This is a genomic window from Microvirga massiliensis (assembly GCF_001006805.1).
In the GTDB taxonomy this organism is placed as follows: domain Bacteria; phylum Pseudomonadota; class Alphaproteobacteria; order Rhizobiales; family Beijerinckiaceae; genus Microvirga; species Microvirga massiliensis.
This window is the reverse complement of record NZ_LN811352.1, coordinates 618,454-733,796: the sequence shown is the minus strand read 5'-3', so window position 1 is coordinate 733,796 and position 115,343 is coordinate 618,454. Positions and strand designations below refer to the sequence as shown.

Annotated in this window: 103 protein-coding genes (1 of these 103 running past the window's edge); 44 read left to right on the top strand and 59 right to left on the bottom strand. The window is 63.8% G+C overall.

Annotated elements, in window-relative coordinates; translation table 11 throughout:
• Positions 1-1,934: the 3' portion of an ABC transporter ATP-binding protein/permease gene (locus BN1233_RS12365; RefSeq protein ID WP_048707869.1), read on the top strand. The gene continues 67 nt to the left of window position 1, outside the view; the window shows 1,934 of its 2,001 coding nt (coding positions 68-2,001); its start codon lies beyond the left edge, outside the window; its stop codon occupies positions 1,932-1,934.
• Positions 1,935-2,042: 108 nt separating this feature from the next.
• Here BN1233_RS12365 and BN1233_RS12360 read toward each other — a convergent pair whose 3' ends face one another.
• On the bottom strand, positions 2,043-2,810 hold the full coding sequence (locus BN1233_RS12360; protein ID WP_046863793.1) for an SDR family oxidoreductase: 768 nt from the start codon (positions 2,808-2,810) through the stop codon (positions 2,043-2,045).
• A 182-nt stretch (positions 2,811-2,992) separates the two neighbouring features.
• On the opposite strand from BN1233_RS12360, the gene BN1233_RS12355 reads away from it, so the two are divergent.
• The 4 genes from BN1233_RS12355 (at position 2,993) to BN1233_RS12340 (ending at position 6,671) form a co-directional block, all read left to right on the top strand.
• Positions 2,993-3,994 carry a metal ABC transporter solute-binding protein, Zn/Mn family gene (locus BN1233_RS12355; protein WP_052763778.1) on the top strand — a complete coding sequence of 334 codons (1,002 nt, stop codon included), beginning with the start codon at positions 2,993-2,995 and terminating at the stop codon, positions 3,992-3,994.
• Between the two features lie 66 nt (positions 3,995-4,060).
• Positions 4,061-4,804, top strand: a complete 744-nt coding sequence (locus BN1233_RS12350; protein WP_244470687.1) for a metal ABC transporter ATP-binding protein — start codon at positions 4,061-4,063, stop codon at positions 4,802-4,804.
• Positions 4,801-5,736 carry a metal ABC transporter permease gene (locus BN1233_RS12345; protein WP_046863791.1) on the top strand — a complete coding sequence of 312 codons (936 nt, stop codon included), beginning with the start codon at positions 4,801-4,803 and terminating at the stop codon, positions 5,734-5,736. Before BN1233_RS12350 ends, BN1233_RS12345 begins: the two co-directional genes overlap by 4 nt.
• A complete protein-coding gene (locus BN1233_RS12340) occupies positions 5,736-6,671 on the top strand; it encodes a metal ABC transporter permease (RefSeq protein ID WP_048707866.1) in 936 nt (311 codons plus the stop codon). The genes BN1233_RS12345 and BN1233_RS12340 overlap by 1 nt, the downstream gene beginning before the upstream one ends.
• Before the next feature lie 35 nt (positions 6,672-6,706).
• On the opposite strand, the gene BN1233_RS12335 is transcribed toward BN1233_RS12340, so the two are convergent.
• The 4 genes from BN1233_RS12335 to BN1233_RS12320 form a co-directional block, all read right to left on the bottom strand.
• Positions 6,707-7,477, bottom strand: a complete 771-nt coding sequence (locus tag BN1233_RS12335; RefSeq protein WP_046863789.1) for an amino acid ABC transporter ATP-binding protein — start codon at positions 7,475-7,477, stop codon at positions 6,707-6,709.
• 14 nt (positions 7,478-7,491) lie between these two features.
• Positions 7,492-8,301, bottom strand: coding sequence for a transporter substrate-binding domain-containing protein (locus tag BN1233_RS12330; RefSeq protein ID WP_052763777.1), 810 nt, complete (start codon positions 8,299-8,301; stop codon positions 7,492-7,494).
• A 66-nt stretch (positions 8,302-8,367) separates the two neighbouring features.
• Entirely contained in the window at positions 8,368-9,024 is a 657-nt protein-coding gene (locus BN1233_RS12325; RefSeq protein ID WP_046863788.1) for an amino acid ABC transporter permease, read from the bottom strand.
• Between the two features lie 10 nt (positions 9,025-9,034).
• Complete coding sequence (locus BN1233_RS12320) at positions 9,035-9,706, bottom strand: amino acid ABC transporter permease (RefSeq protein ID WP_046863969.1); 672 nt, start codon at positions 9,704-9,706, stop codon at positions 9,035-9,037.
• Positions 9,707-10,231: 525 nt separating this feature from the next.
• Here BN1233_RS12320 and BN1233_RS12315 point away from each other — a divergent pair.
• A complete protein-coding gene (locus tag BN1233_RS12315; protein WP_046863968.1) occupies positions 10,232-10,615 on the top strand; it encodes a hypothetical protein in 384 nt (127 codons plus the stop codon).
• A gap of 111 nt (positions 10,616-10,726) precedes the next feature.
• Here BN1233_RS12315 and BN1233_RS12310 read toward each other — a convergent pair whose 3' ends face one another.
• Both BN1233_RS12310 and BN1233_RS12305 read right to left on the bottom strand, forming a co-directional pair.
• Positions 10,727-12,523 (bottom strand): DEAD/DEAH box helicase, encoded by a 1,797-nt coding sequence (locus tag BN1233_RS12310; RefSeq protein ID WP_425311707.1) that lies wholly within the window; start codon positions 12,521-12,523, stop codon positions 10,727-10,729.
• An 18-nt stretch (positions 12,524-12,541) separates the two neighbouring features.
• A complete protein-coding gene (locus BN1233_RS12305) occupies positions 12,542-12,868 on the bottom strand; it encodes a hypothetical protein (RefSeq protein WP_046863787.1) in 327 nt (108 codons plus the stop codon).
• A gap of 349 nt (positions 12,869-13,217) precedes the next feature.
• Between BN1233_RS12305 and BN1233_RS12300 the strand changes: the two genes are divergently transcribed.
• Positions 13,218-14,456: an SAM-dependent methyltransferase gene (locus tag BN1233_RS12300; protein WP_046863786.1), complete on the top strand. Its 1,239-nt coding sequence runs from the start codon at positions 13,218-13,220 to the stop codon at positions 14,454-14,456.
• Between the two features lie 154 nt (positions 14,457-14,610).
• Here BN1233_RS12300 and BN1233_RS12295 read toward each other — a convergent pair whose 3' ends face one another.
• The 3 genes from BN1233_RS12295 to BN1233_RS12285 form a co-directional block, all read right to left on the bottom strand.
• Positions 14,611-15,153, bottom strand: coding sequence for a sigma-70 family RNA polymerase sigma factor (locus tag BN1233_RS12295; protein ID WP_046863785.1), 543 nt, complete (start codon positions 15,151-15,153; stop codon positions 14,611-14,613).
• Positions 15,143-15,400 (bottom strand): NepR family anti-sigma factor, encoded by a 258-nt coding sequence (locus BN1233_RS12290; RefSeq protein WP_244470686.1) that lies wholly within the window; start codon positions 15,398-15,400, stop codon positions 15,143-15,145. Before BN1233_RS12290 ends, BN1233_RS12295 begins: the two co-directional genes overlap by 11 nt.
• Positions 15,401-15,702: 302 nt before the next feature.
• The gene (locus BN1233_RS12285; RefSeq protein ID WP_244889825.1) at positions 15,703-16,707 is read right to left on the bottom strand and encodes an alpha/beta hydrolase; all 1,005 of its coding nucleotides are present in this window, start codon (positions 16,705-16,707) and stop codon (positions 15,703-15,705) included.
• Positions 16,708-16,863: 156 nt separating this feature from the next.
• Here BN1233_RS12285 and BN1233_RS12280 point away from each other — a divergent pair, with 156 nt between their 5' ends.
• Positions 16,864-17,721: an SDR family oxidoreductase gene (locus BN1233_RS12280; protein WP_046863782.1), complete on the top strand. Its 858-nt coding sequence runs from the start codon at positions 16,864-16,866 to the stop codon at positions 17,719-17,721.
• A 128-nt stretch (positions 17,722-17,849) separates the two neighbouring features.
• Here the strand turns inward: BN1233_RS12280 and BN1233_RS12275 are convergent, their stop codons facing one another.
• On the bottom strand, positions 17,850-18,053 hold the full coding sequence (locus tag BN1233_RS12275) for a hypothetical protein (RefSeq protein ID WP_046863781.1): 204 nt from the start codon (positions 18,051-18,053) through the stop codon (positions 17,850-17,852).
• Positions 18,054-18,259: 206 nt separating this feature from the next.
• Between BN1233_RS12275 and BN1233_RS12270 the strand changes: the two genes are divergently transcribed.
• Positions 18,260-18,442: a DUF1328 domain-containing protein gene (locus tag BN1233_RS12270; RefSeq protein WP_046863780.1), complete on the top strand. Its 183-nt coding sequence runs from the start codon at positions 18,260-18,262 to the stop codon at positions 18,440-18,442.
• Between the two features lie 72 nt (positions 18,443-18,514).
• Here BN1233_RS12270 and BN1233_RS12265 read toward each other — a convergent pair whose 3' ends face one another.
• Positions 18,515-19,063 (bottom strand): sigma-70 family RNA polymerase sigma factor, encoded by a 549-nt coding sequence (locus BN1233_RS12265; protein ID WP_074078291.1) that lies wholly within the window; start codon positions 19,061-19,063, stop codon positions 18,515-18,517.
• Positions 19,060-19,287: a NepR family anti-sigma factor gene (locus tag BN1233_RS12260; protein WP_046863779.1), complete on the bottom strand. Its 228-nt coding sequence runs from the start codon at positions 19,285-19,287 to the stop codon at positions 19,060-19,062. Before BN1233_RS12260 ends, BN1233_RS12265 begins: the two co-directional genes overlap by 4 nt.
• 178 nt (positions 19,288-19,465) lie before the next feature.
• On the opposite strand from BN1233_RS12260, the gene BN1233_RS12255 reads away from it, so the two are divergent.
• The 4 genes from BN1233_RS12255 to BN1233_RS12240 all read left to right on the top strand — a co-directional run bounded on the left by BN1233_RS12255 (position 19,466) and on the right by BN1233_RS12240 (position 23,457).
• The gene (locus tag BN1233_RS12255; RefSeq protein WP_046863778.1) at positions 19,466-20,266 is read left to right on the top strand and encodes a response regulator; all 801 of its coding nucleotides are present in this window, start codon (positions 19,466-19,468) and stop codon (positions 20,264-20,266) included.
• 326 nt (positions 20,267-20,592) lie between these two features.
• Complete coding sequence (locus BN1233_RS12250; RefSeq protein WP_046863777.1) at positions 20,593-21,069, top strand: hypothetical protein; 477 nt, start codon at positions 20,593-20,595, stop codon at positions 21,067-21,069.
• 235 nt (positions 21,070-21,304) lie between these two features.
• On the top strand, positions 21,305-22,162 hold the full coding sequence (locus tag BN1233_RS42815) for a PRC-barrel domain-containing protein (RefSeq protein WP_048707862.1): 858 nt from the start codon (positions 21,305-21,307) through the stop codon (positions 22,160-22,162).
• Between the two features lie 743 nt (positions 22,163-22,905).
• Positions 22,906-23,457 (top strand): hypothetical protein, encoded by a 552-nt coding sequence (locus BN1233_RS12240; RefSeq protein ID WP_046863776.1) that lies wholly within the window; start codon positions 22,906-22,908, stop codon positions 23,455-23,457.
• 102 nt (positions 23,458-23,559) lie between these two features.
• Here BN1233_RS12240 and BN1233_RS12235 read toward each other — a convergent pair whose 3' ends face one another.
• On the bottom strand, positions 23,560-23,754 hold the full coding sequence (locus BN1233_RS12235; protein ID WP_046863775.1) for a con-10 family general stress protein: 195 nt from the start codon (positions 23,752-23,754) through the stop codon (positions 23,560-23,562).
• 632 nt (positions 23,755-24,386) lie between these two features.
• On the opposite strand from BN1233_RS12235, the gene BN1233_RS12230 reads away from it, so the two are divergent.
• Entirely contained in the window at positions 24,387-26,741 is a 2,355-nt protein-coding gene (locus BN1233_RS12230) for a bifunctional salicylyl-CoA 5-hydroxylase/oxidoreductase (protein ID WP_046863774.1), read from the top strand.
• A 537-nt stretch (positions 26,742-27,278) separates the two neighbouring features.
• Here BN1233_RS12230 and BN1233_RS12225 read toward each other — a convergent pair.
• From BN1233_RS12225 to BN1233_RS12205, 5 genes are all read right to left on the bottom strand, one after another.
• Positions 27,279-27,977, bottom strand: a complete 699-nt coding sequence (locus BN1233_RS12225) for an ABC transporter ATP-binding protein (protein ID WP_046863773.1) — start codon at positions 27,975-27,977, stop codon at positions 27,279-27,281.
• Entirely contained in the window at positions 27,977-28,729 is a 753-nt protein-coding gene (locus BN1233_RS12220; RefSeq protein WP_046863772.1) for an ABC transporter ATP-binding protein, read from the bottom strand. The genes BN1233_RS12225 and BN1233_RS12220 overlap by 1 nt, the downstream gene beginning before the upstream one ends.
• On the bottom strand, positions 28,726-29,676 hold the full coding sequence (locus BN1233_RS12215) for a branched-chain amino acid ABC transporter permease (protein ID WP_046863771.1): 951 nt from the start codon (positions 29,674-29,676) through the stop codon (positions 28,726-28,728). Before BN1233_RS12215 ends, BN1233_RS12220 begins: the two co-directional genes overlap by 4 nt.
• A 36-nt stretch (positions 29,677-29,712) precedes the next feature.
• Positions 29,713-30,633, bottom strand: a complete 921-nt coding sequence (locus tag BN1233_RS12210; RefSeq protein ID WP_046863770.1) for a branched-chain amino acid ABC transporter permease — start codon at positions 30,631-30,633, stop codon at positions 29,713-29,715.
• An 84-nt stretch (positions 30,634-30,717) separates the two neighbouring features.
• Positions 30,718-31,890, bottom strand: coding sequence for an ABC transporter substrate-binding protein (locus BN1233_RS12205; protein ID WP_046863769.1), 1,173 nt, complete (start codon positions 31,888-31,890; stop codon positions 30,718-30,720).
• A 235-nt stretch (positions 31,891-32,125) separates the two neighbouring features.
• On the opposite strand from BN1233_RS12205, the gene BN1233_RS12200 reads away from it, so the two are divergent.
• The 7 genes from BN1233_RS12200 to BN1233_RS12170 are packed head-to-tail and all read left to right on the top strand — an operon-like array spanning position 32,126 to position 38,041.
• Positions 32,126-32,890, top strand: coding sequence for an SDR family NAD(P)-dependent oxidoreductase (locus tag BN1233_RS12200; protein ID WP_046863768.1), 765 nt, complete (start codon positions 32,126-32,128; stop codon positions 32,888-32,890).
• Between the two features lies 1 nt (position 32,891).
• Positions 32,892-33,401 (top strand): MarR family winged helix-turn-helix transcriptional regulator, encoded by a 510-nt coding sequence (locus BN1233_RS12195; RefSeq protein WP_425311706.1) that lies wholly within the window; start codon positions 32,892-32,894, stop codon positions 33,399-33,401.
• Positions 33,398-34,231 (top strand): enoyl-CoA hydratase family protein, encoded by an 834-nt coding sequence (locus BN1233_RS12190; RefSeq protein WP_046863767.1) that lies wholly within the window; start codon positions 33,398-33,400, stop codon positions 34,229-34,231. The genes BN1233_RS12195 and BN1233_RS12190 overlap by 4 nt, the downstream gene beginning before the upstream one ends.
• Position 34,232: 1 nt before the next feature.
• Positions 34,233-35,468 carry an acyl-CoA dehydrogenase family protein gene (locus BN1233_RS12185; RefSeq protein ID WP_046863766.1) on the top strand — a complete coding sequence of 412 codons (1,236 nt, stop codon included), beginning with the start codon at positions 34,233-34,235 and terminating at the stop codon, positions 35,466-35,468.
• A 14-nt stretch (positions 35,469-35,482) separates the two neighbouring features.
• Positions 35,483-37,135, top strand: a complete 1,653-nt coding sequence (locus tag BN1233_RS12180) for a benzoate-CoA ligase family protein (protein WP_082145407.1) — start codon at positions 35,483-35,485, stop codon at positions 37,133-37,135.
• Between the two features lie 4 nt (positions 37,136-37,139).
• Positions 37,140-37,607, top strand: coding sequence for a RidA family protein (locus tag BN1233_RS12175; protein WP_046863764.1), 468 nt, complete (start codon positions 37,140-37,142; stop codon positions 37,605-37,607).
• 8 nt (positions 37,608-37,615) lie between these two features.
• A complete protein-coding gene (locus BN1233_RS12170; RefSeq protein ID WP_046863763.1) occupies positions 37,616-38,041 on the top strand; it encodes an HIT family protein in 426 nt (141 codons plus the stop codon).
• A 196-nt stretch (positions 38,042-38,237) separates the two neighbouring features.
• Here the strand turns inward: BN1233_RS12170 and glpK are convergent, their stop codons facing one another.
• The 10 genes from glpK to BN1233_RS12120 are packed head-to-tail and all read right to left on the bottom strand — an operon-like array spanning position 38,238 to position 52,972.
• Entirely contained in the window at positions 38,238-39,731 is a 1,494-nt protein-coding gene (gene glpK / locus BN1233_RS12165) for a glycerol kinase GlpK (protein WP_046863762.1), read from the bottom strand.
• Between the two features lie 23 nt (positions 39,732-39,754).
• On the bottom strand, positions 39,755-41,299 hold the full coding sequence (gene glpD / locus BN1233_RS12160) for a glycerol-3-phosphate dehydrogenase (protein ID WP_046863761.1): 1,545 nt from the start codon (positions 41,297-41,299) through the stop codon (positions 39,755-39,757).
• A 15-nt stretch (positions 41,300-41,314) separates the two neighbouring features.
• On the bottom strand, positions 41,315-42,478 hold the full coding sequence (locus BN1233_RS12155) for an ABC transporter permease (RefSeq protein ID WP_046863760.1): 1,164 nt from the start codon (positions 42,476-42,478) through the stop codon (positions 41,315-41,317).
• Positions 42,475-43,494 (bottom strand): ABC transporter permease, encoded by a 1,020-nt coding sequence (locus BN1233_RS12150; RefSeq protein ID WP_046863759.1) that lies wholly within the window; start codon positions 43,492-43,494, stop codon positions 42,475-42,477. Before BN1233_RS12150 ends, BN1233_RS12155 begins: the two co-directional genes overlap by 4 nt.
• A complete protein-coding gene (locus BN1233_RS12145) occupies positions 43,491-45,428 on the bottom strand; it encodes an ABC transporter substrate-binding protein (RefSeq protein ID WP_046863758.1) in 1,938 nt (645 codons plus the stop codon). The genes BN1233_RS12150 and BN1233_RS12145 overlap by 4 nt, the downstream gene beginning before the upstream one ends.
• On the bottom strand, positions 45,428-47,341 hold the full coding sequence (locus BN1233_RS12140) for an ABC transporter ATP-binding protein (protein WP_046863963.1): 1,914 nt from the start codon (positions 47,339-47,341) through the stop codon (positions 45,428-45,430). The genes BN1233_RS12145 and BN1233_RS12140 overlap by 1 nt, the downstream gene beginning before the upstream one ends.
• Before the next feature lie 23 nt (positions 47,342-47,364).
• Entirely contained in the window at positions 47,365-49,305 is a 1,941-nt protein-coding gene (locus tag BN1233_RS12135) for a glycosyltransferase (protein ID WP_046863757.1), read from the bottom strand.
• A complete protein-coding gene (locus tag BN1233_RS12130) occupies positions 49,302-50,432 on the bottom strand; it encodes a glycosyltransferase family 4 protein (protein WP_244470685.1) in 1,131 nt (376 codons plus the stop codon). Before BN1233_RS12130 ends, BN1233_RS12135 begins: the two co-directional genes overlap by 4 nt.
• A complete protein-coding gene (locus BN1233_RS12125) occupies positions 50,429-51,700 on the bottom strand; it encodes a glycosyltransferase family 4 protein (protein ID WP_046863755.1) in 1,272 nt (423 codons plus the stop codon). Before BN1233_RS12125 ends, BN1233_RS12130 begins: the two co-directional genes overlap by 4 nt.
• Positions 51,701-51,706: 6 nt before the next feature.
• Positions 51,707-52,972: a glycosyltransferase family protein gene (locus BN1233_RS12120; RefSeq protein WP_046863754.1), complete on the bottom strand. Its 1,266-nt coding sequence runs from the start codon at positions 52,970-52,972 to the stop codon at positions 51,707-51,709.
• 163 nt (positions 52,973-53,135) lie between these two features.
• On the opposite strand from BN1233_RS12120, the gene BN1233_RS12115 reads away from it, so the two are divergent.
• The 4 genes from BN1233_RS12115 to BN1233_RS12100 all read left to right on the top strand — a co-directional run bounded on the left by BN1233_RS12115 (position 53,136) and on the right by BN1233_RS12100 (position 59,406).
• A complete protein-coding gene (locus BN1233_RS12115; RefSeq protein ID WP_046863753.1) occupies positions 53,136-55,826 on the top strand; it encodes an ABC transporter transmembrane domain-containing protein in 2,691 nt (896 codons plus the stop codon).
• A 15-nt stretch (positions 55,827-55,841) separates the two neighbouring features.
• Positions 55,842-56,288 (top strand): Crp/Fnr family transcriptional regulator, encoded by a 447-nt coding sequence (locus BN1233_RS12110; protein ID WP_046863752.1) that lies wholly within the window; start codon positions 55,842-55,844, stop codon positions 56,286-56,288.
• Positions 56,289-56,367: 79 nt separating this feature from the next.
• Positions 56,368-58,068, top strand: coding sequence for an adenylate/guanylate cyclase domain-containing protein (locus BN1233_RS12105; RefSeq protein ID WP_052763767.1), 1,701 nt, complete (start codon positions 56,368-56,370; stop codon positions 58,066-58,068).
• Positions 58,069-58,278: 210 nt separating this feature from the next.
• The gene (locus tag BN1233_RS12100) at positions 58,279-59,406 is read left to right on the top strand and encodes a transglycosylase SLT domain-containing protein (RefSeq protein WP_052763766.1); all 1,128 of its coding nucleotides are present in this window, start codon (positions 58,279-58,281) and stop codon (positions 59,404-59,406) included.
• 337 nt (positions 59,407-59,743) lie between these two features.
• Here BN1233_RS12100 and BN1233_RS12095 read toward each other — a convergent pair whose 3' ends face one another.
• The 6 genes from BN1233_RS12095 to BN1233_RS12070 all read right to left on the bottom strand — a co-directional run bounded on the left by BN1233_RS12095 (position 59,744) and on the right by BN1233_RS12070 (position 66,034).
• Positions 59,744-60,784, bottom strand: a complete 1,041-nt coding sequence (locus BN1233_RS12095) for an ABC transporter ATP-binding protein (protein ID WP_046863751.1) — start codon at positions 60,782-60,784, stop codon at positions 59,744-59,746.
• A gap of 10 nt (positions 60,785-60,794) precedes the next feature.
• Complete coding sequence (locus tag BN1233_RS12090; protein WP_046863750.1) at positions 60,795-61,781, bottom strand: ABC transporter ATP-binding protein; 987 nt, start codon at positions 61,779-61,781, stop codon at positions 60,795-60,797.
• Entirely contained in the window at positions 61,778-62,722 is a 945-nt protein-coding gene (locus tag BN1233_RS12085) for an ABC transporter permease (RefSeq protein ID WP_082145406.1), read from the bottom strand. Before BN1233_RS12085 ends, BN1233_RS12090 begins: the two co-directional genes overlap by 4 nt.
• 5 nt (positions 62,723-62,727) lie before the next feature.
• A complete protein-coding gene (locus tag BN1233_RS12080; protein WP_046863749.1) occupies positions 62,728-63,705 on the bottom strand; it encodes an ABC transporter permease in 978 nt (325 codons plus the stop codon).
• Positions 63,706-64,040: 335 nt separating this feature from the next.
• Complete coding sequence (locus tag BN1233_RS12075; RefSeq protein ID WP_046863748.1) at positions 64,041-65,651, bottom strand: ABC transporter substrate-binding protein; 1,611 nt, start codon at positions 65,649-65,651, stop codon at positions 64,041-64,043.
• A 122-nt stretch (positions 65,652-65,773) separates the two neighbouring features.
• Positions 65,774-66,034, bottom strand: coding sequence for a hypothetical protein (locus tag BN1233_RS12070; RefSeq protein WP_048707855.1), 261 nt, complete (start codon positions 66,032-66,034; stop codon positions 65,774-65,776).
• Positions 66,035-66,164: 130 nt separating this feature from the next.
• Here BN1233_RS12070 and argE point away from each other — a divergent pair, with 130 nt between their 5' ends.
• Positions 66,165-67,322: an acetylornithine deacetylase gene (gene argE, locus BN1233_RS12065; protein WP_046863746.1), complete on the top strand. Its 1,158-nt coding sequence runs from the start codon at positions 66,165-66,167 to the stop codon at positions 67,320-67,322.
• A 303-nt stretch (positions 67,323-67,625) separates the two neighbouring features.
• Complete coding sequence (locus BN1233_RS12060) at positions 67,626-70,973, top strand: ATP-binding protein (protein WP_046863745.1); 3,348 nt, start codon at positions 67,626-67,628, stop codon at positions 70,971-70,973.
• A gap of 78 nt (positions 70,974-71,051) precedes the next feature.
• Here BN1233_RS12060 and BN1233_RS12055 read toward each other — a convergent pair whose 3' ends face one another.
• The 5 genes from BN1233_RS12055 to BN1233_RS12035 all read right to left on the bottom strand — a co-directional run bounded on the left by BN1233_RS12055 (position 71,052) and on the right by BN1233_RS12035 (position 74,749).
• Entirely contained in the window at positions 71,052-71,288 is a 237-nt protein-coding gene (locus tag BN1233_RS12055) for an Lrp/AsnC ligand binding domain-containing protein (protein ID WP_046863744.1), read from the bottom strand.
• Between the two features lie 60 nt (positions 71,289-71,348).
• Positions 71,349-72,176 (bottom strand): alpha/beta hydrolase, encoded by an 828-nt coding sequence (locus BN1233_RS12050; protein ID WP_046863743.1) that lies wholly within the window; start codon positions 72,174-72,176, stop codon positions 71,349-71,351.
• A 79-nt stretch (positions 72,177-72,255) separates the two neighbouring features.
• Complete coding sequence (locus tag BN1233_RS12045) at positions 72,256-72,915, bottom strand: pyroglutamyl-peptidase I (protein ID WP_048707852.1); 660 nt, start codon at positions 72,913-72,915, stop codon at positions 72,256-72,258.
• Positions 72,912-73,907, bottom strand: coding sequence for a methylmalonyl Co-A mutase-associated GTPase MeaB (meaB, locus tag BN1233_RS12040; protein WP_046863742.1), 996 nt, complete (start codon positions 73,905-73,907; stop codon positions 72,912-72,914). Before meaB ends, BN1233_RS12045 begins: the two co-directional genes overlap by 4 nt.
• 59 nt (positions 73,908-73,966) lie before the next feature.
• On the bottom strand, positions 73,967-74,749 hold the full coding sequence (locus BN1233_RS12035; protein ID WP_046863741.1) for a DUF3750 domain-containing protein: 783 nt from the start codon (positions 74,747-74,749) through the stop codon (positions 73,967-73,969).
• Positions 74,750-74,882: 133 nt separating this feature from the next.
• On the opposite strand from BN1233_RS12035, the gene BN1233_RS12030 reads away from it, so the two are divergent.
• Together BN1233_RS12030 and BN1233_RS12025 are read left to right on the top strand one after the other, a co-directional pair.
• The gene (locus BN1233_RS12030; RefSeq protein WP_046863740.1) at positions 74,883-75,893 is read left to right on the top strand and encodes an alpha/beta hydrolase; all 1,011 of its coding nucleotides are present in this window, start codon (positions 74,883-74,885) and stop codon (positions 75,891-75,893) included.
• Positions 75,894-75,997: 104 nt separating this feature from the next.
• The gene (locus BN1233_RS12025) at positions 75,998-76,348 is read left to right on the top strand and encodes an endonuclease domain-containing protein (RefSeq protein WP_046863739.1); all 351 of its coding nucleotides are present in this window, start codon (positions 75,998-76,000) and stop codon (positions 76,346-76,348) included.
• 136 nt (positions 76,349-76,484) lie between these two features.
• Here the strand turns inward: BN1233_RS12025 and scpA are convergent, their stop codons facing one another.
• The 4 genes from scpA to BN1233_RS12005 form a co-directional block, all read right to left on the bottom strand.
• Positions 76,485-78,662, bottom strand: a complete 2,178-nt coding sequence (scpA, locus tag BN1233_RS12020) for a methylmalonyl-CoA mutase (protein WP_046863738.1) — start codon at positions 78,660-78,662, stop codon at positions 76,485-76,487.
• 91 nt (positions 78,663-78,753) lie between these two features.
• Positions 78,754-79,131 (bottom strand): hypothetical protein, encoded by a 378-nt coding sequence (locus BN1233_RS12015; protein WP_046863737.1) that lies wholly within the window; start codon positions 79,129-79,131, stop codon positions 78,754-78,756.
• Between the two features lie 65 nt (positions 79,132-79,196).
• A complete protein-coding gene (locus tag BN1233_RS12010) occupies positions 79,197-81,038 on the bottom strand; it encodes a methylmalonyl-CoA mutase subunit beta (protein WP_046863736.1) in 1,842 nt (613 codons plus the stop codon).
• A 112-nt stretch (positions 81,039-81,150) separates the two neighbouring features.
• Positions 81,151-81,528 carry a DUF2267 domain-containing protein gene (locus BN1233_RS12005; RefSeq protein ID WP_046863735.1) on the bottom strand — a complete coding sequence of 126 codons (378 nt, stop codon included), beginning with the start codon at positions 81,526-81,528 and terminating at the stop codon, positions 81,151-81,153.
• A gap of 317 nt (positions 81,529-81,845) precedes the next feature.
• Between BN1233_RS12005 and BN1233_RS12000 the strand changes: the two genes are divergently transcribed.
• Together BN1233_RS12000 and BN1233_RS11995 are read left to right on the top strand one after the other, a co-directional pair.
• Complete coding sequence (locus tag BN1233_RS12000) at positions 81,846-83,381, top strand: helicase HerA-like domain-containing protein (RefSeq protein WP_046863734.1); 1,536 nt, start codon at positions 81,846-81,848, stop codon at positions 83,379-83,381.
• Positions 83,382-83,459: 78 nt separating this feature from the next.
• Positions 83,460-84,842 carry a dipeptidase gene (locus tag BN1233_RS11995; RefSeq protein WP_046863733.1) on the top strand — a complete coding sequence of 461 codons (1,383 nt, stop codon included), beginning with the start codon at positions 83,460-83,462 and terminating at the stop codon, positions 84,840-84,842.
• A 93-nt stretch (positions 84,843-84,935) separates the two neighbouring features.
• Here the strand turns inward: BN1233_RS11995 and BN1233_RS11990 are convergent, their stop codons facing one another.
• Entirely contained in the window at positions 84,936-85,616 is a 681-nt protein-coding gene (locus tag BN1233_RS11990; protein ID WP_082145427.1) for a haloacid dehalogenase type II, read from the bottom strand.
• A gap of 191 nt (positions 85,617-85,807) precedes the next feature.
• Between BN1233_RS11990 and BN1233_RS11985 the strand changes: the two genes are divergently transcribed.
• A complete protein-coding gene (locus tag BN1233_RS11985) occupies positions 85,808-86,671 on the top strand; it encodes a branched-chain amino acid aminotransferase (RefSeq protein WP_046863731.1) in 864 nt (287 codons plus the stop codon).
• A gap of 100 nt (positions 86,672-86,771) precedes the next feature.
• Positions 86,772-87,485, top strand: coding sequence for a DUF1194 domain-containing protein (locus BN1233_RS11980; protein WP_046863730.1), 714 nt, complete (start codon positions 86,772-86,774; stop codon positions 87,483-87,485).
• A 9-nt stretch (positions 87,486-87,494) separates the two neighbouring features.
• Here the strand turns inward: BN1233_RS11980 and BN1233_RS11975 are convergent, their stop codons facing one another.
• The 3 genes from BN1233_RS11975 to BN1233_RS11965 all read right to left on the bottom strand — a co-directional run bounded on the left by BN1233_RS11975 (position 87,495) and on the right by BN1233_RS11965 (position 91,438).
• The gene (locus BN1233_RS11975; protein WP_046863729.1) at positions 87,495-88,658 is read right to left on the bottom strand and encodes a YbfB/YjiJ family MFS transporter; all 1,164 of its coding nucleotides are present in this window, start codon (positions 88,656-88,658) and stop codon (positions 87,495-87,497) included.
• A gap of 263 nt (positions 88,659-88,921) precedes the next feature.
• Positions 88,922-90,448 (bottom strand): murein biosynthesis integral membrane protein MurJ, encoded by a 1,527-nt coding sequence (murJ, locus tag BN1233_RS11970; RefSeq protein WP_046863728.1) that lies wholly within the window; start codon positions 90,446-90,448, stop codon positions 88,922-88,924.
• Positions 90,449-90,451: 3 nt separating this feature from the next.
• Positions 90,452-91,438, bottom strand: coding sequence for a glycosyltransferase family 2 protein (locus BN1233_RS11965; protein WP_244470684.1), 987 nt, complete (start codon positions 91,436-91,438; stop codon positions 90,452-90,454).
• 200 nt (positions 91,439-91,638) lie between these two features.
• On the opposite strand from BN1233_RS11965, the gene BN1233_RS11960 reads away from it, so the two are divergent.
• Entirely contained in the window at positions 91,639-92,484 is an 846-nt protein-coding gene (locus tag BN1233_RS11960) for a ChbG/HpnK family deacetylase (RefSeq protein ID WP_046863727.1), read from the top strand.
• Positions 92,485-92,544: 60 nt separating this feature from the next.
• Here the strand turns inward: BN1233_RS11960 and BN1233_RS11955 are convergent, their stop codons facing one another.
• Positions 92,545-93,144, bottom strand: coding sequence for a superoxide dismutase (locus BN1233_RS11955; RefSeq protein ID WP_046863726.1), 600 nt, complete (start codon positions 93,142-93,144; stop codon positions 92,545-92,547).
• A 134-nt stretch (positions 93,145-93,278) separates the two neighbouring features.
• Here BN1233_RS11955 and BN1233_RS11950 point away from each other — a divergent pair, with 134 nt between their 5' ends.
• On the top strand, positions 93,279-94,199 hold the full coding sequence (locus BN1233_RS11950; RefSeq protein WP_046863725.1) for a hypothetical protein: 921 nt from the start codon (positions 93,279-93,281) through the stop codon (positions 94,197-94,199).
• A gap of 74 nt (positions 94,200-94,273) precedes the next feature.
• Here BN1233_RS11950 and BN1233_RS11945 read toward each other — a convergent pair whose 3' ends face one another.
• On the bottom strand, positions 94,274-96,403 hold the full coding sequence (locus BN1233_RS11945) for a S9 family peptidase (protein ID WP_046863957.1): 2,130 nt from the start codon (positions 96,401-96,403) through the stop codon (positions 94,274-94,276).
• A gap of 336 nt (positions 96,404-96,739) precedes the next feature.
• Between BN1233_RS11945 and BN1233_RS11940 the strand changes: the two genes are divergently transcribed.
• A complete protein-coding gene (locus BN1233_RS11940; protein WP_046863724.1) occupies positions 96,740-97,171 on the top strand; it encodes a Ros/MucR family transcriptional regulator in 432 nt (143 codons plus the stop codon).
• 47 nt (positions 97,172-97,218) lie between these two features.
• On the opposite strand, the gene BN1233_RS11935 is transcribed toward BN1233_RS11940, so the two are convergent.
• On the bottom strand, positions 97,219-97,662 hold the full coding sequence (locus tag BN1233_RS11935) for a SufE family protein (RefSeq protein WP_244470683.1): 444 nt from the start codon (positions 97,660-97,662) through the stop codon (positions 97,219-97,221).
• A gap of 637 nt (positions 97,663-98,299) precedes the next feature.
• Between BN1233_RS11935 and BN1233_RS11925 the strand changes: the two genes are divergently transcribed.
• From BN1233_RS11925 to BN1233_RS11915, 3 genes are all read left to right on the top strand, one after another.
• Positions 98,300-100,066 carry a sensor histidine kinase gene (locus BN1233_RS11925; RefSeq protein WP_046863721.1) on the top strand — a complete coding sequence of 589 codons (1,767 nt, stop codon included), beginning with the start codon at positions 98,300-98,302 and terminating at the stop codon, positions 100,064-100,066.
• A 48-nt stretch (positions 100,067-100,114) separates the two neighbouring features.
• On the top strand, positions 100,115-100,837 hold the full coding sequence (locus BN1233_RS42810) for a peptidoglycan-binding domain-containing protein (protein WP_048707847.1): 723 nt from the start codon (positions 100,115-100,117) through the stop codon (positions 100,835-100,837).
• Positions 100,838-101,079: 242 nt separating this feature from the next.
• Complete coding sequence (locus BN1233_RS11915) at positions 101,080-101,433, top strand: DUF1491 family protein (RefSeq protein WP_046863720.1); 354 nt, start codon at positions 101,080-101,082, stop codon at positions 101,431-101,433.
• Here the strand turns inward: BN1233_RS11915 and BN1233_RS11910 are convergent, their stop codons facing one another.
• Positions 101,434-102,543, bottom strand: a complete 1,110-nt coding sequence (locus tag BN1233_RS11910; RefSeq protein WP_048707845.1) for a DUF2336 domain-containing protein — start codon at positions 102,541-102,543, stop codon at positions 101,434-101,436.
• Positions 102,544-103,124: 581 nt separating this feature from the next.
• Here BN1233_RS11910 and BN1233_RS42805 point away from each other — a divergent pair.
• The gene (locus tag BN1233_RS42805) at positions 103,125-103,721 is read left to right on the top strand and encodes a hypothetical protein (RefSeq protein ID WP_048707843.1); all 597 of its coding nucleotides are present in this window, start codon (positions 103,125-103,127) and stop codon (positions 103,719-103,721) included.
• Between the two features lie 32 nt (positions 103,722-103,753).
• Here the strand turns inward: BN1233_RS42805 and BN1233_RS11900 are convergent, their stop codons facing one another.
• From BN1233_RS11900 to BN1233_RS11890, 3 genes are read right to left on the bottom strand one after another with little or no spacing between them, the layout of a single operon-like run.
• Complete coding sequence (locus BN1233_RS11900; RefSeq protein ID WP_046863719.1) at positions 103,754-104,326, bottom strand: DUF1254 domain-containing protein; 573 nt, start codon at positions 104,324-104,326, stop codon at positions 103,754-103,756.
• Entirely contained in the window at positions 104,323-104,976 is a 654-nt protein-coding gene (locus BN1233_RS11895) for a DUF1214 domain-containing protein (RefSeq protein WP_063776626.1), read from the bottom strand. Before BN1233_RS11895 ends, BN1233_RS11900 begins: the two co-directional genes overlap by 4 nt.
• 20 nt (positions 104,977-104,996) lie before the next feature.
• Complete coding sequence (locus BN1233_RS11890) at positions 104,997-107,219, bottom strand: transglycosylase domain-containing protein (protein WP_046863718.1); 2,223 nt, start codon at positions 107,217-107,219, stop codon at positions 104,997-104,999.
• 197 nt (positions 107,220-107,416) lie between these two features.
• On the opposite strand from BN1233_RS11890, the gene BN1233_RS11885 reads away from it, so the two are divergent.
• Entirely contained in the window at positions 107,417-107,914 is a 498-nt protein-coding gene (locus tag BN1233_RS11885) for a YcgN family cysteine cluster protein (RefSeq protein ID WP_046863717.1), read from the top strand.
• Here BN1233_RS11885 and BN1233_RS11880 read toward each other — a convergent pair.
• On the bottom strand, positions 107,906-108,982 hold the full coding sequence (locus BN1233_RS11880; RefSeq protein ID WP_046863716.1) for an AI-2E family transporter: 1,077 nt from the start codon (positions 108,980-108,982) through the stop codon (positions 107,906-107,908). The genes BN1233_RS11885 and BN1233_RS11880 overlap by 9 nt on opposite strands.
• A 34-nt stretch (positions 108,983-109,016) precedes the next feature.
• Positions 109,017-110,288 carry a PRC-barrel domain-containing protein gene (locus BN1233_RS42800; protein WP_048707841.1) on the bottom strand — a complete coding sequence of 424 codons (1,272 nt, stop codon included), beginning with the start codon at positions 110,286-110,288 and terminating at the stop codon, positions 109,017-109,019.
• Positions 110,289-111,938: 1,650 nt separating this feature from the next.
• Between BN1233_RS42800 and BN1233_RS11865 the strand changes: the two genes are divergently transcribed.
• The 3 genes from BN1233_RS11865 to BN1233_RS11855 are packed head-to-tail and all read left to right on the top strand — an operon-like array spanning position 111,939 to position 114,109.
• Entirely contained in the window at positions 111,939-112,436 is a 498-nt protein-coding gene (locus tag BN1233_RS11865) for a hypothetical protein (protein ID WP_147707168.1), read from the top strand.
• Positions 112,437-112,463: 27 nt separating this feature from the next.
• Complete coding sequence (locus tag BN1233_RS11860) at positions 112,464-112,709, top strand: hypothetical protein (protein WP_046863713.1); 246 nt, start codon at positions 112,464-112,466, stop codon at positions 112,707-112,709.
• Entirely contained in the window at positions 112,706-114,109 is a 1,404-nt protein-coding gene (locus tag BN1233_RS11855; RefSeq protein WP_046863712.1) for an MBOAT family O-acyltransferase, read from the top strand. The genes BN1233_RS11860 and BN1233_RS11855 overlap by 4 nt, the downstream gene beginning before the upstream one ends.
• Before the next feature lie 4 nt (positions 114,110-114,113).
• Here the strand turns inward: BN1233_RS11855 and BN1233_RS11850 are convergent, their stop codons facing one another.
• Both BN1233_RS11850 and BN1233_RS11845 read right to left on the bottom strand, forming a co-directional pair.
• Entirely contained in the window at positions 114,114-115,148 is a 1,035-nt protein-coding gene (locus BN1233_RS11850; RefSeq protein ID WP_046863711.1) for an NAD-dependent epimerase, read from the bottom strand.
• Positions 115,145-115,343 (bottom strand): UDP binding domain-containing protein (locus tag BN1233_RS11845; protein ID WP_048707836.1); only part of this gene is annotated, 199 nt, incomplete at its 5' end. The genes BN1233_RS11845 and BN1233_RS11850, both read right to left, overlap by 4 nt.

Below are 115,343 nucleotides of genomic sequence, written 5' to 3'. Positions count from 1 at the left end.
AGAAAGAGGCTGCACTGGCCGAGCAGCAGCAGACCCCTGACGTCGACCGGCTGGAAGCCGCAAGAGCTTCCGATTCGCCGGATCCGGGCGGGGAAGGGCGGAGCGCTCGGGAAGAGTTCATGACGCTCGTCCGCGAGATGCTGAAGGGGCGTAAAGGGTGGCCCATCCTGCGTCTCGGAGGTGCGATCGTCCTCATTCTCATCGCCAACATGGTCGGGCAGGTGCGGCTGAATCAGTGGAACGGCACCTTCTTCGATGCCGTCGAGAAGCGGAACGTCGATGCGTTCCTCTGGCAGCTCGTCATATTCCTGGTGATCGTCGGAGTCCTGCTCGTTCTGGTGGTGAGCCAGACTTGGCTCCAGGAGCGATTCAAGATCCGCGTGCGCGAGCGCCTGACGCATGTTCTGCTTGATGACTGGCTGAAGCCAAATCGGGCATATCAGCTCGGCTTCATCGGCAAGGCGGGGGCGCAGCCGGACCAGCGCCTCCAGGAGGATTGCCGCCTCTTCTCGGAGTTCACGGCCGAGATCGGGGTCGGCATGCTCCAGGCGATGCTCCTCCTCGTGAGCTTCATCGGGGTGCTGTGGACCCTCTCCTCGAATGTGAGGTTTACGCTCTGGGGGAGGGAGGTGGTGATCCCCGGCTACATGGTCTGGGTGGCCATCGGCTATGCCGGCCTCGGATCGGGGCTGACTTGGCTCGTGGGACGGCCGCTGATCGGCCTTAACACCACCCGCTATGCCCGCGAGGCGGACCTTCGGTTCTCGCTGGTCCGCGTGAACGAAAGCGCCGAAAGCGTCGCGCTTTACGCCGGGGAGGCCGACGAGCGGCGGAACCTGAACCACTTCGTCGACGAGGTCCTGCATGCGACACGAAGATTGTCGGGTGCTCTGGCCCGGCTGACCTGGATCACTTCGGGCTATGGCTGGTTGGCCCTCGTGGTCCCCATTCTGGCAGCGGCGCCCGGCTACTTTTCAGGCGGCCTTTCCTTCGGCGATATGATGATGGTTGTCGGAGCCTTCAGCCAAGTCCAGACGGCGCTGCGCTATTTCGTCGACAACTTCCCGAAGATTGCCGACTGGCGCTCGGCGCTGCTGCGCATTGCGACCTTCCGACAGGCTTGCCTCGACCTCGATGCCGCGATTCAGGAGCACCAGCAGATCGAAATCCGTCCGCACCCGGAGGGCTGCCTCAGCTTCAAGGACCTGTCGATCGGGCTCAGCGACGGGTCGGTGATCATCGACGAGGCCACTGCCGAGATCAGGCCGGGGGAGCGGGTGTTGATCAAGGGCGAGTCGGGCTCGGGCAAGAGCACGCTGTTCCGCGCCATCGCAGGGCTGTGGCCCTGGGGCTCGGGCACGATCGAGATCCCGCCCTCCGACCAGATCATGTTCCTGCCCCAGCGGCCGTACCTGCCCCTCGGAACACTGCGCGCGTCGGTCTCGTATCCCGCGTCGCCGGGCACTTTCGACGATCCGACGATCGCCGCCGCCCTGGAACGCTGCGGCCTGAAGGAGTTCAAGAACGCTCTCGGCCGGGAGGAGCGGTGGGACAGGTCCCTCTCGCTCGGGCAGCAGCAGCGTGTGGCCTTCGCCCGCGTGCTCCTCCACCGCCCCAGCTGGATCTTCATGGACGAGGCGACGTCGGCGCTGGACGACGACAATCAGGCCTTGATGCTGCGTCTCTTCGTGGAGGAATTGAAGGGGTCCACGATCCTGTCGATCGGCCATCGCCCGGGCCTCGAGGAATTCCACACGCGCGTGCTCACGATCCGGAAGACTGCAGAAGGAGCCGTCGTGCTGGCGCGTCCGCGGCCACCGGCAGAGGCGCGGCCACGGGCCGTGTGGAGCAGCTATCTTCACCGGTGGCTCCGCCGCATGGCAGAGGAGAAGCACGTGAGAGTGCAGCCGCCGAAAGGGCCGGGGCAGCCCTGATCGGGATCGATCGAGGCAAGGGCCCGGCCGCCCCGCCGCATGTGACTTCCATAGCCCTTCGTTGACCCGGGATCGAAACCGGCGAGGGCAGCCCGAGCCTGCGGCGTTTCAGATCGCGGCCAGTACGCCACCGTCGACATAGATGACTTGGCCGTTGACGAAGTCGGATGCCGGGGAACTCAGGAAAATGGCTGCGCCGACGAGTTCCTCGGTCCGTCCCCAGCGGCCGGCCGGCGTACGCGATCTGATCCAGGCATCGAAATCCGGATCGTTCACGAGAGCCTCGTTCATCGGCGTCACGAAATAGCCGGGCCCGATGCCGTTGACCTGGATGTTGTAGCCGGCCCATTCGACGCACATGGCCCGTGTGAGCTGCTTCACGGCTCCCTTCGCGGCCGTGTAGGGCGCAATCGTCTTCCGGGCGACCTCGCTCATGAGGGAGCAGATATTGACGATCTTGCCGCGGCGCCGCGCCACCATGCGCCGGCCGACTGCCTGGCCCACTACGAACACGCCCGTGAGGTTCACGCGCACGACCTCCTCCCACGTGGCGAGGCTCATCTCCACGAGCGGAGCGCGCTTCTGAATGCCGGCGTTATTGATGAGAATGTCGATCGGCCCGACATCCGCCTCGATGAGGTCGATTGCTGGAGCAACCCGCTCCGGATCCATGACGTCGAAGCAGGAGGCTGAGGCACACAAGCCTTCCACGCGCAAACTTTCCGTCGCTGCCTCGGCTCGCCCCGAATCGCGTCCATTCACGACGACTTGCGCACCGGCCTGAGCCAAGCCGCGCGCCAGCGCAAAACCGATGCCCGATGTCGAGCCGGTTACGAGAGCGGTGCGGCCGGTCAGGTCGAAAAGGCTTGTCGCCATCTGGAGTCTCCACCTTCAAAAACAGTATCTGCCTGCATTCCATGCGCCATCCCGGCGGAAAAGTCCCGCGGCTGCAAATGCTGCGTCGAGTGCATTGACACGGCATCAGCATGGCCGCATGCTAGTTGCTAATGAGTTGCAACTGCAATGAGGACCGAATGCTCTTTCGAGGTCGAACCGGGATGGCCGTGATTCGAGGAAGGCGCGCGTTTCTTGGCTTGGCAGGGATGGTGTTTCTGCTGGGAGCCCTGGCGGCAGCGTGGATGGCGCCGGTTGCCGCGCAATCGGAAGCAGCGCCGCTTCGGGTGGTCACCACCACGGCGATGATCGCTGACGGCGTGCGCGCGATCGGCGGCGAGCGTCTCGCATCGGTCGACTCGCTGCTGGGGGAGGGGGTCGATCCGCATCTCTACAAGCCGACCCGGGCCGATGTGGCGCGGATGCTTCGCGCCGATCTGATCATCGGAAACGGGTTGCAGCTCGAGGCCCAGTTCCAGGACACCTTTGATCAACTCGTGCGGAGCGGACGCTCTCTGGTGTTCGCCGCGGAAAGACTGCCGAAGGATCGCCTCCTCGCCGATGCGGCCTATCAGAACAAGCCCGATCCTCACGTCTGGATGGACCCTGATCTCTGGATCGAGGTCATGGCGCAGGTGCGCGATGCCCTGGTGGCCAAGGATCCGGCGGGGCAGGCCTCCTATACCCGAGGCTACGAAAACTATGCCGAACGGATTCGCGGCCTGTCAGCCTATGCCAAGAGCGTCCTCTCGGGCATCCCGCCCGAGAGGCGCGTGCTCATTACGGCTCACGATGCGTTCGGCTACTTCGCCCGGGCCTATGGATTCGGGGTGATCGGTATCCAGGGCGTCTCAACCGAGAGCGAGGCGGGATTGCGCCGAATCGAGGAGGTCGTCGAGCTTGCCGTGGCGCGAAAGATCCCCGCGATCTTCGTGGAGGCCTCCGTATCGGACCGGAACGTCAAGGCCGTCGTCGAGGGCTCAACACGCCGAGGGCATGACTTGCGGATCGCGGCGCAGATCTACTCCGATTCCATGGGAACGCCGGGCACGTACGAGGGAACCTATCTCGGGATGATCGATCACAACGCGACGACGATTGCTCGAGCCCTGGGAGGTGAAGCGCCCGAGCGGGGACTCAATTCCCGTCTTGGCACCGGAAGCTGACGGAAGGCCCGGCCGATGCTTGCTCCCAATCCCGAAGACCGGTGCGCCAATGGAGATCGGAGGCTCTTGGCACCGCCGCTCGCCGTTTCCGACCTTTCCGTTTTCTACGATGGTCGCGCCGCTCTCGACGAGGTCAGCTGGACCGCGCCCGAGCAAGGCCTCCTCGCCATCGTGGGGCCGAACGGGGCCGGGAAATCGACCCTCCTGAAAGCGATTCTCGGACTCGTCCCGTCCGCATCAGGGTCCGTGCTCTGTCACGGCGAACCTGTCGGCCGGATGCTGGATCACCTCGCCTACGTTCCCCAGCGCGCTGCGGTGGACTGGGACTTTCCAGCGACCGCCCTCGATGTCGTGTTGCAGGGAATGGTGCGGAGAGTCGGTCTGTTTCGCCGATACGGACGCCGCCACCGCGAGAGGGCCAAGGCATTTCTCGATCAGGTTGGAATGGCGTCCTTCGCAGGACAGCAGATCGGTGCCCTTTCGGGCGGCCAGCAGCAGAGGGTGTTTCTCGCGCGCGGCCTTGCCCGCGAAGCGGGAATCCTCCTCCTGGACGAGCCGCTCGCCGGGGTCGATGCAGTGTCCGAGGACGTGATACTTCGCGTCTTCGACGATCTGAGAGCCGCTGGCAGGCTCGTCGTGTGTGTCCATCACGATCTCGGAACGGTCGTAGGCCGTTTCGATGATGTCCTGATCCTGAATCGGCGCGTCATTGCTGCGGGGCCGGTCCGTGATGCCTTCACACCCGCGAATCTCGGTCGCGCCTACGGAGTGCCATTGGTCGTCTCCCCTTCAAGCGTGGCGGCGGCATGAGCGAGTTGCTGACGATCCTCACGCTCCAGGGTGGCTACAACACGATTGTCGTCATGATCGGGTCAGCCGCTTTCGGCGTCGCGTGCGGTGCCATCGGCGTTTTCACGATGCTTCGGCGGCGTGCCCTCGTCTCCGATGCCGTCGCGCATGCGACACTTCCCGGCGTCGCGGCAGGATTCCTGCTCGGGTCCTGGCTCGGCTATCCGAGCCGGTCGGTCGCATTGTTGACGATCGGAGCTCTCTTATCGGCCATCCTAGCCGCTGCCGCGATTCAGGCGCTATCACGCCGCCCTCGCATCACGCCCGATACGGCGACCGCCGCCGTGCTGGCGGCGACCTTCGGGCTCGGTGTTGCCCTGCTATCGATCGTTCAGACGCTGCGGACCGGCGGGCAAGCCGGTCTCGACGCCTATCTTCTCGGCTCGACAGCCGGCATGCTCCTGGCCGAAGCACAGCTGATCTGTGCGTTGGGCTTCGTCGTCGTGCTGAGTGTCGCCTTCTGCCTGAAGGAGCTTTCGGCCGTCGCATTCGACCCTGATTTCGCCCGAACTTCCGGTCTGCCGATCGCACGCCTGGATGCGCTCGTCGCGGCTCTATCGCTCGCATGCGTGGTGTCTGGGCTGAGGATCGTCGGCCTCGTCCTCGCCGTCGCGCTCCTCGTCATTCCACCGGCGGCTGCGCGATTCTGGAGCCATCATATCGGGGTCGTGGTCGCCCTGTCGGCAGCGATGGGCGGCGCAAGCGCCTATCTGGGCGCGGCCGCGTCCGCCGCCATTCCCGACCTCCCGACCGGCGCGGTCATCGTCCTGATCGCGGCGGCGTTCTTCACCATTAGCTTTCTGTTCGGTTCGGCCCGCGGCGTGGTCATGCGGACGCACGGATCGCGCAAGGCGCTCGCCTGCCGTCCCAGCAGTCTGGAGAGTTCCGCGTGATGGCCGAGTTCATGCAGCTCGACTTCCCGGCTCTCCTGGGTGGGAGCCTCGCCGCAATCGCCTGTTCCCTCGTGGGCAACTATCTCGTCCTCACCCGGCGCGCCATGTTCACGGACGCAATCAGTCACGTGACCCTGCCGGGTGTCCTGATCGCATTCCTGATCACCGGCTCGACGACGACGCTGCCGATGCTGATCGGGGGAGTCGGCGCGGCCCTGATCGCTGCAGGGCTCGTGTTCGTGCTTACGCGGCTTGGAGGCGTCGAGCCGTCGGCAGCCCTCGGCGTCGTGTTCACGAGTCTCTTCGCATTGGGCGTCGTGCTCATGGAGCAATCGGGGGCCGCCCGCACGACCTTCGATGTCCATCATGTGCTCTATGGCAATCTCGAAGGACTCGTATGGCCCGCCGCGACCGGTCTCGAGAGCCTCGGTGATCCCGGCTCCCTATCCATGCTTCCCGAAGCGATCGGACGGATGGTCGTGATACTCGCCCTTGTCATTGCCGTGATCGCCATCTGGCACAAGGAACTTGCTCTCGTTGCCTTCGACGCCGTCTTTGCAGCGGCCTCCGGCATTCCGGTCCGTCTGATCGATCTCGTTCTGCTCGGGGCGACGGCCCTTGCGACGGTCGCGGCCTTCGAGTCGGTCGGAGTGATCCTTGCTCTCGCGATGATCGTGTGCCCTGCGGCGACGGCACGACTTGTGACCCGCCGCCTCGGGCCTCAGATTGCGCTCTCGCTCTTGCTTGCACTCGGCGCGGTCTGGCTGGGTTACGCGATTGCCGTCCTCGGTCCTGCCGCCTTCGGCCATGATCTCTCGCTGAACGCGGCCGGCGTCATCGGGGCACTGTCGGGACTTGCCTTCGGCGTGACCGCGATGCTCGAAGCTGCACGACCGAAACGCTTCCTGAACACTTCCCGTGCCGGTGTGGCCTGAACCTGCAGCTGACCGAGCGTGCCCAGTCGGCCGCTTCAATGAGCGAGGATCTGACCCAGGAAGGTTCGGGTGCGCTCGTGCTTCGGGTTGGTGAAGAAGGTGTCCGGCGTGCCTTCCTCGACGATCTCGCCGCGATCCATTAAGATGATCCGATCTGCGACGCTGCGGGCGAACCCCATCTCATGGGTGACGCACAGCATGGTCATGCCCTCTTCCGCGAGATTGACCATCGTATCGAGAACCTCTTTCACCATCTCGGGATCGAGCGCCGAGGTCGGCTCATCGAACAGCATGATCTTCGGGTTCATGCAGAGCGCGCGGGCAATCGCCACGCGCTGCTGCTGCCCGCCGGAGAGTTGAGCCGGGTACTTTGCCGCCTGATCCGGAATACGCACACGGTCCAGGTATTTCCTCGCCGTCGCCTCGGCCTCGGCCTTCGGCGCGCCGCGCGCCTTCATCGGAGCCAGCATACAGTTCTCCAGCACAGTGAGGTGCGGAAAGAGATTGAACTGCTGGAACACCATCCCGACCTCCCGGCGCACGGCGTCGAGATTGCGGCTGCTGGCTCCGACATCGATGTTATCGACGATGATGCGGCCCTCCTGGGCATGCTCGAGCCGGTTGATGCAGCGGATCAGCGTCGATTTTCCGGATCCCGATGGGCCACAGATCACGATGCGCTCGCCGGTCCGCACCTCCAGGTTGATGTTCTTCAACACGTGGAAGTCGTCATACCATTTCTGCACGTCCTCCATGCGGATGATGATCTCATCCTTGACGTGCTGGTCTTGGCTCTCCGTCGACATGCCGAGGCCTCTGCTCAGGGCTTTTTCAACTCGGGGAGATCGGTTCCCAGCCATTTCTTGTACATGGCGTTCAATTCCCCGCTCGCCTTCTCCTTGGCGATGAAGTCATTGACGGCCTTGAGGAGTTCGTCCTGACCGGGGCGCAGAGCGATGCCGTGGACCTGTTCGCGCAGGGTCAACTTGGTGTCGAACCGACCGGGCGCCACTTTCTCGATCTCGGCCACTACGGGAGTCGCGACTCCGATGACGTCGACCTGGCCGGACAGCAGGGCCTGAACCGCTGAGGCATCGTCATCGAAGCGGCGGATCTGAGTCCCTTCCGGCGCGACCGCCGTCACCGACACGTCCTGCGTGCTGGCGCGGGCGACTCCTACGGTCACGTTCTTGAGGTCCTCTGGAGACTTAACGGCCGCGTCCTTCTTTCCGTAGACGACAATTCGAATGCCGGCATAGGGATCCGAGAAGGCCACCTGCTTGGCGCGCTCGGGAGTGATGGCCAGGGAGGCTACAAGCATGTCGACCCTGCCGGTGAGCAGATAGGGGATACGGTTCGGCCCGGTCACGGGAACGATATTGGCCTTCACACCAAAGTATTTAGCCAATGCCTTGGCGACATCTGCGTCGAACCCATCGGGCTTTCCTTCCAAATCCGTGATGCCGAAGGGCGGGAAGTCCACCAGCATGCCGACGGTAAGCTCTCCCTTCTTCTTGATGTCCTCGACTGTCTGGGCCTTCGCCGAAGGCGTCAGGCCGAAACATGCAGCCAAGATCGCTCCAATTGCGAGTACTTTCCGAAGGCTACCGACATAGGCTGATCGATTCACGATGGTCTCCTTTGCTGGCGTAAATTGCTGAATCGGACTGCTCTCTCCAGTCGATAACATTGCTCGTCACCGTCTCGTTGCTGTTGCGAAGCGGCGCTCGAGCCGCATGCTCAGGTGCGACAATGGCCAACACAGGACGAAGTAGATGGCGGCCACGATTCCGAAGACGAGAAACGGCCTGAACGTCGCATTGTTGATGATCTGCCCGGCGCGCGTCACCTCGGTGAAGCCGATGATGGCGGCCAGCGACGTGGCTTTAATGAGCTGAACCAGGAAGCCCACGGTGGGCGCGAGTGCGATCTTGAAAGCCTGCGGAAGGATGACATAGCGCATCATGGCCGGGTAATGCAGGCCGAGTGCGGCGGCGGCCTCCCACTGCCCCTTCGGCACCGCCTGGATGCATCCCCGCCAGATCTCGCCGAGGAAAGCGCTGGCATTCAGCGTGAGCGCGACCGCGGCAGCGATCCATGGATTGATGTCGAGTCCGAAGGCAGTTGCTCCAAAGAACACGAGGAAGAGCTGCATCAGCAGCGGCGTGCCCTGGAACACCTGAATGAATCCTCGTGTCACGCCGGCGAGGATGGGCTGGGACGATACACGCGCAAGCGCGACCGCCAGCCCCCCGATGGACCCGCCCACGAAGGCGATCAGCGAGAGCAGCACCGTCCACCGGGCCGCCATGAGGATGAACAGAAATTCGTTGGTGCCGAACTGGCGGAGCATCCGTCTTTCCTCAACGCCTGTCGGGATACGAAAACGCAAGACGATAGATGGTCGAGAACAGTCCCGAGAACGCCATGGCCAGCACCAGGTATATGAGCGTCACGACCAGATAGACCTCGAATGTCGTGAACGTCAGCGACTGGATGAGATTTGCCTTCGACGTAAGATCATCGGCCGATATGGCCGAAACGACGCTCGACGTCAGCATCAGGAGAATGAACTGGCTGGCGAGCGCAGGATACACCGTCCGGAGCGCGGGCTTCAGGATGATGTAGCGAAAGACCTGCAATGGCTTGAGGCCGAGCGCCAGGCCTGCCTCGACCTGACCCTTGTGAATCGACTCGATGCCGGCCCGGATGATCTCGGTCGCATAGGCTCCGACATTGACCACCATGGCCAGCAATGCAGCGGCGTTCGGGGACAATCTCAGTCCAAGCGCCGGCAATCCGAAGAAGATGAAGAAGATCTGGACCAGGAACGGGGTATTTCGGATGATCTCGACATAGACATCGACGAGAAAGCGAATCGGCTTTGGCCCGGAAGTCTTGATCCAGGCACAAATGATCGCGACGGCCAGCCCGAGCAGCATGGCCGAGGCGGAGAGCTGGATGGTCAGCCATGCGCCGGCCAGGAGTTGCGGATAGGCCTCCAGCACCGGTCCGAACCGGAAGGTATATGTCAAGAGCTTCTCCCGAACCGACGATTCGAACTCATCGCCCCGACACCCTGAAGTGAGCAGGCCAGCCATGGCGGCCCGCCTGGATTGCTCCTAGGCAAACGACGCCATTCAACCCATCGCCATTGCCGACCTCTCCTGTGGGCAGAGACGGGAAAGGGGCATCGGCCGATCGATGCAGGAACATGCTCCTCAGGAGGCAGATGGAGCAGATGAACCCGCCCTCAAGGAGGTAAGGTCAAGCTCGCCCCCTTTGATGTTGGATCACAATTGCACGCTGAATCGGACTTCCTGCCGCTGTAACTCCGGCACGGCTGACAAGGACGGAGTCCAGTGGGTCTGGCCTGATGCGCACGGGGTCCGGGCGTGACACAGCACCGAAAGATAAAGAGCACGACAGATTGCCGCCTCGCGTGCGTTCCGAGATCGAAAACCCATCTCGCCTCGAGACATTGCGCGGCCACGGACCCGCAGCCCCTCCCAAGACACATGCGCGACCAGGCCGTGATGACCGGCGATGGAGATAAGACGATGACGAAGCATGCGCTGGCAGCCCTTGCTCTGGGGGTCGGAATGATGAGCTTTGGCGTTTCCGAGGCCGCATCGGACAAGGATCGCTTCAATGATGTCTGGAGCGTTCAGATGGTCACGGACTCGGGCCTCTGCGACAGGACTTATGGCTATACGCTGGCGATCGATAGCGGCGACGTACGGTATATTCCGGCGCCAGGCGATGCTCCTACGAAAGTCACCGGGCAGGTCAACCCGGACGGCTTGGTCGACCTCGATTTCCGGCGCAGCATCGCCAAGGCAGATGCAACCGGACACCTCAAGCTCAATCGCGGCTCGGGCTCTTGGAAGCTCAACATGCTCGGCTGCTCGGGCCGGTGGGTCGCGCAGCGTCGGACGACCTGATGGTCTATCGGTCCCTATCCTGGCCGGAGGAATCGATCAGGAGTCGACTGGCGAGGAAATTCCGTGACGGTTTTCGATGATCTCGAACCGTCACGCCTCCAGTGCGGCGCTCTAGCGCTTGTTTCGCTTCGGTTTTGAGGGAGGTGCCCCCTTCCGCGAGGGCTTTTCGCTGCCGGAGCGGCGCTTCGACCCATCACCCTTTCGGGGGGCACGCCCTTCCCCGGGGGCTGCCGGCTCGATTCGAATATCCTCGTCGTCGGGTGTCCGCGCGGCGGAGGCGGCAAACCGGGCCGCGGCGTGCTCGGCGATTTCGAACTTCGTATCGCGATCGAAGATGCGGATCGTGCCGACATCCTTCCTGGTCACGTGTCCCAGCCGGCAGATGACCGGCAAGATCCAGCGCGGGTCCGCGTTGTTGCGGCGCCCCACATTCATCCGGAACCACACCGTATTGCCGACGTCGGGCCCGCGCTGGGCGCCTCCGTCTCGGCCGCGGGTCTCGCGTTTCTCCCGACCGGCGCGATCCTCCTCGGATCTGCGCCGCCCCCGCCTGTCGTCCTGCGCTTTCGAATCCGCCTCGAAGAGTTCCTCCGGCGCGGGCAACTGAGCCCGGTAGAGACGCACCAAGGCAGCAGCGATCTCTTCGGCTGAATGCTCGTCGAGCAAAGCCTGGGCCATCGCGAGATCGTCTTCCTGACCCTCATCGATCGCATTCAATTCGCGACCGAGCCTTTCCTGATCCCGGATGCGGATCTCGTCCGCGGATGGTGGTGGACCCCAATGTGCATCGATGCCTGCCTGCGCCAGCAGGCCCTCGGCGCGCCGTCGTCGGGTATAGGGGACCAGCAGCACGCATACGCCCTTTCGCCCTGCGCGGCCTGTCCGCCCGCTGCGGTGCAGCAGCGTATCGCGGTCGCTGGGGAGATCAGCGTGGATCACGAGGCCGAGGTCGGGAAGATCGATGCCGCGTGCTGCGACATCCGTTGCGATGCAGACGCGGGCGCGCCCGTCGCGCAGCGCCTGGAGCGCCCGTGTCCGCTCCGGCTGCGTGAGCTCGCCCGACAGGGCGACCGCATCGAAACCTCGCTCGAGCAGACTTCCGTGAAGATGTCGCACAGCCTCCCGGGTGTGGCAGAAGACCATGGCCCCTCGAACCTCGAAGAACCGAAGCAGGTTGACGACGGCGTGCTCGATCTCGTTCGGCGCAATCCGAACCGCGCGATACTCGATATCGCCATGGGGCTGGCTCTGGTCGATCGTGTCGATCCGCAGGGCGTTCCGCTGAAAGCGACGGGCCAGCGAGGCGATCTCGCGTGGGATCGTCGCGGAGAAAAGCAGGGTCCGGCGCTCCGGTGGCGTCGCGTCGAGGATGAACTCGAGATCCTCTCGGAAGCCGAGATCGAGCATTTCGTCGGCCTCGTCGAGCACGACCGCCTTGAGCTGAGTTACGTCGAGGCGGCCACGCTCGAGATGGTCTCTGAGGCGTCCGGGCGTGCCAACGACGAGGTGGCAACCGTCGGCAAGCGCCCGTGCCTCACGTCGGATGTCCATTCCCCCGACGCAAGAGGCAACTCGCGCCCCGGCGGGGCCGTACAGCCAGATCAGCTCGCGCTGGACCTGCAGGGCCAGCTCGCGAGTCGGAGCAATGACCAGAGCCAGCGGTTCCGCCGGGCGTTGAAAGCGTTCGGCTCCGTCGAGCAGGGTGGAGGCGAGGGCGAGTCCATAGGCGACGGTCTTTCCAGAGCCGGTCTGAGCCGAGACCAGGAGGTCCCGGCCCTCGGCATCCGGCCGGAGCACGGCTGCTTGCACGGGTGTCGGCTCATGAAAGCCGCGCTCCTGCAACGCGCGCTGTAGGCTTGGATGGGACCCCGCGAAGGCCGTCAGCGGCGCGTCGGGTTGGATATCCACGGTTGAGCCTCACGCGCGTCAGCTGGTGGCGCCGGAATCATCATCCTCATCGACGTCGTCGACCGGCACGAGGAACAGGACGTTGATACCTTCTTCCTCGTCCTCGTCGTCCTCGTACTGATCGTCGTCCTCATCTTCGTCCATGGTGTCGTCGAAGGCTTCGATTTCGTCGTCCGAGGCCGGCCTGACATTGAGGGGCTTCTTGCCGTCCCAAAGAGCCTTTCCGTCGCTCTCCATCTCGAGGAGGTCGTCCTTGAAGGCTTGGCTCTGGAAAAGTTCCCGGGCCTGCGATTCCTCGGCGTCCGTAACGGCGATGGGCTTCCCGTCGATCTCTAGGGTAAACATGGCTGATCCTCTGCAAGAGCCGTTCGCAGCACTAACGCCGAGAGCGCCGGATTGATCGACGAAGGGTAGGCTTTGTGGCGCGGCCTCCCTTACACGGAACTGCGCCCCGGGAAAGAGCCTGCGGTGCAGGCACCTCTGCGGTGAACCAGGCCTCGGGCGACCAACCTACGGTGAAAGGCGCGCTTTCGGCCTGTGGCCTTCTGCTGCGACATACGCGAGCACCCGCCGGCTTCGTCGCGGTGTTCTTGGGGACGCATAAGACGAGCCGTTCGGGGCGCCTGCCCTCGAAGTGCCGCGGTATCATATGCTGGGCTAGTCCCGCCACTGATTCTCCGAGAGCTATTCGCCGATGTTTCTCCTGCCTCATCTCCTACGGCGCTTCGTTCAGGTCGGCCGTCTCGTCGTGATCGATCCGGAGGGCATGCGCCACAGCTTCGGGTCGGGCGGGGAGGGGCCTTCGGTCACGATCCGGTTCACGGACGAGAAGGTCGAGCGCGAGATCTTCCTCAACCCGGAGCTCAAGGCTGCTGAGGCCTACATGGACGGCCGGCTCGTGTTCGAGGACGGCTCCACGGTCTATGATCTTCTTGCCCTGTTCTCGGTCAACCGGAAGAGCCTTGGCGCGCACCCGATTCAGAAGGGGTTGCGTCGTGTTTGGAAGACGTTGCGCGGTGTCCACCAAGCCAATCCTCTCGGCCGGGCCGCGGAGAATGTCCGCGAGCATTATGACCATCCGGCTTCCTTCTATGAGCTCTGGCTCGATCGGCGGATGGCGTATTCCTGCGCTTATTTCGAGCGGCCGGAGCAAAGCCTGGAGGATGCTCAGGTCGCGAAGTTCCGCCATATCGCTGCCAAGCTGAAGCTCGAGCCGGGCATGAAGGTCGCTGAAATCGGCTCCGGATGGGGTGGGCTCGCAATCTATCTTGCGAAGGTCTGTGGAGCGCAGGTCACAGCGATCAACGTCTCCCCAGAGCAGCTCGCGGTATCCCGGCAAAAGGCGGAGGAGGCAGGTGCGGCGGGCGAAATCACCTTTGTCGAACAGGATTACCGGGAACTTGCCGGTCGCTTCGACCGCGTCGTGTCCGTCGGCATGATGGAGCATGTCGGGGTCGCCCATTTCGACGAATATTTTCGGTCCGTCCAACGACTGCTCGAGCCCGACGGCTTCGCGATGATTCATGCGATCGGACGTATGACACCCCCGGGATCGACGGCCCCGTTCATTCGAAAATACATCTTCCCCGGTGGTTATGCACCGGCGCTCTCGGAGGTGTTCGCATCGACGGAGCGCGTCGGCCTCTGGGTTGCGGACTGCGAGATCCTGCGCCTCCACTACTACTGGACCATCAAGCACTGGCGCGAGCGCTTCGAGGTGCGACGGGCCGAAGTCGTCAGGCAGATGGGCGAGCGTTTCGCGCGCATGTGGGAGTTCTATCTGGCTGCCGTGGAACTCGGTTTTTTGAACGGCTCAAACATGGTGTTCCAACTGCTTCTCGCCGAGACGCGCGATGCCGTTCCCGTCACCAGGGACTACATCGTCGAAGAAGAGCGGCGGCTCAGAGAGCTTGAGGGGCAGGCGTCACTCTGACCATGGCGGAGAGTCCGGGTCCTCATCGACCAGTCAGGGCGCCTGCTCTCGGATAGCGGACAAAGGGTTCTATGGTTTCAGCGTTCGCCGGGACGCTCAAACCCCTACAGGTTCGAGCCAATTTAACATCTCCAGACGATTGCCGGGCAGACGATCAGGAAGGAGCCACGATGGCTTTCACGAGGTCATCAGGGCCGATCTCGGAATCGGACTGAACATTCAGGAGCTCGGCCAGACGGGCGCGAGCCCGGTTCACGCGGCTCTTGATGGTCCCGACCGCTACGCCGCAAACGGCCGCCGCCTCTTCGTAGGACAAGCCCTCCGCTCCCACGAGGAGCAGTGCCTCCCGGTGGTCTGCCGAAAGCTTGGCGAGCGCGGCACGGAAATCGTCGAAATCCAGATGAGCCTGTTGCTCCGGATGCGTCTTCAACCGAGCCGCATAGGAGCCGTCGGCGTCCTCTACCTCCCGCCGCTGCTTGCGATACTCCGAGTGGAAGAGGTTGCGGAGGATCGTGAAAAGCCAGGCATTGATGTTCGTTCCGCTCTCGAATCGCTCGGCATTTGACCAGGCCCGCAGGATCGTGTCCTGAACGAGGTCGTCGGCGCGAACCGGATCGTTCGTCAGGGAAATGGCAAAGGCGCGCAGGCTCGGGATCGCACCGAGGATAAGATCCCGGAATGCTGCGTCAGCCTTCATTCCCTCCTCCCGACTCTCCCGACGGGGTGTCCTTCTGTTCGAGCTCAGCCAGGAGCGTGAGCAGCTTGTCGGGGATCGGCTGTCTCAGGAGTTCGGAATACATGGCCTGCAGGCCGGCTCCGATACGCGCCTGGATATGGGGCGCAAGGCCAACCTCCGGGTCATCCTCGCCCGAGCCATTGCCTCCGTTCGTGTTCTCGACGCGCGCCATCCCCTGGTCTGACCATGGTCCCCGGCTTCTCGCCAACGAAACCTCCCACGCCCGGTCTGGTTCCCGACCGGTTCAAGTTTCGATCCCGGCCGATACATCACATGGCCTGCTGTCATCGCGCAACTGGAAGCGCGATGCGCAGGCCTCCGCACGAATGCGACCCAGCCTCCGGGAAGGGCAGTTTCCCAAAGAGTACTGCGCCATTGACCTGAAAGGCGCGGCCGGGATGCCGCGTTTCGGCACCCGGTCGTGCTGGAAAGGGCCCTCGTGCGTCTCCGCGGTTGCTGATCGAGCGCCGCCAGGGCTGCCCGCCGATGACACCGGCAGGGCCGGCGCACTCAGGTGTTCGTGAGCGCCGTCGCAAGGATGGGCAGACTGCGATCCATCCGGTAGTCGGTCGAGGAGTGATTGTCCGGGAATTCCTCGTAGATGTGCGGAACGCCTTCCCGCTCGAGAATCGCATGAAGCCGGCGGGCTCCGTAGACAAGATTGTACTGGTCCTTGGTGCCGCAATCGACGAACAATGCCCTCAGTGACTTCAGCCGGTCCAGGCAGGCAGGATCCTGCACCAACTGAAGCGGGTCCCAGCGCAGCCAGTTCTCCCATCGGTTCGGGATCAACTCGCATGTCCTGAGATCGACAGGGAGGCGAATTCCGAGATAGCTCTCCGGATCCGGATCGAAGGTTGCTGCTTGAGCCAGCAGCAGGATGGTGTGCCAATCGTTGTCCTTCGGCTTGGGGCCCTCCTCGAATTTCCTGATGAAATTCTCGATGGAGAGATCATGCTCGTCGAGGGTGCGCAGCCCGTTGCAGAAGTCGGCGCGGTAGAGAAGTTCGAAGCCCATGTCTCCCGAATGACAGGCCGCGGCATTCCAGACCGTACCCCCGTGCCTCAGGGCATGGACGAGGGCTCCGAATCCACCTGAGCTCTTCCCGAACACCCCGCGCCGGCCGGGGCCGCCGCATCCGAACTGCGCCTCGAGATGTGGCAGCATCTCGGAGACCAGGAAGGTTTCCCACCGGCCGACGGCACTGCTGTCGATGTACTGATTCCCGCCGAGGCGGGTGTAGCAATCCGGAAAGGCGACCACGCCGGGCGGCATGGCGCCCATCCCGATCAGCCTGTCGAGGCGCTCGGGAACGTTCTCACCATAAGCCTTCCAGTTCGTGTGGGCCGGGCCACCGGACGTAAATCCAACCAAGTCGACGAGCAGCGGAAGGCCGCTTCCGGTTTCCTCCGCCGGGACATAGACGTCGACGCGCCGGCGCGTCGGATCCCCGAGCAGGTTGCTGGCGAGAGCTTCGCTCTCGATCCAGAGCGTTTCGACTCGGCCTTGCGGCACTCCGCGCGATCGTCGCATCCAAATTCCCTTCAACGTTCAACCAAGCCGCGAGGTTGCCCGGGGCGTCTCCGGCACGATTCGGAACAGCATAAACCGGGCAACGTTGACCGCCGATTGTGCCCTTTGCCGTGCCTTCCAGCCCAGGAGAATTCTCGCATGAGTTCAGATCAGCAGACCTTGCCTCCACAGACGCAGAGCAATCAACCCGGACGTGAAGCGCCGATGCACCCCAAACCGGCCTACGAACCCCGGTATCCCGGCAGCGGCCGACTCCAGGACCGTATCGCAGTGATTACTGGCGGCGACAGTGGCATCGGCCGCGCGGTGGCGATTCTCTTCGCCCGCGAAGGCGCCGACATTGCAATTCTGTACCTGAACGAAAGCGAGGACGCCCGTGAAACGGCGCGGCTCGTTGAGGCGGAAGGACGCCGCTGCCTGATGATCGCCGGCGACGTTGGAGATCCGGACTTCTGCAAGTCTGCCGTCGGGACGGTGATCTCGAAATTCGGGCGCATCCACGTTCTCGTGAACAACGCAGGTGAACAGCATCCCAAGCCCGAGATCACGGAGATCACCCCCGAGCAGCTGGAGAAAACATTCCGGACGAACATCTTCGGCTACTTCCACATGACGCAGGCCGTCATGCCCCATCTCGAGGGAGGCGCTGCGATCATCAATACGGGTTCGGTCACCTCCTACCGCGGCAGCCCCGAACTTCTCGACTACAGTTCCACGAAAGGCGCCATCATGGCGTTCACCCGTTCGCTCGCGAAGGCGGTCGTGGACAAGGGAATCCGGGTCAACGGGGTCGCGCCCGGGCCGATCTGGACACCCCTGATTCCCTCGACCTTCTCCGCCGAAAAGGTGGCATCATTCGGCGCACAGACACCCATGAAGAGACCCGGGCAACCGAACGAAGTCGCGCCATGCTTTCTTTTCCTGGCTTGCGAGGACTCGTCCTACATCACGGGGACATTTTTGCATCCCAATGGCGGTGATGCGACCGAGAGCTGATCTTCGAGAGACGCCGCTTCTCAGCAAATTTGGCAGGAACCGAGCGTCACGGTCTTCACAAAAAGAGAGCGCCGTGTGCCGGCGCTCTCCATCTGGTCATGTGACCGTTCGTGATTCTGCAAAATCGTTCATCGATGGCGTCGCACGCGTACCGGAATCGGCGCGGGTGCCGCCGATGCCACTGCGAAGCCGGCCATCAAGACACCGATCGAGGCCGTGATCAGGAAGAGAATTTCTGCAAGGGGAATTCCGCTCACCAGACCGGTCGCCGCGAATAGCGCCGAAAACGCGATGAACAAAATGGCAGAGCGCATGGCGACTGGGCGCGTCATGTATACCTCCATTCTGCTCAATAAAACGTCGACATCAATACGCGGTTCCACAAGCCTTCAGCCCCGCCTCAGCAATGGGTTCTTAATGCGGATGAACGGCAACTTCCTGCGGCCTGTGTCTTGGCGTTCGGAACTTCACGGTTCCGCTTGACGTTGTCCAGCCGTCATCAGCTTAGGGCTGATATTCCAAAGCGCGAGGTAATACTATGCTTGGCTGGGCAGTCACTTTCCTGATCATCGCCCTTATAGCGGCGGTATTCGGCTTCGGCGGCATCGCCGGAACGGCGGTCGAGATCGCGAAGCTGATCTTCTTCGTGGCTATCGTGCTGTTCGCGATTTCCGCGGTGATCGGCCTTCTCCGAGGCCGGAGCCCACGCACTCCGCTGTGAATGTGATCCCCTCTGCATTCGAAAAACGCCGCCTGGAAATCCGGGCGGCGTTCGATTCGGCCGAAGCCGAAATCAGAGCGCTGCAGTCTGGAGGGCCGCGCGGGTGGTCCGGTCAGGGCCGAGATCCTCTACCCCATCGACGGCCAGAAGAGCGGCCAGACGCGAACGTGCACGGTTGACGCGGCTCTTGATGGTGCCGACCGCGCAACCACAGATATTGGCAGCCTCCTCATAGGAGAACCCGGACGCACCGACGAGGAGCAGGGCCTCCCGCTGATCTGCCGGGAGCTTGTTGAGTGCCTCGCGAAAATCCTCAAAATCCAGATGTGCGCCTTGTTCCGGTTGAATCTGGAGGCGGCCTGCGAGCGACCCGTCAGGGTCCTCCACTTCGCGGCGTCGTTTCCGGAACTCGGAATGGAAGAGATTGCGCAGGATCGTAAAGAGCCAGGCGTTTAGGTTCGTCCCGCGCTCAAAGCGATCGATATTGGCAAGAGCCCGCAGAAGCGTGTCCTGGACGAGGTCGTCGGCGCGATCGACCTGGCCGCTGAGCGAGATCGCAAAGGCACGAAGGCCGGGAACAGCGGCCAGGAGCGCATCCCGCATTTCGGGATCGACACTCATGCCCGCTTCTCCGCTCCATCGGCGACATCGTCGGATTCCTGGAGTTGCGAGAGGAGATCGGTAAAGCGATCCGGAACCGGCTGCTGGACGAGGTCCGCATACATGGACCGCAGCTTGTCACCGATTCGCGCCTGTGCTGTCCGATCCACCCTTGGAGCGGCTGACACTTTGGGAGCGGGCGCCTGGTCGGGGACTGCCCGAGCCAGCCGATTGTCACGATTCATCCGAAACCCCTTAATCGGCCTTCGGCGAGCTTGGCCGTTTGCTACTGGATTTTGTTCCTGATAACGCGCACTCTCGCTCTCGGTTCCGGCAGCTTGGAACCTTGCTGTGGGAAAGGCGTTGGAACGGGCGTATCATCGCCCGCCAGGGCTAAAGAGCAATCTCTTCAAGGGGACGCGAATGTCGACAGCCCAGCTTGTCGTCCAGCACTTGCCATACCTCCGCCGCTACGCCCGCGCACTCACCGGCAGCCAGATGGCTGGCGACGCTTACGTGGCTGCGACACTCGAAACATTGGTCAGCGAACCGGATACGATCGGGTCGGCCAATGTGAAGGTAGAGCTTTTTCAGGTATTTACCCGGATCTGGAACTCGCTGTCCGTGAATGGGAAAAGCGAGCAGATCCAGCGCGACCTGCCTGCGGAAGTCCGCATCGGGCAGATCACGCCCTTGCCTCGGCAGGCATTTCTTCTGTCCTGCCTGGAAGGATTCTCCGAGGAGGAGACGGCCTCGATCCTCTCCGTTGATACGGAGACCGTCCGCGAACTCGTGGACGAGGCGGGTCGCGAACTTGCCGCAGACATGGCCACGGACATCCTCATCATCGAGGATGAGCCCCTTATTGCCATGGATCTCGAGGCCTTGGTCGAGGGGCTCGGTCATAATGTCACTGGTGTGGCACGTACCCGTACGGAAGCGGTCAAGCTGGCCGGCTCGAAGCGTCCGGGCCTCATTCTGGCCGATATCCAGTTGGCCGATGGCAGCTCGGGGCTCGATGCGGTGAACGACCTCCTCAAGAGCTTCGAGGTGCCTGTGATCTTCATCACGGCCTATCCGGAGCGCTTCCTGACGGGCGAACGGCCGGAGCCAGCATTTCTGATCGCTAAGCCTTTCCAGCCGGCCAATGTCTCGGCCGTGATCAGCCAAGCCCTGTTCTTTCAGCAGAGCGCGCGACGCCGCGAGGTGCGCGCCACCGCCTGATACCCTCCCGCGTGGATCAGCGAAAAAGCCCGGCCGATGTGCCGGGCTTTTGTTTGCAAAGGCAAGCGGCGCTCGAGCGCTCTGCTCAAAAAAGACGGGTCAGAAAACTGACCCGTCTAAGGTTCCGGCCAATGCACAAGGGGAATGCGGGGAGGACCAGGTGGCCGGGTGCTTGAGAAACGTGCGGTCGAAACAAAGGTTCCACAAGAACCCGTCAGAGATTTTTGCTCAGAAAGAATTTGCGGCTACTCGGGCGCTCCAGGAACTGGGCTGTAAATCCCGCGTTGATAAGCCAACCTTTGCTGGAAGCCCGGGGAACTCCCAAGATGTTTGGCGCATCCACAATGCTCGCGGGATTGGCGAGCGCCGCGTTCGTACTGGCCAGTGCAGCGCCGGCGATGGTTCGTCACCAGGTCGGCTCCTCTGAAGCGCTGCCCCGTGGCGACCGGCTCGCAGCTCCGAAGATCGCCGCGCGCGAGCCCGTAGCCAGTACGGAGATCCGGAGCCTGTCCGGAGGGCAGATCATACTTCGAGCCCGCGACGGCAGGCTTCTCTACATGTCGGACCCGATGACCGGGATCACCCGGGTCGCACGGGGCGCCGAGATCCCTCAGATCGTGCTGAAGCCCTCCGGCGGGCCCACGACTCCGCCGAACGACTCCGAGCCTGCCAACAGGACAGATCCGCGTCGTGCGCCAATGCCGATCGGGTGTGAGCGCAGTATAAGCCCTCTCGCGAGTCCTGAAGCGCCCCGAATTGCGCGGCTCTGCCTCGCGAGTCTGGCTACCCCCGCAGGGTCGTGAACTTGCATCGGCCGGATCACGGTTCGCAGATCCGGTAGCTGACGCCTGTCGTGCGGTGCGCAGCCTGAGGTGCAGACTGGTCTTGGGAAAATTCGTACGGAGTTCCGGCCTTCCGCGGGCCGGGGGGTCCGAACCCTCCCCACGGCCGTCAGTCGGAACGTGCACGCCGACGTGGCGTTGAACGCAGGCGCCCATCGGCGCCGTTCGCAATCCAATGTGCTCCAGGAGGTGATGCATGCTGAACAAGCCCATGGCGACCTGCCTCGTAGCGACTGCTCTCGCAGTTGCCCCGGCAATGGCACAGAACGCTCCGCCTCCACCGTCGGGTGCTACGGATCGCCCCCTTGCGGCGGGATCGGGCTCTCCGGCGAAAGGATCGCCCGCAATGCAGCCGAATGCGGCCGGCGGCCCGTCCGTCTCGGGCGGAACTTCCGCAGGCACAACAGCCTCTCCGGCTGCCAGGTCTGCGTCGCCCGCGGGAGCGCCGGCGAGTTCGAGTTCGGCACAACTCGGCGCGCAGAACCGTTTCATGACTCAGTTGCAGCAAAATCAGGTGCTGGCCTCTAAACTCATCGGCACCACCGTCGTCTCGACGAGCAATGAGGCTATTGGCGACGTCAACGACATCGTAATTGATCGCGACGGTCGTGCCTTGGCAGTCGTGATCGGTGTCGGGGGCTTTCTCGGGATCGGCGAGAAGGATGTTGCGGTCGCCATGAGCGAGCTCGAATTCGCGGCGGCTCCGCGTGTTGCACGGTCCGACTCCGGAACAGGCCGGCCGGCCCCCATCAGCACTACGGGCGGTGCCGAGAAACCGGCCACCGAGGCGACGGGCAGCACCGTCGATACTTCCGGGCCTGCTTCGCGTCAGCAGGACACCGCGACCAATCAGGCAACGGCCACGACGGGGAACACCGGCAATAGCGGCCCAAATGCGGGAAGCAGTGCAGCCCCTGGAACGGCGATGAGCAACGGTGCCTCGCCTAATCGGATTGTCCTCCGGATGACGAAGGCGGAACTCGAGGCGGCTCCGGCATTCCGCACGCGCTCCCGCGATGCCGATGGCAGGGCCACGTCCGCTCCGAAGCAATAGTGCCCCAAGGGCATAGGCGCGACCACCTCGCATCCTATTGCGGAGGCCCCGTGATATCCCCGCGAGCCGTCATCCAGATCGGACTGTGAAAGACGCCCGGCTCTTTGCCGGGCGTTCGCTCGTGGCGAGAAGGAATCGACGGCCTGCGCCCAGGACAGCCAGCTTGTCGGGATGAAGGGCGCTGCAGATCGGGACTGCCCGTCGCCACACCTCGATCCGTCGAGGTTGAAAAAGAAGCGCGATCGGAAGGACCGATCGCGCCCGAAAGGTGCTGGCCCGTGGGGGCAGATGTAGGCCAGTTAAGGCCTCAACCCCAATAGAGCAGGAAAGTTCCAGGCCGCTTCTCGCAGCCCGGCCGGGCGAGGTGGTGTCGCGGCAACACGACAGGAACCCCGATTCCGAACGGACGTTGTCCCCGGCGCAAAGAACCCCAGTCACCTCATGGTGGAGGGATCTCACCAGTGACGGATTCACGAGTCTGACATGCTCCGTTTATGCCGGGATTCTCCGTTAGAACTGCAGCGCCCCGGGTCGAGCGCCTACCCGACCGATGAGGCCGACATCTCCTCCCGGTTGAGTGGCGTGATCGCCATGCGGTCGAGCGATGACGTGATCTGCCCGTTCATGGTCGATCGTTACCTTGTCATGCCGTCCCGACAGATCCCTGGAAGCCGCATGCCCAGTGGCAGGCAATAGAGACGCGCAGATGCCTGCAGCCGGTGATCGCGCGACGAGAGGTCGTAATGGTTGAGTCGGTCGCCACTCACGGCGAGAGTGAAACAATATTCTTGCTGTTCCCGCCCGCATTGGTTCCCGTCCTCGACATCTTCCGGGTGCTTGGAAATTTCGAGGAGCACTATGACATCTCGGCTCTCGATACGCTGGAGGAGCGGCTCACCAAGTCGATGAACTCCCAACTCGCCAAGGGGATCGTGTCCGATGCTCTTCTGCTGGCGTTCGGTCTGCGTCGAGAAAGGCGTGAACCGTTGGCCTATGGGCGCCCGGAAACCCGCCGTGGTACGGCGGATGAGGGTCGCCTCATCGATCTTTTGGCTGCTTGCAGCCGGCAAGACTTCGACTTGGCGGAAAGAGTCGCGGCCGGCCTATCGGTCGCTCATTCCAAACCGCTCGTTGCGCTGGCCTACGATGTCGCGCGAAGACTCGAGGCGGCAGGGCTGAAGCTCGATATGCCGGTTCCATGCCGGGCTGTCTCGGCAGATGCACCGGCCAGCAACGAGGTTCACATCGAGCGAGCCTCTGGCCGTTCCGACCTGCGCCTGGTGAGCGACGGCTGAACAAGACCTGCGAACGTCCTTGCGCTGTGTGATGCGGCGCCTAAAGCAAAGGGGCTGCCCATGGGCAGCCCCTTCGATATCGTGCGGCAATGCGCCGAACGACTATTCCTGCGTACTGCTGCGCGGCCCCCCCGAGGCTTGCCCGCCCTTGCGTCCAGCCTCCGAAGCAAGTTCGCGGTCCTGGGAGAAGGAGCGCTTCTCCGCCGGCACGCTCTTTCCCCCCTTACTCGCGATCTCGCGCTGACGCTCCGCGTCCATCGACGCAAATCCGCGCTTCGAGGTCCCGTCGCCTGCCATATCCGCCTCCTTGGCAATTCGACCTAGAGACTTGAACAACCGCGCTCAACTGCCTTGGTTCCGGAAAAACAACTGGGCTTTTCCAAGGATGCCAAGTAGTCGAAAAGCTTAGGGCACCTTCTAAGTACAACCTTTCCGCAAGCTAGGTCGCCGAAAGCTTGGAACCGTCGCTTTTCTCGTCGCGTTGGCGCACCGACCGGCATGTGGAGGCCGAACCTGTTGGTCTTGAGGTCGCGTGAGGCCTGCAGCGCCGCGGTAGCCGCGGGACCGTTCGCAAAATTCGATCTGCCGCTGAGACGTGCAGATCTGTTTGAAAGGGTGTTGACGCATGACCAACAAGGATATGGTTCCACGGCCGGCACCCGGGCCGGCTCCGAAGTCTCCGGACCCGTCGAGAGAGCGGCAAGACAAGCGCGATGACGTGAAGCCTACCAGCCCGCTCATGGATCCGCGGGACTCGCCACAAGTGGAGCCATCACCGGACAGAAAGTAATGGCCTGCGCTCCGTCCGGCGTAGCGCCCTGAAATTGGGCTCTCATGGGCAGCTGGCCGCCTGCTTGTTCGCCAAATTGTTTTAAGCTTAAATCAATTTGCAATGGGCCGGTGTAAACTGGCCAGGACCGGAGCAGGCGATGAAGATTGCCGTGATCGGCGGAGGACCCGCCGGCCTGTATTTCGCCATCCTGATGAAGAAGCAGCGCAGCACGGCGGACATTGTCGTGTACGAGCGTAATCGGGCCGATGACACATTCGGGTTCGGCGTCGTCTTCTCGGATGCCACGCTCGACAATTTCGAAAATGTCGATCTCCCGAGCTACCGGCGCATCACACAGGAATTCGCCTATTGGGATGACATCGAGATACATTTCCACGGCACCGAGCACCGCATCGGAGGCAATGGCTTCTGCGGCTGCTCGCGCCGGACCCTCCTGCTGATCCTCCAGGAGCGCGCGCGCGAACTCGGTGTGCGCCTGGTCTTCGAGGCGGACGTTGACGACGAGGAGACCTTTGCGGACGCCGATCTGGTTGTGGTGGCGGACGGCATCAACAGCCGGTTCCGGGAACGCTACGCGGCTCATTTCGAACCCGAAGTCGATCTCAGGCCCAACAAGTTCACCTGGATGGGTTCCACGCGCCCGCTCGATGCGTTCACCTTCATTTTCCAGGAGACCGAGTGGGGTCCGTTTATCGCGCATGCCTATCAATATGAGGCTGGGCGCTCGACCTGGGTGTTCGAAACGGACCCGGCTACCTTCGAGAGAGCAGGTCTGCCCGCCATGGACGAGGCGGCCTCGGCACGCATGATGGAGCGAATCTTCGGCTGGTTCCTGAAGGGGCACCCGGTGCTCACGAACCGGTCCATCTGGCGCAACTTCCCAATGATCCGCAACAAGCACTGGGTGCTCGGAAACAAGGTCCTGATCGGTGACGCCAAGGCGACGGCGCATTTCTCGATCGGCTCGGGAACGAAACTTGCCATGGAGGATGCCATCGCGCTGGCCGACGCGTTCCGTGGCGAGGATAGGGTAGATCGGGCGCTTGCCCTCTACGAAGCCGGCCGGCGCGAGGAGGTCGAGAAGACCCAGCACGCCGCAAACGTCTCCCTGGTCTGGTTCGAGCATGTCGCGCGCTTCCTGAACTTCGATCCGGTTCAGTTCGCGTTCGGCGTGATGACGCGCGCCAAGGCCATCACCTACGATAACCTGCGGCTGCGGGCGCCAGAATTCGTGGCGCAGGTCGACCGGGCCTTCGCCCGCCAGGCAAAGCGGCACGACCCGGCAGTTGAGACCGAAAATCCGGTCGTGCCGATGTTCCAGCCTTTCCGGCTGCGCGAGATGACCGTTTCGAATCGCGTCGTCGTTTCGCCCATGGATATGTATTCCGCCGTGGACGGCGTTCCGGGTGATTGGCATCTCGTCCACTACGGCTCCCGCGCAACCGGCGGGGCGGGCCTGGTGTTCACCGAGATGACCTGCGTCTCTCCCGATGCGCGGATCACGTCGGGCTGCACCGGGCTCTGGAATGACGAGCAGGAACTAGCCTGGAAGAGGATCGTGGAATTCGTCCACACCCACACAGCCGCCAAGTTCTGCCTGCAGCTCGGTCATTCAGGACGCAAGGGCGCGACCAAGCTCATGTGGGAGGGAATGGACCGTCCCCTGGAAAATGGAGCCTGGGAGATTTGCTCCGCCTCGCCGATTCCCTACTTCCCGGACAGCCAGGTGCCGCGTGAAATCACCCGAGCGGAGATGGACCGCATCAAGGACGATTTCGTGGCTTCCGCCTGCCGGGCCGAACGCGCAGGGTTCGATATGCTCGAACTCCACTGCGCGCACGGTTACCTTCTTGCAAGCTTCATCTCGCCGCTGACGAACCGGCGCACCGACGAATACGGCGGCTCGCTCGACCATCGCCTTCGCTTTCCGCTCGAGGTCTTTGACGCGCTCCGCAGCGTCTGGCCTGCCCACAAGCCGATGTCCATTCGCATCTCGGCCACCGATTGGGCCGAGGGGGGAATCACGGGCGAGGATTCCGTGGAAGTCGCTCGCGCCTTTGCCGAGCACGGCGTCGATCTGGTCGACGTTTCAACGGGGCAGACGGTGCGAGATGCCCGCCCGGTCTTCGGGCGCATGTTCCAAACACCGTTCTCCGACCAGATCCGCAACGAGGCGCAGGTTGCCACGATGTGCGTTGGGAACATCACGACCGCCGATCAGGTCAATACGATCCTGGCCGCCGGCCGGGCGGACCTCGTTGCACTCGGACGCCCGCATCTCGTGGATCCGTTCATGGTCATGCGGGCGGCGGCCTGGTACGGCGCCGCCGGGATCCATTGTCCTCCGCAATATCGCCCAGGGCGGGACCAGATCTTCCGGAACTCGGTCCGCGACAGGCAGGACATGGAGGAGTTGCGCCAGAAGGCCCGCCCGAGGACGCGCGCGGAACTCAGCTTGTCGGCAGACCGGAAGCCGCTTGCTGCGGAGTGATGGCGAGCGAGGTTTCCAGCGACTGATCGCTTTCGTCCGATCTGCTCCGTTCGAGCATGAGGCTCCACCCGGCCAGTAATCTTTGCGCATTTGGCGAAAATCCGTTCAGACGCCTTGCAGAAGTACGAGCAGCATGCACGTAGCTGTCGTGGACAAAACAAAACCAAGTAATGCACGCCCCCAGTTTGGTTCACTCACGCTAACGTTGCCCTGTTCAGCTTTCATTGCATGTTCTTGGGATCCGTTCATCGCCAGCCTCAACTTCAATCGGATCAGTAACGGAATAGTGAAGCGCGAGTTCCGGTCGCAGACTGAGAAAGTGCGAGGGACCGGCGACAGCACGTCGTGCTGTGGATCTCGATTTCAGCGGGTTGAAGCCGGGTCGGACAGGGTGGCTCCCTCCACCACGCACCCTATCCCTCTGTGCAGACAGTTTGTCGTCTTCAGGTCCAAGTCAGGCTGGCCTCAACTACGCAACGATACACGGAAAGTGCCAACGCCGCCCTCGGCTTGGTCCGAATACGCAGTTGGACAGGACTATACGTGAAGGAAGCGGTCCTTCAGTGATGGGTCGCCTGCGAGTTCGGCGCTGCTTCCACTCCAGACGGATCGGCCCTTCTCGATGATCACGTGGCGGTCCGCCAGAGGCAGGAGCGCGTCGACGTTCTTGTCGATGACGAGGATCGCATGTCCTTCGTCCTTCAGATGTTTGAGGCAGGACCAGATCTCGGCGCGGATCAGAGGAGCCAGCCCCTCCGTGGCCTCGTCGAGGATTACCAGTCTCGGATTCGTCATCAACGCGCGGCCGATCGCCAGCATTTGCTGCTCACCCCCGGAGAGTTGCGATCCGAGATTGCCGCGGCGCTCGTGCAGGCGCGGAAACAACGCGTAAACTTCCGGGAGAGTCCACCGCCCAGTCCCCTTGCGATTTGCGGCGGTGGCGGCGAGGTTCTCTTCGACCGTCAGGGTCGGAAAAACCTGTCGGCCCTCCGGAACCAGTCCGATCCCATGCTGCGCAATGCGGTAGGGCGGGAGGCCGCTGAGCAGGCTCTCCTCGAATCGAACTTCGCCGGCCTTCGGGCGCAGCAGGCCCATGATAGACCGAACGGTCGTCGTCTTGCCCATCCCGTTCCGGCCGAGAAGCGTCACGACTTCTCCGCGGCCGATCTCGAACGAGATATCGAATAATACCTGCGCCGCCCCGTAGCCCGCCTGAAGGTTTCGGACCGCCAGCATCAGGCGGCTTCCTCGCCGAGATAGGCAGCGCGAACCTCGGAATTCGCGCGCACCTGCTCGGGCGACCCGGTCGCGATCATGCGTCCGTAGACGAGGACGCTGACACGATCGGCCAAGGCAAAGACGGCATCCATGTCGTGCTCGATGAGAAGGATGGTCATTCGCGCCTTGAGACGCCGGAGCGTCGCGACGACCTGCTCGGATTCCTCCCGGCCGGTGCCGGCGAGCGGCTCATCGAGCAGGAGAACCCCAGGTTTCGTCGCGAGCGCAATAGCGAGTTCGAGTTGCCGCTTCTCGCCGTGCGACATGAGGCCGGCGGGAACATGGGCCCGCGCGGCGAGCCCGACCTCTTCGAGACATGCGAGGGCAGGGTGGTTGAGTTCCTCTTCGCGAGATGCGTTTCCGAAGAAGCGAAAGCTCGATCCGGATCGCGCCTGGACCGCGAGGGCAACGTTCTCGAGAGCCGAGAAGCCAGGGAGAACCGATGTAATCTGGAACGTGCGCGCGAGGCCTCGCCTGACGCGCTCATGCATCGGTGCGTGGCTCACATCCTCGCCCGCGAGCCAGATCCGGCCCGAATCGGATCTCAAGAGGCCGGAAATCTGGTGAAGCAACGTGGTTTTCCCAGCCCCGTTCGGGCCGATCACGGCGTGCAACTCACCAGAATGCAAGGCGAGATCGACATGGTCGGTCACGACGAGGGCGCCAAAGTTCTTGCGGAGATTCTCGAGCCGCAGGATCGGTTCGGTCATGGCGCACGCCGCCCGAAGAGGCTCAGAATACCGCCGCGAGCGAAGATTACCGCGAGGATGAGGAAGGGACCGAAGATCATCTTCCAATGCTCCGTCAGTGCCGCAAGATGCTCCTCCATGAGAAGGAAAACGCCGGCTCCCAGGATCGGGCCGATCAGCGAAGACATCCCGCCGAGGACCACCATGAAGATCAGCTCGCCCGATCTCTGCCAGGTCATATAGGCCGGGCTGACGAACTCGGTCTGATTGGCGAGGAGGAAGCCCGAGAGGCTCGTCGCCATTCCGGAAATCACGTAGGCCGTGAGCTGATAGCGAAAGGGATGAAAGCCGATTGCGTCGACACGAACGGCGTTCTCCCGCGTCGCCCGCAGCACCCGGCCGAAGCGCGAGCTCACAAGCGAGCGGAACAGGAGAAAGACGACAAGGACGCAGGCGAGAACGGCATAGTAGAACACGACGTCGTTCTGGAGGACGGACGTGCCGAAGAGCGTGCTCCTGGCGGGCAGAGTCAGCCCGTCGTCGCCGCCATAGGCGGCGAGCGACGTGGCGAGGAAGAACAGCATCTGGCCGAAGGCCAGGGTGATCATGATGAAATAGACGCCCTTGGTGCGCAGGGAGATCGCGCCGGTCACGAGGGCGAAAAGACCGGCGGCCAGCATGGCGACCGGAATCTGGATGGTCGTTTCCTCGATACCGTGGCTCGCCAGGATCCCGGCCGCATAGGCGCCGATGCCCATGAAGGCTGCATGACCGAAGCTCACGAGCGCCCCGTAACCGAGTATCAGGTCCAGCGACATCGCTGCGAGCGCGAAAGCCAGGACGCGCGTCATGAGAGAGAGGGTGTAAGCCTGTGCGCCGTAGGCGGCGGCGAGCGGAAGCAGGAGTAGGGCTCCGAAGACCGCCAGAGCCAGGATATCGGCGCGCCCGACGCGTCTCGCGGCGGCCATACCGGCCGATGCAGCATTGCCGTGCACGGATTTCTCCTAACGCTTGGCCGGGAACAGGCCGGCCGGTCGGAAGAACAGCACAGCGGCCATCAGGATATAGATAAGCATCGGCGCGATGGCCCGCCCCGTCTGGCTGGCGGTGGATGGATCCAGTAGTAGGCGCAGGAGGTTCGGTGCAAAAGTGCGCCCGACCGTATCCACGATGCCGATCAGGAGCGCCGCAATGAAGGCGCCACGAATCGATCCGATCCCGCCGATGACGATCACCACGAAGGCCAGGATGAGAATGTTGTCTCCCATGCCAGGTTCTACGGAGAGGATCGGCGCCACCATGGCGCCGGCGAACCCGGCCAGCATCGCGCCAAACCCGAAAACCACCATGAAGAGACGGTGAATGTCGACGCCGAGCGCCGACACCATTGGCGCGTTCGAGGCGCCCGCCCGTACGAGCATACCGAGCCTCGTGTGATGCACGACGACGTACAAAAGGGCTGCGACCCCGAGGCCCGCCGCGATGATCGCGAGGCGGTAGATCGGGTAGAGGAGGCCGCTCGCGATCTCGACCGAGCCGGACAGGAGGTCGGGGACGGGAACATTCAGGGGGGCGGAGCCCCAGATGAATCTTACGGCCTGATCGAGAAACAGGATGACCCCGAACGTGGCGAGAACCTGATCGAGATGATCGCGGTCGTAGAGGTGGCGGAAGATCAGCACCTCGAGGAGCAGCCCGAAGACGAGGGCGCAGGGGAGGGCGAGGAGGAGACCCCAGCCGAAATTCCCGGTCCAGGCGGTAAATGCGGCCGCGAGATACGCGCCCACCATATACTGGACGCCGTGCGCGAGATTGATGAAATCCATGACCCCGAAGACGAGGGTCAGGCCTGCCGCGATCAGGAACAGGATGAGCCCGAACTGCAGACCGTTCAAGGTCTGGACGAGGAGAAGAGTCGCGATCATCCCGGTACGGTCTGAAGGTCTGTTCGAGGCTGTCGAAGAACAGCTAGGCGGGGCCGGCTTTATGCCGGCCCCGCGCTTTCACCGTCACTGGGTCGCCTTGCACTCTTTCGCATAGGTGTCGGTATAGTCGTCGAAGACCTTCTCGACGATCTCCGTCTGGAACTTCCCATCCGGCCGCTTGGCCGCCTTCACGAGATAGAAGTCCTGGATCGGGAAGCCATTGGCGCCGAACTTGAAATCTCCCCGCAGCGATTTGAAGTCCGCCTTGCGAATGGCGTCGCGCAGGGCGTCCTTGTCATCGGTCTTCCCTCCGGTCGTGCGAACGGCGCTGTCGATCAGGAGAGCGGTGTCGTAGGCGTGCATGGCATAAGAGCCCGGGACCGAGCTATAGGCCGCCTCGTAGCTCTCGACGAACTTCTTGTTTTGCGGCGTATCGAGGTTGGGGGCCCAGTTGGATCCGCCGAACATTCCGATGGCTGCATCCTGCTGGGCGGGCAAGGTCGATTCATCGACCGTGAAGGCAGACAGGAACGGGATGCGATCGGCAAGGCCGGCCGCGCGATACTGCTTGACGAGATTCACGCCCATGCCGCCCGGCATGAAGGTGAAGATCGCATCGGGGCTCAACGCGGCGATCTTGGCGAGCTCCGCCTGGAAGTCGAGCGTGTTGAGAGGCGTATAGGATTCCTCGACGATCTCACCTTTGTAGTGCCGCTTGAAGCCGGCCAGCGCATCCTTGCCGGCCTGATAGTTCGGCGCGAGCAGGTAGACGCGCTTGTAGCCGCGATCCTGAGCGACCTTTCCGAGAACCTCGTGGTTCTGGTCGTTCTGATAGGAGGTCGCGAAGAAGAACGGGCTGCAGTTGCGGCCGGCAAGGTTGGAAGGACCGGCATTCGGGCTGATGAAGAACGTGTTGGAGTCGACGATGGGCTTGTGGGCCGCGACTGCGACGTTCGAGAAAATCGGACCGACCACGAAGTCGACGTGATCCCGTTCGACGAGGCCCTTCGCCTTCGTGACGGCGACATCCGGCTTCAACTCGTCATCCACGACGAGGACATCGATCTCGCGTCCCCCGAGCTTCCCGCCCAGATCCTTCACGGCGAGGTTGAATCCGTCACGCGCCTGTTGGCCGAGGACGGCCGAAGGTCCGGACAACGTGAGGAGGAGGCCGATCTTCAGCTTCTCCTGAGCTTGCGCCGCCGAGGTGAGGCCGAGCAGCGCCGTCAGTGCTGCAGTCCCGAGTGTCACACGCATTACGATGCTCCCCATTTGGCTGATCCCTGCGCAGTTGACCTGCGCCTGCCCTGGTTCGATCCGGCCGTTGCAAAAGGCCGCCCGTTCCGGATCCGGACGGCATCGTGGCCCGGATTTCGGCTCCAAGCCAGCCCCTTCGCGCAACCGCCAAATCCGGATTGCCAGAAATTGTTTGAAGCTTAAAATATGCCGTGAAGCGCGGACAAGGGAAAACTTCCCGAGAGAGGGCGCACGGATGACGTTCGGTGTCGACGGCCGGCACGCACTCGTAACCGGCGGCTCGCGAGGGATCGGCCGAGCGATTGCGGCACGGCTCGCCGGAGCAGGCGCGATCGTCACGATCCTGGGCCGGGATCCCGTTGCCATCGACGCGGTAATCGGCGCCCGGGAAGCCCATGCCGGCTTTGTGGCGGACGTGACCGAGCCCGACACCTTCCGGAAGGTCATCGAAGATGCGGTGGCACAGTCGGGGCCGGTCGATCTCCTCATCGCGAATGCCGGCCAAGCGTCCTCTGCCCCGTTCGGTCGCACCAATCCCGCTCTGATCCAGCGGATGCTCGACGTCAATCTGTTCGGCGTGGTGCATAGCATCCATGCCGTTCTGCCGTCGATGATCGAAGCAGGCTTCGGGCGGATCATCACGATCGCCTCGACCGCCGGTCTGAAGGGTTATCCCTACGTATCGGCATACTGCATGGCAAAACACGCAGTGATCGGCCTAGTGCGCTCTCTCGCAGTGGAGTGCGCCATGACAGGAGTCACCGTGAATGCAGTCTGCCCCGGCTACACCGATACCGATCTCGTTGCCGAGAGCACCGAGCGCATCGCTGCGAAGACAGGGCGGAGCCGAGACGATATCCTCCAGGAACTCGTCAGCGGAAATCCCCAGAAGCGACTGATCGACCCTCCCGAGATCGCGGATGCCGTACTGTGGCTATGCGGCATGGGTGCGCGGTCGGTGACGGGCCAGGCAATCGCGATCGCCGGGGGAGAGATCTGACGTGAACGAGCGCGCCATCCCTCTCGATGCGGAGACCAAGGCGGTCGAACAGCCGGATCATCATCGGGACGAGTTGCGCCTCTGGCTGAGGCTCCTCACCTGCACATCCCTCATTGAGAGCGAGGTGCGTCGGCGGTTGCGTGAGCGCTTCGACGTGACCCTGCCTCGGTTCGACTTGATGGCGCAGTTGGACCGGGCACCGCAGGGAATGACCCTGTCGGACCTCTCACGACGCATGATGGTGTCGAACGGCAACCTGACGGGTCTGGTGGATCGTCTCGTGTCGTCCGGACATCTCGATCGCCGGACGTCGGAGGTCGACCGCCGCGCCCAAGTGATCAGGCTCACGGATCTCGGCCGGAGCGAGTTCCGGGCGATGGCCACCGAGCACGAATCCTGGATCGCCGCCATGTTTGCCGACCTGTCCCGGCTCGAACGGGACGATCTCATGCTGCTGCTCGGAAAAACCAAGGGGTCGGCGCGCCGCGCCGCAGGGAGAATAAGTGGATGACGAGAGCCGCAAACGGCATCACGCTCCCGGTATCAGAGTACGTTCCGTCCCATTTCAGCCTTTCGGTGGCGGGCGCCGTTGCGACCATCACGCTCAATCGTCCCGAGAGGAAGAACCCGCTCACCTTCGAGAGCTATCGCGAGCTCGCGGACTTTTTTCAGGCCCTGGCGAAGGACGACGAGGTGAAGGCCGTCGTCACTACCGGAGCCGGCGGGAACTTCTCGTCGGGCGGCGATGTGTTCGAGATCATCGGGCCCCTCGTCGAGATGAACACGCGCGACTTGACCGCGTTCACTCGCATGACGGGCGAACTCGTGAAGGCAATGCGCGCGGCGCCGCAGCCGATCATCGCCGCCGTGGAGGGAGTCTGCGCCGGCGCCGGCGCGATCATCGCGATGGCCTCCGACCTCCGCCTGGCATCACCCGATGCTCGCGTGGCTTTCCTCTTCAACAAGGTGGGGCTGGCAGGATGCGATATGGGCGCCTGCGCGATCCTGCCCCGCATCATCGGCCAGGGCCGTGCTTCGGAGCTTCTCTACACGGGCCGATTCATGAGCGCGCAGGAGGGCGAACGCTGGGGCTTCTTCAGCTGCATCGTAGAAGGGGAGGTTCTTGCGGAAGCCCGAATGCTCGCCGAAACGATCGCTTCCGGGCCGACCTATGCGAATACCATGACGAAGCGGATGCTCGCCATGGAATGGGCGATGTCCGTCGAGGAGGCGATCGAGGCCGAGGCCGTGGCCCAGGCCCTGTGCATGACGACCGAGGATTTCGCGCGCGCCTACCGGGCCTTCGCCGCAAAGGAGAAGCCCGTGTTCGAGGGCGACTGAGATGGCGAACGGGCCAATTGCGCGCGCGGCACGCCATCCCGGGACGGATGGAGGCCTGCTGGCCTGGCCTTTCTTCGATGCCGAACATCGAGAATTCGCCGAGGCGCTTGCACGATGGACCGCTGAAAGCGTTCCCGGTCTCGTCGACCATGCAGATGTCGACAGTGCCTGCCGGCGCCTCGTTCGGGAGCTTGGTCGAGTGGGCTGGCTGAAGGCGACCGTGCCTGCCGCCTATGGCGGGCTTCGTCCGGGATTCGATGTTCGCACGCTTTGCCTCGCACGGGAGATCCTCGCGCGCGAGGAAGGACTTGCCGACTTCGCGTTCGCGATGCAGGGCCTCGGCACCGGCTCGGTGACCCTGTTCGGGTCCGACGAATTGAAGCAGCATTACCTGCCCGGCGTGGTGGCGGGCACAAGGATTGCAGCTTTCGCGCTCTCCGAACCAGAGGCAGGGTCGGACGTTGCGGCAATCGCCACGATGGCGACGCCGGACGGGGCCGCTCATGTGCGTCTCGACGGGACGAAGACTTGGATCTCAAACGGCGGTATCGCGGACCACTATGTCGTGTTCGCTCGCTCTGGTGAGGCGCCCGGGGCGCGAGGGCTATCGGCCTTCCTTGTGGATGCCGACAGCCCGGGACTGACTGTCACAGAGCGGATCGAGGTGATTGCACCTCATCCCCTTGCGACCCTGCAATTCGAAAGCTGCCGGATTCCACTCACGCAGCGAATCGGCGGGCCGGGAGAAGGCTTCAGGGTCGCCATGGCGACCCTGGATGTCTTTCGATCCACGGTGGGTGCGGCTGCCCTCGGATTCGCGCGGCGCGCCCTTGATGAGGCCGTGACCCATGCAGCCTCGCGGCATCTCTTCGGCGCTCCGCTCGGCGACCTGCAGATGACGCAATCATCGCTTGCGGAGATGGCGACCGAGATCGATGCAGCAGCCCTGCTGGTCTATCGCGCCGCCTGGACGAAGGATGGCGGCGCTCAACGGATCACACGCGAAGCCGCCATGGCGAAAATGTTCGCCACCGAAAGTGCGCAGCGGGTCATCGACCGCGCCGTCCAGATCTTCGGAGGCCTCGGCGTCATGCGCGGGGTCAAGGTCGAGGAACTCTACCGAGAGATCAGGGCGCTCCGGATCTATGAGGGAGCGACGGAGGTCCAGAAGATCGTGATCGCCCGCGACCTTCTGAAGAATGTCGAGGTCGGTTCCAAATCGCTGCCGGCCAAATGAGGGAGATCGGGACCATGGCTCGCACGGCCCATGTCGATACCTTCGTTCGTGACAACCTGCCTCCGAAAGAGCAGTGGCCACAGTTCATCTTTTCCCTGCCCGAACTGCAATACCCCGAGCGATTGAACTGCGTCTCGGCTTTTCTCGACCGCTGGGTCGAGGAGGGAAGGGGGGACGAGCCCTGTCTCGTGACACCACAGGAGACACTCAGCTATCGGGAACTCCAGGAGCGGGTCGACCGGATCTGCCATGTCCTCGTAAACCAACTCGGGCTGGTGACGGGTGGGCGGGTTCTGCTGCGATCGGCGAACAACGCGATGCTGGTCGCGACCTACCTTGCCGTCCTCAAGGCGGGGGGGATCGTGGTCGCTACCATGCCGCTTCTCCGCGCGAAGGAACTCGCTCAACTCGTCCGGAAAGCCAGAATCGGACTGGCCCTCTGCGATCACCGTCTTCTCGAGGAACTCGAGCGGGCTGTTTCCTTAGCGCCCGAGTTGAAGGGCGTCGTCGCTTGGGGCTCCGGACAGGGTGGCGACCTCGAGGGCCTGATGTCGCAAGTGTCCGGCCCGTTTCCCGCCGTCGATACGGCGGCCGGCGATGCCTGCCTGATTGCCTTCACGTCGGGCACCACGGGCGAGCCAAAGGGCACGGTCCACTTTCATCGGGACCTCCTCGCGATCTGCGACTCCTACTCTCACCACGTCCTGAGGGCACGGCCGGAGGATCGGTTCATCGGGTCTCCGCCGCTTGCCTTCACGTTCGGGCTCGGGGGAATCGTGCTGTTCCCGATGAGGATCGGCGCCTCGGCCGTCCTTCTCGAGAAGGGAGCACCCGACGATCTTCTCGCGGCCATTGCACGTTACCGCGCGAGCGTCTGCTTCACGGCGCCAACCGCCTACCGAGCAATGCTGACGAAATTGCAAGATCACGATGTTTCGTCCCTGCGCAAGTGCGTGTCCGCTGGTGAGACGCTTCCGAAAGCAACGTTCGATGCGTTCTTTCAGGCGACGGGATTGAGGCTCATGGACGGCATCGGTGCGACGGAGATGCTCCACATTTTCATCGCCGCCCGCGAGGAAGACATTCGGCTCGGAGCAACGGGAAAGCCCGTTCCCGGCTACGAGGCCAAGATCATCGACGAGACGGGGCGCGAGTTGCCTCCGGGAGCGATCGGACGCCTCGTGGTTCGCGGGCCGACGGGCTGTCGCTATCTCAATGACGAACGGCAACGACGCTACGTCGAGAACGGCTGGAACGTCACGGGCGACACCTACATCATGGATGAGGACGGCTACTTCTGGTATCAGGCCCGATCCGACGACATGATCGTTTCGTCCGGCTACAACATCGCCGGCCCCGAAGTCGAGGCCGCTCTCCTCACGCACGAGGCAGTTGCGGAATGCGGCGTGGTCGGTGTGCCGGATTCCGAACGCGGGATGATCGTGAAGGCGTATGTCGTGCTGCAGGCCGGCCACAGCCCCGGCGGCGACCTCGTCAAGGCCATACAGGAGCACGTCAAGGCCGAGATCGCCCCATACAAATATCCACGCGTGATCGACTTCGTCGACGCGCTTCCACGGACCCCGACGGGCAAGCTCCAGCGCTTCGAGCTCCGGCGCATCGCGCTCGAGCAGGCTGCTGCAGCAAACGCCGCGGCAGCGGAGTAGGGTAGTGAATTTTCACGAAGCAGATGAACCCGGCGATCTGCCGCGCTGGGGCCCGCGTGCGCTGCAACCATCCGGTTGGCCGGTTCCAAAGGGATACGCCAACGGCATGACGGCGGAGGGCCGCCTCGTCGTCACCGGCGGCGTCGTGGGCTGGGACGAGACGGGGACCTTCCCGGAAGGATTTCTCGCCCAGACGCGCCGGACTCTCGAGAACATTCGTGCGATCCTTGCGAGCGGGGGCGCCGAGCCGCGCCACCTCGTCCGTCTCACATGGTACGTCGTCGACATGGAGACATATCTCGCGAACCTGCGCGAACTCGGGCGGATTTACCGCGACGTGCTCGGCACGCATTTTCCCGCGATGGCTCTTGTGCAGGTCGTCCGGCTGGTCGAAAAAGCAGCCTTGCTGGAGGTCGAGGCGACGGCCGTCGTACCCGATTCTCGCAGCGCTACTGTTGCCCACACAGAGTAGGAGCCGCCATGTCGTACGATCCGAACAACATCTTCGCTCGGATAATCCGCGGCGAACTCCCGTGCCACAAGATCTACGAGACGGACGCAATCCTGGCTTTCATGGACATCATGCCTCGGGCGAATGGGCATTGCCTCGTCCTCCCGAAAGCGCCGTCGCGGAACATTTTCGACGTTCAGCCGGAGGACCTCGCAGAGGTGTCGAAGGCCGTGCAGATCATCGCCAAGGCGGCCCGAAAGGCTTTCGATGCTGACGGCATCACGGTTCAGCAGTTCAACGAGGAGGCAGGCGGACAGGTCGTATTCCACCTCCACGTCCATGTGATTCCGCGCTTCCGTGGCGAACCGCTGAAGCCGCATACGGGTGAGATGGCGGATCCCGAGCTGCTCGCGCGCAACGCGGAGGCGATCAGGCGCGCGCTCGACGCGGCGTGAGGTGAATGAGCGCTCCATAATATAGTGCAGAGTCTCCCCACTCACCCGCCGCCTTTCAGGCATCGACCTCTCCCGCCAGGGGAGAGGTAATATGCAGGCCGCGCCGCTTCACCTCTCCTTTGACGGGAGAGGCCGACGCCCGGAGGGCGGCGGTTGACGGTGGCAGCGCCGATGTTTCGAACTGTTGAAGAGCCCATCACGCCCAATCGAGAGAGCGCTCGACTGCGCGGTTCCAGTCGCGGAATCTTTGTTCGCGTTCGGCGGCTTCGATCTGCGGATGCCAACGACGATCCGCGACCCAGTTACGGACGAGTTCGTCCTGATTTCGCCAGAAGCCGACCGCGAGACCGGCCGCGTAGGCCGCGCCGAGAGCGGTCGTCTCGATCACTTTCGGGCGCACGACCGGAACGTCGAGGATATCGGCCTGGAACTGCATCAGGAGGTTGTTGACGACCATGCCGCCATCGGTGCGAAGCTCCTTCACCGCGATGCCCGTGTCCTTCGTCATGGCATCGAGGACTTCACGGGTCTGGAACGCCGTCGCCTCGAGTGCGGCTCGTGCGATATGGCCCTTGTTCACGAATCGCGTAAGGCCCCCGACCAAGCCACGGGCGTCGGCGTTCCAGCGGGGAGCGTAGAGTCCAGAAAAGGCCGGCACGATGGTAACGCCGCCGCTGTCCGGGACCGCGCGGGCAAGGGCTTCGATCTCAGCGCTCGTGGCGATCAGTCCCAGATTGTCCCGCAGCCACTGTACGAGCGCTCCGGCAATCGCGATCGATCCCTCGAGGGCATAGACCGTATCCTGGGAGCCGAAGCGATATCCGACCGTGGTCAGGAGCCCGCAGGTCGAGGGGTAGGGCACCGTGCCGGTATTCATCAGCATGAAGCAGCCGGTCCCGTAAGTGTTCTTTGCTTCGCCGGTCTGGAAGCATGCCTGGCCTACAAGCGCGGCCTGCTGGTCACCGAGGATGCCCGCGATCCGGACACCCTCGAGAACTCCGGTCGCCTCACCATAGACTTCGCTCGACGAGACGATTTCAGGCAGGCAGGCGCGCGGGATTCCGAACAGGTCGAGGATCCCCTCGTCCCATTGCAGGGTCCTGATGTCCATGAGCTGTGTACGGCTGGCATTGGTGACATCCGTCAGGTGACGCCCGCCGTTCGGGCCGCCGGTCATGTTCCAGACGAGCCACGCATCGACCGTCCCGAACAGGGCATCTCCGGCGGCTGCCTTTGCCCTCGCCTCCGGGACGTGATCCAGTAGCCAGCGGAGCTTCAGTCCGGAGAAGTAGCTCGTGAGCGGCAGCCCGGTCCGTTCGCGCAAGCGATCCACGCCACCGTCACGGGCAAATTCCTCGACGAGATCGTCGACGCGGGTATCCTGCCAGACGATCGCATTGTGCAGCGGCTCCCCGGTTCGACGGTCCCAGAGGAGCGTCGTTTCACGTTGGTTCGTGATACCGACCGCGCTCAACTCGGCGCGCGCGATGCCACCTCGTTGTAGAGCGCCCTCCACGACGGCCTGCGTGTTGCGCCAGATCTCAAGGGAATCATGCTCGACATATCCGGCCTTCGGGTAGATCTGCTCGTGTTCCCGCTGGTCGACGGCAACGATCGAGCCACCATGATCGAACACGATGAAACGGGTACTCGTGGTGCCCTGATCGATCGCACCGATATAGGTTCCCATGATTCCCCCCTGAATTCGAATGTCTATGTTGCGGTCTCGATCCGGCGTCGCGCATTGGCCAGGTGACGGTCGATCCGGTCTGCGGTCCCTGGCGGAACGTGAAGTCCCAGCTTCGAGCGCCGCCAGAGGATATCCTCGGCACTCCGGGCAAATTCGCGGCGGACGAGGTAATCGACTTCGGCGGTTGTCAGCCCGCCTCCGAAATCCTCCCCGAGGTCCTCGAGACTTGTCGCGCCGCCAAGGATCTCTTCGACCCGAGTGCCGTAGGCGCGGGCCAAGCGCCTCGCAAGGCGGCCCGGCAGAAAGCCGCGACGTCGCGCGAGATCTGCAAGAAACAGCTCGGAATCCGAATCCGGCATGTCTCCGCCCGGCAATGTCGCGTGCTCGGTCCAGCCTTTGCCCATATGGGGCAGGAATGGCCGCACCTCCTCGAGCGCATGTTCCGCAAGCTTGCGGAACGTCGTGATCTTGCCGCCGAAGATCGACAAGACGGGCGGCTGCCCCGGACCAGTATCGAGATCGAACACGTAGTCGCGCGTGACGGCCGAAGCGTTCGGTGAACCATCGTCGAAAAGGGGACGCACGCCCGAATAGGTCCACACCACCTCTGCGGGCGTGATCTCGCGGCGGAAAACATGGTTCACGACGTTGCAGAGGTACGTGATCTCGTCCTGGCTGATCTCCGCCTTTCCGGGTGTATGTCCGACGGGGATGTCCGTGGTTCCGACGAGCGTGAAGCTCCGCTCGTAGGGGATGGCGAAGACGATGCGCTTGTCGCGATTCTGAAGGATGAACGCGTGGTCGCCCTCGAAGAGACGCGGCACCACGATATGGCTTCCCTTGACGAGCCGGACTGACTTGCGCGTCTTGAGCCCGAGTCGGACGTTTAGCACGTCGGCGACCCACGGCCCAGCGGCATTGACGAGAACACGGGCCTGGATAGTTTCCGTGTGGCCTGTTTCCGAATCCTGAAGGGTTGCCGTCCATCCGTCGCTGGAACGTCGGGCACCGACGAATTCCGTGCCGACGCGGATCCTTGCACCGCGCTCGACCGCATCGAGCGCGTTGAGCGCTACGAGGCGGCTGTCCTCGACCCAGCAATCGGAATACACGAAAGCGACATTGAACCCGGGCTTCAATGCCTGTCCAGCGGGGTGGCGCGTCAGGTGGATCGTCTTGGTTCCGGGTAATCTTTTCCGCGGTGCGAGATGATCGTACAGGAGCAGGCCAAGGCGCACGAGCCAGGCGGGTCGGACACCACGTTCGTGCGGGAGGATGAAGCGCAAGGGCCAGATGATGTGGGGCGCCGAGGCGAGGAGGCGCTCCCGCTCGAAAAGGGCCTCGCGCACCAGCCTGAATTCATAATGCTCGAGATATCGCAATCCTCCGTGAATGAGCTTCGTGCTCGCCGACGAGGTATGCTCTGCAAGATCGCCCTGCTCGCAGAGAAGCACCGACAATCCGCGCCCTGCGGCATCGCGCGCGATGCCGGTTCCATTGATGCCGCCACCCACGATGAGAAGATCGAACTCGGTCACGGATATCCTTCCCGACGAGAACTCTGACATAACGAAAATGTCGGGTCAGTGGTATGGGTCGGCCGCATCTCTGAGGCCGTCGCCCATGAAGTTGAAGGCGAGAACGACGGTGAACACGGGGACGATTGGAAACAAGAGCCAGGGGTGAAGCTGCAGCGCAGCGAGATTCTGCGCCTCGTTGAGGAGGACCCCCCAGCTCGTGACGGGCGGCCGGAGTCCGAGGCCCAGGAACGAGAGTGCCGTCTCACCGAGGATCATCGACGGGATCGACAGGGTCGCGGATGCGATCAGGTGGCTCATGAAGTTCGGGATGAGATGTCGCGAAATGATCCGCGCCTTCGATGCACCCATCAGCTCTGCCGCCTTGACGAAATCCTCCTCGCGGAGCGCCAGGAGCTTCGAACGGACGGCTCGCGCGAGGCCGGGCCAGTCCAGCAGGCCGAGAATGATCGTAATCCCGAAGAAGACGAGGACCGGACTCCAGTTGGCGGGCAGGGCCGCGGACAATGCCAGCCAGAGCGGTAATTCCGGAAGCGAGCGGAGAATCTCGATGACCCGCTGGATGATGTGATCGACCCAGCCTCCGAGATAGCCTGCGAGGCCGCCGAAAAGGAGGCCGAGCGTGAAGGACACGGCGATGCCCATGAGCCCAATGGTCAGCGAGATTCGGGCTCCGTAGATGATGCGCGACAGCATATCCCGGCCGAGGCGGTCAGTTCCGAGGAGAAACATTGTGCCGTTCTCGGGCGGGCAGGCGAGGTGGACGTCGGCCCTGAACAGGCCCCAGAACTCGTATGAGTCTCCCCGACAGAGAAACCTGATCTTTTGGGGCTGGGATCTGTCGACCGTGTAGTCGCGCCGGAACGTCTCCATGTTGAAGGTGAACCGGTAGGAATAGACGAACGGGCCGACGAAGTTGCCCTCGTGGAACAGGTGTACGGGTTGTGGCGGCGCATAAAGGAAATCGCCGTGCCGTTTCGTCTGATTGTAAGGTGCAACGACCTCGACGAACGGCACCAAAATGTAGAAGGCAAGGAGCACGAAAGCCGAGAACACCGCAACGCGGTGACGACGGAACTTCCACCACATCAGTCGCCATGACGAGGCGCGGTAGAATTGCTCGCTCTCGACGCCGGACGGTTCTGTCGCGCCCGGGTCGAACGGGCGCTTGTCGACGTAGTGGTATCCGAGATTCGCCGCCTCGTTCATCGACCGCCGCCCATCCGGATGCGCGGATCGAGCCACGCGAGGAGCAGGTCCGAAACCAGCATCCCGAGGACGGTGAGCATGGCGACGAACATCAGAATGAACCCGGCCAGGAACTGATCCTGGCTCTTCAAAGCGGAGAGCAGGATCGGACCAACCGTCGGGAGGCTCAGCACGAGGGAAACGAGGACCGAGCCGGAAACGAGGTGCGGGAGGAGATTGCCGATATCCGCGATGAAGGGATTCAGTGACATCCGGAACGGGTATTTCAGCAGCGCCTGGTAATGCGGCAGCCCCTTCGCTTTCGCTGTCACATAGTATTGCTTTCCGAGCTCATCGAGGAGATTGGCTCGCATTCTCCGGATCATTGCCGCCGTCCCACTGAGGCCGATCACGATCGTCGGAACGATCAGGTGGGAGAGAAGCGACCGAATCTTGTCCCAGTTCCAAGGCTGCCCAGCGTATTTCGGATCGTACAAACCGCCGATCGAGATATCGAACCAGCGATTGGAATAGAAGAGAAGGATGAGTGCGAGGAGAAAGCTCGGTATCGCAAGGCCGATATAGCCGATGAAGGTCGCGATATAGTCTCCGATCGAATATTGCCTCGTGGCGGAGTAGATCGCGATCGGGATCGCGACCACATGGATGAAGATGACGACTGCCAGGTTGACGAGGATCGTCAGCCAGAGCGCGTCACCCACCACCTCGCCGACCGGCCTGTCGAACTCGAACGACCAGCCCCAATTTCCCTGCAGAAGTCCCGAAAAGCCGGCGGGTCCGGGCCACACGCCGAGCCACACGAGATACTGCTCCCAGGGCGGTCGATCGAGGCCGTATTGCTTGATGAGGAACTCCGCCTTGGCGGCGGACGAGGCCTCTCCCTGTGCCCGCAGTTCCGCGATCTGGTTGCTCAGAAAGTCGCCGGGCGGCAACTTGATGATGAAGAAGACGAGGGCCGAGATGATCAGAAGAGTGACGGCCATCGTCGCGAAGCGGCGAAGGAGGAACAGGATCATGGCAGTCGCGCTTCCTTCGTAGGGGCCCGATCCCAGAAGACTTCGTCCACGCGGTAGATCCCGATCATGGCCGTGGGTTCCCAGCTGTAGAGGGCCCGTTCCGGCAGATTCCGAAGGCCGTTCCGAAGCACGATCGGCTGAAGGGCGCCGGCGACCGTGCCGATCGCCCACTGGTTCTCGGCATGATTGGCGAGCATGGCCCGCCAGGCCTGGGCCTGAACCTCGCGGTCGCTCGTCGTCATCCAGGCCTCGTAGCTCTCGAGCAGGGCTTTGGCCTCAGGTAGGTCGACCTCCTCGCCGTTCTTTCCTTTCGTCTCGAAGAACTGCCCCCATTTCGGCCAGGCATAATTGTCCTGGCGCATGGGAGCGAGCTCGGTCGGCGGCATGATCGGCGTGGGGACTGCATTGTCGAGCCCCTGAGCCGCGACCATGACGGTCAGTCCGGCAAAGGCGCGATTGCGCAGGACGGTGCGGTCCTGTGGCTTGATGAAGAGCTTCACCCCAATCTCGCGCCAGAATTCACTGATCAGAGTGAGCCCGTCGACGAGCATGCTGCTCTCGCCATCCGTCTCCACGATGATTTCGAGCTGGCGGCCATCGGGCAGAAGCCGGATCCCTGTGGAATCCCGCTTGGTCAACCCGATCTCGTCGAGCAGGCGCGATGCCTTGGCGGGATCGTACGTCGCGTGCAGCGTCCTGAATTCGGGCGAGAACAGCGGGCTCTCCGCAACGACGGTGTCGTTGCCTTCCGTTCCGAGCCCGAACAGGAGAGCGTTGTTGAGGGTATGGCGATCGATTCCGTAGGAGAGCGCGCGTCTGAAGCGAACGTCACGGTTCAGGGCACGCCAGACCGGATCGATCGTGTTGAGATTGGGATAGAGCGCGAGTTCCGACCCGCGGGCGTATGGCCAGAGCAGGGTGCGATAACCTTGCGCCTTCTCGCCCTCCTTCAGGATCGGCACGTCGGACATGTTCAGTCCGCGGTATAGGAGATCAACCTCGCCGGCATTGGCCTTCGCAGCCAGAAGGCCTCCCGACGCTACGTCTATGATAACTCGGTCGATATAGGGCATTTGCTGACCGGCTGTGTCGACACGGTGATAATAGGGGTTGCGCTCGAAGATGAACCGGGAGGCCGGCGCCGCATTCATGACACGCCAGGGCATCAGCGTCGGCAGATCCGGATTCGTCTGCTCCTTCATGTCGTCGAGCCGGCTATGCAGCGCAGCCCACGACTTGAGCTTCTGCTTTCTCGCTGCCTCGTTGAGTTCCTCTACGTTCGCGTATTTTGCGTGGAACTTCTTGAGATAATGCGCCGGCCTGTAGATCGCCGGGTCGATCGGTGCCGCGAGCTGTGGCAGAAATCGGGGATTGGGCTTGTCCCAGCTATAGCGGACCGTGAGATCGTCGAGCACTTCGAAGCGTGGTCGCTTTCCGTCGACGATCATGAACTCCGGCACACCCGCCGGTGAAAGCTCCGGATTCAGCGCTACGTCTTCCCAGAAGTAACGGAACGCCTCGGCGGTGAACGGGTGGCCATCGGACCAGCGATGACCGGGTCGAAGGTGGAAGGTGAAGATCCTGTTTTCTTCCACCTCGACGCTCTCGAGCAGATCCGGCTTGAGCTCCAGTCTTTCGTTGTAGCCGACGAGACGGGTATAGGAGGTAGTCGACAGGTAACGGATGTCGCGCGCCCGCGAGATCAGGGTGACGGCCTCTCCGCCCTGCCGCCCGATCTGTTCACCCCTGGCGGCAAGATCCACGATCAGAGGTGCTTTCGGGATTCGCAGCGCCGTAGGCGGCAACTCGCCCTTTGCGACCCGCTCGGCCAGAAGTGGTGGTTCAGCAGGCGGTTCGGCGCGCGCCGGGTAGAACGAGAGCGCGCCCAGCAGCAACGCCAGAGGGGCTGCCCGGTAGGCGACAGGCTTGCGCATCAGGCTGCCTCCAGGATTGCGGATGGCGCAGTGCGAACGAAGTGACCCTGCTCGATCTCGACCATGGTCCCTGCCTCGCCTCCTAGGAGCCTGTAGGGCTCCGGCCAATCAGCCGGGTTGGAGAAACGGCCCGTGCGCAGCTTCGCGAAGTCGAGGGGGCGGTCGATATCCGGGTCGGGAACGGCTGCGAGAAGGGCCTGCGTGTAAGGATGTGCCGGGTTTCGGAACAGCAGGGATTTCGGTGCTTCCTCGACGATGTAGCCCCTGCACATGACGGCGATCGTGTCGGCGATGTAATCGACGACGGCGAGATTGTGGGACACGAACAGGTACGACAGACCAAGCGCCGACTGGAGATCCTTCAGAAGATTGAGGATTTGTGCCTGTACAGAAACGTCGAGGGCCGAGACGGGCTCATCGCAGAGCAGCGCGCGAGGCTCCAGGGCGAGGGCTCGGGCAATGCCGAGTCGCTGCCTCTGGCCCCCGGAGAACGAGTGAGGATAGCGGCGCAACGCGCGCTGATCCAATCCCACCATGTCGAGGAGTTGCTTGGCCCGGTGATAGCGCTCGTCCGGACTGCCGACCTGGTGGATCTTCAGCGGCTCGGTGAGGATCTCATACACCGTCATCCGTGGGTTCAGAGACGAGAATGGATCCTGGAAGACGAACTGCACCGACCTTCGGTAGCGCGTCAGGGCTTCTCCGGACAGTTCATGGACGTTTTGCGGCCCTGTGCCGTCATCGAACAATACGCGTCCCTGATCGGGTGTGATCGCGCGCATGATGATCTTCGAGACGGTGGTCTTGCCGCAGCCGGACTCGCCAACGAGCCCCAATGTCGTTCCGGCGCGGAGCGTCAGGTTGACCCCTTTCACCGCGTCGATGGTCCTCACCCGGCCCGAGAACCAGCCTGTCCTCAAGGTATAGGTCTTGCGGAGGTTCTCCGCCTTGAGAATGAGCCGAGCCGGCTCGTTGCGGGGCGGCGCATCCGCGCGCGCCAGAGCAGCGGAGCGAATCTCGCGGATCGGCACCAGGCGCTCATCCGGCTTCATGTCGAAGCGTGGAACGGCCCGCATCAAGGCCCTTAGATAGGGATGCTGCGGATTCCTGAAGATCTCCTCGCGGCTGCCGGCCTCCATCACCCGGCCGCGATACATGACCACCACCTCGTCGGCGACATTGGCGACAACGCCGAGATCATGGGTGATCAACAGTACCGACATGCCCGTATCGGCTTGCAATTCCTTGATGAGGTCGAGGATCTGCGCCTGAGTCGTCACGTCGAGCGCCGTCGTGGGCTCGTCCGCGATGAGCAGGGCGGGGTGGGTGATCAGGCCCATCGCGATCATGGCCCTCTGACGAAGGCCGCCGGACAACTCGAACGGATAGGTATGAAAGGCTCGTTTCGGGTTCGGGAAGCCGACTCGTGCAAAAACTTCTACTGCCCGCTTCTTCGCTTCGGCCTGGGTCACGTCCGCATGAATTCGGAGGGCTTCGGAAACCTGGTCGCCAATCGTGTGGAGGGGCGACAGCGACGTCATCGGCTCTTGGAAGATCATCGCCAGGCGCCCGCCGCGAAGCGCACGCATCTCCTCGCCGTCCGCTTTGAGGCCGGCGATGTCGACGGGCGGATAACGGCCCGCAGGATCCCGAAAAACGATCGAGCCGCCGCCGATGTGAGCCGCCTTCGGGAGAATGCGCATGATCGCCTGCGCAGTGACCGACTTTCCGGAGCCGGATTCGCCCACGACCGCAACGGTACGGCCGGCCGGAATATCGAGCGACAGACCGTCGACTGCGCGGAGATCGCCCGCGTCCGTCCGAAAATCGACAACCAGTTGCCGTACCGACAGCAAAGGGGCTTTCGCTTTCTCCCCCGGGCCACTTCCGAGCCGCTCGGGTGCCGGCGCCATGATACGATCCTTCGGTTCAATCGTCATCGGTCGCGCTCTCCGGAGGATGGCGGTTCACGCGTGAACAGGGAAGCCGCACCGGCGAACGGAACGGCCCGTTCCTTCAGGTAACCGAGGAGTTTCTCGCAAAAGTCCCAAGTTGCTCCATCTTGCACGAGATGATGCGTCAGTAACCCGATCGGTTCCCGGGGATCGGTCGTTCCGGTGAGACGACGCTCGACGCAGTCGGACAATTGCCGGACGAGGCAGGCCGGATCGTCGAGGCCTCGGCCGCGATGCCAGGCAATCGGGTCGAGGTGAGCATTGACCTGGAGGAGGCCAGATGCCCGGCCGGCGGTCGTGCGATCCCGGAAGGCCGAGAGACCCCAGTATCCTGCCCTGCGGAGCTGGGAGACGAGAGCAGGGGAAACACGGTTCCAAGGTGGAACGAAGACAGGCAACACCTTCCCGGGAATCGAGATCCGCGCCTTCTCGAGGCCCGCGCGCGCATCGCCGAGGAGGTCCGACAGAGCGCGGTGGTCTCCGAATTCGGCCTTCTTCTCGCCGCGGGGAGCATGGTTCGCGTGGCGCAAGCCATGGACCAGGATCGACACATTTTCGGCATCGGAAATCCGCTCCGACAGCGACGGTCGAATCCGGGCCGGAATTGCCGCGAGTGCGAGCGGGACGTGATGGGCAGCCGCAAGTCCGAGCAACCGCTCGAGCGCTGGCGTCGCTTCGACCGCATCATCGTCTCGCCACCAGAATGAAATCTCGATTCCACGCTCACGGGCGCGGTCCAGCGCGTGGTCTAGCGCCGCGAAGGGCAATGGTCGGCCCAGAGACGGACGCGCCGGGCACCAGCTTTCAAGGTGCGAAACGCTTCGCGCAAGTCCATCGAGATTCACCGCCGCAACCGGGGGGAGGGGACCTGCCAGCGACTTTCTGATTTCTGCCTGGAGGCGAGAGGCGTTGAGTTCGCCCTCCGCGATGACGATCGCTCTCCCGGCCTTTTCGAGGCACTTTGCTCGCAGACGCTGCTCGGTCTCTCCTCCGGCCTCGAACGGTATCAGGATGCTGCGCGGTCTCGTGCGGAGAAGGTCCACGGTCGTGTTGTAGCCAGCCTGACTGATCGAGAGAGCGCTGGACGCGAGACGCTGCCGGTAATCCGGCTGTGCACGCTCGACGCTCGTATGCGCCGAGGCAAGTTCCTGAAGCATCCGAAAATCGAATTCCGATACTCCCTGCCCGACCAGCACCTGCCAGGGTTGCTCCCAGATTCCGCGAGCCGCTTCGAGCGCCACTCTCAAGAGCGGTATGGCGGCGGCGCTCGAGCCGCCGGCGACGACGATGCCTCGCCGCGGGGTCCGCGGAATCGAGGGCTGGATCCCATCATCGATATATCCCGTCGGTTTCAGGAAGCTCTTGATGGAATCGTCGACGGGCCAGGATGCCGAGAGCGGTACCAGTTCCTCATCCCCATGCATGAGGACCAGATCATAGAACCGTCGCAGGCGCGCATGGGTTTCCTCCGCTCGCTCCGGTCGCTTGGGCCATACGAGGATGTCGCGAATTGAGCAGACGACGAGCGGCCGTGGCCGCGCTGCCTCCGCGGATTCGAGCACGGCGAGGAATTCATCCGCGAGCACCCGCCGACCGAACGGGAAAAGCTCGGTGACGACGACGTCCGGCTGCATCTCCTCATAAGTTTCCAGAAGAAGGCGTCGGCGCGCCTCCATCCTGGCCTCGTCGACGGGCTGGCCGGTCTCATCGAGAAGCTTGGTGAAATCCGTACCGGAGATGCGGACGGGCGGGAGCTGCACGAGGGTCGCATCACCGGACGAGATCAGCGTCTGGGGCATGCCGCCCGAAACCAGCACGACACGATGTCCCGTCGCGGCGAGCGCACGGGCGAGGGCAGCAGCACGCGTCAGGTGACCCGCTCCAAGCAGGTGGGTGACGACGATCAGGATGGACCGTGTCATGCGCTCCCGATCGCAAGGACAGGTTTCAGGGCTCGTCCGAGGATGTCCGCGGCAACGGTCAGCGTCCGCTCGCCTCGCACGAACCGGGATGCGGCGGTGCCGAGGCGGTCTCTGCGCTCGCGGTCGACGAGCAGTTCGCTGATGGCCGCCGCGAATGCGTCCACGTCGCCGGGCCTCGTCAGAAGCCCGGTCACGCCATCCTGCACCACATCCGGCACACCGCCAAATGCGCCCGCAACCGGAGGGCAGCCCATCGCCTGCGCCTCGAGAAGAGCCATCCCATAGGCCTCGTTCACCGCAGGCCAAACGAGGAGATCGGACTCGGCGTAGAGCGCCGCTATCCCGGCGCGGGAGCGGACCTCGCCATGCCACCGGACTCGAGGTGAGAATGGTGCAAGGAGGGTTTCAACCTCGTGGCGGGCCGGGCCGTCCCCGACCACGTCGAGAATCCAGGGTTCCGCCGCGACCCGCTGCAGGGCGGCTGCGAGCAGGCGGTACGATTCGAGCTTGTCACCCGGCCGCATCATTCCGACGGCCAGAAGACGAGCCGGTGCGCCACCTTTCCGGGCGGGGATGCAGGGCCATTCTCCCTCGTCCAGGAAGGGCGGAAGATCGATGATCCGCTGGTCTGGTCGGGCCGCAGCGACGAGGCCTTCCCGGTCGCGCCGGGTCATTGCGAAGATGACATCGGCGCGATCCAGCGCCTGCTCGGCGATAGCATGAAAGGCCGCCCAGGATCCGACGGCGCGCTTCGCGGAACGCGATCCTTCCGCGACCACGTACGGGATCCCGAACGCATCTGCGATAACCGGGCCAATCAGGTCAGGGGCCTTGTAATAGACGTGATAGCTAAACCACAGCCGTGGTCGCTTTTCGTCCGGCAGGCTGCGGTAATGGGTCAGCAGCCGCTCGGCCGCGGCCGCCGTCTGCGCCCGAATGCGATCTTGCGCCTGCGCGTCACCCTGCAGGTCGAGGGTCCGGCACTCGCTCGCGAGGTGTGGTTCGAACCCTGCGACCTGCAGGGCCTTTAGGGTCAGGAGAGCCATCGTGCGGTCTCCCGAGGGAGAAGGATGGAAGGGGCTCTTGAGTGGCGCATAGAACGCCACGACGGGGGCGTCGGTCGTCACGATCGCTCGCTGGACAGAGCCTCGGGAGCGATGGACCGGAACCGGCTTTCCAGCTGGTCGATACCGGCTTCCATGGAGAAATCCTGGCGCAGCCTGTGAAAGGCGGCCTCTCCGAGCGCAGCCCGGCGATCAGGGTCCCGGGCGAGGAGATTGAGCGCATTCGAGAGCCCTTCCCAGTCACCCGGCGCCACGAGTTCCCCCTCGATTCCGGCCCGAACGAATTCCGGAATGCCCGCGAACCCGGTCGCGACGATCGCGAGCCTCTGGCTCGCGGCTTCCAGCAGGACGTTGGGAAGTCCGTCCCGATCACCGCTCGGAGCCGCCTTCGAAGGCAGCACGAAGATGTCGCCTTCGCGCAGCAGGGCGATCACGTCGGGCTGCGAGCGTGCACCGAGGAAAGCGCAGCGGGCCTCGATCCCCGCCGCGGCGGCGTTGCGGCGATAGAAATCCTTGAACTCGCCGCCGCCGATATGTGCAAAACGCCAGTGGAGATCCTTGGGGAGGGCGGCCAAGGCCTGGAGGAGATCGTCGTATCCCTTCTTCGCGACGAGGCGTCCGACGCTGACGATTCGCAGCGGGTCGGCCGGGTCGGATCCGTCGCGTGGCGGTCGCGCCGGCGGAGACTCCGGAAACCGCGTGAGGTCGAGCCCGTGATGGACGAGGCCGACCTTCTCCGGGTCCGGGGCAAGGCTCCGGAGATGGGCTGCACCGTCGCGCGTGCAGGTGACGGCCCAGGCCGCGTCCTGGAGCTTCTCGCTCTTCTCCCAGTCCGGGGTGGTCCAGATATCCTTGGCATGGGCCGAAACGGTCCAGCTGCGTCCGGTCAGCAAGGCGGCGTATCGGACCACGGAGGCGGGTGTGTGAAGGTAATGGACGTGGAGGTGCGATATTTCCGGTTGCAGCTCCCGCGCCAGGACCAGGGCTTGGCCCAGCCGCCTGATGCGGTTCGCGGTCAGATCGCGCCGCAGATCGTTCCCGAAGACCCGAAGCGTATGCCGCATCCTGGCGTGACGGGCGCACCATAGGGCGCCGCGGAGGACGCGGAGCGGCGCCCGGTACAAGTATTCCGGCAGGTAGGTCACCGGGGCACGGATCTGACGATGCATCGGGTGCCGCGCAGGGTCCGTCGGGTGCCGGAGCGACCAGATTTCCTGCTTCAGGCCCCGGCGCTGCAGCGCAAGCACCTCCTGGGCGATGAAGGTCTCGGACAGCCGGGGGTAGCCTTTGACCACCACGGCGATCCGGCGGGACGGGCCGGCTGGGAGCATGGAAGGCTACTCGGCTGCCTGACCGATGGCCGATGCGGCGCCCCCCGTCCCCGACAGGATCGCGCCGAACCGCTCCTTGATGCGGTCCAGCCCATCGAGGAGGCCCGGAACGAAGACTTCCGATGGGCGAGGCTGTTTGCGGAGGGCCCGCAGAGCCGCTGCCATGCGACCGGGTGTCCTTGGTTCGTTCTCGTCACTCAGCATACGCACAAGACCAAGCCTTTCAGCCTCCACGGCCCTGATCGCCTGCTCCAGACGCGGCCTCGTGCGGGGCACGATGAGCGCGCGCTTGTCGAAGGACAGGATCTCGCAGAAGGTGTTGTAGCCTCCCATCGCGACGATGGCTTCGGCGCGACTCATCAGCACCTCAACCTTATTGTCGAAAGTGAGCGCGTCGAGCCGGGCCTGGCGCGAGATGCGCTCGAGGAACGATAACCGACGCTCGCGGTTGATGAACGGTCCAAAGAGGATCAGCGCCGGCATGTCCATTCCCGGATCGCTCTCATAGGCCGAGATCACCCAATCGATCATGTCTTCGCCATCGCCACCTCCGCCCGTGGTCACCAGGACGAAGGGCTGGCGGGTGATCTTCGGATAGCGGTTGGGGGCTGCCGGCTCAGGCAATTCGCGGCGAATGTAGCCGGTGTAGATAGTCCGCTCCCGGACGGTCGGCGGCAAGTCAAGGGCGGCCAGAGGTTGGTAGATCTGCTTGAGACCATAGACCCAGATTTCGTCATAGTAGCGGGCGAGGACCTCCGGCGCACCCTTCCGCTCCCATTCCGGCACCAGCAATCCAGCCTCGTCCATGACGTCCCGGATTCCCAAGACCAGACGGCAGCCATGCGTTCTCAGATATTCCAGCGCCGGCAGGATCTCGCCCCGGAACCCCGTCGGTTCCTTGTCGACGATCAGGACATCCGGACGGAAGCTCTGTGCTGCCCGAAGGATCAAGGCCTGCCGCAACCCGACTGCGTCATCGATCGGAACGTTGAGGTTGAGGCTCCGGTAGTCGCCATCCGGCAGCTTCGTGACGCCAGGGATCCGTACGTAATCGACACCGCTGCCGAAATCGAAACTGCCGATGACTGGGGAGCCCGAGATGATGAGGATCGAGGTCCCGGGCCATTGCTCGACAATGGCATTGGCGATGGCGCGGGAGCGGCGGAGATGTCCCAGCCCGAACGTATCGTGGCTGTAGATGAGAACTCGAGCAGGGCGCGGATCAGGCCGCCAATTCCCTCCGGGAGATCCTCGCTTGGTGGATTCCGGCATCCGGTGCGCTGGTCCGGCTAGTCAGGATGGGCGTGTGTGGCACGGATGACGGCGAGCGTCCATCGGGTCTCCGAGGCCCCCGACCGAGACCTCAGCCCCCTGGACAACACAACACCGGAAAAGAGGTTTCGCGCAAGTTGCCCGGAATGGTAGTTTCCGCCTGATGGACAAGAGCCTGTTCCGCTATATCTGGCAGCACTCCAAACGCGAGCAGCTCATCGTCTGCGCGGTCGTGCTCCTGTCGCAGCCGTTCTATTTCATGTCGCTCGACCTGCCTCGCCGGATCGTGAATGAAGCGATCCAGGGCACCGCCTTCGTCGACGGGAAGAGTGTCGCACCATTCCTGGACATCACGGTCGCGTTGCCCGGGTTCCTCGGAGGCCAGCGGCTGCTCCATTTCGGTGGGTTCGAGGTTGGCCGGCTCGGTCTTCTCCTGGGCCTATCACTCGTCTTCCTCGTCTTCGTGATCATCAATGGCGGGTTCAAATACTGGATCAATGTCGCCAAAGGTGCGCTCGGCGAGCGGATGCTCCGCCGCATGCGCTTCGAGCTCTTTGCGATGGTACTGCGCTTCACTCCCCAGGCGCAGCGCACCGTCAAGTCCTCCGAGACTGCGACCATCATCAAGGATGAGGTCGAACCGATTGGAGGATTTATCGGCGATGCCTTCATCACGCCGGTCTTTCTGGGAACCCAGGCGCTGACCGCGCTGGGGTTCATCATGATTCAGAACATCTGGCTGGGTCTGATGGCGATGGTGGTCGTCGGAGCCCAATTCGTGATCATTCCGAGGCTCCGGAGAGAGCTTCTTCGTCTCGGGAAGAAGCGCCAGCTCGCATCCCGGCGTCTCGCTGGGAGGGTCGCCGAAGTTTCCGACGGCCTCGAGGCCGTGCACGTGCACAATACGAGTGCCTGGGAGCGCGCCGAGATCGGGCAACGCCTGTATGAACTCTTCGATGTCCGGTTTCGGATCTACAAGCGGAAGTTCATCGTCAAGTTCCTGAACAACTTCCTGTCGCAGCTCACGCCTTTCCTGTTCTATTCCGTCGGCGGTTTCTTCGCGCTGCGCGGAACCCTCGATATCGGGCAGCTGGTGGCCGTCATCGCGGCCTATCGCGAATTGCCGCCTCCCTTGAAGGAGCTGATCGACTGGGACCAGCAGAGACTCGATGTCCAGGTGAAGTATGACCAAGTCGTTCAGCACTTCTCGCCGGAACGCCTGCTGAACGGGCAGCAGACGATCGAAGTGGACGAGGATGCGACATTGGGTAATCCCCTCGTCGCCGAAGATCTGCGCGTCATGGACGCGCACGGGGCACCGATCCTCGATCATGTTTCCTTCGAACTCCAGCTCCCCGTCCAGGCCGCCATCATCTCGGACGGAACGGCCACAGCGAGCGAACTGGCACGCATTCTCGCGGGGCGGACCATGCAGTTCGGCGGCCGATTGACGATCGGAGGGAACGATCTCGTCAGAATCCCTGAACCGGTTGTCGGGCGGCGTATCTCGTATGCGGGTGTGGACCCGATTCTGTTCCCCGGGACCATTCGGGACAATCTCGTCTATGGTCTGCGCCACCGTCCAGTCGCGAAGGCCGAGCTGTCGGCGAAGGACGCTGCACGCTGGATCGCGGAGGCAAAATGGACGGGGAATCCGCTCGACTCGATTGCCGACCGATGGGTCGACTTCGAGTCGATCGGGCTTCGCGATGAGACCGAGCTGGATCACCACTTGCTGGATCTCCTGCACCAGGTCGGATTGCAGGACGACATCTACCGATATGGCCTCTCCGGCATGGTGGATCCGGACCGCCATCGCAAGCTCGCCGAGCGCCTCGTCGAGGCGCGATCCCGACTCAGGGAAGTGTTTCAGTCTTCCGGCATGGAGGATCTCGTCGAGCCTTTCGATCCGGACCGTTACAATAATCAGGCGACTGTCGCCGAGAACATTCTGTTCGGCGTTCCCACCCGGCGGGAGCTGGCCGGGCGCAACCTTGCCGCGCATCAGGGCGTCCGGGAGGTGCTCGACCGGGCAAATCTCATCGCCCCCCTGACGGTGATGGGCTTGCGGATCGCCGAGACGATGACGGAAATCTTCCGCGGCCTTCCACCGGGCCACTCGCTCTTCGAGCAGTTCTCGTTCATCGGCGCCGACGAGCTGCAGGATTTCGAGAATATTGTCCGCCGGCACTCCAAAGGACGGAAGCTGCCGAAGACGGATGAGGAGCGCCTCCTCGCGCTGCCGCTCGGATATGTGGAGCCCCGCCACCGCCTGGGCCTCCTCGACGACGATCTCCGCCACCGCATCGTGTCCGTTCGCCGTCCGATTCGAACCATGTTCGAACGGCGCGGAAGTCCCGGCGTGGAGTTCTACGACGTGGATGCGGTCTGCGCGGCCGCACCTCTCCGTGACAACCTTCTATTCGGACGAGTCAACTACCAGGTCGCGAATGCACAGACCCGCGTGGCGGAAGCCGTCTCCGCCGTCGTCTCGGAACTCGGTCTGCGCGAGCCCATCGAGCGAATCGGCCTCAACCACCAGGTCGGTCCCGCCGGCCGTCTCCTGACGGCCCAGCAGCGTGCGAGCATCAATCTGGTGAGATGCCTCGTGAAGCAGCCGGAGATCATGGTCGTCGACGGGGCGTTGGCGCCATTCGATGAAACACGCGCCGGGCGGTTGGTCAAAGTCCTGATCGAGACTTGCGAGAAGTGCACCCTTTTCGTGGTTGTCCCGACTGCGGCGCGCGCAGAGCCGTTCACGGTTCAGCTGCGCTGCGAGAACGGAAAAGTCGACGTGACAACGAGGAACGGCGCTCACGGCCGGTCCGAAACATCCGCCCAGGCGGCGGAATGAGCCCGGAGGAAACGAATGACGCTCGACACGGAAGTTCAGTCCCTGCGGCAGGTGCCGATGTTCCGTGAGATCGACCCGGCCCGGCTCAAGCTCCTCGCATTCACGAGCGAGCGGGTGAGATTCGCGGAAGGGCAGCGCTTCTTCTCTCAGGGAGATCCATCCGATGCCGCCTATGTGATCCTCGAAGGAGGCGCTTCCGTGCTGCTGAATTCTCCTGCCGGAGAGATCAAGGTTGCGGATCTTGGCCAGAATGCGCTCGTGGGAGAGATGGGTATCCTGTCCGAGACTCCACGTTCCGCGTCGGTCACGGCCTCGGAATCCACGACCGCTCTGCGGATCGACAAGCGTGTATTCCTGGAGTTGCTCGCCCAGTTTCCCCAAATGTCGCTCGCAGTGATGCGGGAGCTCGCCAACCGGCTCGAACGCACGAACGCCCAGCTTGCCGCGCAATCTCGACCGTGATCCCCCTGCGCGGGCAGGGGACGACAACGTTTCAAACCACCCCGCGAACGGAGGCCTGGAAACCGCTCAGGAGCATCGCGTGCGCCCGTTTAGGCATCGGCGCCGCCGGCCTCCATCCTGGTCTTCGCTGGCGGCGGTGTTGAATGCCCAGAATTGGCGCCTGGGCTCCGGGCTGGTCCTGTTCATCTTTGCGGTAACGCACTTCCTCAACCACTCCCTCGGGCTCGTCTCGGTGCCATGGATGGAGGCTGTCCAGGAGGTCCGGCGCGGATTCTGGCGCTCCTGGCCTGGCACGATGCTCCTGTACGGCGCTCTCGCAGTGCACGTCTCCCTCGTACTGTCGAAGCTCGTTCGGCGGCGTACGTGGCGCATGACGGCGTGGGAAGGTCTGCAGATCGGGTCCGGGCTGCTGATTCCGCTCCTGGGGGCCGCCCACGTCGCAGCCACGCGCGGTGTCAGCTCATTGACGACGTATGACGACCGCTACCGGAACGTCCTGCGAGTCCTCTGGCCTAACGCAGCGGTGAGCCAGTCGCTGTTCCTGCTCGTCGTCTGGATTCATGGGACCATCGGCCTGCATTACTGGCTCAGGACCAAGCGCTGGTATGAGCGCTGGAGCCCGTTCCTGCTCGTCGCCGCCGTCCTGGTGCCGACCCTGGCCATCACCGGGTGGATCGAGGCAGCACGCCGCCTTCGGCTCCTCGAACTCCCGAATCCTCCCATGACGGATGCCATGCGCGTGGTGGCCTCCCGTCTTGTCGATCTTTCGGAACTCCTGGTCTGGGCCGTTTTTGCGGTCGCCCTCTGCGCAGCGTTTGCGTTTCGGATCTGGATGGTCTTCCGGGCAGGGCCGCGTATCACTTACCCGGACGGGCGGACCGTGCGCGGCGCCGCCGGATCCACGCTTCTCGAGATCAGCCGGTCGGCCGGAGTGCCGCACGCCGCGATCTGTGGCGGGCGGGGCCGATGCACGACTTGCCGGGTCGCGGTTCTCCAGGGTCTCGACGAGCTCCCTCCACCCAACAGCGTCGAGGCAGCGGCGCTTTCACGCATCGGGGCTCCGCCCGGCATCCGCCTAGCCTGCCAGATCCATCCCGCCGGCGATCTCTCGGTCCGCCCCCTCGTTCCATCCCGCGAAGTTGCCGCTGCGTTGGGAGAGGACCGCTATCGTTGGGGCGTGGAGCGGCGCGTGACGGTCTTGTTCGCCGATCTGCGCGGGTTCACCGCGCTCGCCGAGCGGCTCTATCCATACGACGCCGTGTTCCTCCTCAATCGATTTTTCGAGGTGATGTCCGCTGCGGTGGAGAGGCATGGAGGGGAGGTCGACAAGTTTCTGGGCGACGGGATCATGGCCCTGTTCGGCTTGTCACCGGCCCTGGGGGCCGGGAGTCGGGCTGCTCTCCTGGCGGCGCGAGACATGCTCGACGCCCTCGATGGCCTGAACGTGGAGTTCGAAGCCACCATTCCCGGAGGCCTCCGCATCGGGATTGGCATCCATTCCGGCCCGGTGGTACTCGGGCGTGTCGGGGGCAGCCGTCGATTCGGGCTCACGGCGCTCGGCGACACGGTCAACATCGCCAGTCGTCTCGAAGCTCTGAACAAGGATTTCGGCAGCGCCGTGGTCGTCTCGGGCGTCACCCTCCGGTCTGCCCGGATGGAAGTCGGAAACGGGAAGGTCCGGTCCGTGCCCCTGCGCGGTCGCAGGGAGCGGCTGGATGTCGTGGCCGCGCCGGATCTCTCGAATCTTGCGGAGGCGCCGAACGACGGGGCGCATCCGTAGGAGTCGGGGCGCATCCGTAGGAGTACAGAGGGTCCAGCCGGACGCCGGGCTCCCGAAGAAGAGCCGCTCGAGGCCCGAAGCGGCTGATTCTCGGGGATGGATCTCCAAGATACCGCCAAGCTGACCGATTCTCGACATAGATGCCAGTCATGCCTGTAGCCAACAAGGGGAAGGTTCCGGCCAGTCGGCCGGACCGCAAGCGGGACAGGCATGAGAAAGAACGAACGGGCATCACAAGATGCCGCTCGGCACTGCACGCTGTGGAATCGGCGCTTTCTTCAGGTGATCGTCGGCTGCTCCGTGCTCGGATTGGCGCAGCTCCTAGGGGCGGGAGGGGCTGCAGTCGCAACTCTTGCACCCGACCTCAAGGCACAGTCGCCCGCAAAGCAGCCGTTCGGGGAATCGATCAAGCTGGCCGGCCTCGAATTGCCGCCGGCGATCCCGCTCGAAACGATCGAGCAGTCGCTCATCAACGATATTCCGGTATTCGCGGCGCCGAGCCTGATTCGCAGCTTGTTCGATACAGCGTTCCCGGACCCGAATGATTTGACCACTTCGACCGCGAGCCTCGCGCGCGCGCAGGAAATGGTCTCGTTCGGAGCGCGTACGGTCCCACGCTGGCTGGTCCAGACCATCCTGAAAGCGGCGCATCTCGCGGGCGTCGATCCGGTCTATCTGATGGCCCTGGCCGATGTGGAATCGAGCCTGTCCTATCGCGCGAAGGCGCCGACCTCCTCAGCCGAGGGCCTGTTCCAGTTCATCGAGCAGACCTGGCTCGAGACGGTGCAGGCCCATGCGGCTCAATACGGCTTCACGGCCGCTGCAGAGGCCGTGTCGATCGTAGACGGCGTTGCTACGATCCCCGACCAAAAGACGCGGGAGTGGGTTCTGGGCCTCCGGCAGGACCCCTATTTCTCGGCGCTGATGGCCAGCGAGCTCGTCAAGGACGTGCAGCGCGCTCTCCAGAGCGAGGGCGAACGAGAGCTGTCCGAGGCGGAACTCTACCTCGCTCACTTCTTCGGTGCTTCCAGCGCGGTGACCTTCCTCCGCACGCTCGACGAGGAGCCCGACACGATCGCCGCACGTCTCTTCCCCAAGGCCGCGAAGGCGAACCGTACGCTCTTCACCGACAAGGAAGGGCGCAAGAGGCGGTCGGTCACGGTTGCGGAGTTCTTCGAGAAGATCAACGAGAAGATCGTACGGCGTGTGGACCGCTACGCGCGCGTTGCACCGGTGCCCGAGCCCACGTTCGTGTTGCCCTCGCCGACGATTGCAGCACCCGAGAAACCACCGTCCGTGCCCGTGGCGGATGTCACGCAGGAAGTGATGTCTCGCTGACGTGAATGGGTGGTCTTACTGTCTACGCCTGATTCCTAGGATTGCTTTGCCTGCGGCTCGTAATGACTCAGAGGGTCTGGCGCTTCGTTCCGTTTCCGGCCGTCCTCCGCGCCCTCACGCCCTCTTCGTCATTGCGAACGCAGTGAAGCGATGCAGGTGCGCATCCGTCGACGGGTAGATTGCTTCGCCTCCGGCTCGCAAAGACGGTGAGGCGGCGGAAGGGGCAGTGCATTGCGCCTGAGGCGCGCGTGGACGGTGAGGCGATGAGACGGGCAATGCGTTGCGCCTGCGGTTCGCATTGACGGCAGTGGGTCCGAACTGCCCTCTGCATCAATCATCAGGTCGCCGCGAATTGCGACGGCGGCATTGCGCCGGGTGATGGTGCCTCGTCGTTCAGATGACAGGCCGAATGGCGCCCGGGTGCGATCTCCTTCAGGGCCGGGCGCTCGACGATGCACCGTGCATGCGCGAATGGGCAGCGCGGATGAAAATGGCAGCCGGACGGCGGGTGGAGAGGCGAGGGGATTTCGCCTTTGAGCGCCGAGAAGCGCTTCTTCCGTGGTTCGAGGCGGGGCACCTCCTCGAGCAAGGCGCGCGTGTAGGGGTGGTTCGGCTCGCAGAACAGCGCATCGGTCCGTGCGAGCTCGACGATGCGGCCGAGATACATGACCGCGACGCGGTCCGCGATGTGCTCGACGACGCCGAGGTCATGGCTGACGAACAGATAGGTCAGCCCGAAATCGGCCCGCAGCTTCATGAACAGGTTGAGCACCTGCGCCTGGATCGAGACGTCGAGCGCCGCGGTGGATTCGTCGCAGACGAGGACCTTCGGGTTGACGGCGAGCGCGCGCGCAATACCGATCCGTGCGCGCTGTCCCCCTGAGAACTGATGCGGGTAACGTCGACGGATCGCGGGATCGAGACCGACGCGGGCCATCATGTCCGCCACGTATTGCTCGACATTTGCGGAAGGGACGATGCCGTGCACCACCGGAGCTTCCCCGATGATCTCGACGACGCGCCGGCGCGGGTTGAGAGAGGCCATCGGATCCTGGAAGACCATCTGGACCGCGAGGTCTGCAGCGCGCCGGTCTTCTCTTCCGAGATCCGCGACCCGGCGACCCTGAAAGCGAACCTCGCCCGAGCTCGGCTCGAGAATGCCGGCGACGATGCGCCCGAGCGTCGACTTCCCGCATCCCGATTCGCCGACGAGCCCGAGCACTTCTCCTTCGGCGATCGAGAGGGTCACGTCGTCGACGGCCTGGACGACCTGCTCCTTGAGGCCCGCGCCGAAAAGATTGGCGACCTTTTCGGCGGCGTCGAGCGACCTGACGAAGCGCTTCGACACGTCATGGAGGGCGATGATCGGCTCGGCCATGATCGATCCGTCAGGCCGCTTCCGGCGCCACGACGCCGAGCGGATAATGGCAGCGCACGTTGCGGCCGGCCTGGATTTCGACCGCATCCGGCATGATGCCCCGGCAGGTCGCAGTCGCATAGCTGCAGCGCGGCGCGAAGGGGCAGCCGGGCGGGAGATTCGCGAGAGACGGCGTCATTCCCGGGATCTGGGCGAGGGGCTCGCCGCGGCGGTTGCGGCTCGGAACGGAACCGATGAGGCCGGCCGTGTATGGGTGGAGCGGGTGCTCGAGCGTGTCGGCGACACTGCCCGTCTCGACGATGCGACCGGCGTACATCACCGCGACACGATCCGCGAGGCCGGCGATAACCGACAGGTCGTGCGTGATCCACACCATCGCGGTCCCGGATTCCTCGCAGAGCTGCTGCACCTCGGAGAGAATCTGGGACTGGATCGTGACATCGAGCGCGGTCGTCGGCTCGTCGGCGATGAGAACGGCCGGGCGATGGAGGAGGGCGGTCGCGATGGCGACGCGCTGGCGCATGCCTCCGGAGAACTGATGCGGATAGGCGCGCAGCCGCTCCTCGGGTGATGGAATTCCGACCTGCATCAGGGCGCGGCAGGCACGATCGCGGGCCGCCTTCTCGGAGACCCGCTCATGGGCCCAGATCGCCTCGATCATCTGGGTGTCGATCCGGAGCACCGGGTTCAGGGTGTTCATCGGATCCTGGAAGATCATCGCGAGCCGGCGTCCGCGGAGACGTCGCAGTTCGTCCTCCGGGCGGCCGACGAGCTCCTCGCCTTCGAGACGAATCGACCCTCGTGTAATCTGTCCTGGCGGATCGATCAGGCCGAGCACCGCAAGGCCGGTAACCGATTTCCCAGAGCCGGACTCGCCTACAAGCCCGAGCACCTCGCCGCGTCCGACATCAAAGGACACACCGGCGACTGCTGTGACCGGACCATCACGGGTCGTGAAGGATACGACGAGTTCACGGACGGAGAGCACCGGACTCATCGGGCGAGCCTCGGATTGAGCACATCCCGCAGCCGGTCTCCGACGAGATTGATCGCGACGATGACGATCACGAGAGCGACGCCCGGGAAGGTCGAGATCCAGTAATTGCCGGAGAGCAGGTAGTTGTAGCCGGTGGCGATGAGCATGCCGAGCGACGGCTCGGTAACGGGAACACCAACCCCGAGGAACGACAGCGTCGATTCGAGCGCGATGGCCCGCGCGATCTGGACGGTCGCGACGACGATCAGCGGCGGCAGGCAGTTCGGCAGGAGGTGCCGGAATACGATTCGCGATCGCGGCAGAGCGAGGCACCGCGCCGCCTCAATGTATTCCCGGCCCTTCTCGACGAGCGCATTGCCGCGCACGGTGCGGGCGTAATAGGCCCACTCCACCACGACCAAGGCGAGGATGACCTTGTCGACGCCGCGACCGAAGATGGCGAGCAGGACGAGCGCAACCAGGATCGCGGGGAAGGACAATTGCAGATCGACGATCCGCATCACGAGGGACTCGATGCGTCCGCCCGCATAGGCGGCGAGCACGCCGACGGAAGCCCCGATCAGCGAGGCGAAGAACACCGACGCCGCGCCGACGAACAGCGAGATCCGAAGGCCGTAGAGAATGGCCGAGAGCATGTCGCGGCCTTGGTCGTCGGTTCCGAGCCAGGCCGTCTTGCCCGAGGCAAGGGCTTCCCCGGGCGGCAGCATGTTGTCGAGGATATCGAGCTGCGTCAGGTCGTAGGGGTTCTGCGGCGCGAAGAACGGGGCGCCGACTGCAAGGACGATGGCGGCGGCGAGAACCGCGAGCGCGACGACTGCGCCGCGACTGCTGAAGAAGGTCGAGACGTGCCGGCGGAGCAGGCTCTCGCTCCTTTCGAGAGTCCGCGGTGGCCGATCGTTTTCGGCGAGGATGGGATGGCCGGTGTCGGCGGTATCGGCCATGCCGTTCAGCCCCGCGCCTCGGAGAGCCGCACGCGCGGGTCGACCGCTGCGTAGAGCAGATCGACCACGAGATTGATGATGACGAAGATGAGCACCGTCAGCATCAGGTAGGCGACGATGATCGGGCGATCGAGGCGGTTGATCGAGTCGATCAGAAGTTTCCCCATGCCGGGATAGGCGAAGACGGTTTCGGTCACCACCGCGAAGGCGATCATCGACCCGAGCTCGAGACCTAGCACGGTGATCACCGGGATCAGGATGTTCTTGAGAACGTGAACGGAAATGATCCGCGAGCGCGACAATCCCTTCGCGCGGGCAAAGCGGATGTAGTCCTGGAGCATCACGTCACGCGTCCCTGCCTGCGCGATCCGAATGACGAGCGCAGCCTTGTAGAGAGCGAGCGTGAAGGCCGGGAGGATCAGGTGCTTCCAACCTTCGAGCGTGAAGAGCGCGAGCTCGACTCCGAACAGGCTGGTCGTCGGTCCGCGTCCTCCGGCCGGAAGGATCCGCAGCTCGACGGCGAAGAGCAGGATCAGCATCAGGCCGATCCAGAAATTTGGCAGCGAGAAGCCGAGAATCGACCCCGACATGATCGTGCGGCCGACCCAGGATTCCGGTTTCAGACCGGCTGTGAGGCCGAGCGGGATGCCGATTCCGATCGAGAACAGAAGCCCGACGAGCGCGAGCTCCAAGGTGGCCGGAAGCCGCTCGAGGATCACGTCGATTGCCGGCAGGTTGTAGACGAAGGATCGCCCGAGATCGCCCTGCAGGGCGTTCACGACGAAGAGGCCGAACTGCTCGTAGAGAGGACGGTCGAGTCCGAGAGATTGCGCGATGGCCGCGCGCTCGGCCTGGTCCGCATTCGGGTTGGCGAGAATGTCGATCGGATCGCCGACCGCGAAGACGGCGAGAAAGACGAGCGACGCCATAACGGCGACGACCAGAAGCGACTGGCTGACCCGCCGGATCATGTAGACGAGCACGAGGCGCCTCCTCTTGCGTCTGCGGCTGCCTCTTTACCTCGCCCCTGGCGGGAGAGGTCGGACGCGAAGCATCCGGGTGAGGGGGCTACTCTGCGGTATCTCCTTGAAATTATTGAGAATTTCCCCTCTTGAGAGCTTGGCGCCGTCACCTCTCACCGCTCCTTCGGGGCGACCTCCCCCACAAGGGGAGGGGCAAGATTTGGGTTCGTTCTGCCAAATCGGTCCGACCTCTCCCACAAGGGGCTATGGCTTGCACAGCGAGGGGTGTCGGCACTGCGCTTTCCCTATGGAGCACCGCAACCGACACCACCTCACCCGAAAATGTTCTTGTTCGATCAGGACTCCGGCCGGATCTCGGTCGCAATTGTATACTGATCAATCCGCGGTTTGTAGGTGAGGCCCTTCTTGAGCGCCCAGGGCGTGACCTCGAAATGCAGCGGGATGAGGGGCGTGTCGCTCATCGCGAGCTTGGAGGCCTTCCTCAGGATCGCCTCGCGCTTGGCATCATCGACGGTCGTCTGTGCCTCCTTGATCAAGGCATCGAGCTCCGGGTTCGAGTAGCGCCCGCGGTTTGTGTGCCCCATGCCGGTCTTCGGGTCCATGGTCGCAACGAGGGCGACGAGCGGATTGATCATCTCGCCCGAATCCGCGCCCCAGCCCGCGAGATAGAGCGAGAACTCGTATTTGTTCCGGCGCGAGAAGAAGGTCGAGGCGGTCATCGCGTCGACATTCGTCTTGATTCCGACCCGGGTGAGCATCTGCGCGACGGCCTGGGCGATCTTGTCGTCGTTGATGTAGCGGTCATTCGGCGTGCCGAGCGTGACCTCGAAACCGTTCGGATAGCCGGCCTCGGCGAGCAGCTTCTTCGCGCCGTCCGGATCGTAGGCCACCGGCTTCATGTCGGGCGAGGTTCCGAAGAGCGGCACCGGCAGGAGTTCGCCGGCTGGGACGGCGACGCCGCCCATGATCCGGTCGACGATCGCTTGCCGATTGACGGCCTTCGAGACCGCTTCGCGCACCCGCTTGTCGAGGAACGGGTTCTTGTCGGTGCCTTTCACGCCCGGGGTCTTCCAGGAAGGATCGTTGTATTGATCCATGTGCAGGTAGATGATGCGGTTCGAGATGCCCTGCACGATCTGGAAGCCGGCGCCTTTGATCCGGTCGAAATCCTGGATCGGCGGGTTCTCGATCACATCGACGTCCCCGGCGAGCAGAGCCGCGACCCGCGGTCCTTGGCTCGACATCGGCCGCCAGGTCACCTTCTTCCAATGGGGCTTGTCGCCCCAGTAGTCCTCGTTTCGCTCGAGGATGACGTGTGTGCCGCGCGTGTAATTTTCGAGCTTGTAGGGGCCAGTGCCGACCGCCTTGGCGGGGTCGTTGAAATCGGCCGACTTGGGCGGCGTCCCCAGGTTCTCGCAGCCATTCGCCGTCCACTTGACGTTGCCGCCGCCATAGGCATCGGCGGAGAGGATGCCGAGACTCGAGACATTGATCGGCAAAAGCGGGTTCGGATTCGCGGTCTTGAAGATGACGGTCAGCGGATCCGGGCTCTCGATCGCATCGAAGCCCCGCGTATAGACCGTGAAGGGCGACGGCGAATTCTCGACCGTCGGGATGCGGCAGAAGGTGTAGATCACGTCCTTGCCTGTGAAGGGCGTGCCGTTCGAGAACTTCACGTTCGGCCGAAGCTTGAACTCCCACGTCTTGTCATCGACGGCGCGCCATGACGCGGCCAGTTCCGGGACCGGCTTCTGGGTCGCGTCCGTCGTCACCAGCGACTGGAAGATATGCCGCCGCAAGCCGTTGTTCGGGCCGACATTGTGGAAATGCGGGTCGATCGAGGTGGCCTCGGACGCGACTCCAACCTTCAATTCCTGCGCCCAGGCCGGCGCCGCGAACGCCAATGCAAAACCGGCGACCGCCAGCGCCCTCTCGTGATGCTTCATTCCGTTCTCCTCTGGTCCCGACGGATGTCGTCTCCGTCTTTGGCCGGGGCGCAGTGAACGATGAATGGGCCTCCGGTGCAAGCGGGCCGGCTTGCGGCCGCTGGCCGGGTTCTGTTTCGAGGTCAGGACGCGGCTCGCTGGTTGTCAGCGGGCGAGGATTCATTCGGCGATGGCAGTGCATGCGGAGCCCGGACTTCTCGACTCGCCTGAATCTTCGCGAGTGCGAGGCCCTTCGCACGGTTGCTGCCACGAGTGGCGTCGATCTCGGGCTGACCGACCTCCCAGTCGCGCAGGCCCGCCTGCGGACGAGTCTGCCCCATCGCACCCGTGCTGCGGTTCTGCTGCGAGTGGGGCATTCCATGCAGAAGACAGCCGGTCGGCACCGAACGGTCTCGTGGGTCAGCCGCTCGCCCCCGCTAGCGAGGAAGGCCCATCGGTGCGAAGGTCGATCACATTCGGGCCGGCGCGCCCGAACCATCGCGCCCCGGTGTTCGGGCGCCTGAGGAGATCTGAATGCATCCGTCCATCATCGAGGCCCTGTCCGCGCTCGTGGCCTTCGATACCACGAGCTCGCGCTCGAACCTCGATCTCATCGCCTGGCTGGAGTCGAGACTCGCGCCGCTCGGCTTTCGCCTGATGCGGTTTCCGGATGAGACCGGCACGAAAGCCAACCTCCTCGCGAGCATCGGCCCCGAGGGCGAAGCAGGTTATGTTTTATCGGGCCACACCGATGTCGTTCCGGTCGAGGGGCAGACCTGGACCGCCGATCCGTTCGTCCTGCGTCGGGCCGACGGCAAGTTCTATGGCCGCGGCGCCTGCGACATGAAAGGTTTCCTCGCCGTCTGCGTCGGCCTCGCCGAGCGGATGGCCGCGCAGGATCTCGCGCGTCCAATTCACCTCGCCTTCTCGTATGACGAGGAGGTGGGATGCGTCGGCGTGCGCAGACTCGTCGCGCATCTCGCCGAGATTGCTCCGAAGCCTCTCGGCTGCTTCGTTGGCGAGCCGAGCGGGATGGGTGTGGTCATCGGCCACAAGAGCAAGCGAAGCGTGCGCGTCCACGTACGCGGTCGCACCTGCCATTCATCCCTGGCGCCACTCGGCGTGAACGCCGTTGAGGCCGGCGCGAGACTGGTCGCGGAAATCAGCCGGATCGGAGACGAGCTGGCCGCAAAAGGGCCGCGCGACGAACTCTACGATGTGCAGCATTCGACAGCTCATGTCGGCGTGCTGCGCGGCGGCACGGCGCTCAACATCGTGCCCGACGCCTGCGAGATCTTGTTCGAGTTCCGCACCGTCGCGGGTGACGATCCCGATTATCTCGTCGAGCGCGTCGAGCGCTTCGCGCGCGAGACCCTGGAGCCGCGGATGCAAGCCGTCGACCCGAGCACCGGGATCGATATCGAGGTCTATGCGGGCTTCCCAGGGCTCGACACTGCACCGGATGCGGAGATCGTGACCTTTGCGAAGGCGCTCGCCGGGCGCAACGACCACGGCAAGGTGGCCTATGGGACGGAGGCCGGCCTGTTTCAGTTAAAGGCGGGGATCCCGACCGTCGTCATCGGCCCTGGCCACATCGAACAAGCTCATAAAGCCAACGAGTGGATCGCGGAGGAGCAGTTGGAGGCATGCTCCGTTTTTGTCGAGCGGTTGATAGAGCACTGCCAGGGGTGAAGATCGCATTTCTGGTGATCGGATATGTCAGATCTGGACCGTCTCTTGCCTCATTGTTCAGTGACCAGTCGCGGCTTCAACAGGGACAATGCGATATCCGCACGTCCGACATCGGTTTAGTGCTTCGGCCGACCAAGTCGGAGGCGTGACCAAAGTAGTTATCAGGCGTCTTCCCCATGCGGACCGAGGAACGCTTTAAAAGCGATCCCCGCAAATCCAGGCGTCTACTCCTGTCACGAGTCCGGCTCGGGCTGCTATAATGTGCCTGCGAGCTGGGCGGGTGTATCTCTGGCGGAGAGGAACGTGGATCTTGCGGTCTGGCTCAACTCCCTAGGCCTGGGCCAATACGAGCAAGCATTTCGCGATAACGACATCGATGTGGCTCTGCTGTCCACACTCACTGCGGAAGACCTCCGCGACATCGGTGTCGCATCGCTGGGCCATCGCAAGCGACTCCTCGCCGCCATAGCGGCTCTCGGCGAAGCCAGCGGCCCAACGACATTTTCACCTCCTAATCCTGTTTCTCACACGCTGCGTGAAACGCCCGATGTGGAGGAGCACGCGGAACGCCGGCAACTCACCGTCATGTTTGTCGATCTAGTCGGATCGACAGCACTGGCTGCGAGCCTCGATCCCGAGAAGATGGGCGAGCTGATCCGCGCCTACCAGGACCGGGTGGCAGGCGAAGTCGCGCGTTTTGACGGCTATGTCGCGAAGTTCATGGGCGATGGGGTCCTCGTCTATTTTGGCTGGCCGCAGGCGCACGAGGACGATGCCGAGCGGGCAGCCCGAGCAGGTCTCAGTGTCGTGGCGACCGTCCCCGACCTCGTGACGCCGTCGGGCGCGGCACTGGCCGCCCGAGCCGGCATTGCAACTGGACTGGTGGTCGTCGGTGACCTCGTCGGGCGAGGTGAAGCGCGTGAGCGGATGGTAGTAGGCGAGGCTCCGAACCTTGCCGCTCGGCTGCAGGCCCTAGCCACGCCGGGAGGCGTGGTGATCGACGAGCGGACGGCGCGGCTCGTGAGCGGCCTTTTCGAGGTTGAAGATATCGGCTCTGCCATGCTCAAAGGGATCGCGGAGCCAGTCAGTTTGCACAGGCTAGTCGCAGAAAAGATCGGAACGAGCCGGTTCGACGCACGCTCCAACACCATCCGACCGCTTGTCGGGCGCGAGATCGAGCTCGCGCTGCTCCTGCAGCGATGGCGCCAAGCGCGTGCCGGCGAGGGGCAAGGCATCCTTCTCCTTGGCGAAGCCGGAATCGGGAAGTCCAGAATCGTGCGGGCGCTCGTCGATATCCTGCAAGAGAAGGACTATGTCTGCCTTCGTTATCAGGCTTCGCCGCTCCACACCGACCGGGCGCTTTGGCCCGTGGGACAGCAGTTGGGGTTCGCTGCCGGTATCGTTCCGGACGACGACGCGCATGCGCGACTGGCGAAACTCGGCTTCCTGCTCCGACAGGTAGTGGACCTGGATGAAGATGCGCTGACACTGATCGCGGCCGACACGGGCCTCGTGGATGTTGATCAAGTCACGACCGATGCAACGCCTCGACAGCGTCGAGAGCTGACATTCGAGGCCTTGCTCGATCAATTTCTGGGACTGACACGACGGAAGCCGGTGCTGGCGGTCGTCGAAGATGCCCATTGGCTCGACCCGACGACGCTCGAACTCTTCGATCAGGCTCTCGGCCGGACCTCCGAGGCACCCGCCCTCATCCTTTTCACCAGCCGCCCGGATAACCCACCGGCGCTGAGCACCCATCCGCAGGTCACTCGTCTGTCTCTCAGTCGTCTTTCCCGTGAGGCGACCGCGCAGATCGCCGCCGACGTCGCTGGCGCACTGCTGACTGCCAACGTCATGAAAGAGATCCTGGACCGTGCGGAAGGCGTGCCGCTCTACGCAGAGGAGCTGACGAAGGCCGTCCTAGACGCGCAAAGGGCCGGCGGCCACGATGGTCTTCGGCAATCCGGAGCCGCCGTTCCGTCATCGCTGCAGAGTTCGCTGATTGCACGGCTCGACCGCCTGGGGCCAGCAAAGGAGGTGGCACAAGTCGCCGCCTGCATTGGCCGAGAGTTCGACCATGCGCTGCTCGCCGCCGTCACGTTGCTTCCCGAAACGGACCTGCTTCGCGCCACGGCCCGTCTCGCCGCGGCCGAACTCATCTTTCGGCGAGGCACCCCGCCAGAGGCAAAATATACCTTCAAGCATGCTCTCCTACGTGATGCTGCTCAGGAGACCCTGCTCAGATCGAGGCGAAGGTCGGTGCACCAACGTATCGCCGAGGTTCTCGAGCAGGAAGCGGAGCAAGGATCCGCAGTGTCTCCAGAGGTCCTTGCCTATCATTACGAGGAGGCCGGGGAGTTTGAAGCGGCCGCCAGACATTGGTTGACGGCCGGGCAGCGCAATGCGCGACGCGGCGCGAATGCAGAGGCAATCCGGTGCTTCGACCGCGCGCTTCGCGATCTCGGAGACCTGCCCGATGCCGAGAGGCGCAGGCGGCTCGAGCTCGATGTACAACTCGCCACTGTCCCGGTGCTGATGTCCGTCGGATTTGCAAGCCGGCGCACCGCCGAAGCCGCAGAGAGAGCGCTCGCCCTGTGCGAGGAATTCGGGGCAGCCGATCGGGTTCTGCCGCTGCTCTTCGCCCAGTTCAGCTATTGTACCTCGTCGGCGCAGTTGCGGCGAGGACTGCAGATCGCGTCACGCATCGTCGCGCTCGGCGATGGCACGGGCAATACCCTCATCCGCTTGGTCGGTCACCGGGCGGTCGGATTCTGCTGGTCCTGGCTCGGGGACCTCGCTGCGGCCGAGCGGGAACTGGGGACGGCGCTGCAGCTCGCAGAGACAGTCTACACGCCTGATCTGGCTTTCGAGCTGGGACACGATCCGAAGATTACGGCAGTCGCCTATCTCGGCAGCGTGAAGTTGAGGCTGGGTGAGGTCGACCAAGCACGCATGCTCGTGGCAGAAGCAATGAATCAGGCCAGGAGCCTCGATCACGTGCTGACCCTGGCTCTCGTCCTCCGGCACTCCTCGATCTTCGAAGCCCTCATCGGAAACTACACGGAGGTCAAACGACTAGCGTCCGCGCTCAAGGACGTCTGTGTGGAGCGAGACGTCGTACAGTGGCGGCATCTGGGTGAACTGATGTTTCTGTGGGCAGCACACCGGATGGGTGAGGCAGTCGAACTCGACAGAGTTCTCGATGCGCTTGAGCGGCACCGTCAATCCGGGTTTCGTCTGAACATGCCTTTCAATTTGATGCTCGCTGCCGAGACGTGCTTCGCCATGGATGATCCGGAACATTCGGATCGCCTGCTGCAGGAGGCGCTAGTCCTCGCAGAAACGACAGGCGAGGTCTGGATCAGACCGGAATTGCACAGGCACAGGGCTCGTTTCGCAATGGCGAGTGCTTCTGCTCCCGAAGAACTTGCCGAGCAGCGACTCTCGAACGCTCTGCACGACGCACGAAAGCAGGGAGATCGCATCTCCGAATTGCGTGCGAGTCATGATCTGGCTCGGTTGTGGGCAAAGCAAGGCGAGCATCAGAAGGCGCACAACCTTCTCGCTCCGATTTGTGGCAAGCTTGCCGGACAAGGAGACATTGGCAGCCTTTCTGAGGCCAGAGCACTAATGGACACGCTGTTCTGAGAAAATCTCATTCGCGTGTCGCTGTCCCGAGAGCATGATGCGCGGCCGGATGACAGCCGGTACCAGATTCACCGCACTTTAGAATGCTTTGAACGTAATAATCGTGTGCGTGTCAGCGATCTCGGGAATCGTCTGCACATGCTCCGCGATGAAGTGGCCGATATCAACATCATCGTCGACGTGGAACTTGGCGAGGATGTCGTAGTTGCCAGCCGTCGAATAAATCTCCGATGCGATTTCGCGGTCGGCGAGGGCGCTCGCGACCTCGTAGGTCTTTCCGAGCTTGCATTTGATCTCGACGAAGAAGGTCTGCATGTCGCCTCCGGATATCCGTTGAGTACCTATCGCACGCCGCGCGGGCGTCGCAAACCGGGATCAGTCGACGTGGCAACCGGCGAGGGTGGCGACCCGGCGGGTCATCTCCGAAGCTGGGTCTGCGAGGCCGGCGATCACGGTGAAGTGGTTGACACCCGGAATCGCCTCGAAGCGCGTGTGGACCCCGCTGGTGCCCCAGGCCTCCACGATCGCGCGGCTCTGCCGCAGATATTCGGAACTCTCCTCGCCGCCGACGATCGCATCGAACGCGCCGCCGAGCGGGAGCGGCCAATGCACCGGGCTCAACCTCCTGGCTTCCGCGCGATCCAGGCCCAGTGCATTGTTGATGCTGGTCTCCACGAGCGGTTCGAGCTCGAACAAGCCCGAGATAGCGTAGCCGGCCCGAACCAGACCGGGGCGCTGATCGTGCAACTCCCAGTCCGTCGCGAACAGGCACGCGGCCAGATGGCCCCCGGCCGAGTGGCCTGCAGCGATGAGCGGCCCGTGAGAAGCGAGAGACGCGCAGGCGTGCCTCACCTGATCGACGATGGTCGAGACGGTCACGGTCGGGCAGAGATCGTAACCAACGATCGCGACCGGCACTCCATGCGCGTTGAGGCCTCTGGCCATGTGGCTGAAGAAGGAGCGGTCGAGCGCCTGCCAGTAGCCCCCGTGGATGAAAAGCACCGTCGCGGCGCTGCGGGGCTCCGTCGGCGCGAACAGATCGATGGCCTGCCGTTCGCTCGCTCCATAGGGGATCATCCTGAGACGCGAGCCAGATTGGGCGCGGTAGGCAGCGGCATCGGCGCGCCAGCCTTCAATGATGGCCGGGTGTTCGGGCACCCGCGCGCGGTTGTTGTATTCCGTCTCGTAGTCAGGAGTCTTCACGGCCTGATCCTCCCAGCCGAGCCAGTTAAATGCCGCGGCGACGCATTCGCAATGGGCTCCGGTGGCTCGACCTGCCGTCTCACACTGCAGAGCGATGCGCGGGTGTTCGCCGTTGCAGTGCCCGCTGCTGCCGGCCCTGGCGTGCGAGCTCGAGCGCGATCTCGGCGAGCGCTTCGGCCAGGAGATCATGCCAGTCGCGCACCCGGGTCATCCCACGATCCCGGAGACCGCGGCCCGGGCGCGGCACATGAATAAACAGGATCGGGCAGTCCTCCTGCAGGGCCGCGTAATAGGAGGCGTTGCAGATGTATCGTCCGGCGTGGCTCGAGAGCCGGACACGCCATCCCTTCCGGCGAAGGGTCGCGAGCGCCGCGACGGGACGCGCCCGGGTCCTTCGCACGCGGGCAGGCATCGTGCCGGGGGCGCCTTGCGCGCTTCCTCCGGCCGCATCCGGCGTGAGGCTCGCCGCCTGATTTCTCCCGCAGGTCTCCACCCGAATCCAGCGCGCCCGTCCGGCGACCCCGAGCATGAGCACCGCATCGGGTCGCTCCTCCCGGAGCCGCGGCAGCAGGATTGTCTCGATGGCCGCATAGGTCGTCGGCAGGACGAGCGCGGCGGCGCGAATCCGCAGGTGCTTCCATCGCGGCGATCGCGCGACGGCGACGGCCAATCGGCTGGTGGGATTGCGCGGCATCCGGGGGAACGGGCCGAAGCCCGTGACGAGCAAGCGTGTCGTCACGCGTCCATTCCGAGCGTCCGCAGGATCGTGTCGGCCCCGGCCATGGGAGAGAGTGCACCGGCCGCGACCTCGCGCTCGATCTGGGGCACGCGGTCACGCACCGCGGCGTTGCTCGTCAGGCGCTCGCGCATGCGTTCGTCGATCAGCGCCCACATCCAGCGCAGGTCCTGCTGCTGGCGCTTCGCCCTGAGCTCGCTGGTTGCTTCGAGCCGCCTCCGATGGTCCTCGACCTTCTCCCAGAGCTCGGGCAGGCCCTGGCTGGTGAGGCCCGATATGGTGATCACCGGCGGGGTCCAGGTTGCGGATTGCGGCGCGAGGATGTGGAAGGCGGCGCGATATTCGGCGGCCGCGGCGCTCGCCCGGTTGCCGGAATCATCGGCCTTGTTCACGGCGATCATGTCCGCGAGTTCGAGAATCCCCTTCTTGATGCCCTGGAGTTCGTCTCCAGCGCCGGGAAGCATCAGAACGAGAAAGAAATCCGTCAGATCCGCGACCGCCGTCTCCGACTGCCCGACGCCGACCGTTTCGACGAGAATCACGTCGAACCCGGCGGCCTCACAGAGCAGCATCGCCTCGCGGGTCTTCGCGGCGACGCCGCCGAGCGTGCCGGAGGACGGTGAGGGGCGGACGAAAGCGTTCGGATCGGCCGCGAGGCGCGCCATGCGGGTCTTATCGCCGAGGATGGCGCCGCCCGTGCGCGTGGAACTCGGATCAACGGCCAACACAGCGACGCGATGCCCGCGGCTCGTCAGGAGCGAACCGAGGCTGTCGATCGTCGTCGACTTGCCCACGCCCGGCACGCCGGTGATTCCGACGCGGATCGCCTTGCCGGTGGACGGCATCAGCTCGTGAAGGAGGCGCCGTGCCGCCTCGCGATGCTCCGGCTTGCGCGATTCGATCAGCGTGATCGCCCGGGCGAGGGCCGCGCGATGACCGCTTCTGACGGCATCGGGCGTGATTTCGGTACGCGTCGTCGACTTGGGAGCGCTCATGCGCTCCCCTTTAGTGCCGAAGCGCGCCGAAGACGAGACGGGCTGTGGAACGGAGCGCTCTACCAGGTGACGGATTCCACGCCGACGCGGCCCCAAGCCGGAATTTTCAGAGCCGGGCGACGGAGATCGACGCCCGCGACCAATCCCAGGAAGTTGACCTCGATCCCTTCGACCCATCCGACGGACAGGCCGAAGAAACCGCCCGCGGAAACCTGGATTCCGGTGTGGCTCGGCGTCCAGCCGATCCAGGATGCGAGCCAGTCTTTTCCGAGGGCGGTGGGGGGCAGGGGTGCGTCGAGTTCCGGCACTTCGCGCATGACATGCGCGACGAAGGTATTCGAGTTCGGTCCGGGCCAAGCGCGATACTCGCCCCCGTTCCGGAACGGGTAGGACGCGACCGCCGCGCGGATTTTCGGAATCAGCCGGGCGGCCTCCTCGCCCTGCAGGAGGAGGATCGGCTGCGGCGCATTGCCGAACCAGCGGCCGTCGGGCACCCAGCCATTCGTGCGCACGGGGCTCCCCCAGCCGACCTTGTCGAACCGGGTGTAGCGGGCGGCGCCGGCTTCCTTCACGACGATCCAGGAATGGTGGGCGAAGATTCCGCGCCAGCGCCCGACCCGCGCAGCATAGATCGCGACGATGGCCCGCGGCTCGGCAGATGCTTCGGGAAGAAGCTTCGCGCTCGACCAGTCCGCCGCCCGCCAACTCGGCGCGAGATCGTCGCGGGCCGCCCACCACAGGGCGTGGGCTGCGAGGGGGACGATGAACAGGACCAAGACGAGGAGAAGCACGCGCAACAGGAGGATCATCACGCATAAGGTGTTCCTCGGCTTGGCCGGCATCAAGCGGTTCCAGTGCCGCGGCCCGTAACGATCCCTTTACGGTTGAGGCGCATCTCGGCTCGCATCGCCTTGCCGGTGCCATCATCGGCCACGAGACAGCAGCCCCTTTTCATCACGGATTCCCAAGTTCCCCATGTCCCGCGTTCCTTTGCTGTCCCGACGCGCCGTGCTCGGTTCCCTGCTTGCTGTTCCGGTTGCCGGATGCTGGGGCGGCGAGAGCCTCACCGGGGCCTTGGGGAGCGCCACCGGGAGCCCGCTGGCGCGCAGGCCGACCCTTCTCGTCGCGACGACCCGGCGGCCCGTCGGAGATCCCCCGCAGAGCCCGTGGTTCAGCGGGGAGCGCGGCAAGGGCCTCACGTTTGCGAAAGCCACGCTCACCCCGCCGGACCGATCCCTCGTCGGGCGCGTGTCATCCGTGGTCAGCGGCGACTGGGCCGTCACCGAGGTCGGGGATGTGGCGGAAGGCGAGGGGGCGGCGCGGGCCTTTGCCGAAGCCGCCTTCGGTCAGGACACCCTGCTCTACATCCATGGCTACCGGGAAAGCTTCGAGACGGCAGCCCTGTCGGCGGCGGTGCTTTCCGACGCCATCGGCTTCCGGGGCGCAACGGCCCTGTTCACCTGGCCGTCCGCGGCATCCACGTTCAGCTATGTCGGGGACCGCGAGAGCGCCATGTGGTCGCGCGATGCCCTGGAGGATCTCCTTCTCGCGCTGGCAAACTCGCCGAGCGGTGGGCGCGTCCATATCGTCGCGCACAGCATGGGCACCCTGCTGACCCTGGAAACGCTTCGTCTCCTGCGCGCCGATCGGGGAGAGGGTCCGATCTCGCGGATCGGCGCGATCGTGCTCGCCGCGCCCGACATCGACATCGACGTCTTCACGCGCGGCATCGAGCGCCTCGGCCCGGATGCGAGGAAGATCACGGTGATCAGCTCGACGCGCGATCGGGCGCTTGCGGTCTCGAGCCGGCTCGCTGGGGGAGTCGTACGCGCCGGTGCGGCCGATCGGGAGCGGCTCGAGAAGCTCGGTGTTCGCGTCGCCGATGCGTCGGAGTTCGGCGGCGGCCTGATCAACCACGATGTGTTTCTGACGGATCCGGAAGTTCAGCAGGTGGTGAAGCGGGCGATCGAGCGCGAACGGGCGTGAAGTGCACATCACCTCTCCCCTGGAGGGAGCGGTCGCCCCGAAGGGGCGGGTGAGGGGGAAGCACTAACGCCTGAAATGCAAGCACCTGTCTGGATCTCTCGCGCATGACCGAAGACCGCATGCGCTGCTTTGCGCGTGCGATGCGGCACGACGGCACTGATGCCGAAAAGCGGATGTGGCGCCTGCTACGCGGAAGACGCTTCGCAGGCTGGAAGTTTCGACGCCAGGCACCACTCGGCCCTTACATCCTCGACTTCATCTCCTTCGAGGCGATGCTGGTGATCGAAGTCGACGGCGGTCAACACGCGGAAAGCGCCAGGGATGCACGGCGTGATGCGTGGTTGGCGCAGCGGGGTTATTCCGTGCTGCGGTTCTGGAACAACGAAGTGCTCACGCAGGAGGATTCGGTGGTGGTGAGGATTGCGGAGAAACTGGGATTGGATTGGTCGATTTGAGACGTTGTTTTCGCAGTGCTTGAAAGGTTGACGCTGCCCCCCTCACCCGGACGCTTCGCGTCCGACCTCTCCCTCCGGGGGAGAGGTGATGTGCGAGCACCGTCGGAATTATCTCTCCTTTGACGAACTCGGCGCGCTACTCCGCTGCCTGTCGCGGGCCATAGCCCAAGCGCGCATTCAGCTGCTCGATCAAGCCCACCGCCGCATCCGCGATGACGGTGCCGGGCGGGAAGATTGCCGAGGCGCCGGCGGCATACAGGGCTTCGAAATCCTGCTGCGGGATCACGCCGCCGACGACGATCATGATGTCGTCGCGGCCGTATTTATGGAGCTCCTCGCGCAGTTCCGGCACGAGCGTGAGGTGGCCGGCGGCGAGGGACGAGACGCCGACGATGTGGACGTCGTTCTCGACCGCCTGCCGGGCGGCTTCAGCGGGTGTCGCGAAAAGCGGCCCGATATCGACGTCGAATCCGAGATCCGCGAACGCGGAGGCGATCACCTTCTGGCCGCGATCATGGCCGTCCTGGCCCATCTTGGCGACGAGGATGCGCGGCCGGCGTCCGTCGTCCTGCTCGAACGCCTCGACGAGCCGGCGAACGCGTTCGACCGACGGCGACATGGTTCCGACCTCCCGTTTGTAGACTCCGGAAATCGCCTTGATCTCCGCGCGATGACGACCCCAGACCTTCTCGAGCGCCGCGGAGATTTCTCCGACCGTCGCCTTCGCGCGTGCAGCCTGCACTGCGAGATCGAGCAGGTTTCCCTGGCCGCTCGCAGCAGAGGCCGAGAGCGCGTCGAGCGCGCTCTGCACATCCGCCTCGTTGCGCTCTGCGCGCAGGCGCTCGAGCTTCGCGATCTGGCGGGCGCGCACGGCGCTGTTGTCGACCTTCAGGATCTCGATCGTGGCTTCGTTCTCTGGGCGGAAGCAGTTCACGCCGATGATCCGCTGGTGGCCGGAATCGATCCGCGCCTGCGTGCGCGCCGCCGCCTCCTCGATCTTCAGCTTCGGGATGCCGGCCTCGATCGCCTTCGCCATGCCGCCGAGGGCTTCGACCTCCTCGATATGGCTCCAGGCCTTCTGCGCGAGCTCGCCCGTGAGGCGCTCGACATAGTAGGAGCCGCCCCACGGATCGATGATGCGCGTCGTACCGCTCTCCTGCTGCAGGAAGAGCTGCGTGTTGCGCGCGATCCGCGCCGAGAAGTCGGTCGGCAGCGCAAGCGCCTCGTCGAGCGCGTTCGTGTGCAGCGATTGCGTATGTCCCTGCGTGGCCGCCATCGCCTCGACGCAGGTGCGGATCACATTGTTGAAGACGTCCTGCGCGGTCAGCGACCAGCCTGAGGTCTGGCAGTGGGTCCGCAGCGGCAGCGATTTCACGTTCTGCGGATTGAAGCCCTTCACGAGCTTCGCCCAGAGCAGGCGCGCGGCGCGCAGCTTCGCGACCTCCATGAAAAAGTTCATGCCGACGGCCCAGAAGAAGGAGAGCCGCGGCGCGAACTGATCGATGGTGAGCCCGGCTGCGAGACCGGCGCGGATGTATTCGACGCCGTCCGCGAGCGTGTAGGCGAGCTCGAGGTCCTGCGTCGCTCCCGCTTCCTGCATGTGGTAGCCGGAGATCGAAATCGAGTTGAACTTCGGCATGTGGGCCGAGGTGTAGCCGAAGATGTCGGAGATGATCCGCATCGAGCCCTGGGGCGGATAGATGTAGGTGTTCCGCACCATGAACTCTTTGAGGATGTCGTTCTGGATCGTGCCCGACAGCTTCTGGTGCGGCACGCCCTGTTCCTCGGCCGCCACGATGTAGAGCGCCATGACAGGCAGCACCGCGCCGTTCATGGTCATCGACACGCTCATTCGGTCGAGCGGGATGCCGTCGAACAGGGTGCGCATGTCGAGGATGGAATCGATCGCGACGCCGGCCATGCCGACATCGCCCGCGACCCGCGGGTGATCCGAGTCGTAGCCGCGGTGCGTCGCAAGATCGAAGGCGACCGAGAGGCCCTTCTGGCCGGCCGCGAGATTGCGCCGGTAGAAGGCGTTCGAGTCCTCCGCCGTCGAGAACCCGGCATATTGCCGGATCGTCCACGGCTGGTTGACGTACATCGTCGGATACGGACCACGCAGGTATGGCGGCAGGCCCGGATAGGTGTCGAGGAAGTCGAGCCCGGCGCGGTCCTGCGGTCCGTAGACCGGCTTCACGGGGATGCCTTCCGGAGTGAGCCACGGCTCCTCGGCGCCGGCGGCATGGGATGCCGCAGCGCGGGCCTCGGCCGCCTTGTTCCATTCGATCGTCGAGAAGTCTGGTATCCGGGTCATGGTCTCTGACGGGCGTCGAAGCGAATTTGCCGATTTCTCATTCTATGGTCTGCATGTCGATCAGGCTATCCGCGGAATCGCCAAGCCGGATTCAGCCCCGGCGCTCCGCCATCCATCGCCCCGAGCAGCCGCGTCCGGGGGCGGTCCAGGTGCCGCTGCCGGCGTTCGCCCGAAGGCGCCCGGTCACCCTGACGCGATCCGGCCCCTGTCCGAACTGCGCCTCGATCCGACCTCTCGGCCGGATCAGCCCGACCACCTGTGCCGAGGTCTCTCCGAACATGTTCCTGAATCTCACCTGACCGCGGGACAGCACGACCGGGTAGCGGTACCACGGATCGCAGGGCCCCCGGTGCGTGCGAACGTCGACCGTCCAGGCTCCGTCGAGTGGCTGGCTGCGGGCGCCTGCAGGAAACGCGGTGAACAGGCAGACGAGGGCGAGCAACAGGGCCCAGGCGCAGACAGACGGCATAAAACCTCCAGGAAGCGCGAGCTTACCTGGACCAAACGGTTCCCTCGTTTCGCGGGTTCCGGCGATCACGCCTCCGCCTGAGAGAGCGCCGCGTCGAGCACGCCGAGGGCGTCGCAGCCCGCGAACACGAACCCGGAGATGCCGGCATCCCGAAGGGCCGCCTCATGCGGCCCAGGGCGTCCCGCGAGATACAGGGTTGCTCCGGGGTGGGCGGCATGCAGCGCTCGCGCCGCCGCTTCGGCATCCGACTCGTAGATCTCGTCGGACGAGCAGAGACAGGCGAGGGGCGCTCCGCTGTACCGGAAAGCTGCGGCCATTGCCCCATGGTCCGGGAAGCCGTCGTTCGGGATGGCCTCGATCCCACCGGCCTCGAACAGGTTCTTGGCGAAGGTCGCCCGGGCCGTGAAGGCTGCAACCGGCCCGAGATTGGCGAGGAAGACCCTGGGCCGGCGACCCGCCCGGGCCAGGGCGTCATCCGAGCGGTCTCGCAAGTGCTCGAAAGGCTCGGCAGTCCGGCGGGACGGCAATGCCGGAAAGTCGGGCGCCGGGTCGGGGCGGAGAGCCGGTGAGGGCGCCAGGACTGCGACCGGCGTCTCGTGGATGTTCGGAAACTCGCTCGTGCCCGTGAGAGGATCGCGGCGCGATGCGACCGCTCGGTTGCGCTTGCTGCGCACGCCTGCGATCGCCTCCTGAATGCGCCCGGCCTGGAGACTTGCCACGATTCCGCCGGACGCCTCGATCTCCCGGAACAGGGTCCAGGCTCCGGAGCACAGGTCATCGGTCAGCGCCTCGAAGGCGCCCGACCCGGCTGCGGGGTCGGCGACCCTCCACAGATTGGCTTCATCAGCCAGGACGAGCTGCGTGTTGCGTGCGATCCGCCGCGCAAAGGGATCGGCAAGGCCGAGAGCCGCAGTGAAGGGCAGAACATTGATGTCGTCCGCGCCCCCGACCGCCGCCGAGAACGCCGCGATCGTTCCCCGCAACAGGTTCACCCACGGGTCGCGCCGCGTGAGCATGCGCCAGGCCGTCTCGACCTGCAGATGGATGGGTGCAGGCGTAAGACCGCATTCATCTTCGATGCGGGCCCAGAGCTGACGGAGGGCTCTCAGCTTGGCGATCGTGAGGAACTGGTCGGCATCCGCGACCGCCAGGAAGGATAGCGAAGCCTGCGCATCGACGAACGGGATGCCACTCGCCTCGAGCGCACGCAGATAGGCGACGCCCGTCGCGAGAGCAGCTGCGAGTTCCTGGACCTCACTCGCTCCGGCTTCGTGATACGGCCGGGTGTCGATGCGCAGGAGCCCGGAGCGGAAGCCCGCATCCCGAAGGAACGCAACGGTCCCGGCACAGTCTCGAGCGAGCTCTTCCCAGGGAAGTGGAAGCCGGCCCGTCCGGGCCATGTCGCCGATCGGATCGAGGCCAAAATCGACCGAAAGCGCCTCGCAGGCCAGCCCGCGCTCTCGGGCGAGTCGCACGATCTCATCGGCTGCTGCCTTTCCCGCGAATGGCGCCGTTTCAACGGAAAGACGGATCAGGTCGAGCATCACGCCGTCGAGCGCAGCGGCGAGGCTGCCCTGGACGCCGAAGCCGCGCCCCCCCAGCGAACCGGCGAGCGACAGGATCAGCCCGGCCGCGCCCCCTTCCAGATCCGCTCGCGCCTGCTCGGATGCCTGACTGGGGTCGGGATGCTCGACCCGCTGCATCACCCGCCAGACGCCGTGCGAAGCCCGGCCCGCGACCTTCCCGCCTTCGGCCTTCTCATAGAGAGGCTGGATCTCGAAGCCGTCATAGGTGCGGGATACGAGCTTGCGCTCGAACTCCGCTCCCTTGAGCACCCCCGAGACGAGCTTCAGCCAATCCTCGCGGGAGGGTGTCGGGAACTCGGAAGCGAGAGGGAGGATATCCATGGGAAACCTTCGGTCAGCAGCGGCCCTCTCTGCAACACGCGAAGCTTTCCGCCAAGACCGAAGCTTCTTGTGGAGCGAAGGAGGCCGGTCGACGATCTCCCGCGCGCGGAGCCTACACGAATTGCGACAGCCCGGGGATCGACCCGACGATCGCACCCATGACGTCCTCGCCGGCCCTTTCGCGGCCGAACGCGAACAGCTCACGGCCGAGCGGCTGCATCTGCCCCATGGACACGCCAGCGCTCATGAGCTGGCCCCCGAGAGCCATCACGCCGCCGCCCATTCCCCCGACCATGTCCATGAGACCGCCTCCCTGGCCGGCGCCGGCCCCCATGGCGCTTTCGGCCCCCGGCATGGAGGCCAGAAGCTGATCCACCTCGGCGGGCGGGCCCTCCTTCCTGAGAAAGTTCAGAATGATGCCGATGGCGCTCGTCGCGGTCTCCGCATCGAGTCCCGTCGCCTGGGTCACCCGCGCGAGAAGTTCTTCCATCTCGATCTCCCGTCCACCTTGCCGGATCAGGTCATGCCTACGCCGACATTTTCACATTTCGTTGACCGCGCCGGATCCGTCCGTGCCGACGGAATCGCCTGTCCGCTCCGCCGGATTAGGTCGCGCCGGACACGATGAAATCAAGACGTTCGCGCATTGTGCGGAACGGTGGGTCCCCATTTCCGCACGATGCGCCGCTCAAGGACCGAAGCATCGGATTGGCCCCGAAAGTGGAGTCTACTTCTGGGTCCGATGCTATCGCCGGAGTGGAAACCGCTCTGCGATTTGCATAGTTTCATGACACGACCGGAGGCACCATGCTCGAAGACGGCAAAATTCTCATCGGGAAGAGCACCAAGCCCGAATATCTCGACCTCCGCCTCGCCAACCGGCATGGCCTCATCACGGGCGCGACCGGAACCGGCAAGACGGTCTCCCTGCAGGTACTGGCAGAAGGTTTCTCGAGCGCGGGCGTTCCGGTCTTCGCGGCCGACATCAAGGGTGATCTGTCCGGCGTCGCGGCGCCCGGCACTGCGAAGCCGCCTTTCGTGCAGCGCGCGAAGGACATCGGCATCGAATACGTGCCGGACCGTCTTCCGGTCGTCTTCTGGGACCTGTTCGGCGAGCAGGGTCATCGTGTGCGGGCGACGGTCAGCGAGATGGGACCGCTCCTGCTGTCGCGCCTGCTCGATCTCAACGATACCCAGGAAGGTGTCCTCAATATCGCGTTCCGGGTTGCCGACGAGCAGGGCCTGCTCCTCCTCGACCTCAAGGATCTGCGTGCGCTGCTCCAGTTCATTGCCGAGAACGCGCAGAAGCTGACGGCGGAATACGGCAACGTCTCGAAAGCATCCGTCGGTGCGATTCAGCGCCAGTTGCTCGTCCTGGAAAATCAGAAGGGCGAGGAGTTTCTCGGCGAGCCGGCGCTCCAAATCGGCGATCTGATGCGCACGGACCGAGACGGCCGCGGTGTCATCAATATCCTGGCCGCCGACAAGCTGATGAACAATCCGCGGCTCTACGCGACGTTCCTGCTCTGGCTGATGTCGGAACTCTTCGAGGAGCTTCCGGAAGTCGGCGATCTCGACAAGCCGAAGCTCGTGTTCTTCTTCGACGAAGCCCACATGCTATTCGACGATGCGCCGCGTGCGCTCCTCGATGCTGTTGAGCGCGTCGTTCGCCTGATCCGGTCCAAGGGAGTCGGTGTCTACTTCATCACGCAGAACCCGGCCGACGTGCCGGAATCCGTCCTCGCGCAGCTCGGCAACCGCGTCCAGCATGCCCTGCGCGCCTTCACACCCCGTGACCAGAAGGCAGTCCGCGTCGCAGCCGAAACATTCCGTCAGAATCCCGCTTTCAATACCGAAAAGGCGATCACGGAACTCGGCGTCGGCGAGGCTCTCGTTTCGATGCTGGAAGGAAAGGGGGTGCCCTCGATGGTGGAGCGAACGCTGATCGCTCCCCCGAGTGGCCAAGTCGGGCCGATCGACTCCGCTGCGCGTCAGCAGATCATTGCGGCAAGCCCTCTGCGTGGGAAATACGACCAGCCGATCGATCAGGAATCCGCCTATGAACTTCTCGCGAAGCGGGCCCATCAGGCCGCCGCGGGGCAAGAAGCACAGAGTGGCGGCGGCCTTCTCGACATGATCGGCTCCATGTTCGGCACGACGCGCAAGAAGGGCGAGACATTGAGCGTCGGCCAGACCGTGGCCCGCGAAGTGACCCGCACGGTCGTGAACCAAACGATCGGCGGATTGGCTGCGGAGCTCGGGCGCGTGCTCGGTGGCCAACGCGGCAGCTCCATCGGCCGTGCCGTCGTCCGCGGCACGCTGGGTGGAATCCTCAAGCGCTGAGCCTCCCTTGCGGGATCGACGCGATTGGGAGTAGCTGACCCTTCCAGCGCCCCGGCGCCCGCTCAGGATCGTTCTTCCATGTCGCAACTCGACCAGGTTCTCGCTCGCATCGATGCCGATCTCGACTCGTCGCTCGAGAGGCTTTTCACCTGGCTGAGAATTCCCTCGATCTCCACGGATCCGGCCTATGCGCAGGATTGCCGAAAGGCGGCCGAGTGGCTGAAATCCGACCTCGCGGAGCTCGGCGTGAGCGCATCGCTGCGCGAGACGGGCGGCCATCCGGTCGTGCTCGGCCATGCCACCGCCGGTGAGCGCCCGCATGTCCTCTTCTACGGCCACTATGACGTACAGCCGGTCGACCCGCTGGATCTCTGGGAAACGCCGCCTTTCGAGCCCCGGATGGTCACGCTGCCGGACGGACGCCGGGTGATCAGCGCGCGCGGCGCTTGCGACGACAAGGGGCAGGTCATGACCTTCGTGGAGGCCTGCCGGGCGTTCAAGGCTGTGACCGGCCGCCTTCCCGTCGACGTCACGTTCCTGATCGAGGGTGCCGAGGAGGACGGATCGAAGTTTCTTCCGGAATTTGTCGAGACCAACAAGGACGAGCTGAAGGCCGACGTCGCCCTCGTCTGCGACACGGGGATGTGGGACCAGCAGACGCCGAGCATCACGTCGGCACTGCGGGGCCTCGTCTACGAAGAGGTCATCGTGCGCTGTGCGGACCGCGACCTCCATTCGGGGTTGTTCGGCGGTGGCGCGCAGAACCCGGTCCGCGTCCTGGCGCGGATCATCGCGGATCTCCACGACGAGAACGGCCGCATCATGGTCCCGGGCTTTTACGACGGCGTCCCGGAGACACCTGAAGCCGTGCTGGAGCAGTGGCGATCGTTGGGGCTCACGCCCGAGAGCTTCCTCGGCCCGATTGGGCTGCGGGAGCCCGCGGGTGAGAAGGACCGGATGCTCATCGAGCAGATCCAATCCCGCCCGACCTGTGACGTGAACGGTATCATCGGCGGCTATACCGGCGTCGGTGCGAAGACCGTCATCGCGGCCGAGGCGAGCGCGAAGATTTCATTCCGTCTCGTCGGCGACCAGGATCCGGAGCGAATCTCGGAATCCTTCAAGGCTTTCGTGCGCGCGCGCATTCCGGCCGATTGCTCGGTCGAGTTCGTGAAGCACAAGGGTTCGCGCGCGATCCAGCTTCCCTACGACATGCCGTCGCTCGCGAAGGCAAAGGCCGCACTCTCGAAGGAGTGGGGGCGGGAAGCGGTCACGATCGGCTCGGGCGGATCGATCCCAATCGTCGGAGATTTCAAGCGCACGCTCGGCCTCGACACGCTGCTCGTCGGCTTCGGCCTCGACGACGATCGCGTGCATTCACCGAATGAGAAATACGATCTGACGAGCTTCCATAAGGGCGCGCGCAGCTGGGCGCGCATTCTCGCAGTGCTGGCAGAGTAGGCCCGCTCTCGCAGAGACGAAAGCACTCCGCGACCAGCGGAGTGTGCTGTCATTCGGTGCACCGGAGCGAGGTCCGCGGACCTGCTCCGGACGTCAATCGTCCGGGCGGCCAAGAACAGTAAGGTCCGGGATCGTCGCGATGGGTTCGAGTCCCGGATATTCCTCGGGCATGCCGGAGCGGTTGACCCAGACCGGTTTAAAACCGAAAGCGGCGGCCCCGGCGATATCCCAGCGGTTGGACGAGACGAAAACCACGTCGCGGGGCCGGACCTGCAGTGCGCTTGTCACGAGTTCATAGGCGCGTGGGCTCGTCTTGTAGGTCCGCACGGAATCGACCGAGAGGACGAGATCGATCCGGTCTGCGACCTGTGCAGAGGCGATCGCATCGAGCAGCATTCCAGGGTCGCCGTTCGACAGGATCACGGTCCGGAGCGAGTGCGTGTTCAGGCGCTCGAGGACATGCGGCACTTCCGGGAAGGCGTCGAGTGTCCGGTATGCGGCAAGAAGATCCTTCCGCAGGGACCGGTCGACTTCGGGACAGCGGGCAAGGGCAAAGTCCAGTGCCCGCTCGGTGAGGAGCGAAAACGGCTCGTATCGCTCCGCGAGCGAGAGAACCCAAGAATATTCGAGCTGTTTGGCTCGCCAGATTTCGGAAAGCCGTGCCGCGTCGGGTCCGATACTGGCTGCATGCCGTCCGACCGCGGAATGGACATCGAAGAGTGTGCCATAGGCATCGAAGGCGATGGCCTTGATGCGGGAGAGCAGAGCGGGCATTGGTTCCATGCTTCATTCTATGGTGATCCGGCGCCAAATGAAGCCTCCCCGGGTTCGCCGAGATGAGACGACGATTCATCAATGTCGGTTCTCGCACCGATCAGCAGACGTCATAGCTGTTGCGGTTTCTACGGTTGACGGGTGGATCGAAGGGGGGTTTCGATGCGGCAGCATCGACGAAAGGATGAGCCGTGGCGTGGTATTCGAAGACCTGGAACTGGATCGATGGCTCCTGGCACGAGGGGAACCCGCCCATCATGGGCCCGCGGACCCATGCTGCCTGGCTGGGGTCGAGCGTGTTCGACGGTGCCCGCGTCTTCGAAGGCACGATGCCGGACATGGATCTTCATTGTGCCCGGGTGAATCGCTCCGCAGAAACGCTCGGGCTGAAGCCGACGATGAGCGCGGATGCGATCTGCGATCTCGTTCGGGAAGGCGCGCGGAAGTTTTCTCCCGACACGGCACTCTACGTGAAGCCGATGTACTGGGGCGAAGCGGAGGGCCCGTACACGGTCGCTGCCGATCCGGATTCGACGAGGTTCTGTCTCTCGCTGTTCGAGGCTCCGATGCCGGTTCCGGGCGGCTCCTCGATCACGAAGTCCAGCTTCCGACGCCCGACTCTCGAATCCATGCCGACCGATTCCAAGGCGGGCTGCCTTTATCCGAACAATGCGCGAGTCATGTGGGAGGCGAAAGCCAAGGGCTTCGACAACGCCCTCGTCTGTGACGCGCTCGGCAACGTGGCCGAGACCGGTACCTCGAACGTCTTCATGGCGAAGGACGGTGTCGTCCTGACGCCGATCCCGAACGGGACTTTCCTCAATGGAATCACCCGCCAGCGGGTGATCCAGCTTCTCCGCGGGGATGGCATTCCAGTTCATGAGACGACATTGCGCTATGAGGATTTCCAGGCGGCCGACGAAATCTTCACCTCCGGCAATTACGCGAAGGTGATGCCCGTCCTGCGGATCGATGATCGCAATCTCCAGCCCGGTCCGCTCTACCGGAAATCGCGGGAACTCTATTGGGCCTATGCACATGCGGGTCAGGCCTGACCCGCTGGACAAGGATCGCTGCCGGTCCAGTTCCAGGAAGTCGGCTCCGCGTTGAGGAGTTCGCTCCGGAGCCGTCCCTGGCATGGCATGAGGAGGGACGATGCGAGCGATTCTGATGGTCCTGTTTCTCGCCTGGGCGACATTGCCGGCGCGCGCCGAAGCGGTCGATCTCGAGCTCGTCTTTGCCGCCGATGGCTCGGGCTCGATCGACGACGATGAGCTTCGGCTGCAGCGTCAGGGCTGGGCCGAGGCGCTCACCAGCGCGGACGTCCTTTCGGCCATCAGGAACGGTCTCATCGGTGCCATCGCCGTTGCCTACATGGAATGGGGCGGCCCGAGCTCGCAAGTCCTGATCGTCGACTGGCACGTGATCCGCGACGAGGCGAGCGCCCGTGCCTTCGGGGAGAAGCTCGTCTCCGCGCCGCGGGGTGCCTACGGCTACAATTCGATCTCGAACGCGATCGACTATTCGGTGCGCCTCGTCGACAGCAACGCGCTCGACGGCACCCGCAAGGTGATCGACGTCTCGGGAGACGGCCCGAACATCGGTGGCCGTCCTCTCGCAGCGGCACGGGCAGATGCCCTTGCGAAGGGCTTCACGATCAACGCCCTCGCGATCCGCCGTCCCGGTGGGCGACCGGGCGGTCCCGGAGGCATGTCGCTGGAGGATTACTATGCCGGGAGCGTGATCGGTGGTCCGGGTGCGTTCGTCGAGATTGCCGACGCGACACGACCCTTCGCCCTCGCCACGAGGCGAAAGCTTCTCACCGAGGTCGCCGATCTTCGCAATCCTGATCGACTTGCCCGGTATTGACCGGCCCTCTCATGGGGCGGGTCGGACCCGCGCGATGCCGAACGAAAGCGCGGCTGCCACAAGCAGCATCAAGGCCGCCGCGAGGGTCGGCACTACGTAATTCCCGGTCCGCTCGACGACGAAGCCGGCGAAGGCGGGGCCGACGATCTGCCCGGCTCCGAACGATCCCGTCATCAAGGCCGTCACGCGGGCCGGATCCGAGCTTGACAGGCTGCGGGCGCCGACAAGCCCGAGCGCCGTGATGCCTACGAAAGTGCCCCCTAAAAAGAGGCTCGCCAGGATAGCGCCTGCGAGCGAAGGAACGAGAACGCTCGCAGCGACTCCTACGGCCTCGACGATGCAGGCGAGCGCCATGACGCCGAACGTACCCGCGCGCATGGCGAGCTGCGACCAGAGGGCGACCGACGGAATCGCGGCGAGTCCAAACAGGATCCATATCGTCTCTTCCCAGGCCTGCATCTCGGCTGTCGCGCGGACGATCGCGACGAGGAAAGTTGCCGTGATGACATAGCCGAACCCGAAGAGCCCGTAGGCTACGATCAAAGCAACCAGCGGCCATGTGAGATCGAGAGATGTTGCCGGGCCAGAGGTCCTTCGATCGCCGGATGGCGCCGTTGCCACGAGTTGCGCCACCGCCGGAAGAGCGGCCAGCGAGACGATACCGAGCGCAAGCCACGCGCCGCGCCAGCCAAAATCAACGGCCGACAGAGCTGCGAGGAGTGCCGCCGAGGCGGCAATGCCCGTGCCCACTCCCGCGAAGTGAACGGCCGTGAGACCTGGGCGTCCCATTTCGCCAAGGCGCGCCAGCACGATGGAAGACGCGAAAATGAACACGAACGCACTGGCCACACCGCCGGCGAAGCGCACTGCGAGAAGAAACCAGATTTCGGAAGATGCCCCGGTCAATGCGGTGGTGATGCCGCTCGTCGCAAAGGCCCAAAGAAGAACGCGGCGCTGCTGCGAGAAGGCAGGAAGCGAGGCCGCGAGCGCGCCGAGGAGATAGCCGAGAAAATTCGAAGAGGCGAGCAGCCCTGCCGCAGTATTCGACAGGGGTATCTTGGCCACCATTTCAGGAAGGAGCGGCGTGTAGGCGAAGCGCCCGATCCCCATGGCGACCGCAAGGGACAGGAGGCCGCCGAGGGCGAGACGAAGCGCGGAGACGTCGGATGTCATGCGGGAGGATTGCCGCCTGTTCGGTGCCGAGGGTCAATTGGCATGAGTGCTGAGTATTTGGAAGTCACGGCTCGCCTCGCGCTTTTCGTCATTGCGAGGGGAGCGGAGGAATCCAGGAGCACATCCGTCGACGGGTAGATTGCTTCGCCTTCGGCTCGCAAGGACGGAAGTGCGGTGGGATGGGTAGTGCGTCGCGCCTGCGGCGCGCAGTGACGACAGAAGGTGCGGGAACCACACGGCAACTTCACAGGGGCGAGAGCGCCCTAACGTCGCGCGAACCGTACTCTGAAGAGGCGGAAGCCCAGAGCCAGCAGGATCACGTAGGCGATAGCTCCCGCTGCGCCGACGAGCCCGAGCAGGGTTTCGTCCCGCCAGGCCGGCAGGCTTGCCAGGAATGGGCGCAGGTGTTGCGGAAGGAAGAGCGCCACGAAGGCGAGACCGGCTGCTGCCATCCCGACGGCCGCGAGGCCGCGGCGAAGCACGGGGGCGGACGTCATCCAGCCCCGACGGCGGGCAAGGATGACGAGCAGGGCGAAGTTGACCCATGCGCCGATGGCCGTCCCGAGCGCGAGGCCGGCAACGCCCATCTGCGCCGTGAGAGCGAGCTTTGCGAGGACGTTGACGGCAACGCCGGACAGGGACGCAACGAGCGGTGTCTTCGTGTCTTCCCGCGAATAGAAGCTGGCCACCGCCGACCGGATCAGGACAACGGCCGGAAGCCCCGTGGCGTAAGCGGCCAGAACCAGGCCGGCGCGCTGAGCCGCTTCCACGTCGAAGGCGCCGCGTTGGAACATGGCCCGCATGATGAGATCGGGGAGCGCCAGGAAGGCTATGACGAAGGGCGCGGCGAGGGCAGCGGTCAGCCCGATCGCCCGGGCCTGCGCCGCATGGGCCCTGGCGACGTCGCCTGCGGCCACGCGACGGCTCATTTCCGGAAGAAGGACCGTCCCGGCGGCGATGCCGATGACGCCGACCGGCAGCTGGTACAAGCGATCGGCGTAGTAGAGCGAGGCGACCGCGCCGACCGGCAGGAACGAGGCGATGATCGTATCGGCGAACATCGCGATCTGGACGCCGGCCGATCCGACGACTGCGGGCCCGAGGGTGCGGAAGAAATCCCGCATCGGACGGTCGAGGACGGGACGTTTCAGCGGGGGGGAGATTCCCGCGCGCCAAGCGGCCCCGAGCACGAGCCCGAGCTCGAGCAATCCCGCAAAGGCAACACCCCAGGCTGCGGCATGGCCGGCGGTGGGGAAGAAAGCCGCCAGCGCAAGCGCTGCGACCATCGAGACGTTGAGGAGGACGGGTGCGGCCGCAGCTGCTGCAAACCGCTCGTGCGCATTCAGAACGCCCGAGAGGATCGTCACGAGCGTCATGAAGAGGAGATACGGGAAGGTGATGCGCGTCAAAGTCACGGCCAGATCGAATCGGGTCGTATCCTCCGGAAATCCGGGAGCGAGCAGCGACACCACAAAGGGCATCGCCGGCAGGGCCAGGACGAGGAGAACGATCTGGATCAGCAGCATCAATGTCGTGATGCGACCCGAGAAGGTCCGTGCCGAGCCCGGTCCGGTGGTTTCCAGCAGACGCGAATAGGTTGGAACGAAGGCGTTGTTGAATGCGCCTTCGCCGAAGATGGCGCGAAAATGATTTGGAATGCGCAGGGCGACGACGAACGCATCGGCGATCGGGCCCGCACCGATGATGGCCGCGAGCACGATGTCGCGCGCGAAGCCCGTCACGCGGGACAGCAGCGTGAAGCCGCCGACGGAGAGAATTCTGCGCAGCACCGGTCAGGCCCGCCGAACGCTGCGACTATTTCGTGCGAGCATATCGCCCGCTTCATCGGCATGGCCGACGCGTTCAGCAACCACGTAAAGAGGCCGGCGCTTTACCTCCGCAAAGATGCGGCCGACATACTCGCCGATGATGCCGAGCGACATCAGCTGAACTCCGGAAAAGAACATGACCGAGACGATGAGGCTCGGAAAGCCCGGCAGGTCGGTTCCGAAGAGCAGCGTCCGCAGGAGGAAATACAGCGCCGTTGCGATCGACGCGACCGAGATCAGCAGGCCGAGATAGGTCCACACGCGCAATGGGACCGTGGAGAAGGACGTGATGCCGTCGAAAGCGAAGCGAAACAGCTTCCGGAAGCTCCATTTCGTGGCGCCATGCTGACGATCCTCGATGACGAACGGAACGCCGATGCTCTTGAAGCCGATCCATGCATAGAGGCCTTTCGAGAAGCGCGCCCGCTCGCCGAGCGTGCGCAAGACCTCGACCCCGCGCCGGTCGATGAGCCGAAAATCGCCGGCTCCTTCGGGCAGAGGCACTTCGCCGAATTGCTGGAAGAGGCGGTAAAAGAGGCGCGCGAAGTTCCGCTTGAGGCGGGTTTCGTCGGTCCTGTCGGTCCGTTGGCCGTAGACCATGACATAGCCTTCGCGCCAGTATTGCACGAAGGTCTCGATCATCTCGGGTGGATGCTGCAGGTCGGCATCCATGATCACGACCGCGCGCCCCTGCGCGTGATCGAGGCCGGCCGCAAGGGCGATCTCCTTTCCAAAGTTCCGGCTCAGGGAAACCGCGCCGATGCGCGGATCACGCTGGTTCCGGGCCCGGATTCGGGCAAGGGTGTCATCGCTGCTGCCGTCGTCGACGAAAACGATCTCCCAGTTCGAGGAGGCCCGGTCGAGAACCGGCGTGACACGATCGCAGAGGGGCTCGATATTGGCCCCCTCATTGAGGACCGGAATGATGATGCTCAGTTCGGGCGAGGCCAAGGCGGCGCTCCTGATGGACCCGGTGCCCGAAGGACGTTCAGCAGCGTTCCGCGACATCGTCGATCCGCGACTCTTGTGGGCGTCGGGGAACCTGTCCAGACGCCCGGGTGAAGGCTCCCGGATCGGATCTCCGGATTCCGTGGCGGGATTGCGGTTTGCCCTATGCTGACAAGAGTTTGCAAGACCGGGTGAGGAACGGGATGGTCGCAGGAAGAAAAGTCGTTCTCTGCGCCGACGACTATGCGCTGAGCGAAGGCGTCAGTCGAGGGATCCTCGAGCTGCTCGGGGCAGGGCGCCTGTCCACGACGAGCGTGATGAGCAACATGCCGGAGTGGAAGAGTCTCGCTCCGGATCTCGCCCCTTTCCGACGGATCCGAGGCATCGGGCTTCACTTGAACCTGACGGCCGGCCGCCCGCTGGCCGACATGCCGCTCCTGTGCCCGAATGGCGAGTTCCCGCGCCTTCAGGAGATCATTCAGAGAGCTTTCACGGGACGCTTGCCGGGGCACGAGATCCGGGCCGAGCTGGATCGCCAACTGGAAGCGTTCATCGAAGCGATGGGGCAGGCTCCCGACTTCGTGGACGGCCACCAGCACATTCACGTACTGCCGGTGATTCGGCACAGCCTGCTCTCCATTCTGTCGGAGCGAGGCCTGGGCGGAGAGGTCTGGCTCCGCGACCCCTCCGACGGAGCAGTCCAGATCATTCGCCGCGAGGTCGGAGCCAACAAGGCTCTCCTCGTCAAAGGGCTCGCGATCGGGTTCCGGGCCGCTGCCAATGCGGCCGGATTCATGACCAATGACGGATTTTCCGGGTTCAGCCCTCTCGATCCGAAAATGCCGGCCGAGCGCGTGATCACGCGGGCTTTCACGAGCCTTGGGCTACGGCCGGTGATCATGTGCCATCCGGGCTATGTGGATCCGTCCCTGAGAGATCTCGATCCGGCCGTGGACAGCCGTCCGGCAGAGCTTGCCTATCTGGGCTCGGAGGCTTTCGGCCTCTTCATGGCCGAGCGGAACCTCGAGCTTGTAGCCCGCCCGGCCTGACGGTGCCCCGCGGCCGGGCGGATCCCCGGTCCGTCCCAGATTCAGTGCGCTGGTTTCAGCTCAGCGGGTCGCCTCGGTGAACATCTCGTCGACGTGTTCCCAGTTCACGAGATTCTCGACGAAGGCCTTCAGATAGTCGGGACGCCGGTTGCGATAATCGATGTAGTAGGAGTGCTCCCAGACGTCACAGCCGAGAATCGGCTTTGCGCCATGGACCAGCGGATTCTCGCCGTTCGGGGTCTTCATGATGGTGATCCGGCCATCCTTGACGGCGAGCCAGCACCAGCCCGAGCCGAACTGCGTGACGCCGGCCTGGATGAAGTCCTCTTTCATCTTGTCGACGGATCCCAGGTCCTCGACAATCTTCTTCTCGAGCCTCCCGGGAATGGAACCGCCGCCATTCGGCTTCATCCATTTCCAGAAGTGAATGTGGTTGTAGTGCTGGCCCGCATTGTTGAAGAGCGCCTGGTTCTTTCCGTACGAACCGACGACGACCTCTTCGACGCTCTTCCCCTCGAGCTCGGAGCCTTTCAGCAGATTGTTGCCGGTGTTCACGTAAGCAAGGTGATGCTTATCGTGGTGAAACTCCAGCGTCTCGCGGGACATGTAGGGCTGGAGCGCATCATAAGCGTAAGGCAGATCGGGCAGCGTGAAGGACATGGTGAACTCCTCCGTGGATCGTCCAGCCGCTAGTTAGAACTCCCGTGGCGTCACGGCAACAGTACAGCTTCCCCGGTACGTCCATTTGTCCTATGCAAAAGACTGAGAGGCCAGGGTGCCTCGCAGGGAACGGAATGGTCGTTGCACTTCTCATCATCGCGCTCGCGATGATCGCCGGCGGATTGGCGGCGGTTCTACAAGGCTGGGACATCGTACTGCTGGAGCACGGCTGGACCCTCGTCGTTGCAGGCAGCGTGTTCACGTCCGGGGGAGCGATCCTGCTCGGGCTAGCCGCTACCGTCTTCCGGCTCGGACATCTCCGCCGCGAGCTCGTGACGATCCGGGATCGCTGGGGGCGGGCCGAATTCGAACGCATCGCACCGCCTCCCATCGATCCCGTCGCCGCGATCGCGGCAGGAGGGCTCGCCGCGACAGGTCTCACCGCTCCCTCCACCCAGGAGCATGAAGCGGACCAGAGTGACGAACCGAAAGAGGAAGAGGAGGGCAGCAGCCCGGACCATCAGCCGAATCTTCCGTTGTTTCTCTCCGAGAGGGGACGCTCGGCAGAATCGGTGCTTGCCGCCACTCTACCTTCGGTCGGCGAAAGGGAGCAGACCGACCGGGACGAGAGCGGCACTCGTCTGAACCTTCCTGACGATCTCCTGGGGCCCGTTCGCCGGGAGGATGAACGAGGCTCACCGGACCTTGCGAAGGAAACGGCCACCAAGGAAGCTGGCTGGGTTGCAGTGCATGATGCAGGGCGCGCGGACGATCTCACCCGCGTGGAGTCTGAACTCGCCGGAACTCCATCGCCGCCGGCGGGCCCTGCGGATGAGGAAACAACATCCGGAACGAGCGGGAGCGGCGAGCCGCCCTCCGAAGAGCGCATCTCACCGGTCATCGGGACATACACGTCCGGGGACAACCGCTACGTGATGTTTGCCGATGGCTCGATCGAGGCGGACACGCCTCACGGCACGTTCCGGTTCGGGTCTCTCGACGAGCTCAAGTCGTTCATCGCCTCGGGTGGTGAGCCACCGTCGGAGAGCGCCTAACGGTCGGGAGCCCGAGATCCAGACTCCTCTGCTCACCGTCAACCTCGGCGGGAGGAAACCCGGCGGCCTACCGGTCAAGCCTCCCGGGCCGGGCGGAAATCTCTGATGGCCTTGAGGGCGAAGGCATAGATGAGAGCGACCTCCTCCAGCCGTTCGAAGCGTCCGGCTGCCCCGCCGTGCCCGGCATCGAGATTGATCCGCAAGAGGATCGGGCCTCCGCCCGTCATCGTGGCGCGCAGGCGCGCGACCCATTTGGCGGGCTCCCAATAGGTGACGCGCGGGTCAGTGAGACCGCCGAGGGCGAGAATCGGCGGATAGTTCTGAGGCCGGATGTTGTCGTAAGGCGAATACGAGGAAATCATCCGGAAGGCCGCCTCGTCCTCGCCAGGGTTCCCCCATTCGGGCCATTCGGGCGGCGTCAGCGGCAGATCGGCGTCCAGCATCGTGTTGAGCACGTCGACGAAGGGAACCTCCGCCACGATTCCGGCGAACAGATTCGGCGCGAGATTGGCGATGGCGCCCATCAGCATCCCGCCCGCGCTTCCGCCATGGGCCACGATTCGGCCGCGCTGGGTAAATTCCTGATCCGCGAGCGCCTCTGCACAGGCGATGAAATCCGTGAAGGTGTTCTGCTTCTTCTCGCGCTTTCCGTCGAGGTACCAGCGCCAGCCCTTCTCGGTGCCGCCGCGGATATGGGCAATCGCATAGACGAAGCCGCGATCGACCAGCGATAGGATGTTCGTCCTGAACGATGCCGGCATGGAGGCTCCATAGGAGCCGTAGCCGTAGAGGAGGCATGGTGCGGAGCCGTCGATCGGCGTCTCGCGCCGGTAAACCAGCGAGATCGGCACGGCGGCGCCATCGGGGGCGGTCGCGAAGATGCGCCGGGACACATAGGCGGCCGGGTCGTGCCCGCTCGGCACCTCCTGGCGCTTGCGCAGGGTCCGGGTCCCGGACGCCAGATCGACGTCGGTGACTTCACTGGGGGTCGTCAGAGAGGAATAGTGAATCCTGAGAATGTCGGTGTCGAACTCGTAGCCTGCGTCGAAGCCCAGGGAATAGGCCTCTTCGTCGAAGGCCAGTACCTGCTCATCGCCCGATCCGATGTGGCGCACGACGATCCGGGGCAGGGCATTCTCCCGCTCGAGGCGGATGTGATGGCGCGCCAGAGGCACGTGCGAGAGGATCATGATGCCCGGACGATGAGGAACGAGGTCGGACCAGTGCTCCCGTCCCAGGGTCGCAAGAGGCGCCGTGCAGAGCTTGAAGTCCTCGGCTCCGTCCGCATTCGTGCGGATGAGGAGCTGATCCCCATGGTGCTCGACGTCGTACTGGACCTTTGGCTGCCGTGGGGCGACCAGCCGTGGCTCGCTGCCAGGGGCCGAGCGATCGATGAGATAGACCTCGGATGTCTCGTGATCGCTGGAGTCGATCACCACGAAAGCGTCCGACTGCGTCGACCCCACATGGACGAAGAAGCCGGGATCCGGCTCCTGATACACGAGGACATCAGCCGAGCTCGGCTCGCCGAGGCGGTGCAGCCTGACCCGGACCGGCCGGTGGTTCTCGTCGAGCTCCACGTAATAGAAGCTCGCCGAGTCAGCTGCCCAGACGACGCTGCCGGCGCTGTTCGGGACTTCGTCCTCCAGGTCATGTCCGGTCGCGAGATCGCGGACGCGGATCGTATAGTATTCCGACCCTTTCACATCGGCGCTCCAGGCGAGAAGCCGATGGTCGGGCGAGTGTTCCGCGCTCCCGAGATCGAAGAACGGATGCCCGGCTGCAGCAGCGTCGCCGTCCAGGAGGATCTCCTCGCCGTCACGGTCCCGGGGTTTTCGGCAGATCAGAGGGTGCTGCCCGCCTTCGCGGAAGCGCGAGAAGTATGAGAACGGCCCGTCCGGGCTGGGCACGGTCGAGTCGTCTTCCTTGATGCGGCCCCTCATCTCGGCAACGAGGTCCCGGCGGAGAGTTTCGGAATCCGCGAGCACCTCCGCGGTATAGGCATTTTCGGCCTCGAGATACGTGCGGATCTCCGCAGGCAGGGCGGCCGGGTCCTTGAGGACCTCTTTCCAGTTTTCGGCCTTCAGCCAGGAATAGTCATCCCGAATCGATACCCCGTGCACCTCGAACTGGTGGGGGTGGGCAGGGGCGACCGGTGGCTCGGGCAGCAGGCTGGACGGGTGAGGCTGGGAGGACTCGATCATGCGGACTCTGTTTCGGGCGGTGCCGCGGGCTGCGGCGGCGAGGCGCTGCCAGATGTGGCGCGGCATTGCCCTTGTGGCAACCGGCGGGCACCGGACGTAGGATTACCCAAGCAAAAGGAAGTTAATGATCAGTCGTGAACAGTTTTCGCATGAAGTATCTTGTAACCGGAATCGAAATGACTTAATTCCTGGCTCAGGTAGGCGGCTGAGGCATGTTCCGGTACGGACAGTCTAGTCGGGATTCATAGCGCGCGGACGAATTAGCAAGAACAGCCGCAGTTCGGGGCGTTATCTGGGCCGCCCGATCCGTTAGAAACGGAAAGGAATTGAGCCGAAATGAGTGACACGACGACAACGACAAATTACATCGAACTGGCGGCAGATATCGTCTCCGCCTATGTAAGCAACAACTCCGTCCCGTCAGCCGATCTGCCTTCGTTGATCAACGAAGTGCACGGCGCTCTACTCAAAGTGGGGGGCGGGACGGTAGAAGTGCCAGCCGAGGCGCCGAAACCCGCAATCTCGGTCAAGCGGTCGGTCACGCCGGATTACATCATCTGCCTGGAAGACGGGAAGAAGTTCAAGTCGCTGAAGCGCCATCTCCGGACGCAGTACGGCATGACGCCGGAACAGTATCGTGAGAAGTGGGGTCTGCCCGCCGATTACCCGATGGTTGCGCCGAACTATGCCAAGGCGCGTTCAGAACTCGCCAAGGAGATGGGCCTGGGCCAACAACGGCGGAAGCGCCGGGGCAGCCGCAGCAGCTGACGGAGGGCCGACAGGGAGCCGCTCCAGGCCGCCCCACGTGGCCGGAGCTACTGCAATGCTGCGCTTGCGTCGTGCCGGATGCGATCGACCATCGAGCGGACGCCGTTCGAACGCTGAGGCGTGAGGTGTTCTGAAAGGCCCAAGTTGCGGAAAAGCGAGATCGCATCCGTCGAAAGCACCTCGCGCGCCGTCCGGCCGGAATACAGCGCTATCATCAGCGCAACGAGGCCCCGGACGATGTGAGCATCACTGTCGCCGCGCCAGATCAGGCGCGGATCTTCGCCGCTCTGATCGACCCGAGTCTCCAGCCAAACCTGGCTGGCGCAGCCTTTGACCCGATTCGCCTCGGTGCGCGCCTCCTCGGGCAGAGGCTCCATGAGGCGGCCCAGCTCGATCAGATAGCGATATCGCTCCTCCCAGTCGTCGAGGAACTCGAAATTCGAGAGAATCTCGTCGATATCTGGAACCATCGTAGCCTTATCGGGAACCATCGTGTCCGTCCGGATGCCCTCTGCATATAGGCGGCATGCACGTCGTTTGCGACGGCTGCATGCCGCCTGAATAAGGTCCGCGGGCCTGCGCATGGGCCCGGTCCGGATCCGCCTCCAGCCCCTTGTCGGGAACACCCAAGGCGAATGTCGATGATATGGCTTCGTTGAGGATCCGATCCTGAACGGGTTGAGGAAGCCGTCGCAGCATACCCATAAGATCAGTCGGGACAGGTGCTTCGGCCCCCTCGAAACCGGTATCGCGCAGGGGCGACAGATAGAAGATCAGGCCGATGACGGCGACGACTCGAAGAATGAAGAACACTGGCAAACCGGGGCGCGATGAATCGGTCGGCCCCGGAAAATACTCCTCATCGGGCCGGGTTGGCGGAATTCACGATCCAGGATGAATGAAAGGTTGAGGGATGATTTTCACGAGGCGATCACCATAGGGATCTCCTGCGAAAATCCCTGCCGCGCCTCGTTCAAGGGAGCTGAAACGTTGGCTCGCGAGGTCCCTCCAGGCCCGGTCCGGCAGCCCGCTTAGGGTTCGCTTAAGCGGCTTCTGCGACGGTCGCGCACCAGGAAACGGGCGCCCGGATGTTAGTGAGGGCGGCCGCTGATACGGGCGATTGGTGCGATGAGTTGGATCGATGACTGGCTGGAGGGCGTAGTACATCGATCCGCACGCCAGAGCCCGACGGAGCGGTCTCGACACGAGCGTTTCATCGTCGCGCGCGCGGTGTCTGCCCTCACGGCCCTCGCCGCGCTGCCACTCTACTTGGTGGTCAGAGGCGTCCCGAGCCTGACTGAGTTTCTTGCCGTGCTCGCACTCTCATCTCCGCTCGCCGCAGTTCTGTTGACCGCGCGGACGGGCCGTATGGTCCTAGGCCAGGGCGTCGTTTCGGTCGTGATCGGCTTGCTGGCGCTGTTGCTCGTTCCCGCGCGAGGAGATCTCGTCGCTGCGCTGGCACTTCTCGGCCTTGTGGTGCCACTCGACAGCCTCTTCTGCGGCGCCAAACGGGCGATCTTGCCGGCTGCCGTGGTGAGCGTCCTGGGAACCGCGATCGTTCTCGTCCTCGTCGCCGCCGGGCTCGCGCCTCCGAAAGGAGAAGCAGGCTCCATCGCTCTGGCGGTCGGCACGGCTCTCGCGATTGGCCACGCCTTCTCGATCGCCGTGCAGGACCGTCGAATGAAAGGCCTGATCGCAGAAGCGCTGAGCCTGCGTGTCGCGCATGACTCGTCGATCCTGGAATCGATCGATGACCTGGTCACCTGGCACGACCGGAATGGGCTGGTGCTGAAGGCCAACGCCGCTGCGAGTCGGCTCGTGGGAGTACCCGTCTCGACTCTGCTGGAGCGTGGATTGCTCGCTCGGATTCACACTTCGGACAGGCCCCTCTTTCTTCGGGCGATCAGTGATGCGGCGCGCTCATCCGAGCCCGTCGTGGTACGGTTCCGAGTCGAGAAACCGGGCAGGGCGGATTCATCCGGTGCTCCGGTTCCTGACACCTGGGCGAATTCCCGAGCGGTGCAGGAGGCGATCTGGATGGAAACACGGGCCCATCGCGTGCCGAATGCGTCCGCGGGCGAAGCTACGGTCGTTGCCGTGACCCGAAGCATCGAGGATCACGTCGTCCAGGCACAGGAGTTCGAGCGTCTCAAGCGTTCGGCCGAGCAGGGAGCAATGGCACGGACGAGGCTCCTCGCTCAGGCATGCCAGGAATTGCGCCTGCCGGCCCAAACGATTGCGGGTTTTGCCGATCTCCTGCGCGCCCGAAATGTGCAGCCTCGCGGAGATGAAACGCCGGCCTACGTCGAGGCGATTCGCTCCGCGGGACGTGCGCTTCTCGGCACAGTCTCGAAACTGAGCGATCTGTCGAAGATCGAGACTGGGACTTACGACATCGAGCTGGAACCAGTCGCCGTCGACGAGGTAGTGCAGGACTTCACGGAGGCGCTGGGAGATGCCTGGGCGCCGAATGCATCGCGAATCGTCTCGGACGTGCCTCCCGGACTCCCTCCGTTACGGATCGATCGCAGGGCATGCCGCGATTTGCTGACGGTGCTCGCAGAGATGGTGCAAAAAGCCGTGCCGGCCGGAACAATGCTCGAATTGCGCGCAAGGCGGAAAGGTGAGCGTGTGTGCCTGACGGTCGGTGTTGCATCGCCGACGGGCAGGGCCATTGCGTCGGGTCGCTTCGGTGATGGAGGGCTCGCTCTTCAAGTCGCCCGCGGATTGGCCGACCTTCACCATGGGCGGATCGCCCTGATCGTCGGAAGCCAGGGACCGGAGGCCATGCTGAGTCTCCCGGCGGAACGACATGGCAAGAGCCCGATGTCGGAGCGGAGTGCCGCAAGCCCGATCCCGGCAGTCTGCGGTATGCTTGCTTTCAAGATGGATTGAAGACCAGTGCGAAGTGCTCTTGCCATTCCTACACGCGAGGCTGCTCCCATGAGACGAGCGGGCCGCCAGTCACCTCCGCCATCTCTGGTCCGGCAAGCGGCTGTCCAGGCCGTCGCTCTTGCATGGCGCTATCCGCTAGAATTCGGACTCGCCGCCGCGCTGACGGCTGCGGGAGGCATGATTGCCTGGAACGCGCTGGCGCTGCAGACCGCTCGTCACCCCGCGCCCTTGTTCGCAACACGCCAGGCGGTGGACGCGGCTCCGACTCCTCTCCCGCCGAATCGTCCTCTCGTGTCCGAAGCCGCCGTCGAGCCACATCCTGCCCCCATGCTGCAGCCCTCCACGCAGGTCCAGAATCCGCCTCGCGCCGCACGAGAGGCGATCACCGATCCGGCGAGACCGGAGGCAGCGCCCGTCGCAGCCCCACGGCCCGCACCGGCAGCCGTTCCGCTTCCGGTACCGCGCCCGGCGACACAGCCTGCACGTGAAGCCAGACGAGATCCGATCGCAGAACTGATCCGGGCCGGCGGCGAGGCGCCGATCCCTCCCGGCTTTGTAGGGAGGCCTGAAGCGACTCTTTCGGTCGAGCAGGGTCAGCGCGCCTTAGAGAAGCTGGGATATGGGCCTTTGCGGGCCGACGGCATCATGGGAAGCGCCACCCGCCAGGCGATCGAGCGGTTCGAGAAGGACCACCGGCTACCGGTAACGGGTGAACTCGGTGCTCGCACCAGCCGTGAGCTCGCGAACGCGTCCGGGATTGCGATCGAGTAGCGCTTAGCGGCGAGACGAATTCGGGCGTCGGGTTGAGCGCGGCTCTGCGAAACCCGCGCCGTGTCTCCCAGGATTGCCTCCGAAAGCATCTTCGGCTTGTACATTTCCGGACGTCGTGCTGCGAAGAGCATTCATGTCACACGAGTCCTTTCCGCTCTCACGGTATTGGCTCTGATCCTCGATTTTTTATAAGTTCAGGCGACACGGCTCTCGTCGCCTGAAATTGCGCAAGGAGCGCATCAGTGGCGCGTTTGCGTTCGGACTTCTGGGTCGCCGCCTATCTGCGTCAGTGTGCGATCGACATGGTCGACGCGGTGCTGCGTTATCGCGGAGCAGCCGAAGCAGGCACGATCTTCGTCAAGGTCGATCATCGCGACGGAACGGCAAGCCTCTTTGGGCCGGCACCCCAGAGTCTGGTGGAGTCGAGCTCTTCGGATCGCCTGTTTACGACGCTCCTCGCACGGGCTTCTCCCGCCGATGTCGAAGACCGCATACGACGGGAGAGAAAGTTCGATCCCGACCTGTGGTTGCTCGAGGTGGACAGCGGGACGATGCCGCCTCATCTCGCCATCGTGGACGAACCGGATTCCGGCTGATCACCGCGCCACCCGGCGCTCTGCAGCCGGATTCTCCAGGCGCCGTGCGGTATCGAGCGCACCGGCGCGCTCCGGCACGCCGGACGGGTCGAACAGCGGCTGGTGCTGCCCGCGTCGCTCGATGTCGGCCGTCAGGTTCAGGATCGCTTCGACGAGCGCAAGCGCAATCGGTCGGGCCACGGAACGGAAGGTCCGGACCATCCCGAAGACCAGTGGGACGGAATGCGAGATCGCAGGATGGATCGTCAGGAAGACGCGGGTTGCGCAGTCCTCGTCGAAGCCACCGGCACGAAGCCCCAGTGGAAGCAGATCGCCGCGTCCGGGTTCGAGAAAACGCCAGGGAGCCGGGTAGGCAAAGCGGCATGCTCTTGCGAGCTCCGCCTCGACGGTATCCATCGCGCCTTCCACAGCGGCGAGGACGAGTGCCTCGATCGCTGTGGGCTCCGGGCGGGGTAAGGTGCGCGACCGCTCGAAGAGGGCCGAAGAGGCGAGCCGCGTCCGGATTTCGGTTTGCCGGGCACCATCGGCGGCGAGGTACAGTGCTGCCTCGTCGACGGGGGTGAGGTCGTCCCGGCGAAGGATTGCAGCAGCCAGACGATCATCGGCACGAGCGCGACCGAGGAGGTGGCGGAAGGCGGGACTCTCCGGGTCGATTGCGGCATTGGCCGCGAGCGCCAGATCAACCTGTGGCTCGGCGAGGATGGCCAGCTGTTCGTAGACCGCTTCGCTCAGGTCTGTTCGCTCCGCCAGGGCAGCACGGTCCACCGACGAGCTCATGAGCAGGGCGACACCCGCATTCGAGAGTTTCGGAGCAGTACGCGCAACCCAGGACCGTTCGCCAGGCAGGGCCTGAATCAGATAATCCACGACCGTTTCAGGCGTGTCCGAGCATGCAGCGAGTGTGTGAAGTACCGCCTGTGCAGTGTCGCGATCGACTCTCTGCAGAAGTCCCAGCGCGAGCGCCTCGAAGGATCGCTGTACTTCCCGGTCGCGAGCCGGAGCCCCTACGAAGAGTTCGGCTTGGGCTCGCAGAAGAGCCGAGCGAAGTGCCGCCGGTTCCCGCGCGCCCAAAGGCATCTCCCACAGCGTGGTGTGCGCGGACGTCGACATACGCAACTCTCGAGATCCGATCTCGTAACTTCGAAACGAATTAGCAGGATCGGCTTAGCGGACTGTTAACCGCGGCGGCCCAGGACTTCACGATCAGTTCATTGCTGTCACGGAACCTGAAGCGCGGCAGCGTCGTTTTACAGGCAGCGAAGTGCATGGATCGAGGGTCGAGGAAACCGCCTGTTAACCATGGCGCTCTTTTGTAGCGGGAGCAAACGCCGGCGGTAACTCGTGCTGGCTGGAGGACCGGATGATAAGTGAGGATCAAACGCGGATGGCGGCTGTGATCATCGCTTTCCCTGACCCGTCGTCCAGACCGACCCGCTCCGCTCCCGGACCGGAAGAACCGCGTGGCGAGATCCTCCTCTTCACCGGTGTGCGCTATGAACGCCTCGATCCGAACCCCGGGCCATCACGTCCGGTTGCCTCTGACGGACGCGGAAAGAGGAGAAGATCGTAGGGCCCGGGCCTCGAGGAACTGGCTTGCTGCATTCGGCGCCTTCGGTTTCGCGTTATGTGCTTGCGTGCCGGAAGGCGACTTCGGACGGGTTGATCCTTCCATTGCGACACGGAGCGTCACGATGGCGGCTGTTGGGGAGCTGCCTTCAGCGTCCGCTACAACCGCATTGCCTCTCACCGATGATGAAGCCGAACTGAGACAGAGGGCCTATCGGTTCCTCTTCCAGAGCACCATGTCTCCCGAGGCATATTATGCGAAGCTCGTCGGCGTAGAATTTCGCTCGCCCGCCTCGCGCTTTTTCACGATCGCAGATGATGCCACGGCGGACCGTCTTCTGATTTCACCTTTTGCGGCAAACGCGCGCCGGGTCTTTGCTGTCGACCGAGCCCGCCTTTCGGGATCGGTGTATGTCGCCGATCTCACGCCACCGGAACTCAACGCAGTTGTGCTCCGTGTCCGCGAGAACCGTTGTCTGGTAGCCCAGGTCAGAACGGCCGCCATCGCGCGCCTCGGATCCTATCGGTACGCCGTCGAGCATGGCTTCCTCGCAATGCCTCAAGGGCAAGCCATAGACGCGGAGCGGTCCGTGAATGCGCTTCAGTTCGCGATCGGCGAACTCGATGAAGTCTCGCCAGCCATCTGGAGAGGAGGCTCCTGCATCGAGGCCGACACGGCACATGTCAGGCGCAAGAGATCCACGCTCGTGACGAAGGGCTGAGTCTGCGCCAGCCTGTCGGCCGACAACGCCGGTCAGCTCGTTTCGTCTCCCTCGATCACACAGGAGACCGAGCGCGCCGTCTCTTCCGCCTGGGCTCTCTGGCTCGGGAACGGGGCCGCCACCCGGACCACCACGAAACCGGTCCGACGTGGAGACACGATGCGGACATCCTGAGAGGGGGCTTCGTCGCTCTCCGCCGCAAGGGCTTCATCCAGCTGACGGCGCGTAAGGACGAGGACATCCAATTCGCCCTTCACGGCCGCGCGGTCCGTCAGGGCAAAGAACACGGCTCCGCCCTGTCCGTGAAAGGAGAGCGACTCGAAAGCCGCCCCTCCGACTCGCGCAGAAATCCGCGACGGCCCCTCGGACAGGTCGAACGCACAGGCGGCGACGACCACCGATGGATCCCCCTGGGGCAGCCAGTCCGAATCCGCTCCGGGAGCGCTGATGACCACTGCGTGATCCTCAGTGAGCGAGTGCCGCAGATTTGAAAACGCATCGTTCTCGGCGAAGTCCGGCGTGCGCAGGATCACCACGAGATGAATGATGGCAGCCAGAACGAGGCCGCAGAGCGTGGCGAGGAGGAAGCGTGCGCTCTCGCTCATGAGCACTCCCCACGGTCGATTCTCGGAAGATCATCCGCCTCGAGCGAGCCGGCACCCGCTGCCGCGGTGGTGTCATAAAGGCGAAGAGTCAGAGTGAACCGCCCCTCCGGAAGCTGGATCCAGTTGCCCGGCTCGAGATTCCTGGAAAGCGAGATGTTAAATTCGTCTTCGTCGCCCCAAAGGACTTCAGCCGACGTCATGCCGCTCCGGCCGAGCCCGGTCTGGATGAGCCGTCGCTCGGAATCATAAACCGTCAGCGTCCACAGGCGTGCGCTCGGTGTCGTGCCGGCGACCCGATATGTGCAGCGTGCATCGAGCGGTTCGCCGCCACTATCGACCGAGGCATTGAGTGCAAGCCCCTCGCCGATAGCGAGCGGAATTTCGCCCCGCCGTGCCACCATCGCACGCGCATAGGGGTCCGCCTCGGTAGAGCCGACCTTGGGCCATGCCTTCCAGGGACCGGCAGTCACGGAACCGAGCGGGTAATCGGCACTGACGGCATAGAACGCTGATCCCACACCCACGAGCAGGCCGAGGGAGCATGCATAAATCACCAGGGCGGCCGTCGAGAGGCGTCGCGGTCCCCTCGTGGGCTTGTTTCCGGGTGGCCGCGTTCGGCTCCCCGGCGCTCGATTGATTGTACTCGTCACGTCAGAGGTCTCGGGGATGATCAGGGCATCGCCATGCGTCGATGCTGCGGTTCCGGGTCGGCCTGAGCCTGCGGCGAGCGTGCGGGTGCCGGCGGTGGAGGAGGGGACTGGAGGCGATGGAACAGACTTCCGATAGACCCCAGGACATCGAAAGAGCGGCGGGACAACGTTCCAGATGAGAGAGAAGACCCGCCGGCATTTGCATCGGAATTCGAGCCCGAGCTCTTTCCGGACGCGGAGGCGACGGATGCGGCGCCGTCGCTGCCGAGGCCGGGAATGGGTCTGATCTCCAGATTCTGGTGGGCGAACGACATCACTTCCTTCCATGTCATCGCGGGAAGCGTGCCGCCGGTCATGTTCTTGGTCGATGTATGGTCGTCATTCCCGAACCAGACGCCAGCCGCGAGGTTTCCAGTGTATCCTACGAACCAGGCATCGCGGTACGCATTCGTCGTTCCCGTCTTGCCGGCGGTTCGGATTCCATCGAGCGCTGCACGCCTCCCGGTGCCTTCCTCCACGACCTTATTGAGCATGAAGTTCATGTCGGCCACGACACGCGGCTCGAGCACCCGCGGTTGAGGATCGTCGCGATCATGCCTGTAGATGACATCCCCGGTCGAATTTCGCACCTCCCATGTCGCATAGGGGCTCGCCCGGAAGCCGCCATTGGCGAACACGGCAAAGGACGCCGTCATATCGATGACCGTTACTTCAGCGGCGCCGATCGGAAGTGACGTCGAGTCCGTCAGCGGGTGTGTGAGACCCATCTTGCGCGCGGTTTCGATGATCTTCGCGCGCCCCGCTTTGGCATTGCCGCCCCCGATCTCGAGAGACATCCACACCGGGATGGAGTTGATCGACCGGGCGAGAGCATTCACCAGGGGCATCGCCCCGGAGAACGAGCGATTGTAATTCTGGGGGCACCAGTTGCCCAGGCAGATCGGCCGATCGCGCACGATCGAGGTAGGGCGCAGGTTCGGATTCACCGTGAGCGCCGTCGCATAGACGAAGGGCTTGAATGACGAGCCCGGCTGACGAAGCGCATCGACGGCGCGATTGAACTGGCTCTGACCATAATCCCGGCCACCCACCATGGCGCGTATGGCCCCGTCAACGTCCATGACCGTGATGGCGCCCTGGTCGGCATCATATTGCCGGCCGTACTGTCGAAGCATGTCTTCCAGGACCTGCTCACTGCGCCTCTGGGTAGCACTGTCGAGCGGCGTCTTGACGATGAGGACGCGATCGTCGCCCAGCTTCCCTTCCGCCGAGAGCCGCTTCACCTGCTGGAAGGCCCAGTCCAGATAGAAGTCGGGCGAGCTCTCACGATTGCGATTGACCGGCGTGGCAGGGTTGCGGCGAGCAGTCTGGATCTGGCCCTCCGTGAGGAACCCGGCCTCGACCATGTTCGTGAGGACATCATTCGCCCGTGCCCGAGCGGCCGGGAGGTTGATATGTGGAGCGTAACGTGTTGGAGCCTTGAAGAGGCCGGCGAGCATTGCCGACTCGGCCAGGGTGAGATCGCGTGCCGATTTGCCAAAGTAGTATTCTGCGGCCGCCACCACACCATGCGTCCCGCCGCCCATGTAGGCTCGATCGAGATAAAGCTTGAGGATTTCGTCCTTCGTGAGATGGAACTCGAGCCAGACTGCGAGAAAGGCCTCCTTGATCTTCCGTTCGAGCGATCTTTCGTTGGTCAGGAAGAGATTCTTGGCCAGCTGCTGCGTGATTGAGGAGCCGCCCTGAACGACACCACCATCGCGGGCATTGACGGTGAGTGCGCGGAATGTCCCGATCGGGTCGATGCCCCAGTGGTCATAGAAGCGCCGGTCCTCCGTCGCCAGGGCGGCCTTGACGAGGTAATCGGGATAGTCCTCGAGCTGGTAGGAATCGTCATGACGGATCCCGCGCCGCCCGATTTCCTGGCCGTAGCGGTCCAGAAAGGTGACGGCCAGTTCCTGAGTCTTCAGCCAGCCCTCATCCGTCTCCCGGAAGGCCGGGATCGCGAGCCCTAGCATGAGGACTCCGCCGGCGAGGCCGAGTGTGACCCCCTCGCTGGTCAGGTCGAGAATGACGCGGAGCGGGCCCCGGACACGCAGCTTGTTGACCGCTCGCGAATAGGATCCCCAGGCGGACTGGAGCGAGCGCCCCCCCTCGAAGAGCGAGGAGTTCAGCCACGCATCGAAGTCGAGCGCCGCGCGTTTGATGCGGGTCCAGACGGATGGAGAGCGGAGCGGGCGCACAGCAGTCCTTGAAGTCGTTCTGACTGGTCCGACAGCCGGTGAACCTATCAGGCTTTATGGGGCGGGACGAGGAAAACTCGCCTTCCGGAAAGGCAAAGGTAAACGCGCTCGGGGACGGCACGTTTCACATCCTCGCCTGAATTCCGTTACAAGGCGAGAGACCGCTAACCTGCGGTGAGACCGGCAGAAAGTGCGACATTGTGACTGTGGAGACGGAATTTGAGGCGTTCTGGCGCTCGAAGCCCCTGGAGGCCATGAGCGACCGCGAGTGGGAGAGCCTCTGTGACGGATGCGGCCGCTGCTGCCTGGTCAAGCTCGAGGACGAGGACACGGGGGAGATCGCCTATACGGATGTAGGGTGCACGCTGCTGGACTCGGATACCTGCCGTTGCCGCAATTACGAGAACCGGCAGACGCTGGTACCGGATTGCGTTCGCCTGACACCGGCGACCGTGACGACGCTGTCGTGGCTTCCACCGACCTGTGCCTATCGCCTTCTGGCGGAAGGGCGCGATCTCTATTGGTGGCACCCTCTGGTCTCCGGTGATCCTGAGACCGTCCACACGGCCGGAATTTCGGTCCGGGATCGGGTGGCCGGCCCGGAGGAAGACTTCACCCTTCGAGAGTTGCTCGAGCGCACGGTCGTCTGGCCGCTGGAAGACATGGAGCGCAATGATGCGGAGCCCTCACTTTGATGGCAGGCGGCCAGCTTCGGAGGCAGGCTCTCCGGGAACGGGCGTGGCCTCGCCTAGGGTCTCGCGGACATAGAGTTTCTTGACGAGGACGAACGCCACCACGGCAAGCGGGAAACCGAAGATGAAGCCGGGAGTCCCGAACAGGACCCCTCCCGCCACGATCGCAAAGAGGGCCAAAGCGGGAGGCACCGCGACAGCGCGTTTCTCGATCATCGGAAAGATCACGTTTCCCTCGAGTTGCTGAATCAGGACGAGAGCGCCGATCGTCCACAGAACTGTGTAGCCATCGACCGTGAAGGCAAGGAGGATTGCCGGCACTGCCCCGAGAATGGGCCCGACGAACGGAATGAAGTCCATGAGGCCGGCAATCAAACCGAGAGCGATGAACGAAGGAACACCGATCAGCCAAAGAGCGGTGGCCGTCAGCACGCCGACGATCGTCATCGCGATGAGCTGACCGATTACCCATAGTCGCAGCGCCCGTCCGGCAGCGGTCAGAGACGATTCGATGCGGTCGTGCTGTGCGGCCGGGAAGAGCTTCACGAGGCCCATCCAGTAGGTCCGTGGAGCAGCCGCGATGTAGATCCCGCCGATCGCGACGAGCAGGAAGTCCGCAAGGCCGCTCAGGACCGCACCGCCGATCCCGGCAATCCGCGCGACGAAATCGCCACCCGGGGTTAACCCAAGCATCTCCGGCCACTGCTCGACCAGTGCGCCGAGTCCCAGCTCCTTCAGCATGTTGTTGAGCGCGAAGGGAAGCCTTTCCGCGACGAAGGACAGTTGCGTCCGCATTTGCGCGCCGAACAGCACAATGACGGTGACAAAGAGCAGGACAACCAGGATCGTGGCTGTCGTCAGCGCCCACCGGGAAGGAACACGGCCGTACTGCTCCAAGGCGTCAGCAGCAGCATGCAGGATGACGGCAACAAGCACGGCCCCGAACGCCAGAATGAGAACGTTCGAGAGCTTCCAGAGAATCAGCGCCAGAAGAACGAATGCGGTGACGATCAGGACACGGCGAATGAACGGCCCGTCCTGAAAGCCGTCCCAACGCCGGAAATCGTTCATGCCTTATGCTCCCGACGCTGGCACGTCGGATGCGTCAACGCAAAACCGGCACGACGGCGGCTTCATCGACGTCGAGTTCTCGATATCCGCGACCGTCCTTGAATTCCGGCATGGCCTTGACGGAATCGTCGGTGACCTCGGAGGCGACCAACCGATCCTGCCTGAGGGCTATCTGATCAAGGGGAATGGCTATGCTCTTCCGTCCAAGCCCCAGGAAGCCTCCATAACCCACGATGAGGAATCGGCGATCCTGAGGTCCGGAGACGACCTTCGTGATCGGGCCGAGCTCAGCGCCTCCTGCACCGTAGACTTTTCGCGCCTCGAGATCGGAAATCTTGAGGGATTGCTGAACCGATCCTGGGATCGCCCCCGTCTGGGGAGGCCCGTTCGCAGGTGTCGCGAGCACTGCCGACCTGAAGTCGGAGTTCAGGCTTGCCTGTGCACCTTGCTGGGTCAGGTTGGTGCGCGGAGCTTGTAGCGGTGCGTCCTGCTGCGCTGCCGAATTGCCCGAAGGCGAACCGGTGTTCTCTGCGGTCACCGCGTCGGCAGACTCGAACCGGATCTTCGGCTCGCCTTCGGCCGGCTGATAGATGATTTCGGGCTCTCCAGTGCGCTCGAACCGAACGTCCGGTTTCTGACGATCAACCTCGAAGTTCGGTTGGGCCTGAGTCTGCGGCGGCACGATCTGGACTTGCGGCTGGGCCATCCGAACTTCAATCTGCGGCTGCACCATCGCGATATTCACGTCAGGCTCGGGCATGCGGACGATGATCTCGGGCTGCGGCTGCTGAACCGTGATGATCGGCGGAGCCTGCCGGACGATGATCTCCGGGCGTTTTTGGCGGATGGTGACGTTCGGCTGCTTCTGCTGGACGAATACCTGCGGGGGAGCGGCTTCGGCGACCGGCTGCTGAGCGGAATCCCGTGGGACAGTCTGCATGGCTGCAGTCTGCGGCGGGGCTGGCTTGGGTGCTCCTGCGGGGCCGTTCGGCGTTCTGGAGTTCAGCCCCGCCATATCGGTCTTGGTAGCGCTTTCCTCAGCTCTGGTCAGGCGGTCGAGGTTTTCACGGCAGGGGTCCGGAGCCAGCTCCTGGCGCCAAGCCCGAGCCTGCTCCAGGGTGACTCGCTTTTCCGGGTCCGGGCTCTGCTTGAGATACGCGATCAGGCTGTCGCACTCGCTTATGGCCGCTTTGGCACGGACCTCGCCCGAGGGAGCGGCTACCGGCGCCGAGCCGGGTGACTGCGCCTGCACGGCCGATGCAAGGGCAGTCGCGCCAAGAAGGGCGCTGAGCAGCACGGACCGCATCGATCTCTCCATCCTCGACATGAGTGTCTGCCTGACAATCAGCCAAGCCGCACATAGTTCCTGACCGGGGAACCGCAGCCGTCTCAAGCAGTTCTCCTTGCGGAAGGGCATGGCGATGGTTTCTCAGATTATATCTTTCATCTTGGGTGCGGTCGCGCCAGTCATGATGGTTGGATGGCTCCTGTTGAACGGATAGGATTGACTGCTGCGAATCTTATGCCGCGGGTCAGCGGCCCGTTTGAGCAGATGAATGGGGTAAGCAAGTACATAATTAGGCGAGCGAAACTTCAATTCGACTGTTCCGGATCCTCCGGCAACCGGAAAGTGTTTCGGAAAATTGTCTGGCGAGCGTCGTGATGGATCGTCTGGCCCGGCCAGACGCTTGCGCCTAAAACATTCGCGCGGCGAACCGTCCTGCCGCGATGCCAATTGGGCGGTCTCGAAAGTCTTTCCGACCCGCCACACTTCATTCGACCGCGAAGCGAGTCGTAGACAGCGAAGATATCCTGGTCTCTGCAGTTTCGTATCGGTTCGAAACGAGAAGTGTCGTCTACGAGCATCGCACGCATCGAAGCAGTGACTCGAAAAGAATGTGCTCACGATGACGAGCTCAGCCTTCTGGCCTATGGCTTTTGTCCAGGCACGCATGCTCTTGAGGTCTTTCTGACAGCGCGATAGGCCTGTTAGCGGCTACTTGGCCGAAAGCTGTTCGGTTTCGGTATATCGGGGCGCTGGTAGTGTGAGTTTCGCGTTTCGCTGGCTCCCCGTTTCCCTCGGCGTTGTCGTTTGCGCTCTGTTCGTCGTCTGCAAAGGACAATTTCCCGGCATCGGGAGCGGTAGCTGGCTTCCGGCATTCGTTACGAAAGCCGATGGAATCCACGTAGCCGATCTCCCTGAGGGAGTTCGCGGCAAAGCGGTCATCCGGGGTATGCTGTTCGAAGTGCTAGCCCCGCATAGCCGGGACACGATGTGCTCGCTCGTGCGGCCGCACTTTCCGTCAGCATTTCGGAATGTGTGCGGCAAACCCTGGAGAGCGGTCTCGGCGACTCCGCTTCGCCACGGTACTGCAGCAGGAGATTTCACTCCGACATTCTGGTTCTCCAACGATCAGATTTTCCGGAGACAGACACAATTCCCGGCGCCTCCCGGAACCGGCTACTATCTCTGGGTTCCAGCCAGCAGAACGTCCGCAATTCTCTTCGCGGTCGGGATTCTGCTGACACTGGCAGCTTGCCTGCGTTTTCGGACCCTTCAGCGCACCGGTCTCCGGCTTCCGCCGGGTATTGCAGTGGCGGTGACTGTCTCCATGACGGGTGCGGTTGCAGTTGCGCTGCTTCATGGCGCGGGGCGACTATCCGCTCTCGTTTCCGGAGCTCTTCTTCTGGTTTTAATGAGCTTGGTCCCTCGCCTCCGAATTCAGCGAGGGAGGGCAGGGATGATGCTCGCTGCCGTCGGTTTCGTCGCGGTCCATATCGTCGTGCAGATGCTATCCAGCCATGCCGACGCATTGTACCGCTCCGAGCCACGCCGACTCGCCAAATTCGCGAGAGAGGAGATTACGCCCCGGGGTGCCATCCTTCTTCTCGGCAGCAGCTACACGGTGCACGGGATCAATCCGTCCACCGTCGAATCGGAACTGCAAGGAGGGGCGTGGCAGCGCGGATTATCATCCTGGCAGCTGGGGGGATGTCCCCGATCGAGCGCATGGTGCATCTCCGCGAGACCCTAGCGCGCAGTAGATTCCGTCCCACCGCGGTTCTGTTTGAAATCTCAGCCTATTACGATCACGACCCGCTTCGCTTGTTTCGGCAAAATCGTTTTACCGATCGCATGATCGGCATGATGGATCGGGCGAGTGCGCGAGAGAGCCTGGACTGGATCTGGGTCGATTCGAGCGTGGCTCTGCGGGAGAGATTGATAGCCTCCGTCGATGTGCTCGAACACGCATTTCTGCGAGCTCTGGGTGCAGGTTTCCTGCACGGCAGCGAGACCTATGAGTCCGTCGTGCCGGAACCGCCTCTCGTCACGCCGCAACGGGACGCGATGAGCACCATGGAACTCGATGCTCGGATGGGTTCCGCGATCGAAGGAGATGGAGCCGCATCGACGGCCGATGATGAACACTCGCGCTGGGCGGCAGGCTTCTAGGCGGCTCGCATCAAGGAATTGCGCAGGATGGGGATCGATACCTTCGGCTTCTATGCGGTTCCCGTACTTTCGTATCCGGAGCGGATGTACAGAATCTCGTTCTGCTCTCAGGAGCAAGTCCACCCTTGCGCGCCCATGGCCGACAAGGAGTTTCTGAGCGCTCTGAACAGGCCGGAGCACTGGTTCGACGCCACGCATCTCAACGGCGAGGGCCGCGAGATGAACTCGCGCCGGTTCGCGGAGTGGATCCACGTGAGTGGGATCCTGAAGTGAATTTCGTTTCCCTGCAGTTCCTGCTCTTCTTTGGCGTCGTCTATGGACTCTATTGGTCGTGCTCGACCAACCGAGTGCGAACCATCCTTCTGACGATCGCCAGCTATCTGTTCTATGCAGCATGGGATTGGCGCTTCTGCAGCCTCATGCTGCTGGTGACGCTCAACGCCTATTGCGCCGGGCGAGCGTTGCAGCGGGATCACACCAGAGCGCTTCCGGTTCTCGTTGCGAGCATCGGCTCCAGTGTCGCGGTATTGGCTGTCTTCAAGTATCTCGATTTCCTGGCGCTGAACGCCACGAGCCTTTTCGAGGCACTCGGACTGAAGCTTTCGGTGCCGCTTCCGAGCATTCTCCTCCCGGTCGGCATCAGCTTTTATACGTTTCACGCCATCAGCTACGTCGCCGATGTCCATCGGCGCAAGGTGGCCCCGTCGACGAACTTCTTGACCCTTGCCCTTTACATCGCATTCTTTCCTCAGCTGATTGCAGGGCCAATCGTTCGAGCTTCCTCCTTTTTGCCTCAGCTTTACCGAAAGCGTCATTTCGGGCCGACGCAGCAGATGCACGGCGTGCTGTTGTTTCTGCGCGGACTGCTCTACAAAGCCGTCATTGCCGATACGCTCGCTTTGATCGTGGATCCTGTCTTCGCCGACGTGGCAGGAAGCAATGCCTCCTCACTCACGACTGCAGCAATCGCATTCTACGGGCAGATCTATTTCGACTTTGCAGGCTATTCCTGCATGGCGCTCGGGACGGCGCGATGCTTCGGGTATAGGCTGCCCAGGAACTTCGATTATCCCTACCAGGCCACATCGGTGACGGAGTTCTGGCGCCGGTGGCACATCTCGCTTTCCTCCTGGTTGAGAGACTATCTCTACGTTCCGCTCGGCGGCAATCGAGGGTCCCATGCCCGGACCCACCGAAATCTGTTCCTCACATTCATCATCGGCGGCCTGTGGCATGGCGCGAGCTGGAATTTCGTGCTCTGGGGCGCATTGCATGGCACCGGGCTTTGCGTTCACAAAGCCTGGTCAACTGTAAGGTCGGAGTTCAACCTGCCCGGACTTGGACCCATTCTGGGGCGGGCTATTGCGCTTGCCCTGACACAGCTCTGGGTGCTGGTCGGCTGGGTGTTCTTTCGGGCCGAGACACTGCCCGATGCGATGATGATCCTGCGCGCAATCGGGAACTCACCCCTTGAAGGGACCCGGGACGGAACGATCCTCCTGATCCTCGGCGTGATCGCTGCCGATCACGTCTTTCGGCCGTCACGCCGGAGAGCCCCGCATTCTGACCGGTTCGCCGAGAAGGCTGTCTGGGTGAGCCTTGGCGCTGCCGCCGCATTGCTCATCATGCTCATGCCGGTCGCCCAGAAGAGCTTCATCTATTTCCAGTTCTGATGTCCTATCGAGTGACTGCTTCCTGAAGGTAGAACGCTCTGTACCAATCGACGAAGCGTCGGATCCCTTCCTGGATCGGTGTTTTGGGCGAGAACCCGACGGCCGCCGAGAGATCGTCGACATCGGCGTAGGTCGCGGGCACGTCGCCGGGCTGCATCGGCAGCAGGCGCTGCTCGGCCTTCCGGCCCAGAGCCGTCTCGATCGTGGCGATGAAGTCCCGCAGCCGCACCGGCGTATGATTGCCGATGTTGTAGATTCGGAAGGGCGCCGCGGCAGTCGCGGGATCCGGCCGGTTCGGATCGAAAGTCGGGTCGGCACTCGGCGGATGGTCCACGAGCGCCACGATCGCATCGACGACGTCGTCGATATAGGTGAAGTCCCGCTCCATCTCGCCGTTGTTGTAGACGTCGATCGGCCGCCCCTCCGTGATCGCCTGCACGAACTTGAAGTAAGCCATGTCGGGCCGCCCCCACGGGCCGTAGACCGTGAAGAAGCGCAGGCCCGTCGCACGCACCCCGAACAGATGCGCATAGGTGTGGGCCATGAGCTCGTTCGCCCGTTTCGTTGCCGCATAGAGCGAGACCGGATGGTCGGCCCGATCGTGCTCGGAGAACGGCACCTTTTCGTTCGCGCCATAGACCGAGCTCGACGAGGCGTAGATCAGGTGGGAGACCGGGTGGTGCCGGCAGGCCTCGAGGATCGTCAGAAAGCCCGAGAGGTTGGAGCGCACATAGGCATGGGGGTGATCGAGGGAGTAGCGGACCCCCGCCTGGGCCGCGAGATGGATGACGACGTCCGGCGCGAAGGCCGCCATCTCCCGGGTGAAGGCCTCCGAATCCGCGATGTCGAGGCGGGCGAACCGGAAGCTCGGATGCTGGCGCAGTTCCGAGAGTCGCGCCTCCTTCAGGGCGACATCGTAATAGTCGTTGACGTTGTCGACCCCGAGGACCTCGATGCCCTGCGCGGCCAGACGAGCCGCGACATGGAAGCCGATGAAGCCGGCGGCGCCCGTGACGAGGACCCGGCGCGTGTCGCTCACGCGGGCTCTCCCGCTTCGGTGCCTCGTCCGACGCTGACATAGTTAAACCCTGCGCGTTGCATTTCGTCAGGGCGGTAGATGTTTCTGAGGTCGACGAGCACGGGGGCGTTCAGGGCGGCCTTGAGGCGCTCGAGATCGAGCGCCCGGAACAGGTCCCATTCGGTGACGATCACCAGCGCATCGGCGCCCGCCGCG

Bases quoted from the DNA above. Each gene is read 5' to 3' on its own strand.
- BN1233_RS12360 (WP_046863793.1), bottom strand. From the start codon at position 2,810: ATGGCGACAAGCCTTTTCGACCTGACCGGCCGCACCGCTCTCGTAACC.
- BN1233_RS12355 (WP_052763778.1), top strand. From the start codon at position 2,993: ATGGCCGTGATTCGAGGAAGGCGCGCGTTTCTTGGCTTGGCAGGGATG.
- BN1233_RS12345 (WP_046863791.1), top strand. From the start codon at position 4,801: ATGAGCGAGTTGCTGACGATCCTCACGCTCCAGGGTGGCTACAACACG.
- BN1233_RS12340 (WP_048707866.1), top strand. From the start codon at position 5,736: ATGGCCGAGTTCATGCAGCTCGACTTCCCGGCTCTCCTGGGTGGGAGC.
- BN1233_RS12335 (WP_046863789.1), bottom strand. From the start codon at position 7,477: ATGTCGACGGAGAGCCAAGACCAGCACGTCAAGGATGAGATCATCATC.
- BN1233_RS12325 (WP_046863788.1), bottom strand. From the start codon at position 9,024: ATGCTCCGCCAGTTCGGCACCAACGAATTTCTGTTCATCCTCATGGCG.
- BN1233_RS12315 (WP_046863968.1), top strand. From the start codon at position 10,232: ATGACGAAGCATGCGCTGGCAGCCCTTGCTCTGGGGGTCGGAATGATG.
- BN1233_RS12305 (WP_046863787.1), bottom strand. From the start codon at position 12,868: ATGTTTACCCTAGAGATCGACGGGAAGCCCATCGCCGTTACGGACGCC.
- BN1233_RS12300 (WP_046863786.1), top strand. From the start codon at position 13,218: ATGTTTCTCCTGCCTCATCTCCTACGGCGCTTCGTTCAGGTCGGCCGT.
- BN1233_RS12295 (WP_046863785.1), bottom strand. From the start codon at position 15,153: ATGAAGGCTGACGCAGCATTCCGGGATCTTATCCTCGGTGCGATCCCG.
- BN1233_RS12280 (WP_046863782.1), top strand. From the start codon at position 16,864: ATGAGTTCAGATCAGCAGACCTTGCCTCCACAGACGCAGAGCAATCAA.
- BN1233_RS12275 (WP_046863781.1), bottom strand. From the start codon at position 18,053: ATGACGCGCCCAGTCGCCATGCGCTCTGCCATTTTGTTCATCGCGTTT.
- BN1233_RS12270 (WP_046863780.1), top strand. From the start codon at position 18,260: ATGCTTGGCTGGGCAGTCACTTTCCTGATCATCGCCCTTATAGCGGCG.
- BN1233_RS12265 (WP_074078291.1), bottom strand. From the start codon at position 19,063: ATGAGTGTCGATCCCGAAATGCGGGATGCGCTCCTGGCCGCTGTTCCC.
- BN1233_RS12260 (WP_046863779.1), bottom strand. From the start codon at position 19,287: ATGAATCGTGACAATCGGCTGGCTCGGGCAGTCCCCGACCAGGCGCCC.
- BN1233_RS12255 (WP_046863778.1), top strand. From the start codon at position 19,466: ATGTCGACAGCCCAGCTTGTCGTCCAGCACTTGCCATACCTCCGCCGC.
- BN1233_RS12250 (WP_046863777.1), top strand. From the start codon at position 20,593: ATGTTTGGCGCATCCACAATGCTCGCGGGATTGGCGAGCGCCGCGTTC.
- BN1233_RS42815 (WP_048707862.1), top strand. From the start codon at position 21,305: ATGCTGAACAAGCCCATGGCGACCTGCCTCGTAGCGACTGCTCTCGCA.
- BN1233_RS12240 (WP_046863776.1), top strand. From the start codon at position 22,906: ATGGTTGAGTCGGTCGCCACTCACGGCGAGAGTGAAACAATATTCTTG.
- BN1233_RS12235 (WP_046863775.1), bottom strand. From the start codon at position 23,754: ATGGCAGGCGACGGGACCTCGAAGCGCGGATTTGCGTCGATGGACGCG.
- BN1233_RS12230 (WP_046863774.1), top strand. From the start codon at position 24,387: ATGAAGATTGCCGTGATCGGCGGAGGACCCGCCGGCCTGTATTTCGCC.
- BN1233_RS12225 (WP_046863773.1), bottom strand. From the start codon at position 27,977: ATGCTGGCGGTCCGAAACCTTCAGGCGGGCTACGGGGCGGCGCAGGTA.
- BN1233_RS12220 (WP_046863772.1), bottom strand. From the start codon at position 28,729: ATGACCGAACCGATCCTGCGGCTCGAGAATCTCCGCAAGAACTTTGGC.
- BN1233_RS12215 (WP_046863771.1), bottom strand. From the start codon at position 29,676: ATGGCCGCCGCGAGACGCGTCGGGCGCGCCGATATCCTGGCTCTGGCG.
- BN1233_RS12210 (WP_046863770.1), bottom strand. From the start codon at position 30,633: ATGATCGCGACTCTTCTCCTCGTCCAGACCTTGAACGGTCTGCAGTTC.
- BN1233_RS12205 (WP_046863769.1), bottom strand. From the start codon at position 31,890: ATGCGTGTGACACTCGGGACTGCAGCACTGACGGCGCTGCTCGGCCTC.
- BN1233_RS12200 (WP_046863768.1), top strand. From the start codon at position 32,126: ATGACGTTCGGTGTCGACGGCCGGCACGCACTCGTAACCGGCGGCTCG.
- BN1233_RS12190 (WP_046863767.1), top strand. From the start codon at position 33,398: ATGACGAGAGCCGCAAACGGCATCACGCTCCCGGTATCAGAGTACGTT.
- BN1233_RS12185 (WP_046863766.1), top strand. From the start codon at position 34,233: ATGGCGAACGGGCCAATTGCGCGCGCGGCACGCCATCCCGGGACGGAT.
- BN1233_RS12180 (WP_082145407.1), top strand. From the start codon at position 35,483: ATGGCTCGCACGGCCCATGTCGATACCTTCGTTCGTGACAACCTGCCT.
- BN1233_RS12170 (WP_046863763.1), top strand. From the start codon at position 37,616: ATGTCGTACGATCCGAACAACATCTTCGCTCGGATAATCCGCGGCGAA.
- glpK (WP_046863762.1), bottom strand. From the start codon at position 39,731: ATGGGAACCTATATCGGTGCGATCGATCAGGGCACCACGAGTACCCGT.
- glpD (WP_046863761.1), bottom strand. From the start codon at position 41,299: ATGTCAGAGTTCTCGTCGGGAAGGATATCCGTGACCGAGTTCGATCTT.
- BN1233_RS12155 (WP_046863760.1), bottom strand. From the start codon at position 42,478: ATGAACGAGGCGGCGAATCTCGGATACCACTACGTCGACAAGCGCCCG.
- BN1233_RS12150 (WP_046863759.1), bottom strand. From the start codon at position 43,494: ATGATCCTGTTCCTCCTTCGCCGCTTCGCGACGATGGCCGTCACTCTT.
- BN1233_RS12145 (WP_046863758.1), bottom strand. From the start codon at position 45,428: ATGCGCAAGCCTGTCGCCTACCGGGCAGCCCCTCTGGCGTTGCTGCTG.
- BN1233_RS12140 (WP_046863963.1), bottom strand. From the start codon at position 47,341: ATGGCGCCGGCACCCGAGCGGCTCGGAAGTGGCCCGGGGGAGAAAGCG.
- BN1233_RS12135 (WP_046863757.1), bottom strand. From the start codon at position 49,305: ATGACACGGTCCATCCTGATCGTCGTCACCCACCTGCTTGGAGCGGGT.
- BN1233_RS12125 (WP_046863755.1), bottom strand. From the start codon at position 51,700: ATGCTCCCAGCCGGCCCGTCCCGCCGGATCGCCGTGGTGGTCAAAGGC.
- BN1233_RS12120 (WP_046863754.1), bottom strand. From the start codon at position 52,972: ATGCCGGAATCCACCAAGCGAGGATCTCCCGGAGGGAATTGGCGGCCT.
- BN1233_RS12115 (WP_046863753.1), top strand. From the start codon at position 53,136: ATGGACAAGAGCCTGTTCCGCTATATCTGGCAGCACTCCAAACGCGAG.
- BN1233_RS12110 (WP_046863752.1), top strand. From the start codon at position 55,842: ATGACGCTCGACACGGAAGTTCAGTCCCTGCGGCAGGTGCCGATGTTC.
- BN1233_RS12100 (WP_052763766.1), top strand. From the start codon at position 58,279: ATGAGAAAGAACGAACGGGCATCACAAGATGCCGCTCGGCACTGCACG.
- BN1233_RS12095 (WP_046863751.1), bottom strand. From the start codon at position 60,784: ATGGCCGAGCCGATCATCGCCCTCCATGACGTGTCGAAGCGCTTCGTC.
- BN1233_RS12090 (WP_046863750.1), bottom strand. From the start codon at position 61,781: ATGAGTCCGGTGCTCTCCGTCCGTGAACTCGTCGTATCCTTCACGACC.
- BN1233_RS12085 (WP_082145406.1), bottom strand. From the start codon at position 62,722: ATGGCCGATACCGCCGACACCGGCCATCCCATCCTCGCCGAAAACGAT.
- BN1233_RS12075 (WP_046863748.1), bottom strand. From the start codon at position 65,651: ATGAAGCATCACGAGAGGGCGCTGGCGGTCGCCGGTTTTGCATTGGCG.
- argE (WP_046863746.1), top strand. From the start codon at position 66,165: ATGCATCCGTCCATCATCGAGGCCCTGTCCGCGCTCGTGGCCTTCGAT.
- BN1233_RS12055 (WP_046863744.1), bottom strand. From the start codon at position 71,288: ATGCAGACCTTCTTCGTCGAGATCAAATGCAAGCTCGGAAAGACCTAC.
- meaB (WP_046863742.1), bottom strand. From the start codon at position 73,907: ATGAGCGCTCCCAAGTCGACGACGCGTACCGAAATCACGCCCGATGCC.
- BN1233_RS12035 (WP_046863741.1), bottom strand. From the start codon at position 74,749: ATGCCGGCCAAGCCGAGGAACACCTTATGCGTGATGATCCTCCTGTTG.
- BN1233_RS12030 (WP_046863740.1), top strand. From the start codon at position 74,883: ATGTCCCGCGTTCCTTTGCTGTCCCGACGCGCCGTGCTCGGTTCCCTG.
- BN1233_RS12025 (WP_046863739.1), top strand. From the start codon at position 75,998: ATGACCGAAGACCGCATGCGCTGCTTTGCGCGTGCGATGCGGCACGAC.
- scpA (WP_046863738.1), bottom strand. From the start codon at position 78,662: ATGACCCGGATACCAGACTTCTCGACGATCGAATGGAACAAGGCGGCC.
- BN1233_RS12015 (WP_046863737.1), bottom strand. From the start codon at position 79,131: ATGCCGTCTGTCTGCGCCTGGGCCCTGTTGCTCGCCCTCGTCTGCCTG.
- BN1233_RS12010 (WP_046863736.1), bottom strand. From the start codon at position 81,038: ATGGATATCCTCCCTCTCGCTTCCGAGTTCCCGACACCCTCCCGCGAG.
- BN1233_RS12005 (WP_046863735.1), bottom strand. From the start codon at position 81,528: ATGGAAGAACTTCTCGCGCGGGTGACCCAGGCGACGGGACTCGATGCG.
- BN1233_RS12000 (WP_046863734.1), top strand. From the start codon at position 81,846: ATGCTCGAAGACGGCAAAATTCTCATCGGGAAGAGCACCAAGCCCGAA.
- BN1233_RS11995 (WP_046863733.1), top strand. From the start codon at position 83,460: ATGTCGCAACTCGACCAGGTTCTCGCTCGCATCGATGCCGATCTCGAC.
- BN1233_RS11990 (WP_082145427.1), bottom strand. From the start codon at position 85,616: ATGCCCGCTCTGCTCTCCCGCATCAAGGCCATCGCCTTCGATGCCTAT.
- BN1233_RS11980 (WP_046863730.1), top strand. From the start codon at position 86,772: ATGCGAGCGATTCTGATGGTCCTGTTTCTCGCCTGGGCGACATTGCCG.
- BN1233_RS11975 (WP_046863729.1), bottom strand. From the start codon at position 88,658: ATGACATCCGACGTCTCCGCGCTTCGTCTCGCCCTCGGCGGCCTCCTG.
- BN1233_RS11960 (WP_046863727.1), top strand. From the start codon at position 91,639: ATGGTCGCAGGAAGAAAAGTCGTTCTCTGCGCCGACGACTATGCGCTG.
- BN1233_RS11955 (WP_046863726.1), bottom strand. From the start codon at position 93,144: ATGTCCTTCACGCTGCCCGATCTGCCTTACGCTTATGATGCGCTCCAG.
- BN1233_RS11950 (WP_046863725.1), top strand. From the start codon at position 93,279: ATGGTCGTTGCACTTCTCATCATCGCGCTCGCGATGATCGCCGGCGGA.
- BN1233_RS11945 (WP_046863957.1), bottom strand. From the start codon at position 96,403: ATGATCGAGTCCTCCCAGCCTCACCCGTCCAGCCTGCTGCCCGAGCCA.
- BN1233_RS11940 (WP_046863724.1), top strand. From the start codon at position 96,740: ATGAGTGACACGACGACAACGACAAATTACATCGAACTGGCGGCAGAT.
- BN1233_RS11935 (WP_244470683.1), bottom strand. From the start codon at position 97,662: ATGGTTCCCGATAAGGCTACGATGGTTCCAGATATCGACGAGATTCTC.
- BN1233_RS11925 (WP_046863721.1), top strand. From the start codon at position 98,300: ATGAGTTGGATCGATGACTGGCTGGAGGGCGTAGTACATCGATCCGCA.
- BN1233_RS42810 (WP_048707847.1), top strand. From the start codon at position 100,115: ATGAGACGAGCGGGCCGCCAGTCACCTCCGCCATCTCTGGTCCGGCAA.
- BN1233_RS11910 (WP_048707845.1), bottom strand. From the start codon at position 102,543: ATGTCGACGTCCGCGCACACCACGCTGTGGGAGATGCCTTTGGGCGCG.
- BN1233_RS42805 (WP_048707843.1), top strand. From the start codon at position 103,125: ATGGCGGCTGTTGGGGAGCTGCCTTCAGCGTCCGCTACAACCGCATTG.
- BN1233_RS11900 (WP_046863719.1), bottom strand. From the start codon at position 104,326: ATGAGCGAGAGCGCACGCTTCCTCCTCGCCACGCTCTGCGGCCTCGTT.
- BN1233_RS11880 (WP_046863716.1), bottom strand. From the start codon at position 108,982: ATGAACGATTTCCGGCGTTGGGACGGCTTTCAGGACGGGCCGTTCATT.
- BN1233_RS42800 (WP_048707841.1), bottom strand. From the start codon at position 110,288: ATGCGGTCCGTGCTGCTCAGCGCCCTTCTTGGCGCGACTGCCCTTGCA.
- BN1233_RS11860 (WP_046863713.1), top strand. From the start codon at position 112,464: ATGGGGATCGATACCTTCGGCTTCTATGCGGTTCCCGTACTTTCGTAT.